Here is a 115,060-nt window from a genome sequence, read left to right as displayed (position 1 = left end):
TTCAACGCCGACGGCTCGCTCGCCTACAACGACAACGACGTCAAAGGCCTGTGGGGGGACATCATCATGGTCAACGGCGTGCCGTGGCCGACCATGAAGGTCAAGCCCCGGATCTACCGCTTCCGGGTGCTCGACGCCTCTATTTCGCGGTCCTACCGGCCCACGCTCTCCACCGGAGACCCCGTCTACGTGGTCGCAACAGACGCCGGCATGACGCCCAAAGTGGAGGCCGTGAAATCGTGGCGGCAGGGCACCGCGGAACGCTATGAGGTGCTTATCGATTTCCGGAAATACCGGACCGGCCAGTTGATCGAGCTGCGGAACCTCAGCAACAAGAACAACATCGACTTCGCGAACACCAACAAAATCATGCGCTTCCAGGTAGTGGCCGACTCCGGGTCCGGGGCCGGCTCCATTTCCAGCATCCCGGCCACCCTGGACGACGGCGGCTCCGTCAACGCCTCCAAGGGGGGCATCCCCACCATGAGCCTCACCCCGGCGATGGCGAAGGCGAAGCGCGAACTGAAATTCTTCCGGGACCATGGACAGTGGACCGTGAACGGCGTCACGTGGGCCGACGTGGAGAAGTCCGGGTTCACCAAGCTGTTCGGCAACCCCCAGCCCTTCGACGTCGAGCAATGGACCATCATCAACGCGTCCGGGGGATGGTTCCATCCGGTGCACATCCACCTCATTGACGCCAAGATCATCGCGAGAAACACCAACGGCGGCCTGCCGTTTGCCTGGGAAAAGGGCCCCAAGGATGTCTTCTACGCCGGCGAGAACGAGTCCATCACCGCCCTCATGCAGTTCGACACAGGTACCGGCGGGGGCGGGCGTTACATGATCCACTGCCACAACCTGGTCCATGAGGACCACGACATGATGGTGCAGTTCTCCGTGGGCGACCTCCGCACCAACGACCCCATCACTTCCGACCCGCCGACCCTGGACACCACTGCTCTGGACGCGTTCCCGCCGGTGTACCGGCCCGGACTGCCGGCGGGGACCTGAGATGGGCCGCGTTGGGACGCTGGGCGCGGCGGCCCTGCTTGTACTGGCGCTGAGCGCCTGCACAGGCGGACCGCCGGCCCCGGCCCAGCCCTCGCCGACGGCAGCGCCGACCGCCGGAGCCGTGCAGAGCGCCGCGCCCGTGTCCCTGGAGACGGGGACCGACGTCGGCAACGGCCGCCCGGCCGTGAGCCACGACGGGCTGATGGTTCGACGCCGCGCCGTCATTGCCATCCACCCCGCCGCGGGCGGAACGCCAGGCGCGCCGCGCGCACGGCTCGAGCAGACCGCGGCTGCCGGCGGCATCGTCCTTTCCGACATCCCCCCGGACGTGCTCGAACCAGCGATCCTGGAGCACCTCGCGCCGGAACTGATCCTGGCGCTTCCGCCCGGAAGCACCAGCGACGACGCCGAGAGACTGGCGGAGCGCGCCTTCGGCCCGGAGGGCAGCTACCCCGGAGTGGAGCATGTCCACGTCGCCTCAGTCCTGGTCCACGACCTCCAGTTCAGCGTCGCTGCCGCCGATCCGGCAGTCCTGGCCGCTTCCATCGCCAGGGAAGGCATTCTCTCGGACGCGCTCGGGAACTACGGCACGTCGGTGGATGGCGGAGCCCTGACGGTCACGTACACGGGACCACTGCTCAGCGACTCGCTGGTGGAATCCGTGCGGAACGGCATGGCCCGCGGCGCCGGGGTCCAGCCAGCGGACGTGACGCTGGCTCCCCGTTCAACCACGGGGGAGGGAGTGGACATGTCCCGCGAACCGGAACCGGCGGAGCCTGAACCGTCCGCGGGGGACAGCGGGACGCACTCGCATGAGGAAGGCGGCGATGATTCGGGCAGCGGCACAACCGCGACGACCCCGGGCCCCGACGATTCAGGACACTGAGGAGTCCGGACACTGAGCGCACCAGTGGCCGGCCGGAGGTAAGCTACCGGCCGGCCACGAGCGTGTCCCGGATCTCGCGGCGCAGGACCTTGCCGATCAGCGAACGCGGCAGCTCATCCACCACGGCAACGCGGCGCGGCACCTTGTAGGCGGCCAGGTTCTCCCGGCCAAACGCCAGCAGCGCCTCCGGGTCCAGGCCGGAGCCCGCGGAAGGGACGACGGCGGCAACCACGTCTTCGCCGCCGCCCGGGCGGGGCAGTCCCACCACGCACACGTCCCGGACACCGGGGTACCCGGAGAGGACATCTTCAACTTCCGTGGGGGAGACGTTGAAGCCCCCCGTGATGATCAGTTCCTTGATCCGGTCCCGGACGGTCACGAAATCATCCTTATCTACCGATACGATGTCACCGGTCCGGAACCAGCCGCCCTCCAGCAGCGCCTCCTCGGTCTCCTTCGGCCGGTTCCAGTAGCCGGCAAAGACCTGCGGGCCGCGGACCAGGAGCTCGCCCTCCTCTCCCGGGGCGCGGTCCAGGAGGACGTTCCGCGGGTCCACCACACGAATGTCCGTCAGGGGAAACGGGACCCCCACGGTTCCCGGTTTCCGGCTGGGACCGAAGGGGTTGCCCAAGGCGATGGGCGAGGTTTCCGTCAGCCCGTAGCCCTCGATCAGGTAGCCCCCGGTCGCCTTCTCCCACGTGTCCACCGTCGCCGTCGGCAGGTTCATCGCCCCCGAGATGGAAAAGCGGATGCTGTCCAGCGCGATACCGCGCTCGGCGGCTGCGGCGGCGATGCGGTCGTAGATCGGCGGCACCGCCGGCAGGAATGTGGCAGGCGACTTCCTGTGTGCCTTCAGCACGAGGTCGACGTCGAACTTAGGGAAGAGCACCAGCCTCGCGCCGATGCTCAGGGCAAACGTCATGCACAGCGTCAGGCCGTAGGCGTGGAACATCGGCAGCACCGCGTACACGGTTTCCCGGCCGTCCTTGAGCCCCGGCACCCAGGCGCGGCCCTGCGCGGCATTGGCCTGCAGGTTGGCATGGGTCAGCATGGCGCCTTTGGGCCGGCCCGTGGTGCCGCTCGTGTATTGGATGACAGCCAGGTCAGTGGCGGCCGGGCGCGGATGCTTTTTCTTCAGGTCGCCTGCGCCAAGGAGGTCTTTCCACGCCAGCACGGTCCGGCGCGCCGGCTGCGCCACGGTCCGGCGCGTGTGCTTGCCGGCGGTCAAGGCGGCGCGGGCGGCGCGGGCCGCCGGCACGGGGAGCCGCAGCGCGACCCGTTGCAGCAGCGGCATCGCCGGAATCAGGTCAACGGAGACGATGCTCTGCAGCCCGACGTCGGCTGGCAGTTGGCGGACCTTGTCCACGGCCTTGTCCCAGACAACGGCGACGGTGGCGCCATGGTCCTCGAACTGGTGGCGCAGCTCACGGTCCGTATATAAGGGGTTGTGTTCGACGACCACGGCGCCCAGGCGCAGTGCCGCGTGGAAAGCGATGATGTGTTGCGGGCAGTTCGGCAGGACCAGCGCCACCCGGTCACCGGCCCGGACGCCGAGCTTCCTCAGGCCCGCGGCCGCCCTGTTGATGGCGGTGCCGAGGTCCCGGTAGCTGGTACGCGCTCCGAAGAATTCCAGTGCGGTCTTCTTCCCGTAGCGCCGGACCGACGAGTCCATCAGGTCAACGAGGGACCCTTCCGGGAGCTTGAGGCTGGCGGGAACCCCGGGGCTGTAGTGGCGGGTCCAGGGGCGGTCGGGACGCCTGGGCCCTGCGGATTTGGTGCTCATGGTGTGTCCTTGCCACTGGGCTGCGCTGTGCTGGGCGGTGCCGGGCTGCCGGCCTCGGGCCCGGCCGGGCCCATCAAGAAATCCTACCGGGGGCGGCCCCGCCTGGACGCGTGCCGCGGAGGCCGCGGCGGCGGCCGGCGCCGGCCCGGAGGTGACTTTTGGCCCTTGGCACCCGGCAGGCCCGGGCGGAAGCTGGGGCGTACACCGCGAGCCGCGGGTCCGCGCACTTCTCTGGGGTCGTTCAGGACACAGGTTCGCGCTGGTCACAGGTTCGCGCAGGTCACAGGTTCGCGCGCAATTAACGCACAATTTACGCAAGAAGAAGGTCCACGGGGGCGCCATGAAGCACCAGCAGCCGAGCCTGAACTTCCTTGGTGCCACCGACACCGTGACCGGTTCACGCTACCTGATCGACGCCGGCGGCGGGCGCGTGCTGGTGGACTGCGGACTCTTCCAGGGCTATAAGCGCAGCCGCGAGCGCAACCGGGCGCCCTTTCCGGTGCCGCCGCGGTCCATCGACGCCGTGGTGCTGACCCACGCGCACCTGGACCACACCGGATATGTCCCTGCTCTGGTCAGGGGCGGGTTCGGCGGCCCCGTGTACGCCACGGCCGGCACCACAGACCTATGCAAACTCATCCTGCCGGACAGCGGCCACCTGCAGGAGGAGGAGGCCCGGTATGCCTCACAGCGGGGGTCATCCGCGCATGATCCCGCCCTGCCCCTCTACACGGCTGCGGACGCCGTCGCGTCCCTCAACAGATTCAAAATCGTCGGGTTTGATGTGCCCCTTGACCTTGGCGGTGGCATGGAGTTGACGTTCGTGCCGGCCGGGCACATCCTGGGGGCCGCCCAGGTGCACGTCCGGGTTGGCTCCCAGTCGGTGCACTTCACCGGGGACCTGGGCCGGGCCGATGACCCGTTCATGTATCCGCCCCGCCCGCTCGGCGAAACCGGCATCCTGGTGACCGAATCAACCTACGGCAACCGGAAACACTCCACTGAGGATCCGGAGAAGCTGCTGGGAGAGATCATCAACCGGGTCGCGAAACGCGGAGGGGTCATCATGTTTGCCGCGTTCGCCGTCGGCCGGGCCGAAACGCTGATGCTGTACCTGTCCCGGCTCCTGCGCAAGGGCGCGATTCCTCGCATCCCGGTCTACCTCAACAGCCCCATGGCCATCGACGCCTCCGAAATGTACCAGCGCCACCCCGAAGAACACCGGCTCAAGCGGGAGGAATACGTGGACATGTACAAACTGGCCAAACTCACCCGCACCGTGGACGAATCCAAGTTGCTGAACCTGCGCGGCGGCCCCATGATCATCATCTCGGCCAGCGGCATGCTGACGGGCGGACGGATCCTGCACCACGTCGCGGCGTACGGCCCCGACCCGAAAAACGCCATCATCCTCAGCGGCTACCAGGCCAGCGGCACGCGGGGGGCCACCCTTGCTGCCGGTGAACGCGAGTTGCGCATCTACGGGGAAGACGTCAAGGTGCGGGCCGAGGTTATCCAGATGGAAAGCCTGTCCGCGCACGCCGACGGCGACGCCATCATCGCGTGGATGAGGGCGTCAGAAGTTGCGCCCCGGATGACCTACATCACGCACGGTGACCCGGACGCGTCCGACGCCCTGCGTATCAGGATCAAACGCGAACTCGGCTGGCGGGCCAGGGTGCCCGAATACCTGGAGACGATCGACATCGAGGATCCGCGATGAACCCCGAGGCCGTCACCCGGACCACCGTGTTGAAGGAGGTCCACGATCTCGCCCGGCCGCTGAAAACCGATCGGGACCTCAACGGCCTCGTGCGGCGCGCGGCCGACTGCCGTTTTGTCGCCATCGGCGACGCCTCCCACGGCACCCACGAGTTCTACACCTGGCGCGACACCCTCAGCAGGCGGCTCATCGCGGAGGAAGGCTACAACTGGATTGGGGTGGAAGGGGACTGGCCCGACTGCCGGCGGATCAACCGATGGGTCCGCGGCCAGGAGGGGAAGGACCAGGGCGTCCACGCGCTGCTGGCCGGCTTCGAACGCTGGCCAACCTGGATGTGGGCCAACGAGGAAGTCGCGGCGTTCCTGGACTGGCTGCGCAGCTGGAACCTGGCCAGGCCGCTGGACAAACGTGTCGGCTTCTACGGGCTGGATGTCTACTCGCTCTGGGATTCGCTGCGCGAAATCATCGGCTGGCTGCAGGCGAACGTTCCCGACGCCGTCCCCGCGGCGGAGCGCGCCTGGCAGTGCTTCCTGCCCCACCACGAGGACCCGCACCAGTACGCCTGGAGCACGCGGCTGGTGCCGCAGTCCTGCGAGCCCGACGTCGTGGCCCTCCTGACCGAGGTCAGGAACCGGGCCTTCAGCCCCGGCCGGCAGGAGGAGGACGCCTTCGACGCCGTCCAGAACGCTGAAGTCGCGGCCAACGCCGAGCACTACTACCGCATCATGGTCCGCGGCGACAGGCAGTCCTGGAACGTCCGCGACCACCATATGGCCGACACCATCGACCGGGTCAGCAGGCACCTCGGGCCGGCGTCGAAGGGACTGATCTGGGAACACAACACACACATCGGCGATGCCCGGGCCACCGACATGGCGCAGGACGGCCTGGTCAACGTCGGGCAGCTGCTGCGCGAACGCCACGCGGGCGAAGGCGTGCTGCTGGTCGGCTTCGCATCCCACCGCGGCTCCGTGCTCGCCTCCGACGGGTGGGGCCGCCCCGAACGCATCCTGACGGTGCCGGAAGCGCGCCCGGGCAGCCACGAAGACTTCCTGCATCAGGCCCTGGGGGTGCCCTCAGTGCTGGTGTTCGGCGACGACAGGACCGGGCCGTGGCTTTCGACATGGCTCGGACACCGGGCGATCGGCGTCGTCTACCGCCCGGAACGGGACGCCGGAAACTACGTTCCGACCCGGATGGGGGAGCGCTACGACGCCCTCATCTGGCTGGAACACACCGCAGCGCTGCGTCCGGTGCACCATGAACGCCCGCCCCGCGAACCGGAGTTCGAGACCGAGCCCACCGGATTCTAGGCCGGTGTGCATTCCAGGAAAGCAGGAATCAGCATGAGCAAAGCAATCATCGTCGGCATCAACGGGTCCGCGGGCAGCAGCGCCGCCCTGGCCTGGGCCCTTGACCGGGCCGCCCGGGACAAGCTCCCGGTCACGGTCGTCCACGCGGTGGACGACCGCTGGATGTCACCGGATTTTCAGTACCACGAGATCATCCGGGAATCGGGGATGGACCTGCTTCGGGACGCTGAGACGGCCGCCCGTGAACAGGCCCCGGACGTCACTGTCGACATCCAGCTCCGTCATGGCAGCGGCGGCTCGGTGCTCCGGGAAGTCTCCAAGGAGGCAGCCATGATCGTGGTTGGCGGCCATGACAAACATTGGATGGGCGGCGGTCCCATGACGGACCGGGCCCTGCAGGTTGTCTCGGCCTCGGAATGCCCGGTAGCCGTCGTGCCGGCGAAACCGGCCACCGGGGCAAAGGGCGTCGTGGTCGGCGTGGACGGCTCCGAGGAGTCGCTGCAGGCCGTCGCCTTCGCGGCCGCCGAAGCTGACCGGGGTGGAGACGAGCTCACCGTGGTCCTCGCGTTCAAGAGCCCTGCCCGGTGGGTCGAGAAGCAGCTGCCGACCAGTGGTCTCGCCGAGAGCATCGTCGAAGAGGACCGGATTGTTCTCGCCGAGTCGGTCGCCGGGCTCGGCGACAAATACCCCGACCTGGTGGTCCATCAGCGCCTTGAGACGAACACCGAACCGGCGAAGGCCCTCGTGGATATCGCCGCCGACGCCAGGGAGTTGGTGATTGGAAGTCGCGGACGTGGCGGGTTCTCCCGGACCGTGCTCGGCTCCACCGCGCACGCTGTACTCCTGAACGTGCCGTGCCCCACCATCGTGACGAAGGTGCATAAGGTCAAGCACGGCGACTGACCGCCCGGCAAGCAACCCGTGCCGGCAAGGTCCCGGAACGGGCCGGAGAGCCCCCTTTTGGCGGGGGCTTTCCGGCGCCGCCAACGGATGGGAGGATGATGCCGTGGACCCCTTCTTCAATTTCATCACCCACTTTTGGTGGCTCGTCTTTCCCCTGAGCGGACTGGCCGGGGGGTGGGCGCGGTCCTGGTCCAAAGCCGCCGAACGCCGGCACCGCCGCCGCGTGGAGCTTTATACGCTCAAGAACCAGGCGGCGCAGGCAGAGCAGGCCAGCCAGGCCGACGTGCTGGCCCTCATGAAGGCGCACGACACCGTCAACCAACGCTGGCTGGATTACGAACTCGACGTGGGAAAGCTGATCGACTACCCGGTCATGACGGATGTCCGGGAGCCCCTCACCGTGGCCTTCCTCCGGGCCAAACGCGAGGCCGACGGGCTGCGCCCCGCCGCCCCGGCGGAAGTCAGGACCGCCGCGCGGCTTGCGGAGTACCGTGCGGCCGTGACCAGCTTTGAGCTCGCATTCGACGTCGCCGAACGGGAAGCCAAACGGATCAGGGACAGCAAGTTCACCGGTCCCGAACGCCAGCGGCTCGAGACAGCCCGGAAACTTCTGCGGATAGCGTCGGACGCGGCCGCAACTCCCGCCGAGCGGCAGACGGCCTACCGCCGCGCCCGCCGGGAACTCGACGGGCTCATCGTGCTGCCCGAGGCGACGCTAGCGGCACTGGAGGACAGGATCGCTTCGATGCTCGGCGCGGGCCCGGCGCCGGACGTCCGCCGGGCCGTCTGAGCTGGGCCGCAGCCGGCGGAGCCGGGCGGTGCCCGCTGTGACCGGCACCGCACCGCCACCGTGAAGGCCCGTGCCGCACAGGAGGACTGAATTTAGGGACTTCTGGCATGTTTTGCCCAGCCGTCTTTCCCACGTACCATCGATAAGGTTTCAAATCGCGTTAGCGCCACCGCGAGTTCGTTCGGATGGACCCCGAATGGACGTCGTGGCCATGCAGCAACGGGGATGTGGAACTGCCGACCGTGAACACTTCAGATTGGGCAACAGGTGGAAATCACCGTAATGGTGGCGCTAGTGATATCGCTGGCGCTGTTCTTCGACTTCACCAACGGATTTCATGACACCGCGAACGCCATGGCTACCCCCATCGCGACCGGCGCCATCAAACCGAAAACAGCAGTTGCCCTCGCGGCGGTGCTGAACCTCGTGGGAGCGTTCCTCTCCACGGAAGTCGCCAAGACCGTCTCGGGCGGCATCATCAAGGAAGGCTCGGACGGGGTCCAGATCACCCCGGACATCATCTTCGCCGGGCTGATGGGCGCCATCCTCTGGAACATGATCACCTGGCTCAAGGGCCTGCCGTCCAGTTCCTCCCACGCCCTCTTCGGCGGCCTGATCGGGGCCGCGATTGCCGGTATCGGCATCCACGCGATCAACTTCGAGTCAATTCTCCAAAAGATCATTCTTCCCGCGGTGTTCGCCCCGATCATCGCGGGCGGCGTAGCCTACTTGTGCACGCGGCTGGCGTATGGCCTGACCGCCCGCCATGACCCCGAAACCGGGGACAAGCTCACGCAGAAGCGCGGCGGATTCCGGACCGGTCAAGTCTTCACGTCCAGCCTCGTGGCGTTGGCCCACGGCACCAACGACGCCCAGAAGACGATGGGCATCATCACCCTGGTCCTGATCTCCGCCGGCCTCCAGCCTGCCGGCTCCGGTCCGGAGTGGTGGGTTATCACCGCCTGTGCCTTCGCCATCGCGATCGGCACGTATTCCGGCGGGTGGCGGATCATCCGCACCATGGGCTCGGGACTCACCGAAGTGAAGCCCGCCCAGGGCTTTGCCGCCGAGACCAGCACCGCCACAGCCATTCTGGCGTCCTCGCACCTGGGCTTCGCCCTGTCCACCACGCAGGTGGCCTCCGGCTCGGTCGTGGGCTCCGGCATGGGACGCCGCGGCACTACGGTGCGGTGGGGAACCGCCGGCCGGATTGCCATTGGCTGGCTGTTCACGCTGCCGGCCGCCGGAATCATGGGCGCGCTGACGGCTCTGCTCGTGCAGACCGGGGTCGTAGGCGTGATCATCGCGGCAACTGCCGGCACCGCCGCAGTGGCCTACATGTTTGTGCGCTCACGGAAGTCGCCTGTGGGCAGCAACAACGCCGTCGAGATCGAGGAAGTCGGCCAGGCCGTGCAGTTCCGCAAGAAAAAGTCCGCCACCAAGTCGATCAAGAACGGCGGTGCCCAGCGATGAAATGGCTGGAACTGTTCAGCGTGGCGAGTGCCACGCTTGTGTCCGCTGTAACCGTGGTAGTTCTCTACTCCCTCGGCGTCCGGCTCACGGCCATCGCGGGGGACACCCGGACCTCCCCGGCGGCCTGGACCCGACCGCTCGCTTACACGTGCTTCGCTTTGTGCGGCGCCGCCATTCTCTTCGGGCTCTACCTGATCATTCCTTACTTCCACAAATAAGACGTCCCCGCGGCCGTGCAGCCGTTGCGTTCGGGGGATGGGACACCGGCCACCGCAGTGGCTAGGCTGGGGCCATGGTGAGCTTCCAATACTTCGTGGCGTCCTCACTCGACGGGTTCATCGCCACTGCCGACGACAATCTCGCCTGGCTGCTGCAGTTCGACGGCTTTGAGGGCGGACAGGACAGCTATGACGCGTTCATGGCCGACGTCGGCTGCATCGTCATGGGCGGCGAGACGTACGCGTGGCTTCGGGAGCACGAACCGGACACCTGGCCGTATCCGGGCACACCCTCCTGGGTCTTCACCCGTCACGAGCACGCCGCCCCGAAGGGCGCGGATGTGACGTTCGTGCGCGGGGCGGTAGGCGAGTTCGTGGACGACCTCAAAGAAGCGGCCGGCGGCCGAAACGTCTGGGTTGTGGGTGGAGGCGTGCTCGCAGCGCAGTTCGCTGACGCCGGGCTGCTGGACGAACTGATTGTCTCGGTCATTCCCGTGGTCCTGGGCGGCGGCAAACAGTTGCTGCCTATGGCGGGCCCGACGCCGCCGCTCGAGTTGACATCTTCCCGCACCTTGGGCCGGGGCATCGTGGAGCTGCGCTACCGCTTCCCGGCCCGGCCCTAGCCGGATCCGGCGCCGCCGGGCCGGTCGCCCTCCGCGTTATCGCGGACCTAGCGCGCGATATCGCGGATCAGGTTCGTGATCCGGGCGGTGGAGAGCCGCCGGCCGAGCTCGTCGGTCATCACGATTTCGTGGGTGGCGAGCGTCCGGCCGAGGTGAATGGCCGTGCAGGTGCCGGTGACGGTGCCCTCGGAGATCGCCCGGTGGTGCGTCGCCCCGACCTCGATCCCGAGCGCCTGCCGGTCCGGTCCGGCATGCATGCCGGCCGCGAACGAACCCAGGGTTTCGGCCAGGACCACGTGGGCCCCGCCGTGCAGGATGCCTGCCACCTGGGTGTTCCCCGCCACCGGCATGGTGGCCACAGTGCGCTCCGGGCTCATCTCGAGGAAGCGGATCCCCATCTTCACCACAAGGGCTCCGACGCCGTACTGGCCCAGCCAATCGTGCATGTCCTCGGGTACACCGGCCGCAGCGAGCTCGGCCGCGTACGGGCCGGGCGTGAAATTGTCCATCATGGGAACTAGGCTGGCACCTGTGAGTGAAACTACCAAACCGGCCCTTGCCCTCGAGAATGCAGCCTCCCTTTCCGCGGACACTGCCGCAGACCAACTCCTGGCAGCTGAGCCGGATTCAGGGGTTGCGGCCAAGCGTGCCGGAAAATCCAGCCGGGCCGCGGCGTCGGTTTCCGCCACTGAGGCCCCCGTGATTCCCATCACGGACCAGCCGCGGCTACTCGTCCTCGATGGGCACTCCATGGCGTTCCGGGCGTTCTTCGCCCTGCCCGCGGACAAGTTCTCCACCGCCACGGGCCAGCACACGAACGCCGTCCACGGCTTCACGTCCATGCTGATCAACCTGATCAAGGAGCAAAAGCCCACCCACGTGGCGGTCGCCTTCGACGTCTCCGATGACACGACGCACCGCAAGGCCGAGTACAGCGAGTACAAGGGCGGACGCAACGAGACCCCGCGGGAAATGAGCGGCCAGATCGACCTCATCGACAAGGTCATGGGCGCCTGGGGCATCAAGACCATCAAAATGCCCGGTTGGGAAGCTGACGACATCCTGGCCACCCTCGCCGCAATGGGGGAAAAGGCCGGTTACGAAGTGCTGCTGGTCTCAGGCGACCGCGACGCCTTCCAGCTCATCACCGACAACGTTTTCGTCCTGTACCCCAAGAAGGGTGTCAGCGATATTCCCCGCATGGACGCGGACGCCATCCAGGAGAAGTACTTCGTCAGCCCGGCCCAGTACTCGGACCTCGCCGCCCTGGTGGGGGAATCCGCGGACAACCTCCCCGGTGTTCCCGGCGTCGGCCCCAAGACGGCAGCGAAATGGATCAACCTTTACGGCGGACTGGAGGGGGTCCTGGAGAACCTCGACGCGATCGGCGGGAAGGTGGGGGACTCCCTGCGCGAATACGTTGACGACGTCAAGCGCAACCGGCGCCTCAACAGGCTGCACACCGACCTGGATCTGCCAGTGACGCTGGACGAGCTCGCGGACCCGCGGCCGGACCAGGCAGCCCTCGAGGAGCTGTTCGACGCCCTGGAATTCAAGACCATCCGGACCCGGCTCTTCGCCCTCTACGGCAGTGAAGTCACCGAAGCCGAGCGGGAAAGCCTCGACATCCCGGACTTCGTGATCCCGGCGGACGCAGCCGAACTTGGCGCGTTCCTCGAGGCCGGTGCCGGCAAGCGCTCCGCTGTGGCGGTCGACGTTGTGCCCGGCCGGATCGGCGAGGACGCCGCAGCGGTGGCGATCGTCCGCGACGACGCTGCCGTCTATATCGACCTGGCCAGCCAGGACGCCGCCGCCGAAAACGTTCTGGCCGCATGGCTCCGCGACGCCCACGCACCGAAGGTCATGCACGGGTTCAAGGCTGCCCTGAAGGCCCTGACCGCGCGCGGCCTGGAACTGGAAGGCGTGGTGGATGACACCTCGATCTCCGGCTACCTCATCCAGCCGGACCGCCGCAGCTACGAGCTTGCGGAGCTGGCACAGCATCACCTCAACATCGCGGTTTCCACGGAGGCCGCCAAGGAAGGCCAGCTTGAGCTGGCGTTCGACGGCGACGACGCCGCCGCTGCGGGCGCGCTGGTCCACGTCGCCGCCGTCGTGCAGGCCCTGAGCCGCTTCTTCGAATCAGAACTGACGGAACGCAAAGCGCAGGACCTGCTCACCACGCTGGAACTGCCCGTCAGCCGCGTCCTCGCCGATATGGAACTCGCGGGAATCGCCATCGACATGCCCCGCATGGACGAGCAGCTGTCGGATCTCGCCAAGGTGATCGACAACGCCCAGGAGCTGGCGTTCGCCGCGATCGGCCACGAGGTCAACCTCGGTTCGCCGAAGCAGCTCCAGACCGTGCTGTTCGACGAACTGCAGTTGCCGAAGACCAAGAAAATCAAGTCCGGCTACACCACCGACGCCGCGTCACTCAAAAACCTGCTGGAAAAGACCGGGCACGAATTCCTGGTCCAGCTCATGGCGCACCGGGAGTCGTCGAAGCTGCGCCAGATGCTGGAGTCGCTGAAGAAGTCCGTCACGGAAGACGGCCGGATCCACACCACGTACGCGCAGAACGTCGCAGCCACGGGCCGGATCTCCTCCAACAACCCCAACCTGCAGAACATCCCCATCCGCAGCGAGGAAGGCCGGCGCGTCCGCGGCATCTTTGTGGTCAGCGAGGGCTACGAGTGCCTGCTCTCCGCGGACTACTCGCAGATCGAAATGCGCATCATGGCGCACCTCTCGGGCGACGCCGGCCTGATCCAGGCCTACAAGGACGGCGAAGACCTCCACCGGTTCGTGGGCTCTAACATTTTCCATGTGCCCACCGACCAGGTGACCAGCGCCATGCGGTCCAAGGTCAAGGCGATGTCCTATGGCCTCGCGTACGGGCTGACCTCGTTCGGTCTGTCCAAGCAGCTGGAGATCTCCGTCGACGAGGCGCGGACCCTCATGAAGGACTACTTCGACCGGTTCGGCGCCGTCCGCGACTACCTTCGCGGCGTGGTGGACCAGGCCCGGATCGACGGCTACACCGCCACCATCGAGGGGCGCCGGCGCTACCTCCCGGACCTGACCAGCACCGACCGCCAGCTGCGTGAGAATGCGGAGCGCATCGCGCTGAACTCGCCCATCCAGGGATCGGCGGCTGACATCATCAAGCGCGCCATGCTGGGTGTGCACGCGGAACTGGCGGCACGGGGCCTGAAATCGCGCATGCTCCTGCAGGTCCATGATGAACTTGTCCTCGAAGTCGCCGCGGGTGAGCGCGAGGCCGTGGAGCAGCTGGTGACCGAGCAAATGGGCTCGGCCGCGGACCTCAGCGTTCCGCTGGACGTCCAGATCGGCATCGGCTCCAGCTGGTACGAGGCGGGGCACTAGGCAGGCATCCAGGCGCGGGCCGCGGCTCCCGGTCTTCCGGGGGCCGGCCCCGCAGCCGGTCTCCGCGTTCCGGTGCGGTTAGGCTATTTCAGTTCGTTCAAAGTGGCAGGGATTCCCAGGGGGAGAAGCGCGTGGCAGAGCAGTACGAAATCAGGCGTTTCAAGCCGGCGGCCAAGGACGAGCCGGCGTACCCGGAGTCCGTCGCCTGGATGCGGGCCGTAGCGTTCGGCTTCCACGATGCCCGCCGCAGCGATGAACGCGTCGACAGGGGCCTCGAGATGCAGCGCGCCGACGGGCGCGTGATGACCGGCGCCTACCAAACCGGGCCTGTCGCCGACCACGCACTCGGCGCCGACGTGCCGGTGGCGACTTTCGGCACGATGACCAAGACGCTCAACGTCGGTTTCGGGCGGTTGGTGGACACCCGGCTCGTGACTGCCGTAACCGTGCGGACCTCGCACCGCCGCCGCGGGCTGTTGCGCCGCATGATGGCCGAGGAACTGGGGCTGGCACAGCAGGAGGGCCTGGCGATGGCCGCACTGACCGCCTCAGAAGCGTCCATTTACGGCCGTTTCGGCTTCGGTGTCGCGACGTCGGAGCAGTCGATCAAGGTCGACACCAGTGCCCGCTTCGTGGTGAACCACACCCCGGTCGGCAGTGTCGAGGTGGCCGATCCCAAGGTTCTCCTTGAGCTGGCCCCGGAGATCTTCGACCGCGTGCACCGCCAGACGCCGGGCTCCATAGGCCGGCACGAGTTCTACCGGCAGTTCGCCTCCGGTTCCATCAGCCGCGAAGACGGTGAGGACCCGAAGGTCAAGGTGGCGCTGCACTACGGACCCGACGGCGACGTGGACGGCTACGTGTCCTACAAGTTCGGCGGCTGGTCCAGCACCCCCTACACGATGGAGGTCGTCGACCTGGTGGCGGCCACCCGCGACGCCTACCTGGAACTGTGGCAATACCTCGGAGCCATCGATCTCGTCGAACGCGTGACGTGGGACGAAGCGCCGGTCGACGACCCGCTGCTATGGGCGCTCCGGGATGCACGCTGCGTGGAAGCCTCGGACGCCCGGGACATGCTCTGGCTGCGGATACTCGACGTGCAGAAGGCCCTGGGGGCCCGGCGCTTCTCCGCCGACGGGTCCCTGGTCCTCGCCGTGCGCGACAGCCTCGGCTTCGCGGCCGGCACCTTCGCCCTCACAGTCAGCGGGGGAGAGGCCACGGTGACGCCGGCCCCGGAGGCCGCGCCGGACCTGTCGCTGGATGTCGCGGACCTTGGCTCGATCTATCTGGGCGCCGTCTGCCCCGTGACCCTGAAAGCCGCCGGCCGGATCACCGAACACACGGCCGGGGCGGCGCTGACAGCGCGGCTCATGTTCGCCGTCGAACGTTCACCGCACTGTCTCACGCACTTCTAGGCGTCCGGCGGTGCGAAAGCCCCGGACGCTTTGACCGGCGTTCGCGTAAACGACTAGACTAAACAGGCGCGTACTACGTGCGCGCATCTACAATCCACAAAATCAGGATGACCCGGCGGAACGCTTGCTGTGACGCCGTGCTCTTGGCCTGCATTCCATAATGCCGGCGAAGCGGTTTGCCTGACCGACTCACTATCCACAACGGAGCCCCTACTACATGACCATCACCTCCACCGAGAAGCCCGGTACCCCCGTAGTCGCCATTAACGACATCGGTACCGCTGAGGACTTCCTCGCAGCTGTCGACGCCACCATCAAGTACTTCAACGACGGAGACCTCGTCGAAGGTACCGTCGTCAAGGTCGACCGCGACGAAGTCCTGCTCGACATCGGTTACAAGACCGAAGGTGTCATTCCCTCCCGCGAGCTTTCCATCAAGCACGACGTTGACCCCGGAGACGTCGTCTCCGTTGGCGATCAGGTCGAAGCCCTGGTGCTCACCAAGGAAGACAAAGAAGGCCGCCTGATCCTCTCCAAGAAGCGTGCTCAGTACGAGCGTGCCTGGGGCGACATCGAGAAGGTCAAGGAAGAAGACGGTGTTGTCACCGGTACCGTCATCGAGGTTGTCAAGGGTGGTCTTATCCTCGACATTGGTCTGCGCGGCTTCCTGCCCGCATCCCTCGTCGAGATGCGCCGTGTGCGCGACCTCGCTCCGTACATCGGTCAGCAGATCGAAGCCAAGATCATCGAGCTGGACAAGAACCGCAACAACGTTGTGCTGTCCCGCCGTGCATGGCTCGAGCAGACCCAGTCCGAGGTCCGCTCCACGTTCCTCAACAAGCTGGAAAAGGGCCAGGTCCGTCCCGGCGTCGTTTCCTCCATCGTCAACTTCGGTGCCTTCGTGGACCTGGGCGGCGTAGACGGCCTGGTTCACGTTTCCGAGCTGTCCTGGAAGCACATCGACCACCCGTCCGAGGTTGTCGAAGTTGGCCAGGAAGTCACCGTCGAGGTTCTCGAGGTCGACCTGGACCGCGAGCGCGTCTCCCTGTCGCTCAAGGCTACGCAGGAAGATCCGTGGCAGACCTTCGCCCGCACCCACGCCCTCGGCCAGGTTGTTCCGGGTAAGGTCACCAAGCTCGTTCCGTTCGGCGCGTTCGTTCGCGTTGAAGACGGCATCGAAGGCCTGGTCCACATCTCCGAGCTCGCCGTGCGCCACGTTGAGCTGGCCGAGCAGGTTGTCTCCGTTGGTGACGAGCTGTTCGTCAAGGTCATCGACATCGACCTCGAGCGCCGCCGCATCTCGCTCTCCCTCAAGCAGGCCAACGAGGGCGTCGACGCCGACAGCACCGAATTCGATCCGGCTCTCTACGGCATGGCCGCAGAGTACGACGAAGAGGGCAACTACAAGTACCCGGAGGGCTTCGACCCGGAGTCCAACGAGTGGCTTGAAGGCTACGAGAACCAGCGCGCAGCCTGGGAGCAGCAGTACGCTGACGCCCAGACCCGCTGGGAAGCACACAAGAAGCAGGTTGCCCAGCACGCTGCCGACGACGCTGCAGCTGCAACGTCCGGTGAGAGCGATTCCGGCACCACCAGCTACTCCTCCGAGCCGGCTGCAGCCGAGACCGGTGCAGGCACGCTTGCTTCGGACGAGGCTCTTGCCGCTCTGCGCGAGAAGCTGACCGGCAACTAATTGCCCGTGATCCTCAAGGAGTCAGCTCCCTGAGGCCAGGCAGTTTGTAGCTTGAAGGTGGCCGTCCCCTCGGGGGCGGCCACCTTTTTGTGTGCCCCGAGGGGACATGCCCATTTTTGAAGCCCTCCCTCCGGGGACATGCCCATTCTTCGAGCCGGACCGTGGGCATTTGTGGATTGTGCCCAGTCCTGGCCTTGGGCGCGGGACATGTCCAGTGCGGGGAAGTCCGCGCCATGCCCTGGCGTCGGACATGCCCTTCGGGCGCCCGGACAAACGGACATGCCCATTTTTGAAGCCCTCCCTCCGGGGACATGCCCATTCTTCGAGCCGGACCGTGGGCATTTGTGGATTGTGCCCAGTCCTGGCCCTGGGCGCGGGACATGTCCAGTGCGGGGAAGTCCGCGCCATGCCCTGGTGCCGGACATGCCCTTCGGGCGCCCGGACAAACGGACATGCCCATTTTTGAAGCCCTCCCTCCGGGGACATGCCCATTTTTCGAGCCGGCCCTTGGACATTTGTGGATTGTGCCCAGCCCTGGCCCCGGGCGCGGGACATGTCCAGTGCGGGGAGGCCGGCGCCATGCCCTGGCGCCGGACATGCGCATTCCTGGCCCTAGGCACCGGGCTGCCGTTGCACGCGTTTCCTGCTCGTCAGGACAAGCAAGGGGCCGCGCCATGGAATGTAGGCTCCTTGACGGCAGCCAGGCGCTGACGACGGGGGCATGTCCAATGACGGAAGGGAGCGCGGGCCCGGCCCAGGGTGCCATGCCTTCAGCGCAGCGGGATCTTCGCTATGACCGGCACCGTGTGCGTCTGCGAGGCGGCATCGGTCACCAGTTCGGCGCCCGCGTACTTCAGCAACGCGAGGGCTCCCACATTGCCGGCCGTCGTCTCGGCTACCAGGACGGCTGCCCCGGTCGACGCGGCGCGAGCCCTTACGAGGCGCAGCGCCTCGCGGCCCACACCCTGGCCGCGGAAGCTCCGGGCGAGCCAGATTCCGGTCTCCAGCGCCCAGCCGCCACCCCCTGCAACGGCCCCGGCAGCACCAACGGCGTAGCCGCCACCCCCCGCAACAGCCCCGGCGGCACCAACAGCCCCGGCGCCACCACCGGCCCAGCCCTCATCCGCTGCTGCCGTCTCCGTGTCCATACGCCTGAGCCGCACGGACCCTGCCATCTGCCCGTCGCAGCTGATGGCCCACGTCTTCTGCCCCGCGGGACCGTCCAGGCCGGCTGCGGCGGCGCGGTGGAATTCGCGGAACCAGCTGATCCGGTCGGTGTTCCAGCCGGCGGTCGTGCCCAGCGGCGGGGTGACCTCGTCGGCGTCGGCGTCCCGGAGCCCAAGTTCCAGGAGTTGTTCGAGAACGTCCTCGCTGACGTCAAGCAGCGCGACCGGGGGCACGGGCTCAGCTGATGGGCACATCGATCCACTCCGTTTCTCCGGGCAGCAGCGACGCGCTGCCGGCCGACATGGCGGCCACGCGGTCCGCTGCCCGGGCCAGTTCTTCCGGATCATCCGGCAGCGCCAGCCTCAGGACAGTAGTCTGCGCCTCGTAACGGGTTTCGGCCATGACATACCCCGCGGCGCGCAGATCGTTCTCGAGCCGGCCGGCGACGGCGTGCTGTACGGGTACCGAGCAAATGCGCAGCCGGCGGCGCCGCACGAGGGGAGCCAGCTCCAGCGCTCCGGACACCGATTCGGAATAGGCACGCACCAGGCCGCCGGCACCCAGGAGAATGCCGCCGAAATAGCGCACGACGACGACGGCGACGTCGCTGAGATCGGCGACGCCGGGCGCGGTCTCCCGCTTCAGCAGCGCCTCGAGCATGGGGATGCCCGCGGTGCCGGACGGCTCGCCGTCGTCGTTGGAACGCTGGATGCCCCGGTCGGGGCCGAGCACGAAGGCGAAGCAGTGATGCCGGGCGTCATGGAATTCGCGGCGCAACCCGCCCAGGACGGCCCGGGCGGCGTCCTCGTCCGCCGTGCGGGCCAGCACGGTGATGAAACGGGACCGCTTGACCTCGATTTCGTGCCGAAACCCGGGCCCCGCGGCGAGGGTGGTGTAGACGGCCGTCCTGCTCTCGGGGGATTCCGCCGCATCTGCCACCGGTTCAGTTTAGTCTGGTGAGGTGTTGAAGATCGGGTTGACCGGCGGAATCGCCTCGGGGAAGTCCATGGTTGCCGCGCGCCTGCGCGACCTTGGAGCAGTGCTTGTCGACGCCGACGCGCTGGCCCGGGAGGTCGTGGAACCTGGTACGCCCGGGCTGGCCAGTGTGGTGGAAGCCTTCGGTGCCGCCGTCCTGACCCCGGAAGGCCGGCTGGACCGGGCCCGGCTCGGTGCCCTTGTCTTCGGTGATGCGGAGCGCCTGGCCGCGCTGAACGGCATCGTCCACCCCTTGGTGCGGGAGCGCGCCGCGGCGATGGTCGCCGCCGCCCCGGCCGGCGCCGTCGTGGTCCAGGACATCCCGCTCCTGGTCGAAACCGGGCAAGGGAAGAACTTCCATCTGGTGGTCGTGGTGGATGCCCCCGACGACGTCCGGGTCCGCCGCATGGCCGAACACCGCAACATGACCGCCGACGAGGCGCGCGCCCGGATGGCAGCCCAGGCGGGCCGCGAGGACCGGCTGGCCGCCGCGGACGTCGTGCTGGATAACTCGGGCACCCCGGAGGACCTCCGGCACGCGGTCGACGCGCTGTGGGAGGAGCGGGTCAGGCCGTTCGCATTGAACCTCAAGGAGCAGAGGATCGCCCCGCGGACGGCGGGGCCGGTCCTCGCCCCGGCCGATCCGGCCTGGGCCGCGCAGGCCGCCCGGCTGATCGCCCGGCTGCGGGCAGCGGTCCCGCAGGATGTCCTGGGCGTCGACCACCTCGGGTCCACGGCCGTCCCTGGCCTCGACGCCAAAGATGTGATCGACCTCCAGCTCAGCGTCCGGGACCTCGACGCCGCGGACCGGATCGCGCCGCTGTTGGCCGACGCAGGATTCCCGCGCTGGCCCGGCATCATCGCCGACAACCCGAAGCCCTCGCACCCGGACCCTGCCGACTGGGGCAAGAGGCTGCACGGCAACGCCGACCCCGGCCGGCCGGTGAATCTCCACCTCCGCGCGGCCGGCTCGCCGGGCTGGCGGTACGCGCTGTGCTTCCGCGACTGGCTGCGCGCCGATCCCGAAGCCCGGGCGGACTATGTCGCCGAAAAGCAACGGGTCGCCGGGCTGCACGGCGTCGACAAGTCCACCGCCGGCTACGCGGCCGACAAGGAGGGCTGGTTCACCGAGTATGCCTGGCCCCGGATGGAAGCGTGGGTGCAGCGCACGGGATGGCAACCGCCGTCGTACGCGGACGACGCCGGAGCAGACGACGCCGGTGCCGGCACCGGCGGCGGCGCCACCGCAACGGCACCTGCCGCCGGCCCCGGTACTGCCCAAAGCTGAATCAGGGCATCCTGTCACAGCCCGGCGGTAGATTAGGTACATGAGTCTTGCCCAGGAAATCAACCGCGTCGTGGCGCCCTTCGAGGTCATCAGTGAGTTCCAGCCGGCGGGTGACCAGCCGGCCGCCATCGCAGAGCTGACTGAGCGCATCCAGAACGGCGAAAAAGACGTCGTGCTGCTTGGCGCCACCGGTACCGGTAAGAGCGCGACCACGGCCTGGCTGATCGAGCAGGTCCAGCGGCCCACCCTGGTGATGGTGCAGAACAAAACCCTCGCCGCGCAGCTGGCCAACGAATTCCGCGAACTGCTGCCGAACAACGCGGTGGAATACTTCGTGTCCTACTACGACTACTACCAGCCGGAGGCCTACGTCGCCCAGACGGACACCTTCATCGAGAAGGACTCCTCCGTCAACGAGGAAGTCGAACGGCTCCGCCACTCCGCGACCAACGCGCTGCTGACCCGCCGCGACGTGATCGTGGTTGCCACCGTCTCCTGCATCTACGGCCTCGGCACCCCGGAAGAATACATCGCCGGGATGGTGACCCTCCGCAAGGGGGCGGAGATGAACCGTGACGACCTGCTCCGAAAGTTCGTCTCCATGCAGTACACCCGCAACGACATGGACTTCCACCGCGGCACGTTCCGGGTCCGCGGCGACACCGTGGAAATCATCCCGATGTACGAGGAACTGGCGATCCGGATCGAGTTTTTCGGTGACGAGATCGAAAATATCCAGACCCTGCACCCGCTGACCGGCGAAGTGCTCCGGGACGAGAACGAAATGTACGTCTTCCCCGCCTCGCACTACGTCGCCGGTCCGGAACGGATGGGCCGGGCGATCAAGCGGATCGAAGATGAACTGGCCGAGCGCCTCGCCGTGCTGGAAAGCCAGAACAAGCTGGTCGAGGCCCAACGGCTCCGGATGCGCACCACCTATGACCTGGAAATGATGCAGCAGATGGGGTTCTGCAACGGCATCGAGAACTATTCCTCGCACATCGACGGCCGGGCCCGGGGGACCGCGCCGCACTGCCTGATCGACTACTTCCCGGATGACTTCCTCCTGGTGATCGATGAGTCCCACGTCACCGTGCCGCAGATCGGCGCCATGTACGAGGGCGACATGTCCCGCAAACGGAACCTCGTGGACCACGGCTTCCGGCTGCCCTCGGCGATGGACAACCGCCCGCTCAAATGGGACGAGTTTCAGGACCGCGTGGGCCAGACCGTCTACCTGTCCGCGACGCCGGGCAAGTACGAGCTCGGCAAGTCCGACGGCTTCGTCCAGCAGATCATCCGCCCCACCGGCCTGATCGACCCCGAGGTCGTCGTCAAGCCCACGAAGGGGCAGATCGATGACCTGCTGGGCGAAATCCGGACCCGGACCGCGAAGAACGAGCGGGTCCTGGTCACCACCCTGACCAAGCGGATGGCCGAGGACCTGACGGACTACCTGCTGGGCCATGGCGTGAAGGTGGAATACCTGCACTCCGACGTCGATACCCTCCGCCGCGTGGAACTCCTGCGCGAACTGCGGATGGGTGTCTTCGACGTCCTCGTCGGCATCAACCTGCTCCGTGAAGGTCTGGACCTCCCGGAGGTGTCGCTGGTCAGCATCCTGGACGCGGACAAGGAAGGCTTCCTGCGCTCCTCGACATCCCTGATCCAGACCATCGGGCGTGCCGCCCGAAACGTCTCCGGCCAGGTGCACATGTACGCGGACCGGATCACCGATTCGATGGCCCATGCCATCGACGAGACCAACCGCCGCCGCGCCATCCAGGTGGCCTACAACACGGAGAACGGGATCGATCCCCAGCCGCTTCGAAAGAAGATCGCGGACATCACCGACCAGCTGGCCAAGGAAGACGCGGACACCCGCCAGCTGCTGGCCGCGGCCGGGAAGAACCGCGGCAAGGGCAAGGGCACCTCGCTCATCCGTACGGACGGGCTCGCCGCCGCGCCGGCCGAGGACCTCGTCGGGCTGATCGAACAGCTGACCGAACAGATGCACGCCGCAGCCGGGGAGCTGCAGTTCGAACTGGCCGCCCGGCTGCGCGACGAGGTGGGGGATTTGAAGAAGGAACTGCGGCAAATGCAATCCGCGGGGCACGCCTAGGGTAAACTCGGTCAAACGTAGGGGAGTATCCCAAACGCTACGATCGTCAACACGCACGGCTACGATGCCGCGCCGGGCGTAGCGGGCAGCCAGGCAGCGTCATGCGCCGGCGGTCGGAGAGACTTACACCGCTGAGCTGTACCCTACGAAAGGTATTTCCCCCGTGCCCGAGCTTCCCCTGTGGTTCGAGATCGGCTCGTTTGTCGTCCTCGGCGTCATTCTGGCCATCGACCTGCTGATGGTCCTCAAACGCCCGCATGAGCCCTCCATGAAAGAAGCCGGACTGTGGGTCGCGTTCTACGTGGCCCTGGCCCTGGTCTTCGCCGGCGCCATGTTCGCCTTCACCGGCCCGGAATTCGGCGGCCAGTTCATCGCCGGCTGGGTGACCGAATACAGCCTGAGCATCGACAACCTGTTCGTCTTCATCATCATCATGGCGCGCTTCTCGGTACCGAGAAAGTATCAGCAGGAAGTGCTCATGGTGGGCATCATCATCGCCCTGATCCTCCGCGGCATCTTCATCATGCTCGGCGCGATCGTGATCGAGCAGTTCAGCTGGGTCTTCTACATCTTCGGCGCCTTCCTGCTCTGGACCGCCTGGAAGCAGGCCCAGGACGAGGGCGAGGACGAGGAAGACAAGGAAAACCCGCTGATCGCCCGGATCCGCCGGGTCCTGCCGATGTCCGAGAAGTTCGACGGCGGCAAGCTCCGCACCGTCGTTGACGGCAAGAAGGTGTTCACCCCGATGCTGATCGTCTTCGTGACCATCGGCATGACGGACCTGCTCTTCGCTGTCGACTCCATTCCGGCCATTTTCGGCCTCACCCAGAGCGCCTTCATCGTCTTCACCGCCAACATCTTTGCCCTCATGGGGCTGCGCCAGCTGTACTTCCTGCTCGGCGGCCTCATGAACCGGCTCATCTACCTCAAGCACGCCCTGTCCGTGATCCTGGCGTTCATCGGTGTGAAGCTGGTCCTGCACGCCATGCACGTCAACGAGCTGCCCTTTATCAACGGCGGCCAGCACATCGAATGGGCCCCCGAGATCCCCACCTACGTCTCGCTCGGTGTGATCATCGGCACCATCGTCGTCGCGGTGGTCGCCAGCCTCATGAGCTCCAAGGCGTCCAAGTCGAAGCTGGATGCCCGGCTGGAAGAGGACTCCCGCAAGAGCCTGAGCGACGTCGACTAGTACCAAACCGCCGGGGCGAGAGTGCAGGACACACCTCGCGGCACATAGCAGTACGGCGCTGGACCCTCACGGGTCCGGCGCCGTACCTGTTTAAGCAGTACCTGCTAAGCCGGGCGCCATCGGCCCGGGACCGTGCCTGGCCGCGCCCGGGTCACCGTCGGGCGGAACGTGCCATCCCCAGCAGGCGCCCGAAGATCGCCTCGCCGTCGTCCGCGATGCCGTCGTGGTGGAAGTCGCCGGTTTCCCAGACCTGCAGGCCCCGGACCGCGGCCGCCGTCTCCAGGGACAGCTCCCGGTCCACGTAGATGTCGTCGGTGTAGACGGCCGCGGCGACGGGCACGGTGTTCAGCGCCAGTCGCTCCGGGTCGTAGAGGGGTGCCCAGCCGTCCATTTCGGCCAGGAGCCGGGCCACGTCCTGCAGCGGGTGCAGGGCCGGGTCCTGCTCGAAATACCAGGGGTACACCATTTCCCCGGTCAGAAGCGGTTCGCCGGCGTCGGGGCGGAACTCGGGGAATTCCTCCAGCACGCGCCAGGCGGCCCAGTTGGTGGCACCGTCCTGGGCGTAAATGGATTCGTGCATCAACGCGTACAACGGGTTCGCGGCCCGGGACACGAGGCCCCGGACCTGCTCCAGGAAGGTGTCCGAGAGACGGTCGCCGTCCGGTGTCGCCACGAAGGCGTCCTCGAGCAGGTGGTGCAGCGCGTCCACCCGGGTGTTCCCGCCCAGGAACGAGCCCACCATCTGGAACCGTTCCACCGTGAGCCGGCCGCCGTCGGGCAGCACCTCCTCCGTTTCCCGCAGGTGCCGGGCGATCCGGGTGACGGCGGCCCGGTCCTCGGGATACCAGTCAAAGTATTCGGCGTTCCGGGCCGCGACCCGCTGGAACGTGGCCCGGTACACTCGGTCGGCGGAGCCGCCCAGCGGGGCCAGCCCGCCCGTCACGAGGACCTCGCGCAGCCCCTCGGGGGCGAAGGAAAGGTAGCTGAGCGCGCAGAATCCGCCGTAGCTCTGGCCGTAGATGGTCCACGGGGCCGAGTTCAGGGCCGCCCTGATCGCCTCGGCGTCGGCGACGATCGAGTCGGCGCGGAAGTGCGTCAGGTAGTCAGCCTGCTCCGCGTCGGTGCCGCGCAGCGGCAGCGTGTTGCGGTCGACGGGCGAGGACAGGCCGGTGCCGCGCTGGTCCAGCATGAGGATCCGGAAGTCCTTCGCGGCGGCCTTGCTCCAGCCGCCCAGCGACGGGAACCGGTTTCCACGCCCGCCGGGACCGCCCTGCAGGAAAAGCAGCCAGGGCAGCCCGGCGGCCTCGGCCTCGCTGTGTTCGGTGGACACGTACTCGCGGGCGAACACGGAGATGGTTTCGCCGCGGCGCCCCGTCTCGCTGAAGTGGTCCAGGGGGACCTGGAAGTAATGTTCCGCGGTCCGCATTCCCCGGTAGGTGTGTCGTGCCCGGACGCTGTGCGGAACTTTGCGCCCGGCGCTGGAGGCAGTCTCCAGCAGGGCGGCTCCCATGAGCCCCGTCATTGGGAGATCAGCCACGGGTGGCCGCCTCGCGGGAACCGGAGCTGGAGCCGGCAGGGGAGCCGGCGCCGGCAACTGCCGGGCGGCTGCCGAAGGCCGTCAGCGCCGCTCCGGTGAGGCGGAAGGTGGACCATTCCTCCATCGGCAGGGCGCCGAGGTTCTTGTAGAAGTTGATGGAGGGCTCGTTCCAGTCCAGGACACTCCATTCGACGCGCGCATAGCCCCGGTCGACGGCGGTCGCTGCCAGGTGCTGCAGCAGTGCCTTGCCGTGGCCCTCGCCGCGGGCCTCCGGCCGGACGTAGAGGTCCTCGAGGTAGATCCCGTGGACGCCCTCCCACGTGGAGTAGTTCAGGAACCAGAGGGCGAAGCCGCGGACCTCGCCCGCGGAGTTCTCCGCCATGGTGGCGAAGACCTTGGGATGCTCGCCGAAAAGGACCTCGGTGAGCATCCCGGGGGTGTTCCGGACGGCGTCCGGTTCCTTCTCGTAGAGGGCGAGGTCGTGGATCATCTGCAGGATGGCAGGGACGTCATGCGCTGTAGCAGGCCGGATTACACTCATTGTCCGAGTTTACCCGCGGCGCGAAGGCCCAGGCTGGTGCGACGGCGCCGGCCCGGCGCCGTCCAGGCCCTGCGGCCGCCCCCGTGCAGGCCAGCCCCCGTGCCGTCCCGCCTAGAGCCGGTTGACGTCCGTGACGCGGACGACGGCGGTCCCGGACTCGTCCGAGGCCGCCAGGTCCACGTCGGCGGAAATGCCCCAGTCGTGGTTGCCGGCGGGGTCATCGAAGATCTGCCGCACCTTCCACACCCCGGGTTCCTCGGTGATGATCAGCAGCCCGGGACCGCGGGCGTCCGGTCCGGTGCCGATGTCGTTGTGCTCATCAAAGTAGTCATCGAGGGCATCTTCCCAGCGCTCGGCGTCCCAGCCGGAGCCGGCGTCGAGCTCGCCCAGGGCGGTGGCGGCCTCATCGGCGAACAGCTCCACGCGGCGGAACATCTCGTTGCGCACCATCACCCGGAAGGCCCGGATGTTGGAGGTCAGCGACGGCGGCGGGGGCGGGGGAGCGTCATGCGGTGTGGGCGCCGCGCCGGATGTGAGCTCTTCCCATTCGTCCAGCAGGCTGGAGTCCACCTGCCGGACCAGTTCGCCCAGCCAGGCGATGAGGTCCTCGAGGTCCTCACGGAGGGCATCCTGCGGGACCGTCTGGCGGAGCGCCTTGAAACCGTCGGCGAGGTAGCGCAGCACGATTCCCTCCGAGCGGGCGAGGCCGTAGAACTGGACGAACTCGCCGAAGTTCATGGCGCGCTCGTACATGTCCCGGACCACGGACTTGGGCGCGAGCTCGAAGTCACCGACCCAGGGCGCGGCCTTGCGGTAGACGTCGAACGCCTCGCCGAGGATCTCGGCGAGCGGCTGCGGGTAGGTGACCTCCTCGAGCATCGCCATCCGCTGGTCGTACTCGATGCCGTCGGCCTTCATCGCCGCGATCGCCTCGCCGCGCGCCTTCTTCTGCTGTGCCGAGAGGATCTGCCGCGGCTTCTCCAGGGTCGCCTCGATCACCGACACCACGTCCAGGGCGTACGACGGCGACTCCGGGTCCAGCAGCTCCAGCGCCGCCAGCGCGAACGGGGACAGCGGCTGGTTGAGGGCAAAGTTTGCCTGCAGATGGACCGTGAGCCGGACCGTGCGGCCGTCAGCACCCTGCTCCCCGGCCGGGATCCGCTCCACGACGCCGGCCGCGAGCAGCTCACGGTAGATTCCCAGGGCCTTCTTCATGAGCCGCAGCTGGGCCGGACGGGTCTCGTGGTTTTCGGTGAGGAGGCGGCGGGCGGCCTGGAACGGGTCGCCGGGGCGTTCCATCAGGTTCATCAGCATCGCATGCGTCACGGTGAAACTCGACGTCAGCGGATCCGGAACGGACTCGACCAGCCGCTTGTACGTCGGTTCGCCCCAGGACACGAAGCCTTCCGGGGGCTTCTTCTTGACCACCTGTCGCAGCTTCTTCTGGTCGTCGCCGAACTTGGCCGTGGCCTTGGCCATCGCCTTCACGTTTTCCGTCACGTGCTCCGGGGCCTGGACCACCACGGTTCCTGCGGTGTCATAGCCGGCGCGGCCGGCGCGCCCGGCGATCTGGTGGAACTCACGGGAGTTCAGCAGACGGGTGCGGACGCCGTCGTATTTGCTCAGTGCCGTCAGCAGCACGGTGCGGATGGGCACGTTGATGCCCACCCCGAGCGTATCCGTGCCGCAGATGACCTTCAGCAGACCGGCCTGGGCAAGCTGTTCGACCAGCCGGCGGTACTTCGGCAGCATGCCGGCGTGGTGAACGCCGATCCCGTGCCGGACCAGGCGGTTAAGGGTCTTGCCGAAGCCTGCGGCGAAGCGGAACCCCGCAATGAGCTCGGCGATCTTGTCTTTTTCCTCGCGGGTGCAGACGTTGATGCTCATCAGGTTCTGGGCCCGGTCGATCGCCTCGACCTGGCTGAAGTGGACGACGTAGACCGGGACCTGCTTGGTGGCGAGCAGCTCCTCCAGCGTCTCGTGGACCGGAGTCTGCTCGTAGTAGTAGTGCAGCGGGATGGGGCGTTCCGCGGAACTGACGGTCGTCGTCGTGCGGCCGGTCAGGTCGCTGAGGCCGTCCTCGAACCGGCTGACATCGCCGAGCGTCGCCGACATCAGCAGGAACTGCGCCTGGGGCAGTTCAAGCAGCGGCACCTGCCACGCCCAGCCGCGCTGCGGGTCCGAGTAGAAGTGGAACTCGTCCATGATCACGGCGCCGAGCTGCGCCGCAGAACCTTCACGCAGGGCGATGTTGGCCAGGATCTCGGCCGTGCAGCAGATGATCGGGGCGTCCTGGTTCACGCCGGAGTCGCCGGTGATCATGCCGACGTTGTCGGCGCCGAAGATCTCACAGAGGGCGAAGAACTTTTCCGAGACGAGGGCCTTGATCGGGGCGGTGTAGTAGCTCCGCTGCCCGCGGGCCATGGCCTGGAAGTGCGCGGCAATGGCCACGAGGGATTTCCCGGACCCGGTCGGGGTGGCCAGGATGACGTTTGAGCCGGCGGCCAGCTCCATGATGGCCTCGTCCTGGGCGTTGTACAGGGCCAGGCCGCGGGTCTCGGTCCACTCGACAAACCGGGTGTAGAGCTCGTCCGGGTCCAGGCCCGTCCTGCCGGGGATACGGGCGGCCGGGGCGGGGAGCTGATCAACGAGTTTCATTGCTGTCCAGCTTAGTGCCCGCGTGGTAGCCGCGGCACCGCACGCAGTGCAGGCGCGCGCCGTGAGCCGCCCGCAGCGCAGGCGTGCTTCCTTGGCTGGCCCACGGGCCGGGACTAGGCTTCGGTTAGGACAACGTGCCGGGAACTGGAGGCAGCCATGAAGTGGGATCCGGAGAAATATGTGCAGTTCGGGGACTACCGGGACAGACCATTTTTTGATCTGACCGGTCGGATTCACGCCGAAGCCCCGCGGCACGTGGTGGACCTCGGCTGCGGTCCCGGCAACCTGACCGCGACGCTCGCGGACCGCTGGCCGGGCGCGCAGGTGGTGGGTCTGGATTCGTCGCCGGAAATGCTGGCCACTTCCAAGGACCACGCAGCCGCGGCGGCCAATCTTTCCTACGAGCTGGCCGACATTGAGCACTGGCTGCCGTCCGGGGACACGGACGTGGTGGTCACCAACGCGGCCCTGCAGTGGGTGCCCGGCCACCGAAAGCTCCTGCCCCTATGGCTCGATGCCCTCAAACCGGGCGCCTGGTTCGCGCTGCAAGTGCCGGGGAACTTCAATGCACCGTCGCACACCCTGATGCGGGAGCTGGCCGATTCTCCGGCCTGGGCGGGGCGGCTCGCCGGGGTGCTCCGCCACGACGACGTGGTGGGGGAGGCAGCGGAATATCTGGAGATCATGCTCGACGCCGGTTGTGCCGCCGACGCCTGGGAGACCACGTACCTTCAGCTGCTCCCGGGCGCCAACCCCGTTTTGGAGTGGGTCCGCGGAACCGGACTCAGGCCGGTCCTCGCGGCCCTCCCCGACGACGAGGCCAGGGAGTTCGAGGCCGAGTATTCGGCACGGCTGGACGACGCATATCCGGCAGGCCGGCACGGGACGGTCTTCCCGTTCCGCCGCACGTTCGCGGTGGCGCAGAAGACCGGGTAGGGGGCGTGTCAGCCGCATGACACGAAGCACTCCGGAATGGGGCTTACAATGACGTGGCGGTGTGGGGCGGCCGTTAGGCTGATCACCATTCCGGGCCCTGGGCTAGTAATGGAGGTTCAGTGCTTATAGGCCTGATGTCGCGGCTGTTGTCCGCGCATAGGGGGACCGTGCTGGCCATCGTTGTGCTGCAGCTCGTGCAAGCCACCGCCAACCTGCTCCTGCCCACCCTGAATGCCGCGATCATCGACGACGGCATCATCGGCGGGGACACCGGGGAGATCCTCCACCTCGGGGCCTGGATGGCCGGAATCGCTGCCGTCCAGGTGATCACGGCCGTCGCGGCCGGATATCTGGGCGCCGTGGTCGCCATGGAGATTGGCGGCCAGCTGCGCGGGGAGCTCTTCGCGAAGGTGCAGTCCTTCTCCTCCCAGGAGGTGGGCCTTTTCGGTGCGCCCAGCCTCGTGACCCGGGCCACCAACGACGTCGCCCAGATCCAAAACCTCGCCGTCCTGGTGTTCATCATGCTGATTGCCGCACCGGCGATCTTCATCGGCGGCATCGTGCTGGCCGTGCACCAGGACGTGGTGCTGTCCTGGATTGTGGTCGTGGTGATCCCGGTCCTGACGGTGATCATGACGGTGATCGTCCGCCGCCTGATTCCCCTGTACCGCCAGGGCCAGGGCCTCCTGGACCGGATCGGCCGGGTGCTGCGGGAGCAGATCATCGGCGCGAATGTCATCCGCGGCTTTGTCCGGCAGGACCACGAGGTCCGCCGGTTCGATGAAGCCAACAAGGACCTCACCCGGAACAATCTGCAATCCGCCCTCCTGGTGGCGGCGATGATGCCGATGATCATGTTCGTGGTCAACATCTCCTCCGTGTTCGTGGTGTGGTTCGGCGGCCATCGCATCGACGCCGGCGAAATGCGGCTGGGGGCGCTGACGGCGTTCATCGCCTACATCCTGCAGATCCTGATTGCCATCATGATGGCGATGTACGTCTTCATGACCGCCCCCCGGGCGGCGGCCTGCGCGGAACGGATCCGCGAGGTGCTGGACACGGAACCGGCCATCGCGGATCCGGCCGTTCCCGCCGGGGCCACCGCTGCCACCATTCCGGCCGGCGGGGCCAGTGCGGCGGGCACCGCCGGTGCGGCCGCCGTCGCCCCGGGCCGCTCCGGCGCTGTCGAGTTCCGGAACGTGTCCTTCGCTTACCCCGGCGCCGAAGCACCCGTGCTGGACGGCGTCTCCTTCACCGCCAGGGCCGGTACCACGACGGCGATCATCGGCGCGACCGGCAGCGGCAAGACGACACTCCTGAACCTGCTGCCCCGCTTCCTCGACGCGACGGCCGGAGAGATCAGCATCGGCGGGGAGAACGTGCGGGCGATGCCCCTGGACGACCTGCGCGGCCTGATCGCAATAGTCCCGCAGCAGTCCTACCTGTTCGCGGACACGGTCGCGGGGAACCTCCGGTTCGGGGCGCCAGCCGCGAGCGAGCCCGAAATATGGCAGGCGCTTGAAGCTGCCCAGGCCGCCGACTTTGTCCGCGCCCTGCCGCTCGGGCTCGACACGCCCGTAAGCCAGGGCGGCACCAACTTCTCCGGCGGCGAACGGCAGCGCCTGTGCATCGCGCGGGCCCTGCTCAAGCGGGCCCCCGCCTACCTCTTCGACGACAGTTTCTCGGCTCTGGACTACGGCACCGACATCAGGCTCCGGGCGGCGATCGAGCCGCTGCTGCGCTCGGCGACCGTGCTGATCGTGGCCGAGCGGGTGTCAACAATCGTGGACGCCGGGCTGATCCTCGTCCTGGAGGGCGGCCGGGTGGTCGCGCAGGGCACGCACAGCGAACTCATGGAGTCCTCGCCCAGCTACCAGGAAATTGCCGCGTCCCAGCTGGTGCTGGAGGAAGCCCCGTGAGCCGCACGCGGGCACACCGCGCCGGGACCGTTGCGGGACCCGGCGTGCCGGAGCGCATCAAATGGCACACCGCCGCCCGGCTGCTTGGCCTGCTGTTGCCGCTGAAGTGGCGGATGGCCGGCGTCATCGCCGCGACCTGCGCGTTCGTGACACTCAACGTGGCGGCGCCCAAGGTGCTGGGCGACGCCACCGACGTCGTCGTCGACGGCTTCCTGGGCGGCTCCCTCGACGAGCAACAGCTGGCCGGGCGGCTACTGGCCGTTTCGGCCATGTACGTCGGGGCGTCGCTGTTCAGCTGGATCCAGGGCAGCCTGACCGCCACCGCGGTGCAGCGCCTCAGCTACGGCCTCCGCGGCTCCGTGGAACAAAAACTCCATGTGCTGCCGTCCAGCCATTTCGAGGAGCAGCGCCGCGGCGACGTGCTCAGCCGGGCCACGAACGACGTCGACAATATCTCCCAGGCGCTCAACCAGCTCCTCAACCAGCTGATCATGGCCGTCCTGATGCTCTCGGCCGCTCTCGCCATGATGCTGTGGCTCTCGCCGCTGCTGGCGCTGATCGCGATCCTCTCGGTGCCCGTGTCCACGATGATCACCGTGCTCGTGGCCCGGCACTCCCAGGCGCACTTCAAGGAGCAGTGGAGCAGCACGGGGGCGCTGACTGCCCAACTCGAAGAGTTCTTCACCGGGCATGAAGTGGTCAAGGCCTTCGGCCGGCAGGAAGAGTCGGCGGCGAGCTTCCGGGAGCGCAACGAGAAGCTCACCCGATCGAGCACCCGCGCCCAGTATTTGTCCGGCATCGTGCAGCCGCTGCTGGTGTTTGTCGCCAACCTCAACTACATCGCAATTGCTGTTGTGGGGGCGCTGCAGGTCACCGCGGGGCTCTTGACGATCGGCGGCATCCAGGCCTTTGTCCAGTTCTCCCGTCTCTTTAGCCAGCCGGTGAGCCAGATCGGCGGCATGCTGACTCTCGTGCAGTCCTGCCTGGCCTCGGCGGAGCGGGTGTTTGAGCTGCTGGACGCCCCGGAGATCCCTGCGGACAGCGCCGTGCCGGCCGTTTCGGCGAACGGCGCCGGCAAGCTGCAAGGCTTCACGGCCGCGCGAAAGCTCCATGTCCCGCGCAAATCCTCCAACGGACGCAAAGCCCCTGCCCCGGGCACGCCCGGCGACCTGCTGGATCCCAGCGCAGTGGCGGGCCGGGTCACGTTCGAGCACGTCAGCTTCAGCTACAGCCCCGGCACCCCCGTGGTGAAGGACCTCTCCTTCACGGTGGACCCGGGACAGACCGTGGCGATCGTGGGACACACCGGTGCCGGCAAGACCACCGTGGTCAACCTCCTGATGCGCTTCTACGAACTCGACTCCGGCCGGATCCTGGTGGACTCCACGGACATCGCCACCATCCCGCGGGACGAGCTGCGGCGCGCCTTCGGAATCGTCCTGCAGGATGCCTGGCTGTTTACCGGCAGCATCCGGGAGAACATCGAATACGGCCGGCCCGGCGCCGCCGAAGCCGATATCGTTGCGGCGGCCCACGCCAGCCACGTGGATCAGTTTGTCCGGTCCCTGCCGGCCGGCTACGCCACGATGCTCGGCAACGACGGCGACTCCCTGAGCCGGGGCCAGCGCCAGCTCGTCTCGATCGCACGGGCGCAGCTCGCCGGGCGCAGCATCATGGTGCTGGATGAGGCGACGAGCTCCGTCGACAGCCGCACTGAGGTGCAGATCCGGCATGCCATGGAGCAGCTGCGGGCCGGTCACACGAGCTTCGTGATCGCGCACCGTTTGTCCACGGTCCGGGACGCTGATCTAATTCTCGTCATGGACCACGGACGAATCGTTGAACACGGCACCCACCAGCAGCTGGTGACCCGGCAGGGGCTCTACAAGGATTTGTACGAGGCCCAGTTCGCCGGCCGCGAACAGGTCCCGGCCGTCCAGGAGGCCGAACAGTGAGCCCTGCGGACGCCGTGGGGGAGCGTTTTCCCGGATCCTGGCGGACCAATCCGGCCAGCTCCGTCCCGCTCTTCGAACAGCTGCGGCTCTACGTGATCGAGCGCGCCGACAACGGCACACTCGCGCCGGGCACCAGGCTTCCGGCCGTGCGGAGCCTGGCCGGCGAACTGGGCGTGGCCCCGCACACTGTGGCGCGGGCCTACAAGGAACTCGAGGCCGCCGGCGTCGTAGTGACGAAGGGTCGCAACGGGACCGTTGTGTGTGCCCGCGATGCCGCCTGGAGTTCGCTGTCCGCCGCCGCCGCCGAGTTCGCCGCGGCCGCCAAAGCCCAGGGCGCCAGTTTCGCCGAGGCCGTGCAGCTGCTGGCCGCCGCCTACGACCGCCAATAGCACATCCGGCGCCGCCCGTGGCGCGCGGAATAGTTTTTCGAAGAAGTTTTCGATTAGCATTAGATTCGTGCCTAAAGCTGTAGCTGAAGATCCAGCCGTTGAAGTCCATTCCGCCGTCGAGCCGCTGGCAGTCCGGGATGCGGCCCCGTCCCGCCCCGTCCTGAAGCGTCCGGACATGACGCGCCTCGTCGTCAAGGGCGCCCGCGAGCACAACCTGCGCAACGTGGACCTCGACCTGCCGCGCGATGCCATGATCGTGTTCACCGGCCTGTCCGGCTCCGGAAAGTCCTCCCTCGCGTTCGACACCATCTTCGCCGAGGGCCAGCGCCGCTACGTCGAATCCCTCTCCGCCTACGCCCGGCAGTTCCTGGGCCAGGTGGACAAGCCCGACGTCGACTTCATCGAGGGCCTCTCGCCGGCGGTGTCCATCGACCAGAAGTCCACGTCCAAGAACCCTCGCTCGACCGTGGGCACCATCACCGAGATTTACGACTACATGCGCCTGCTCTGGGCCCGTGTGGGCCGGCCGCACTGCCCCGTCTGCGGGGAGCCCGTGACCAAGCAGACCCCGCAGCAGATCGTCGACCAGCTGCTCGAGCTCCCGGACGGCACCCGCTTCCAGGTGCTGGCACCCGTGGTCCGCGGCCGCAAGGGCGAATTCGTGGACCTCTTCAAGGAACTCACCGCCAAGGGCTACTCGCGGGCCCGGGTGGACGGCGAGCTCGTCCACCTGAGTGATCCGCCGAAGCTGGGCAAGCAGTTCAAGCACACCATCGAAGTGGTGGTGGACCGCCTCGTGGTCAAGGAAGGTATCAGCCAGCGCCTGACCGACTCGGTCGAAACCGCCCTCGGACTGGCGGAGGGCCGCATATTGGCCGAATTCGTCGACCTCGAAGCAGACGATCCCGAGCGGATCAGGGCGTTCTCAGAACACCTCGCCTGCCCCAACGAGCACCCCCTGGCGATCGACGAGATCGAGCCCCGCTCCTTCTCATTCAACAACCCTTTCGGCGCCTGCAGCGCGTGCAGCGGCATCGGCACCAAGCTGGAGGTCGACGAGGAACTCCTCATCCCCAACCCCGAGCTCTCGCTCTCCGAGGGGGCCATTGCGCCGTGGTCCCTGGGCACCGCCACCACGGAGTACTGGAACCGGCTGCTGGCCGGCCTCGCCGAGGAACTCGGCTTCTCCATGACGACGGCGTGGGAGAAGCTCGACACCGACGTCCGGCAGACCGTCCTGCACGGCAAGGACCACAAGGTGGTGGTGCAATACCGCAACCGCTTCGGCCGGGAACGCAAGTACAGCACCGGTTTTGAGGGCGTCGTGCAGTACGTCCACCGCAAGCATGGCGAGACCGATTCCGACTATGCGCGCGACCGCTACGAGGAATACATGCGCCAGGTCCCGTGCCCGGCCTGCAACGGTGCCCGGCTGAACCCTGCGTCGCTCTCGGTGCTGATCAACGGCAAGTCAATCGCCGAGGTCGCCGCGCTGCCCATGCGGGAATGCGCCGACTTCCTCGAAAACCTCGTCCTCACCGGCCGCGAGGCCCAGATCGCCCACCAGGTCCTCAAGGAGATCCAGGCCCGCCTGACCTTCCTCCTCGACGTCGGACTCGAGTACCTGAACCTGGAGCGGCCCTCCGGCACCCTGTCCGGCGGCGAAGCCCAGCGCATCCGTTTGGCCACCCAGATCGGCTCCGGCCTCGTGGGCGTGCTGTACGTCCTCGACGAGCCCTCGATTGGCCTGCACCAGCGGGACAACCGCCGCCTGATCGAGACACTCACCCGGCTCCGGGACCTCGGCAACACCCTGATCGTCGTGGAGCATGACGAGGACACCATCCACGAGGCCGACTGGGTGGTGGACATCGGACCGGGCGCCGGCGAGCACGGCGGCATGGTGGTCCATTCCGGGTCCTACCAAGAGCTGCTGGAAAACACGGATTCGCTCACCGGCGACTACCTCTCCGGCCGGCGGAAAATCGAGATCCCGAAGAAGCGGCGCAAATACGACAAGAAGCGCGAGCTCAAGGTGGTCGGGGCGAAGGAGAACAACCTCCTGAACATCGACGCCAGTTTCCCGCTGGGCCTCTTCACCGCCGTCACCGGCGTCAGCGGCTCGGGCAAGTCCACCCTGGTCAACGAGATCCTCTACAAGGTGCTCGCCAACAAGCTCAACGGCGCCAAGCAGGTGGCCGGCAGGCACAAGTCCGTCCAGGGCCTCGAACACCTGGACAAGGTGGTGCACGTCGACCAGAGCCCGATCGGCCGCACCCCGCGCTCGAACCCGGCCACTTACACCGGCGTGTTCGACAACATCCGCAAGCTCTTCGCCGAGACCACCGAGGCCAAGGTCCGCGGCTACCTCCCGGGCCGGTTCTCCTTCAACGTCAAGGGCGGCCGCTGCGAGGCCTGCTCCGGCGACGGCACCCTGAAGATCGAGATGAACTTCCTGCCGGACGTCTACGTCCCCTGCGAGGTCTGCCACGGCGCCCGGTACAACCGCGAAACCCTGGAGGTCCACTACAAGGGCAAGACCATCGCGGACGTGCTGAACATGCCCATCGAGGAAGGGGCCGAGTTCTTCGCGGCCTTCTCGCCGATCGCACGGCACCTCAACACGCTCGTCGACGTCGGCCTTGGCTACGTCCGGCTGGGCCAGCCCGCCACCACGCTCTCCGGCGGCGAGGCCCAGCGCGTGAAGCTCGCAGCCGAGCTTCAGAAACGCTCCAACGGCCGCAGCGTCTACGTCCTGGACGAGCCCACCACGGGCCTGCACTTCGAGGACATCCGCAAGCTCCTCATGGTGCTCCAGGGCCTCGTGGAGAAGGGCAACACGGTGATCACGATCGAACACAACCTCGACGTCATCAAGAGCGCCGACTGGATCGTGGACCTTGGCCCCGACGGCGGGTCCGGTGGCGGCCGTGTGGTCGCCTCCGGCACCCCCGAGCAGGTGGCCAAGTCGAGCGAGAGCCACACGGCCGCGTTCCTCGCCGAGCTCCTCGCCTGAACACCGGCCGCCAGGGACCGTGCGGCGGGCCAGGTAAGCCTCCGCCGCACGCGTCCCCGCCCGCAGGGACGTCTCCACCGGATGTATCCGCTGATGTATCGCGTGATGTAGTCCCTGATGTATTCCCGATGTATTCCTGAAGGAGCATGCGAATTTCTGGCAACCGCACACTCATGAGAAACTAAGCCGGTGACGCATACAACAGTGCCCGTAATCTTTGACCTTGACGGCACTCTTGTCGATCCCGCCGGGGGTATAACCGACGGTATCGCCGCGGCCCTCACCGAGCTTGGCCTGCCGGTTCCGGACAAGTCCCGGATGGACGCCATGATTGGGCCCAAGCTCAGCCATTCCCTGACGGAAATCGCCGGCGTTCCGGCCGCACAGCTGAAAGACGCCATCCGCATCTACCGCGCGCACTACGCATCCACGGGAATCGCGCAGAGCAGGCTGTACCCGGGAATCCGCGGCCTCCTCGAGGACTTCGTCGCCGCGGGCCGGCCCATCGCCGTCGCGACCCAGAAGCCGGAAGGGCTTGCCCGCACTGTCCTGGCGCACCACGGCATCGCCGGACTCTTCCACTGCATCCGGGGCTCCGCCGCCGACGAGGCCGCCAGCCCCGGAACGGGCTCCGCCCCCGACGGCTCCGTTCCCGACGGCTCCGTTCCCGAAGGTAAGGCCGGCATCGTCGCCGCCGCGCTCTCGGACCTCGCTGCCGCGGACCCTGCGGCCGCCGGCCGGGCCGTGATGGTGGGGGACCGGGCACAGGACGTCGCCGGGGCCGCTGCGAACGGACTGGACTGCATCGGCGTAGGCTGGGGGTTTGCGCCTGACGGCGAACTGCACGCGGCCGGTGCCGTCGAGATCGTGCACAACACCACGGCGCTTCACGCGACGATCAACCGGCTCTCCGAACGCCCGGGAACCACAGCCCTGAACGAGGTGCACACCGATGGCAATGTTTGACGCAATCCGCTGGACCACGCGGGGGCTTGTAACCACCACGTGCCGTCCCACGGTCATCGGCCTGGAAAACGTGCCCAAGGATGGGCCGTTCATTGTCGCCCCGAACCACCTCTCGTTCCTGGACAGCGTGATCGTCCAGGCCCTCATGCCGCGGCCCGTGGCCTTCTTCGCGAAGGCTGAATACTTCACCACCGGCGGCATCAAAGGCAAGGCCATGAAGTCCTTCTTCGAGGCCGTCGGCTCCATTCCGGTGGAACGCGGCGAGCAGGCGGCGAGCGTCCAGGCGCTGAAAACGCTGCTGGACATCCTCGACTCCGGCAAGGGCGTGGGCATCTATCCCGAAGGCACCCGCTCCCGCGACGGCATCCTGTACCGCGGCCGCACCGGCGTCGGCTGGCTGGCCCTCACCACCGGCGCGCCCGTAGTCCCGGTGGGCCTGATCGGCACCGAACACTTGCAGCCCGCGGACAGCAAGTCCGTCAAACCGCAGCACTTCACCATGAAGGTCGGCGAGCCGCTGTACTTCGAGAAAACCGGACCGGACCATTCCCTGCCGGCCCGCCGCCAGGTCACGGACCGCATCATGGACGCAATCGCAGACCTGAGCGGCCAGGAACGCTCCACCAGCTACAACCAGAGCAAGTCGGCCGAATAGCGCGCAGCTCCCGGCCCCCGCCGGGCATGCGGCGGTGCACGTGCAACGGCACCGCCGGCGGCTCAGTAGACTTGATGTGTGGCAGATCCAGCGAGTTACCGACCCCAGACGGGTGAAATTCCGACCAATCCGGGCGTGTACCGCTTCCGCGATCCGCACGGCCGGGTCATCTACGTCGGCAAGGCCAAGAACCTCCGTGCCCGGCTGAACACCTACTTCGCCAACCCCGCCGGGCTCATGCCCAAAACCTATGCCATGGTCCACACGGCCAGCAGCGTCGAATGGACCGTGGTGGGCAGCGAACTCGAGTCGCTGCAGCTGGAATACACCTGGATCAAAGAATTCACGCCCCGCTTCAACGTGATGTTCAGGGACGACAAAAGCTACCCGTACCTCGCCGTGACGATGGGGGAGAAGTACCCGCGCGTCCAGGTGCTGCGCGGCGACCGGCGCAAGGGGACCCGGTACTTCGGCCCGTACACCGCCGGCGCGATCCGGGACACCATGGACACCCTGCTGCGGGTGTTCCCGGTCCGCAGCTGCAGCGCCGGGGTGCTGAAGCGCGCCGAAGCCAGCGGCCGGCCCTGCCTGCTCGGCTACATCGACAAATGTTCCGCGCCGTGCGTCGGCCGGATCTCCGCCGCGGACCACCGCGCCCTGGCCGAGGACTTCTGCACGTTCATGGGCGGCGAAGCCAAGCCCTTCGTCAACCGGCTGGAACGGGAGATGGCCGCGGCAGTTGCTGAGCTCGACTACGAACGCGCGGCCCGGCTCCGGGACGACATCGTGGCGCTTAAGAAGGTCTTCGAACGTAACGCCGTCGTCCTGGCCGAGGGCACGGACGCCGACGTCTTCGCCCTGCACGAAGACGAGCTCGAGGCCGCCGTGCAGGTCTTCCACGTCCGGGGCGGACGGATCCGCGGCCAGCGCGGCTGGGTGGTGGAAAAGGTCGAGGACTCCACCACCCCGGAACTGGTCGAACACCTGCTCCAGCAGGTCTACGGCGAGGAAGCCGGGCTTCAGGGCAGGTTGCCCCGGGAAGTGCTGGTGCCTGCCGAACCCAGCAACGCCCCGGAGCTCGCGCAATGGCTCAGCGGCCTGCGCGGGGCCCGGGTGGACATCCGCGTTCCCCAGCGCGGAGACAAGGCCGCCCTCCTGTCCACGGTCCGTGAAAACGCGGAGCACGCCCTCAAACTTCACAAATCCCGGCGCGCCGGCGACCTCACCATGCGCTCCCAGGCCCTGCAGGAAATCCAGGAAGCGCTCGAGCTTCCCGTGGCGCTGCTGCGGATCGAGTGCTTCGACATCTCACACGTCCAGGGCACCAACGTGGTCGGCTCCATGGTGGTGGTCGAGGACGGCCTGCCGAAAAAGTCCGACTACCGGAAGTTCGCCGTGACCGGCGCCGCGGCCACTGACGACACGGCGGCCATGCATGATGTGCTGACCCGCCGGTTCCGGCACTATCTTCAAGAAAAAGACGAGCAGGCGGCGGCCGCGGCCAAACCGGCGCACCAGGCCGCCCTGGACGCGGCAACCGCCGCGGCGGTCGCGGACTCCACGACGCCAACACCGCGGAGCAAATTCGCCTACCCGCCCAACCTCGTCGTCGTCGACGGCGGCAAACCGCAGGTCAATGCCGCCGCAAGGGCGCTGGAAGAGCTCGGCATCGAGGACGTGTATGTGGTCGGCCTCGCCAAACGGCTCGAAGAGGTGTGGCTGCCGGACAGCGATTTCCCGGTGATCCTGCCGCGCGCCTCGGCCGGCCTGTATCTGCTGCAGCGGATCCGCGATGAGGCCCACCGCTTCGCCATCACCTTCCACCGGCAAAAGCGCGGCAAGGCCATGACGGCCTCCGCCCTGGACAGCGTGCCCGGTCTGGGCGAATCCAAGCGCAAGGCCCTCCTGGCGGAGTTCGGCTCCGTCAAGGGGATCAAAGCCGCGACGCAGGAGGAACTCACCGGCGCCAAGGGGATCGGCCCCTCCCTGGCCGCCGCGATCGTCCGGCACTTCGCTGGCGGCGGAGTCGAGGAAGCCGCCACGGTTCCTGCCGTCAACATGACCACCGGCGAAATTCTCGACGCTTAGCTAGTGCCGCCAAACTTAGCTAGGGTAAAGACTTGGGTACGGCACGGCAGCGGCATCACCGCGGCCCGCGCGCAAACCTGACAACAGCAAATCGCACAGGCAGAGATGGGGCTTCACTGATGGCAGAGTCGACGGCAGGATCCGAGACGGATGCGGACGGCATGACACCCGTCAAACCCGTCGAGGCTGAACTGCTCGTGGTGACCGGAATGTCGGGAGCCGGCCGCAGCACCGCCTCGGACGCCCTTGAGGACCATGGCTGGTACGTCGTGGAAAACCTGCCGCCGCAGATGCTCGGCACGCTCGCCGAACTGGTGTCCCGGACGCCGCACTCCATGTCCAAGCTCGCCGTCGTGATGGACGTCCGGAGCAAGGAACTGTTCGTCGACATGCGCGCGGCCCTCCGCGCCCTGGAAGCCACCGGCGTGAGCTTCCGCGTCCTGTTCCTCGACGCCAACGACGACGTCCTGGTGCGCCGCTTCGAGCAGGGCCGCAGGCCCCACCCGCTCCAGGGCGGCGGCCGGATCCTCGACGGCATCGCCGCCGAACGCGAGCTGGTCCGTGAATTGAAGGACACCGCCGACATCGTCCTGGACACGTCCTCCCTCAACGTCCATGGCCTCGCCACCGCCATCACCGAACTCTTCAGCGAGACCGGGCCGGTGGCGCTGCGGCTGAACGTCATGAGCTTTGGCTTCAAGTACGGGCTGCCGGTGGACGCCAACTTCGTGGCCGATGCCCGCTTCATCCCCAACCCGCACTGGGTGCCGCAGTTGCGCCCGCACACCGGACTGGACAAGGACGTCAGCGACTACGTGCTGGAGGCCCAAGGCGTCAGCGACTTCGTGGAACGCTACGTCCTGGCCCTTGAACCTGTCCTGGACGGGTACCGGCGGGAGAACAAGCACTACGCCACCATCGCCGTGGGCTGCACCGGCGGCAAGCACCGCTCCGTGGCGGTCGCCGTCGAGCTCTCACGGAGGCTGGCGCAGTATCCGCGCGTCACGGTGACCACGACGCACCGGGACCTGGGCCGCGAGTAATGGCGCTGCTTACCGGCCCGCTGCCCCTTGTCCCGCCCGCCAGCGCGGCCTTCGCCAGCCAGCAGGACAAAGGCCCCTCCGTCGTCGCGCTCGGCGGCGGCCACGGCCTCTCCGCCTCGCTGTCGGCCCTGCGCCTGCTGACCTCCGAACTCACCGCGGTCGTCACGGTCGCGGACGACGGCGGATCCTCCGGCCGGCTCCGCGAAGAGTACGGCGTCCTGCCGCCCGGTGATCTCCGGATGGCCCTGTCCGCGCTGTGCGACGACACTGACTGGGGCCGCACGTGGCGCGATGTCATGCAGCACCGCTTCGCCCCCGGCAAAGGCCACGGCGGCTCCCTCGATGAGCACGCGATGGGCAACCTCCTGATCGTCACGCTCTGGGAGCTCCTGGGCGACACCGTCGCAGGCCTGAAGTGGGCCGGCGCCCTGCTCGGCGCGCGCGGCGAAGTCCTGCCGATGTCCAGCGTCCCGCTGACCATCGAGGGCCAGGTCCGGGTCACCGCCCCGGACGGCGCGACGGCACTGCAGACCCTCACCGGCCAGGCCAAGTGCGCGGTGGCAGGGTCCCTGGAGCACGTCCGGCTCTTGCCTGAGAACGCTCCGGCCTGCACCGAAGCGCTGACGGCGATCGAGCTGGCCGACTGGGTGATCCTCGGGCCGGGCTCCTGGTACACGTCCGTGCTGCCGCACCTGTTGCTGCCCGAGATGCGCGAGGCCCTCGCCAACACCGCTGCCCGCCGGTGCCTGACCATGAACCTGGCCACAGATACCAAGGAGACGGCCGGCATGTCCGCCGCCGACCACCTCCGGGTGCTGCGCGAATACGCGCCGGAGTTCACGATCGACGTCATCCTGGCCGACCCGGCGTCGGTGCAGAACCTGCCCGACTTCGAGGCGGCGGCAGGAATGCTCGGTGCCGAGGTGGTCTTGGGTAAAGTGGGGGCGTCTGGTCGCCGTCCGGTCCACGATCCGTTGCGGCTGGCGACGGCGTATCACGATATTTTCGGGAATAGTTAGGAAAGGTGCCATGGCACTGACAGCATCAGTCAAGGAAGAACTTTCCCGTCTGGATATCAAGAAGTCCTCCGTCCGCAAGGCCGAGGTATCGGCGATGCTCCGCTTCGCCGGCGGGCTGCACATCATCTCGGGCCGGATTGTGATCGAGGCCGAAGTCGACCTCGCATCGACCGCCCGGCGGCTGCGCGCCGCCATCGCCGAGGTGTACGGCCACCAGAGCGAGATCATCGTCGTCTCCGGCGGCGGCCTGCGCCGCGGCAGCCGCTACGTGGTGCGGGTGGTGCGCGACGGTGAGGCCCTCGCCCGCCAGACCGGACTCCTGGACGCGCGGGGGCGCCCCGTGCGCGGCCTTCCGTCGGTAGTGGTGAACGGCTCCGCCGCGGACGCCGAAGCTGTCTGGCGCGGCGCGTTCCTGGTCCACGGCTCGCTCACCGAGCCCGGCCGCTCCTCGGCCATGGAAGTCACCTGCCCCGGCCCCGAATCGGCCCTGGCCCTCGTCGGCGCGGCCCGCCGCCTGGGCATCCAGGCCAAGGCCCGCGAGGTCAGGGGAGTGGACCGCGTGGTGATCCGCGACGGCGACACGATCGCCGCGCTGCTGACGCGCATGGGCGCCCACGACGCGCTGATGGTCTGGGAGGAACGCCGCATGCGCAAGGAAGTCCGCGCCACGGCCAACCGGCTCGCCAACTTCGATGACGCGAACCTGCGCCGTTCCGCGCAGGCCGCCGTGGCCGCCGGTGCCCGGGTGGACCGAGCCCTGGAAATCCTGGGCGACGACGTCCCGGACCACCTGAAGTATGCCGGTGAGCTCCGGGTCGCGCACAAACAGGCCAGCCTGGACGAGCTGGGCCGGCTCGCCGACCCCGTCATGACCAAAGACGCCATCGCCGGCCGGATCCGCCGGCTGCTGGCCATGGCGGACAAACGGGCCCAGGACCTCGGCATCCCGGGCACGGAAGCCAATGTGACGCCCGAAATGCTCGACGACTAGCCCGCCCCTAGAATCAGCAGCAGGAATATCCCGGGGAATGAAATATCCGGGAGCCGCGGCTGGTTGTCGCCGTTGGATCCCACCGCAATTTTCCGGATGCCCCGCATCCGGATGCACAATCAAAAGAGTTACCGAACCGGACAACCCGTCCACGACATTGGAGGAATTTGTGACCGAGTACGTACTGCCCGAGCTCGACTATGACTACGCAGCGCTGGAACCGCACATCTCCGCGAAGATCATGGAGCTGCACCACAGCAAGCACCACGCCGCCTACGTGGCCGGCGCCAACAATGCCCTGGCCCAGCTGGCCGAGGCGCGCGAAAAGGGCGACTTCGCCAACATCAACCGCCTCTCCAAGGACCTCGCGTTCCACACCGGCGGCCACATCAACCACTCCGTCTTCTGGAAGAACCTCTCACCGGACGGTGGCGACAAGCCCGAGGGCGAGCTTGCGGCGGCCATTGACGACGCCTTCGGCTCGTTCGACGCGTTCCGTGCGCAGTTCAGCGCCGCGGCACTGGGCCTGCAGGGCTCCGGCTGGGGCTTCCTGGCCTACGAGCCCATCGGCGGCAACCTGGTCATCGAGCAGCTCTACGATCAGCAGGGCAACGTCGCACTCGGCACCACCCCGCTGCTGATGCTGGACATGTGGGAGCACGCCTTCTACCTGGACTACGTCAACGTCAAGGCTGACTACGTCAAGGCCTTCTGGAACATCGTGAACTGGGCCGACGTCGCCAAGCGCTTCGACGCCGCCCGCAAGAACGCGACGGGTCTCATCACCCTCTAGGCAGGTCCCTTTACCCTGCACAGGGTGACGGAATCGACTTCCGTTTGTAACAAACCTCACATTACGGGCCCTTCGGCCCGAAATGTGGACGGACTGCCCCTGCACTTGCGGGGGCAGTCCCGGTTAAACGTAAGATGGATCACGGAAGGCGGTTAGCCTTCAGCAATGTGGCTGGTCGCCCTCCGATCTGGTAATTATCTCTGCCCAATGGCGTGCGGGATCTGTTAGTTGGCTTGAACGCCTTCTCAACTAGTCGTGCTCGCAAGAGCACCAAGGAGACTGAAAACGTGACGACCCGTATTGGCATCAACGGCTTTGGCCGTATCGGCCGCAACTACTTCCGCGCCGCCCTCGCACAGGGCGCAGACCTCGAGATCGTTGCGGTCAACGACCTCACCAGCCCGGAAGCCCTCGCTCACCTCTTCAAGTACGACTCGGTGGGCGGCCGCCTGGCCGAAACCATCGAGGTCAAGGACGGCAACATCGTCGTCGACGGCAACATCATCAAGGTCCTCGCCGAACGCGATCCCGCGAAGCTGCCCTGGGGCGAGCTCGGCGTCGACATCGTCATCGAGTCCACAGGCTTCTTCACGAAGGCCGCCGATGCGCAGAAGCACATCGACGCCGGCGCCAAGAAGGTCCTGATCTCCGCCCCCGCGTCGGATGAGGACATCACGATCGTGATGGGCGTCAATGACGGCCTGTACGACAACGCCACGCACCACATCATCTCCAACGCCTCCTGCACCACCAACTGCCTCGGCCCGCTGGCCAAGGTCATCAATGACGCCTTCGGCATCGAGCGTGGCCTGATGACCACCATCCACGCCTACACCGCCGACCAGAACCTGCAGGACGGCCCGCACAAGGACCTCCGCCGCGCCCGCGCCGCCGCCATCAACATGGTGCCCACCTCCACCGGTGCGGCCAAGGCAATCGGCCTGGTCCTGCCGGAGCTCAAGGGCAAGCTCGACGGCTACGCCATCCGCGTGCCCGTTCCCACCGGCTCCGCCACGGACCTGACCGTCACGGTTTCCCGCGAGACCACGGTCGCCGAAGTCAACGCCGCCCTCAAGGCAGCATCGGAGACCGAGGAGCTCAGGGGCCTGCTGACCTACACCGACGAGCCGATCGTCTCCTCCGACATTGTCGGCGACCCGGCATCGTCCATCTTCGATTCCGGCCTGACCAAGGTGATCGGCGACCAGGTCAAGGTTGTGTCCTGGTATGACAACGAGTGGGGTTACTCCAACCGCCTCGTGGACCTCACGGAGCTTGTCGCGTCCAAGCTGGGCTAGGGTAAGACTCATGACATTTCACACCCTCAACGAACTGATCGCTGATGGTGTCCGCGGGCGGTACGTTCTGGTCAGAAGTGACCTGAACGTGCCGCTCGACGGCTCTACAGTGACTGACGACGGCCGCATCAAGGCCTCCCTGCCAGTGCTGGCGAAGCTCACGGACGCCGGTGCCCGCGTGCTGGTCACAGCACACCTCGGCCGCCCCAAGGGCGCGCCGGAGGAGAAGTACTCCCTCAAGCCCGCAGCCGCACGGCTGGCCGAGCTTGCCGGGTTCAAGGTCTCCCTTGCCGCCGACACGGTTGGCGAGTCGGCCAAGGAGCTTTCCGCGGCGCTGCAGGACGGCGAAGTGCTGGTCCTGGAAAACGTGCGCTTCGACGCGCGGGAGACCTCCAAGGACGATGCCGAGCGCGGCGCCTTCGCGGACGAGCTGGTCGCCCTCACCGGTGACAACGGCGCCTTTGTCGATGATGCCTTCGGTGCGGTGCACCGCAAGCACGCCAGCGTGTACGACGTCGCCACGCGGCTGCCGTCCTACCAGGGCGACCTTGTCCGCACCGAGGTCGAGGTGCTGCGCAAGCTCACCACCGACACCCAGCGGCCCTACGTCGTTGTCCTCGGCGGCTCCAAAGTCTCCGACAAGCTCGCTGTGATCGACAACCTCCTGGGCAAGGCGGACACGATCCTGGTGGGTGGCGGCATGCTGTTCACCTTCCTCGCCGCCGCGGGTCACAAGGTCGCGGGCAGCCTGCTCGAAGAGGACCAGATCCCGGTCGTCCAGGACTACCTGAAGCGCGCCGCCGACGCCGGTACCGAGTTCGTCGTGCCCACCGATGTTGTGGTGGCGGGCAAGTTCGCCGCCGACGCCGAGCACGAGACCGTTGCCGCCGACGCCATCGAGTCGGGCAGCTTCGGAGCCCAGGGCATCGGGCTGGACATCGGGCCGGTCTCGGCAGCGGCGTTCGCGGAACGGATCAAGGACGCCCGGACGGTGTTCTGGAACGGGCCCATGGGCGTGTTCGAATTCGCGGCCTTCGCCGGCGGTACCCGGGCCATCGCCCAGGCCCTGACCGAGACGGAGGCATTCACCGTGGTTGGCGGCGGCGACTCGGCGGCAGCGGTCCGGACACTCGGCTTCGCCGATGAGGCGTTCGGCCACATTTCCACCGGCGGCGGCGCAAGCCTGGAGTACCTTGAAGGCAAGGAACTCCCCGGCCTGAGCGTCCTCGACCGTTAGAAGCACTGACCGCTAAAAGCACCGGCATTTGAGCCGGCAGGGTGCCCTCCGCAGGGAACCGGGCGCCCTGCCGGCTGCTCCCACACACCAAGAACTCCTGGAGATCACGTGACCACGTCAACCAACGGTAAATTCGACCGCAAGCCCTTCATCGCCGGCAACTGGAAGATGAACATGGACCACGTCCAGGGCATCACCCTCCTGCAGAAGCTCGCGTGGACCCTGTCCGACGCCAAGCACGACTACAGCCGGGTGGAGGTCGCCGTCTTCCCGCCGTTCACGGATCTCCGCGGCGTCCAGACCCTGGTTCAGGGCGACGAGCTCGCCGTCGTCTATGGCGGCCAGGACCTTTCCCAGTTCGACTCCGGCGCCTACACGGGCGACATTTCCGGCCAGTTCCTCGCCAAGCTTGCCTGCAGCTACGTCCTGGTCGGCCACAGCGAACGCCGCACCATCCACAACGAGTCCGACGCCGTGCTCAACGCCAAGACCAAAGCCGCCTTCCGGCATGGCATTACTCCGGTCCTCTGCGTCGGTGAAGGCCTGGAGATCCGGCAGGCCGGCACCCACGTGGACCACACCCTCGCCCAGCTGCGCGCCGGCGTCGAGGGCCTCACCCCGGAGCAGGCCGCCGAGCTTGTAGTCGCCTACGAGCCCGTGTGGGCCATCGGCACCGGCGAGGTCGCAGGCCCGGAGGACGCGCAGGAAATGTGCGCCGCCATCCGTGCCGAACTGTCCACCCTCTTCGGAGCAGACGTCGCCGCCAAGACCCGCCTGCTGTACGGCGGCTCCGTCAAGGCCAACAACGCGGCCTCGATCCTGAAGGAGCGCGACGTCGACGGCTTGCTGGTCGGCGGTGCCAGCCTGGACGCTGCCGAGTTTGCTAATATTGTCAGGTTCGAGAGTCACCTGTTGACGGATTAGTCCGGACACAGCCTGACCCCCGCAATCCAATCCTTCTGAAAGGCCGTCGTGGACGTTCTTCATGTCATTCTGCAGGTCCTCCTGGGCATCACCAGCCTCCTGCTGACGTTGCTCATCCTGCTCCATAAAGGACGCGGAGGCGGCCTGTCCGACATGTTCGGCGGCGGCATGAGCTCGGGCCTGAGCTCCTCCGGCGTCGCGGAACGGAACCTCAACCGGTTCACGGTCATCCTGGGAATCACCTGGGGCGTGGTGATCATCGCCCTCGGCCTGCTCATGCGGTTCAGCACAGGCGCCGATTCCTAGGACGCCCGTCCGACAACTTCATATGGGGTCCTTATGGCCCTCCCGGCATCGGGAACTCACGAACTACACTGTGGCTGTCGTCTTGCACTTCCACCAGCCAAGTAGCCAGGAGTTCCCGATGCTGCATTCTGCTTCCGGATTCAAAGGAATCCGTGTGGGCGCCACCGAGGGGGCAACTCCCCGCCACGAACCACTGAACGGGGCCGGCGTACGCCAGCCCCGTATTCGTGTATCGTTCCGGTGCGCCAAGGGCCATGAAACCTCGCTCGTGTTCGCACAGCTTCCGGAGGAACAGATCCCCGGAGTTTGGGACTGCCGGCGCTGCGGCGGCACCGCAACCCGCGACGAATCAAAGTTTGCCCTGGAGGAAACGCCAACAGAAGGCTTCAAGACGCATCTGGAATACGTTAAAGAGCGGCGCTCCAGCCAGGACGCCGAAGACGTGCTGGCTGGAGCGCTGGAACGTCTACGCTCCGGACGGACCCTTCCGGACGAGCTGCTCCGGGACCCGTGAGGCCGCGTCCTCGTCAATCAGCCACAGCGTTTCCCGGCGGCCGCGCGGCCCCGCGGCGGGCACCTGCACGGGATTGGCGCCGGCCAGGGCCAGCCCTACGGCGCCGGCCTTGTCATCACCGGCCACCACCATCCACACCTCGGATGCCGTGTTGATCGCCGGCAACGTCAGCGACACCCGCGCCGGCGGCGGCTTGGGGGAGTTGTGGACGCCCACGACAGTCAGTTCCTTCTCCCGGATGCCGGCCTGCTCCGGGAAGAGCGAGGCGACGTGCGCGTCCGGCCCCACGCCGAGGAGGACAATGTCCAGGCGGGGAAGCCGCGCCGGCTGTTCCGGCCTGTCGTCGGACATGTCCGCGGCGTGCTCACCGGCCGCCGCCTCGGCGAGCCGGCGGGCATAGTCGGCCGCGGCGTCGTCCGGGCTGTCGAAGTCATCGGTGGAACCGGGCACATGGACGCGCGCCGGATCAACATTGATGTGGGACAGGAGGGCGTCCTGGGCCAGGCGGGCGTTGCGCTCGGCGTCGCCGGCCGCCACGAAGCGCTCGTCACCCCACCAGAAGTTCACCTTGGACCAGTCGACGGCCCGCGCCGCGGGCGATTCGGCCACGGCCCTGAGCGAGCCGATGCCCATCGTTCCCCCGGTAAGCACCACCGTGGCCTCGCCGTGCCGGTCCTGGATATCCACCAGCTTGGTAATCAGGCGGGCTGCGATCGCCGCCATCAGAACGGTCGAGTCAGGATGGATGCTTACTCTCGGGTCAGCGCTCACTGGGACGGACACTCCTTAGATTGGTACGCGGCAGTCCCATAGTAATCACTTCACCGAAGACTTCGTCCGGATCCAGGCGGCGGAGTTCTTCGGCCAAGCAGTCCTTGAGGCTGCGGCGGGGCAGCGAGATCCGCTGGGCGGGCTGGCCGGGCTGGGTCAGTTCGGCGATGGTGAGCCCGGGCCGGAAGAGCTGGATGTCGCCGCCGGGCCGGGTCAGCCGGACGCGCCGGATGCCGGTTCCGGCCGGATCCGCCACGATCGTCACGGGAACGTCCAGGGCCAGGGTGAGCCAGGCTGCGAGAAGCACGGTGCTGGGTGAGTCCGAGGCGCCCTCGACGGCCACGGCCGTCACCGGCGAGTCGTCCACCTGGTCCAGGACCGCGGCCAGCTGGATGCGCCAGTTGGTCAGCCGGGTCCAGGCCAAGTCCGTGTCGCCGGCCTTGTACGTGCGGCGGATGTTCTCCAGCGCCGCGACCGGGTCCGCTTCATTGGCCGAGTCGGTGATCCGGCGGTGCGCGATGCCCCCGACCGAGGTCTGGCACGCGTTCCTGGGCGCGCCGTGCGGCCACCAGGCCACGATCGGGGCGTCCGGGAGCAGCAGGGCCGCGACGAGGGATTCGCTTTCCTCGGCGAGTTCGCCGTAGCCGCGCAACAGGATCACCTCGGAGGCGCCGGCGTCGCCGCCGACGCGGATCTGGGCGTCCAGCCGGGTCGGGGCCGAGGCCCCGGCGTCGGCGAGGACGATGATCCGGCACGGGTGTTCGCGGCTGGCCTCGTTGGCGGCCTCGATGGCCTCCTCTTCCAGCCCGGAGCGGGTGACGACCACGAGGGTCAGGACCCGGCCCAGGGCGATCACGCCGCCCTGCTCGCGCAGGGCCATGATCTTCTTGGAAATTTTGGAGGTGGTGGTATCGGGAAGATCTACGATCATGGCCTTCTCCAGGTTCGTCCGTCGCGGGCTAGGAGCTCATCGGCCGAGGCGGGGCCCCAACTGCCGGGAGCGTAGGGCTGGGGCTGTTCGTCCAGGCCGGCCCAGTATTCCTCGAAGGGATCCAGGATCTTCCAGGACAGCTCAACTTCCTGGTGCCGGGGGAACAGCGGCGGCTCGCCGAGGAGCACGTCCAGGATGAGGCGTTCGTAGGCTTCGGGACTGGACTCGGTGAAGGAGTGGCCGTAGCCGAAGTCCATGGTGACGTCGCGGACCTCCATCTGGGTGCCCGGAACCTTGGAACCGAACCGGATCGTGGCGCCCTCGTCAGGCTGGACCCGGATCACCACGGCGTTCTGGCCGAAGTCGTCCTCGCCGTGGTCCGTGAAGAGCAGGTTTGGTGCGCGCTTGAACACGACGGCGATCTCCGTCACCCGGCGCCCCAGCCGCTTGCCGGCGCGCAGGTAGAACGGCGCGCCGGACCAGCGGCGGGTGTTGATGTCCACCCGGATCGCGGCGAACGTCTCGGTCTTGGAATCGGCCGGGATGCCCTCCTCCTCCAGGTACCCGAGGACTTCCTCGCCGCCCTGCCAGCCGCCGGTGAATTGCCCGCGGGCAGAGTGGGAGGAGAGGTCCTCGGGGAGCCGGACGGCGGCGAGGACCTTTTCCTTCTCGGCACGCAGGTCGTCCGCGTTGAAGGAAATCGGTTCTTCCATCGCCGTCAGGGCCAGCAGCTGCAGCAGGTGGTTCTGGATGACGTCGCGGGCCGCGCCCACGCCGTCGTAGTAGCCTGCCCGGCCGCCGGTCCCGATGTCCTCGGCCATGGTGATCTGGACGTGGTCCACATAGTTGGCGTTCCAGAGCGGCTCGAAGAGCTGGTTGGCGAAGCGCAGTGCCAGGATGTTCTGCACCGTCTCCTTGCCCAGGTAGTGGTCGATCCGGAACACCGCGTCCGGCGGGAATACCGACTCGACGATGTCGTTGAGCTGCCGGGCCGACTCGAGGTCGTGTCCGAACGGCTTTTCGATCACCACGCGGCGCCAGTTGTCGCCCGCGGCCTGGGCCAAGCCGTGCTTGGAGAGCTGACGGCAGACCTGTTCGAAGGCCTTCGGCGGGATCGAGAGGTAGAACGCGTGGTTTCCCCGCGTCCCGCGCTGTTCGTCGAGCTCATCGATCGTGTCGGAGAGCCGCTTGAACGCCTCGTCGTCGTCGAACTCGCCCTGCACGAAGCGGATGCCCTCGGAGAGCTGCTTCCAGACCGTTTCATCGAACGGGGTGCGGGCGTACGCCTTGACGGACTCCTTGACCTCCGCGGCGAAGTCCTCGTTCTCCCACTCGCGGCGGGCAAAGCCCACCAGCGCGAAGCTCGGCGGCAGCAGCCCGCGGTTGGCGAGGTCATACACGGCGGGCATGAGCTTCTTGCGGGCGAGGTCCCCGGTCACCCCGAACAGGACCAGCGACGCCGGTCCGGCAATACGGTTCAGACGGCGGTCACGGGGGTCCCGGAGCGGATTGCGCCCCCGGCCGGCCGTGTTCCTGCCGCCGTTGTAGGTTTCTGGCATGGTTGCGTGGGTGCCTTAGCTTTCAGTGGAGGATGCTGCCTGGCCGGCAAGGGAGGTGACGAGCTCCTGGAGCTGCTTCACACCCGCGGCGCGGTCGGTCAGGTGCAGCCGGAGGACCGGACGGCCATGCTCGGACAGGACCTGGGCGTCGCCCGCGGCCTGCGCCGAGATCAGCTCGCCGAACGTGAACGGCCGGTCCGGGATGGCCAGGTCAGCCGCGGATGCGGCCGTGACCTGCAGGAAGACGCCGATCGCGGGTCCGCCCTTGTGGAACTGGCCGGTGGAGTGCAGGAACCGCGGGCCCCAGCCAAAGGTGACCGGGCGTCCGCTGGCCGCGGCCAGTTCATCCCGGACGCCTTCGAGGCTGGCATAGGCCAGCCGGTCGAAATAGGCCTGGACGCTGAGGTAGTTGTCCGGGCCGAGTTCGCCCAGCAGGGCGCTGACGGCCTCGGCCGCGGTGCCGGCGTTGCCGAGCCATTCCCCGCCGCGGACCTCGATCGCGCCGTCGGTGAAATTCGCCGGCGTCGGAGCGGGCTGTGCGTCCAGCAGGCCGCGGGCGGCGATCTTCGCTGCCTCGACGTCCGGCTGGTCGAACGGGTTGATGCCGAGCAGGCGGCCGGCCACGGCGGTGGCGAATTCCCACACCATCATCTGCGTGGCCAGGCCGCCGGCGATGGCGACCTCGTTCTCGCCGAGCTGCACGTCGGCATCCGCCGCGACGAGCCGGATGACCAGGACATCGGGGGCGCCCAGGGTGGCTTCCGGGGAGGCAGGACCGGCTACGACCGGCAGCACGCCGGTGCCGAGCTTGCCCGTGGATTCGGCGATGAGCTGCTCGGCCCAGTCGGCGAAGCCCACGATCCCGGATCCGTCCTCCGCGATGACGATCTTGTTGCGCAGCGGGGTGGTGCCGCCCAGGGCGGTGCCGAGGGCGAGGCCGATGTTGTCCTCCGAGTCCTCATTGAGGATCTCGGCGGCTTCTTCGGCCTCATCCAGGAAAGCCTGGATATCGACGCCGGCCAGCCCACACGGGACCAGCCCGAAGGCGGTCAGGGCCGAGAAACGGCCGCCGACGTTCGGATCTGCATTGAAGACGGCGCGGTAGCCGGCCTCCCGCGAGGCCTTGTCCAGCGGCGACCCCGGGTCGGTGACGATGATAATGCGGCTCTTCGCATCGATCCCGGCATGGGTGAACGCCTGCTCGAAGATCCGGCGCTGGGAATCGGTTTCCACAGTGGAGCCGGACTTCGACGAAACCACGATCGCGGTTTCGTCCAGCCGGTCCGCCACCGCGGCACTGACCTGTTCGGGGTCGGTGCTGTCCAGAACAGTCAGCTCGACGCCAGCGGTGCCCGCGATGACTTCAGGCGCCAGCGAAGAACCGCCCATGCCGCAGAGCACGATCCGCGTCACGCCCTCGGCCTTCAGCGCGTCGCGGAGTTCGAGAATGTCGCCGACCAGCGGCTGGGAGACGGAAGCCGCCTCGACCCAGCCCAGCCGGACAGCGGATTCCTGCTCTGCGTCCGGACCCCACAGGGTGTGGTCCTTCGCGAAGATCCGGGTGGCGATGCGGTCTTCCAGCAGTGCCGGGAGGTGCTGCTCATGTGCCTGGCGGGCTGCGCCGGTGGCGTCGTAGCTGAGTGTGCTCATGGTGGGTTAGGAAGCCTTCCGTGCAGAGGCCAGGGCGCCTTCGACGTCACCCAGCAGTTCCTTCCAGCTGGCCACGAACTTGTCCAGGCCTTCGGATTCGAGCAGGGCGACGACGTCGTTGTAGGAAATCCCCAGCGCGTCGAGGGAGTTCAGCGTGGCGTTGGCGTCGTCGTAGCCGCGGGAGACGGTGTCGCCCGTCACGGTGCCGTGGTCGAACGTCGCGTCGAGTGTCTTCTCCGGCATCGTGTTGACGACGCCGGGGGCGACGAGTTCGGTGACGTAGAGGGTGTCCGGGTAGGCCGGGTCCTTCACGCCGGTGGAGGCCCACAGCGGGCGCTGCGGCAGGGCGCCGGCCTCGGCCAGCAGGGCCCAGCGTTCGGTGGAGAAGAGCTCCTCGTAGACCTGGTAGGCCAGGCGCGCGTTGGCCAGGCCGGCCTTGCCCTTGAGTGCCTTGGCTTCCTCGGTGCCGATGGCGTTGAGGCGCTTGTCGATTTCGGCATCGACGCGGGAGACGAAGAAGGACGCGACCGAGTGGATCTTGGACAGGTCGTGGCCGTTGTCCTTGGCCTGCTCGAGCCCGGACTGGAAGGCGTTGATCACGGCGCGGTAGCGTTCCAGCGAGAAGATCAGGGTCACGTTGACGCTGATGCCCTCGGCCAGGGTGGCGGTGATGGCCTCGAGGCCTTCGAGAGTGGCCGGGATCTTGATCAGGACGTTGTCCTTGTTGACCTTCTTGTACAGGTGCTTCGCTTCGGCGATGGTGCCTGCGGTGTCCCAGGCCAGGCGGGGGTCGACCTCGATGGAGACACGGCCGTCGACGCCCTTGGTGGCCGCTGCGACGGGGGCGAACAGGTCGCAGGCGTCGGCGACGTCGGTGGTGGTGATTTCGAAGACGGTCTCTTCGACGGTGGCGCCGGCGGCGGCCTGGGCGGCGATCACGGCGTCGTAGTCGTGGCCGGCGGTGATGGCGGCGTGGAAGATCGACGGGTTGGTGGTGACGCCAACGACGTTCTTCTCTTCGATCAGCTTGCGCAGGGTGCCGGTCTGGAGGCGGCCGCGGGAGAGATCGTCGAGCCAGATCGAGACGCCGGCGTCGGAGAGCTGCTGGGTGGGGGTAGTCATTTCATAACTCCTGGAAATCATGGGTTCCGGGGGCACAGCGTCCCCCGGAACCGTGGTGGTGGATCAGTTGGTGAGGCCGGCGAGGGATTCCTTCGCGGCGGCGGCGACTGCTTCTGCCGTGATGCCGAATTCCTGGAAGAGGCGCTTGTAGTCCGCGGACGCTCCGAAGTGCTCCAGGGAGATGGAACGGCCGGCATCGCCGACGAATTCCTTCCAGCCCAGGGCCAGTCCGGCTTCGACCGAGACGCGTGCCTTCACGGCCGGGGGCAGCACGGCGTCGCGGTAGGCGGCGTCCTGCTTGTTGAACCATTCCACGCAGGGCATGGACACCACACGGGTGGGGATGCCCTCGGCCTGCAGCGCTTCGCGGGCGTTGACGGCGAGCTGGACCTCGGAGCCGGTGCCAATCAGGATGACCTGGGCTTCGACGGTGGAGCCGTCCTTCGACGCCTCGGCAAGGACGTAGCCGCCCCTCTCGACGCCGGCGGTGGAGCCGAAGGTGTCGCCGTCGGCCACGCCGGTGCCGCGGGCGTAGGTGGGGATGTTCTGCCGGGTCAGGACGATGCCGGCGGGGTTTTCGTGGTTTTCCAGCATGGCCTTCCAGGCCGCGGCCACCTCGTTCGCATCTCCCGGGCGGACGACGTCCAGGCCCGGGATGGCGCGGAGGGAGGCGAGCTGCTCAACGGGCTGGTGCGTGGGGCCGTCCTCGCCCAGGCCGATCGAGTCGTGCGTCCAGACATACAGCGACGGGACGCCCATGAGGGCGCCGAGCCGGATCGCGGGGCGCTGGTAGTCGGAGAAGATCAGGAACGTTCCGGAGAAAGCCCGGGTGCGCCCGTGCAGGGAGATGCCGTTCACGATCGACGCCGCGGCGTGCTCGCGGATGCCGAAGTGCAGGACCCGGCCGTAGGGGTTGCCCTTCCACGCCGCGGTGGACCGGGACGTGGGGATGAATGAGGGCGAGCCCTCGATCGTGGTGTTGTTCGACTCCGCGAGGTCGGCGGAGCCGCCCCAGAGTTCGGGCATGACCGGGCCGATCGCGTTCAGGACCTTCCCGGAGGCGGCCCGGGTGGAGACGTCCTTGCCGGCTTCGAAGACCGGCAGGGCGGCTTCGAAGTCGCCCGGGAGCTTCTTCGCCTCGACGCGTTCCAGCAGTGCAGCGGACTCGGGGTTGCCGGCCTGCCACGCCTCGAACGAGGCTTGCCAGTCGGCGCGGGCGGCCGCGCCGCGGTCCTGGACGGCACGGGCGTGGGCCAGGACGTCCTCGTCGACCTGGAAGGCACGTTCCGGGTCAAAGCCCAGGACCTTCTTCAGGGCTGCGACTTCCTCAGCGCCGAGGGCGGAGCCGTGGATCTTGCCGGTGTTCTGCTTCTTCGGCGCCGGGTACCCGATGATGGTCCGCAGGGAGATGATGGAGGGTTTGCCGGTTTCGGCCTTCGCGGAGAGCAGTGCGGCGTGCAGTTCCTGGACGTCTTCGACGTATTCGCCGGTCCGGGTCCAGTCGACCCGCTGGGTGTGCCATCCGTAGGCCTCGTAGCGGGCCAGGACGTCCTCGGTGAACGCCACATCGGTGTCGTCCTCGATCGAGATGTGGTTCTCGTCGTAGATCACCACGAGGTTGCCCAGTTCCTGGTGACCGGCGAGTGAGGACGCCTCGGAGGTGACACCTTCCTGCAGGTCGCCGTCGGAGGCGATCACCCAGACGGTGTGGTCGAACGGGCTCGTGCCGGCGGGAGCGTCGGCGTCGAACAGGCCGCGCATCCGGCGCTGGGAATAGGCGAAGCCGACCGCGGAAGCCAGGCCCTGGCCCAGCGGGCCGGTGGTGATCTCCACACCCTTGGTGTGCTTGTACTCCGGGTGGCCCGGGGTCAGCGAGCCCCAGGTCCGCAGCGCCTCCAGGTCCTTCAGTTCCAGGCCGTAGCCGGAGAGGAACAGCTGGATGTACAGGGTCAGGGACGTGTGACCGGGGGACAGGACGAACCGGTCGCGGCCCAGCCAGTCCGGATTCGCCGGGTCGTGGCGCATCAGCTTCTGGAACAACAAATACGCGGCCGGAGCCAGGCTCATCGCCGTCCCCGGGTGGCCGTTTCCGACCTTCTCCACCGCATCAGCGGCCAGCACCCGGACGGTGTCCACTGCGCGCTGGTCCAAGTCAGTCCATGACAGTTCTTGCTCTTCCAAATGTGGCACGAAAACCGGGCCCCTCTCTGTGCTGACGGCCGGCGGTACGCTCTTTTCCCGCCCGGGCACAGTTCGGTGCCCGCTGCGGTTCGTACCAGCCGTTCACCATCGAAACGTTGATCTATCATTCAGACGCAGATGCAGAGCCGCGTGTTCCGGCAAATGCCTAAATGCGTGCCCGTGTGCGCTGATCTAATGACAGCCTAGTCCCATTCCACTTTGTGGTCAGCGTATATCTCACCAATTGGACCTGATTTCGCTTATATGAATCACCGTCCGCCGCGGGGCCGGTGAGCCGGCGTTAACGCGCCGGAATCATGGCGCGGCATTCGGCGGCCCTCCGGCCCGGAGCTCCACGGTATGATGGGTGGTGGCCTTCGACTGGGGCAAGGACACGGGTGTGCGCCGAGCGCGGAGCCCGGTCTGCAGCACAGTGCGTTGCGAAATCCACCCGGGGCTGCCCAGCCAGACAGAACTGCACAGCCAGACAGAACAGAGTGACTGCCACCGTGAGCACAACTAATACGCCGCTGAACGCCTCCCCGGCCTCGGGAAGAATGGGCTTCGGCCGCAAAGCCAAGGCCTACCTGGCGCTCACGAAACCCCGCGTGATCGAGCTTCTGCTCGTCAGCACGCTCCCCACCATGATCTATGCCGAACGCGGCTTCCCGTCGATCGGCCTGATCCTGGCGACGCTGGTGGGCGGCGCGTTCGCGGCAGGTTCCGCAGGCGCTTTCAACTGTTACATCGACCGCGACATCGACAAGCTCATGCACCGCACAGAGAACCGGCCCCTGGTCACCGGTGAGGTCACACCCCGCGAAGCCCTCATCTTCTCCTGGCTGCTGGGCGCGGCGGCGATCGCCATCCTCTGGTTCGGGGCGAACCCGCTCGCCGCGTGGCTCGGACTCGGCGCCATCGTCTTCTACGTGGTCATCTACACCATGATCCTGAAGCGGCGCACGGCCCAGAACATTGTCTGGGGCGGCGCCGCCGGGTGCTTCCCGGTCCTGATCGCCTGGGCCGCCGTCACCAACACTGTCGAGTGGCCCGCCGTCGTGCTGTTCATGGTGATTTTCCTCTGGACCCCGCCGCACTACTGGCCGCTGTCGATGCGCTACGGCGAGGACTACCGTAACGCCAACGTGCCGATGCTGGGCGCCATCGCCGGGGCGAAGGTGGTTTCGGTGCAGGTGGTCCTCTACGCCTGGGCCATGGTGGCGTGCTCGCTGCTGATGATCCCGGCCGGTGGTGCCGGCTGGGTCTACACGGTGACCGCCGTCGGCGCCGGTGCCTGGTTCCTGTACGAGTCGCACGCCCTGTACAACCGCGCCCAGGCCGGCGACGTATCCAACAAGGGGGCCATGAAGGTCTTCCACGGCTCCATCAGCTACCTGACCCTGCTTTTCATTGCCCTGGCCGTCGATCCGTTCGTCGGCTCGGCCATCATGGGCGGCTGATCCCCCCGTTCATCTGCCTGACGCTCCCTCGCCAGTGGTGGGGGAGCGTCTGCTGTATCAGGGGGACGGTCCTTTTCGGTCCCGGGGTATCCTTACGAACCGGCCAGGCGACACAACCCCAGGGGGAGCCCGTGATCAACCGCAGCGATGTACTTCAGGCACAGAACCGCATCAGTGGCCACGTGCGGCGCACACCGTTGCTCCGTGGTGGTACCGCTGCCGCCCCGCTCTGGTTCAAATGTGAGTTCCTGCAGCACACGGGCGTCTTCAAGGCACGCGGCGCCTTCAACCGCCAGCTCGCCGCCCGGGAGCGCGGGGAGCTTGACCCGGCAGTCGGTGTAGTGGCGGCGTCGGGCGGCAACGCGGGTTTGGCGAACGCGTACGCCGCCGCGGTCCTCGGTGTGCCGGCGACGGTGTTCGTCCCGGAGAACGCCCCGCGGGTAAAGGTCGAGCGTCTCCTCGCGTACAACGCCACGGTCCGGCAGGTCGGCGCCGAGTACGCGGAGGCTTTCGCGGCCGCAATGCACTACGTGGAAGATACCGGCGCCCTGTTCTGCCATGCGTACGACCAGCTGGAAATTGCGGCAGGCGCAGGCACCCTGGCCGAGGAAATCCTCGAGGACGAGCCCGGCATCGACACGATCGTCGTCGCCGTCGGCGGCGGCGGACTCTATGCGGGCGTGGCGGCAGCTGCCGAGGGCCGGGCCCGCGTCGTCGCGGTCGAGCCCTACACCATCCCCACGCTGCACGCGGCCCTCGACGCCGGCCGCCCGGTCGATGTGGCCGTTTCGGGCGTCGCCGCGGACTCCCTCGGGGCCAGGCGCGTGGGTGGGATCGCCTTCAGCATCGCCTCACGCGTCCCGCCGACCTCTGTGCTGGTGGACGACGCCGCCATCGTCGCCGCCCGGTCACAGTTGTGGGGCGATTACCGGATCCCCGCCGAATACGGGGCTGCGGCTGCGTTCGCGGCGCTCACGTCAGGGGCGTACACACCCGCCGAAGGGGAACGCGTCGCGGTGATCGTCTGCGGGGCGAACACCGATGCCTGCACGCTGGAGGACGACCCTGGTAGCGACTGAACAGCGCCGACTGAGGGGTGCCGCCTGAACCGTGCCGCCTAACCGTGCCGCCTAACCGTGCCGGGAAGCGGCGCTGCCGGCCTGCTGCCGGTCCGGATGGTAGCGGGCCGAATAGTGCTGGTCGAAGCGGGCCCGCGCGATCCGCCCGAGCCGTTCGACAGTGTGCCAGCTGATGACCGCAATGAGCAGGGTCACCACAATGGCGGACACCGCGATGAGCGGCGGCAGATCGGCCGTGGAGCCGCCGTTGAGCCAAAGAATGACGGCGTAGTTCCAGAGGTACGCGGCGTAGGAGACAGTGCCCAGCAGCTGCACCGGGCGCGTCCACTTCGGCATCACTGCGGTTCGGGAGGCGGCCAGTGCGACCAGGACGGCCGCGGCGGCCATGGCCAGCGGGCCGCCAATGAACATGAAGGCCGGCGTTTCGTTGGCCTTCGGGAAGTAGATCAGCGCGGCCAGGACGGCGACGGAACCGAGCAGGGCCGCGCGCCTGAGCCAACGGCCGGTGAACCAGTTGAACACATGGACCCTGTACAACCGCAAGGCCGAACCGATGATCAGGCCCAGGCCCCACGTGGTCGGCAGCGCGTAGACCAAGGAGTGAAGTTGCGGGGCCAGGGTCACCATTGTCAGCACACTGGCCGACATGAGGAACAGCGCGACGGCGGCGGACCAGCCAATCAGCTTTCCCTGGCGGTTGCGCCGCAGGGCGAGCACCAGCAGCGCGGGCCAGATCAGGTAGAACTGTTCTTCCACCGCCAGCGTCCAGAGCGGTCCGATCGCCATGCTGACGTCGAACGGCAGGGGGAGGTCTTTGAGGTAGCCAAGACCGGCGAGGACGGTGTAGCCCACGATTCCCTTGGACCGGTCACCGAGGACGTCGGTGGCCAATTCGACGATCGCGTAGACGCCCAGGAGAGAAACCAGTGCCGGCACCAGCCGGAAGGCCCTGTGCGCATAGAAGCGCCCGTAACGAATCTTACGGTGCCGTTCGATATCGCCGACCAGCACGTTGGTGATCAGGTAACCGCTCAACACGAAGAAGGCAATGACACCCACGATGCCGGCGCCCTGGAATATGCCGGGCCAGGAATGACCGAGCAGGACGGCGCCCACGGCGGCACCGCGAAGAACGTCCAGGCCGTCCAGCCGCGGGCGCTTTGCAGTATGTTGGACCGTCTGTGCGGGCCTTTCGCCGACTAGTAACGCCACATAACCTCCGGTGCCTCTGTCTGGCCGGTTCCGATTCCAGCTGCATCAAGGCAAAACCGCGCCGTCCGTCTATCCATGGATGCGATTGCGGCGCCAGTCCTGCGCCCTATCCAAGTATTCCCGCCTTGGCTGGACGAAACCTGACGCCGGTTCTGCGGCTGCCCGGTTCTGCGGCTGCCCGGCTCTGCGGTTGGTTGTAGGGCCGGCCCGAAAAGGGGCCACACCTTCCAGTATTCCGAAATCTTTCCCGTTTGGACAAGTGACCGGCCGGTAACCGGGCGTCGAGGGGGACGCCTTTAGGCCTCTTTAGAGATTGTGGGCCACCAGCTCCAGCCCGATTACCAGCAGGCTCAACACGACTTCGGCGAACATGATGGCGGCCTTGTGACGCAGCGGAATCTCGAGGCGGCGGATCGCGAGGAACCCGACGATGCCGAGCGAAACAACCAGAACAGCGACTGCCCACCCGAGGGCAACGGCCGTCGACCACAGACCGAGGCCGGCTGCCGTGAGGAGGAGCAGCGGGGTGACCAGGACGCCGAGGCCGCCCGCGCTGACCGCGATCATGTGGTGCAGCTCTTCACCGGTGGGAAGCTTCGAATGAACAGTCAGGTGGCTCAGGAGGTCGGCGACGAAAATCCCCAGCAGGGAGCCGATCACCACGATGCTGAGCGTCGCCGCCGCTGCCAGCGGCGTGGTCTCGTCCGCGTGACTCCGAAGCGCCAACACCACGGCCAGGCTCGTGAAGATGATGTAGACGCGTTCTTTGAGGCTCGCCGCGCGTTGGCGGGCTGAGGGTGAAGGAGGCACGGTCGGTTCTGTCGCTTGCATCAGAGAAGGCCTTCCGGTCAGCGTCACGGGAACGAACGAGGAAAGCCCACGGCCGCGACGATCCATATCCATGCCATCCCATAGTCCACCCGGAAATCCCGTCAAGGCCAGCCCCCGGGAGGTGAATGCGCTACTGGTCATTGTTGCCGCAGCGCCCGTACGAGGGCTCAGACAGCAACAGACAGCAAACGCGGGGCCACTTACGGCCCGTCCGGACGTGCCGGAAGGGCGGTAAGTGACCCCGCGATGCTTTGTTCAGGGGTGCTGCGGCTGATTAGTCCACCGGTTAGTCCACCGGGCTGTAGCGGGCGAGGTCCGCGGCGTTGGTCGCCGCGCTCATCAGCAGTGCCGCCGCCAGCATGTGAGCGCCGACGAGCAGCGCCGGGATGCCGTTGTAGTACTGCGTGAAGCCGATTGCGGCCTGCAGCACCGTGACGCCCAGGAGCATGAACACCGCGGAGCGGAACGGCCCCTGAATCCGCCCGCGGACCACAAGGACCAGCGCGAACAGCGCGCCGGCGGTCACCAGGTAGGCGGGCACGGCGTGGATGTGCGCGAACAGGTCCCAGTCGAGGTCGTTGCGCGGGGCGTTCGCGTCCCCGGCATGCGGACCGGCGCCGGTCACCACCACACCGAGGCAGACCGCGACGGCGGAGAGGACCGCGACGGCGGTCATCACCGGGCGGGCAACGCCCGGCAGGGCGGGAAGCTGCACGGTCCGGGCCTTGCCCGTGCGGCCGTACGCCCGGTTCACCAGAAGGGTCGCCAGGACCACGAGGGCCATGGACACGAGGAAGTGCAGGCCTACGACCCACGGGTTCAGCTGGGTCAGCACCGTGATGCCGCCGATGACGGCCTGGGCCGGGATGCTGGCGAGCAGGCCGAGGGCCAGCAGGAAGAGGTCGCGGCGCTCCTTGCGGAGGTTCCACAGATAGACCAGCATCATCACGGCGACAGCCGCCAGCGCAAACGTCAGGAGCCGGTTGCCGAATTCGATGATTCCGTGGATCCCCATTTCCGGGGTGGTCGCCAGGGACCCCTCCGTGCAGCGCGGCCACGTGGGGCAGCCAAGGCCCGAGGCCGTCAGGCGGACGGCACCGCCGGTCACCACCAGGACGATCTGGCCAATGAGGGACAGCACGGCCAGCCGCCTGATCGTCTTATCGACGCGGACTGGCAGCCGGGACGTGATTCCGGAGACAATCCGGGGAGTTCGTGACGCCGTGCTCACAGTTTTCTCAATTCCACTTAAACCAACGGGTTGCTGCGCCGCCGGCGATCGCCGTCCAGAGCAGCAGGACAAGAACGGCGGCACCATTGACGCTGCCGTACAGGAAAGCATCCCTCAGCGCCTGGCCCAGCGCGCCGGAGGGGAGGAAATGCACCACAGCCTGGGCCAGCGCCGGGAGCCGTTCGGCCGGAATCACGATTCCGCCCAGCGCGCCGAGCAGGATCCAGAGCAGGTTGGTGATGGCCAGGGTCGCCTCCGGCCGGACCGTCCCGGCGACCAGCAGCCCGAGTGCCGTGAAGGCGGCGGCGCCGAGGATCAGGATGGCCAGCCCGGGCAGCCAGCCCGCGGGATTGGGCTGCCAGCCCAGCAGCACGGCCACCGCGGTCACGATGAGCACCTGCAGGAACAGCACCGCCAGGACGGCCAGGACCTTCCCCGCAATCAGGCCGGTGCGGCCCAGGGGTGTCGTGGAAAGAAAGCGCAGGACGCCGTAGCGGCGGTCGAAGCCGGTGGAGATGCCCTGCCCGGTGAAGGCCGTGGACATGGCGCACAGGGCCAGGATGCCGGGGACGGCGACATTGATGCGGCTCGAACCGAGCCCGTCCAGCAGCGGCGTCACGGTCAGCCCGACCATGGCCAGCAGCGGCAGCACGATCGCGAGGATCAGCTGCTCGCCGTTCCTGAGCATGGTGACTGTTTCGTACTGCCCCTGCAGCAGGATGCGGCGCAGCAGGGAAGCGGGCGCGCTGCCATGCGCGGCGGGGGGCGCGCCGGCACGGCGTGCGCTCTCCAGCGGGGCACCACCTGTTACGCGGTTCATCGGATCTCCCTTCCGGAGATGTCCAGGAAGACGTCCTCGAGGCTGCGCGCTTCAAGGCTCAGGGAGCTGGGCATGATTCCGCGCTGGGCCCACCACGCGGTGATCGCGGCGAGGTCGGCGGGGGTCAGGGCTCCGGTCACGGCGTAACTGCCGGCCCGCGCCTCGGTGACGTCGACGCCGTCGGGCAGCACGCCGGCGAAGTCCAGGCCTGGTTCGGTTTCGAACAACAAGGTGCGTATGTGCTGCGACGCGTCGCCCACCGGGAGCTGGTGGCGCAGGAGCTGGGCGACGGTGCCCTCGGCGACGTTGCGGCCGGCGTCGATGATGTAGACGTAGTCCGCCAGCCGCTGGGCGTCGTCCATCAGGTGCGTCGTCAGGATGATGCCCATGCCGCTGTTCCGCAGTTCGGAGATGAGATCGAAGACCATTTGGCGGGACTGCGGGTCGAGGCCCGCGCTGGGCTCGTCGAGGAACAGGACCTCCGGATTGCCGACCAGCGCCGCGGCCAGGGCGAGGCGCTGTTTCTGCCCGCCGGACAGGCGCCGCACGTTGGTGCGGCTGAAGGAGTCGATGCCCAGGCGGCCGATGAGTTCATCCACCGGCCACGGGTCCTGGTACATGCCGGCGATGTGCCGCAGCAGGGGGATGGGCCGGGCCGACGGCGGCAGGCCGCCGTCCTGCAGCATCACGCCCACCCGGGCGCGGAGGCCCGCGCCGGCCGAATCCGGATCGTGGCCGAGTAGGCTGATGGCGCCGGCGGTGCGCTTTTGCAGCCCCTGGGCGCATTCGATGGTGGTGGTCTTGCCCGCGCCATTGGCGCCGAGCAGGGCCGTGACTTGGCCGCGTTCGGCGATGAGGGAAAGGCCGCTGACCACGCGCAGCATCTTGCCGTCGAGGGTGGGCAGTGGACCAACATCCTTGACAAGCCCGCTGATGGTCAGAACGGGGGATTCGGGAGATCGCACCACAGCATTCTACGCGATGTAGTACGTCGGCTCCCCGGAGGGGGCGTCCCGCAGGCAAGCCATGCCTTACTGGAATGCCGGACTAAATTACGACATGATTGTGTTGTGTATTCCATGAGCCCCCTTGTGTCCGGAGCCGCTGTGTCTGGAGCAGCTGTGTCCGGAGGCCCTGTGTCCGGAGCCGCTGCGTCCGCAGTCCCGTCCGGGCGCGGCGCCGCGCGCGTCCGGCCTGCCCGGGTACACGTGGCGGCCGTTCCGGACGCCGTTCCCGCGGCTGCCGGCACCCACACGCACGACGCCGAAGAGCGCACGCGTGACCGCGTCCTGAACGCGGTGCTGGAGCACGGACCCATCAGCGCGGCCGAACTCGGCGACCTCCTGGGCTTCACTCCGGCCGCCGTGCGCCGCCACCTGGACCACCTCGCGCGCACCGGAGTGATTGAGGTCAAGCGGGTTGCCCGCGCCGGTGCCGGCGCCGGACGGCCCGCCCGCCGCTACGTCCTGAGCTCCCAGGGCCAGTCGAACCTGGGCAACGACTACCTCGACATCGCCTCCGTGGCGCTGCGCCGGCTCGGCGAGGCGGCCGGCCCCGAGGCCGTGCGGCAGTTCGCCGTCGAGCGGTTCGCCGACATGGAGCGCCGCTACGCACCGGAGATCGAGCAGGCCGGACCGGACATCACGGCCCGCGCCCAGGCTCTCTCCGCGGCGCTGAGCCGCGACGGGTTCGTCGCCTCGGCGCAGTCGATCGAAGCCAAGGCCCCGCTCCCGGCGGCGCTCTCCAGCGTCCAGCTCTGCCAGGGGCACTGCCCCATCCAGCACCTGGCTGCCCAGTTCCCCGTGTTCTGCGACGTGGAGACCGAAGTGTTCTCCCGGCTGGTCGGCGTCGATGTGCGCCGGCTGTCCACCCTGGCGCGCGGCGGGCACGTCTGCACCACCCACATACCTACGGGCCGTCCGGCCGCCGTCGGGACTCCCAGTCCCGCTGCACCGGTCAACCCGGACGAAGTATCCAACCATCTCCAAGAAAGGCCGTGATGACGGACCAACTATCAGAGAAGAAGGTTGCTGACTCTACTGTGATTTCGGAGATTCTGGAAAAGAATCCCGAGCTCCACGGAATTGGCACCTATGAGTACGGCTGGGCCGACAAGAACGACGTCGGGGCCAACGCCCGCCGCGGCATCAATGAGGACGTTGTTCGCGATATTTCGGCCAAGAAGAACGAGCCGGAATGGATGCTCGACCTCCGGCTCAAGGGCCTGAAGTACTTCGACCGCAAGCCCATGCCCACCTGGGGCGCGGACCTGTCCGGCATCGACTTCGACAACATCAAGTACTTCGTGCGCTCCACCGAGAAGCAGGCCGCCACCTGGGAGGACCTGCCCGAGGACATCCGGAACACCTACGAGAAGCTGGGCATCCCGGAAGCCGAGCGCAGCCGCCTCGTCTCCGGCGTCGCCGCCCAGTACGAGTCTGAAGTGGTCTACCACCAGATCCGCGAGGACCTGGAAGCCCAGGGCGTCATCTTCCTGGACACCGACACCGCGCTGCGCGAACACCCGGAGATCTTCCAGGAGTACTTCGGCACCATCATCCCGGTGGGCGATAACAAGTTCGCGTCGCTGAACACGGCCGTCTGGTCCGGCGGTTCCTTCGTGTACGTGCCCAAGGGCGTCCACGTGGACATCCCGCTGCAGGCCTACTTCCGCATCAACACGGAAAACATGGGCCAGTTCGAGCGCACGCTGATCATTGCCGACGAGGACTCCTACGTCCACTACATCGAAGGCTGCACCGCGCCGATCTACACCTCGGACTCGCTGCACTCCGCCGTCGTGGAAATCATCGTGAAGAAGGGCGCCCGCGTCCGCTACACGACCATCCAGAACTGGTCCACCAACGTGTACAACCTGGTGACCAAGCGCGCCATCTGCGAAGAGGGCGCCACCATGGAGTGGATCGATGGCAACATCGGCTCCAAGGTCACCATGAAGTACCCGGCCGTCTACCTCGTGGGCGAAGGCGCCAAGGGCGAGACCCTGTCCATCGCGTTCGCCGGCGAAGGCCAGCACCAGGACACCGGCTCCAAGATGGTCCACATCGCGCCCAACACCAAGAGCTCGATCATCTCCAAGTCCGTGGCCCGCGGCGGCGGCCGTGCTGCCTACCGCGGCCTGGTCCAGGTCCGCGAAGGCGCCAAGCACTCGGCCAACACGGTCCGCTGCGACGCCCTCCTGGTGGACACCATCAGCCGGTCGGATACCTACCCGTACATCGACATCCGCGAGGACGACGTCACGATGGGCCACGAGGCCACGGTCTCGCGGGTCAGCGAGGAGCAGCTGTTCTACCTGATGTCCCGCGGCATGCGCGAAGACGAGGCCATGGCGATGATCGTCCGCGGCTTCATCGAGCCGATTGCCCGCGAACTGCCGATGGAATACGCCCTCGAGCTGAACCGACTGATTGAACTGCAGATGGAAGGATCGGTCGGTTAATGACTGACATCACTACTGAAAAGGCCCGCATCGGCGCGCCCTCAGCCCAGCCGTTCATCAACGGCTTCACCGAGGAAGGCGAAAGCCTCTCACCGCTGAACGCCGCGGAGTCCAAGGCGCCGCTGGCCGGCGAGGCCGTCAAGCGCCACTCGCACGGCGGCGGCGTCGGCGTACCGGACAGCTCACGCGCCGGCCGCCTGACCTCCTACAAGCTGGCGGACTTCAAACCGCTGACCGGCATGGAGGAGGACTGGCGCTTCACCCCGCTCAAGCGCCTCCGCGGCCTGCACACCGAGGTCCTCACCGGTGCGGCGCCGGCCGTGAGCGTCACCGCTCCGGACAGCGTCAGGGTCGAGACCGTCGGCCGTGACGACCGCCGGATCGGCTCCGCCGCCATCCCCGAGGACCGCGTCTCCGCGAACGCCTGGGAGAACTTCGCCGAGGCCACTGTCATCACGGTCCCGTCCGAGGTCGAGGTGGAGGGCGAGGTCAGCGTGCTGCTGACCGGCCAGGGCACCGAAGCTTCCGCGCAGCACGTCGTGATCGTCGCGGAAAAGTTCTCCAAGTCGGTCGTCGTCCTGGACCACCAGGGCACCGCCGTCGTCTCGGAAAACATCGAAATCCTCGTTGAGGAGGGCGCGCAGCTGACCGTCATCTCGCTCCAGGAATGGAACGACGACGCCGTCCACGCCTCCTCCCAGCAGGCGAAGCTCGGCCGCGACGCGAAGTTCAAGCACATCGTCGTCAGCCTCGGCGGCGACCTCGTGCGGGTCACGCCTTCGGCACGCTTCACCGCCCCGGGCGCCGAAGTGGAACTGTTCGGCCTGTACTTCGCCGACGCCGGCCAGCACCTCGAGCAGCGCCTGTTCGTTGACCACGCCGTGGCCAACTGCAAGTCCAACGTCCTGTACAAGGGCGCCCTGCAGGGCCGCAACGCGCACACCGTGTGGGTCGGTGACGTTCTGATCCGCAAGGAAGCAGAAGGCACCGACACCTACGAGGCCAACCGCAACCTGGTCCTGACCGACGGTGCCCGCGCCGATTCCGTGCCGAACCTTGAGATTGAGACCGGCCTGATCGCCGGCGCCGGCCACGCCAGCGCCACCGGACGATTCGATGATCAGCACCTGTTCTACCTAATGGCCCGTGGCATCCCGGAAGAGGTGGCCCGCCGCCTGGTGGTCCGCGGGTTCCTGAACGAGATCATCCAGAAGATCAACGTTCCGGCCATCGAAGAGCGCCTCACGGAAGCCGTCGAGCGCGAACTCGCGGCGACCAACCACTAGTGCGCAGCACCAGAGAACACGGACGACATCAATGACTGAACAGCCAAAGGGCGAGCTAGTCTGCAACGCCAGCGAGATCCAACTCAAGCAGGCGCTGCGGATCCTGATCGACGACTACCCGGTAGCGATCGTGAAGGACTCGATGGGGGAGATCCACGCCATCGGCGACACCTGCTCGCACGCGGACATTTCGCTCTCCGAAGGAGAAGTCGAAGGCTGCAAGATCGAGTGCTGGGGCCACGGCTCCCAGTTCGACCTGCGCAGCGGCGAGCCGCTCCAGCTGCCGGCCTATGATCCCGTTCCCGTGTTTGCCGTGACCGTCCTGGATGACGAGGTCTACGTGGACTTCACCAACGTCCTGAACGGCGCCGAGGCTCCCAACTTCAGCTAGCTGCCTGCAGCCGGCAACCCGCACAAGAAAACTTATCGCCAAGAAAACGCACAGTGCCGAGGGCACGGTGCAGAGGAGAACAAGACACATGTCGACTCTTGAGATCAAGGACCTGCACGTCAGCATTGACACCGAGCAGGGCACCAAGGAAATCCTGAAGGGCGTCAGCCTGACCATCAGGACCGGCGAGACGCACGCCATCATGGGCCCCAACGGCTCCGGCAAGTCCACGCTGGCGTCCACCATCGCCGGGCACCCGCGCTACAACGTCACCTCCGGCACGATCACCCTCGACGGTGAAGACGTCCTCGCCATGAGCGTCGACGAGCGCGCCCGCGCCGGCCTGTTCCTCGCCATGCAGTACCCCGTCGAGGTCCCGGGCGTGAGCATGACCAACTTCCTGCGCACCGCCAAGACCGCGATCGACGGCGAAGCCCCCAAGCTGCGCACGTGGACCAAGGACGTCAAGGCCGCCATGGCGCAGCTGCGCATCGACGCCGACTTCACCCAGCGCAACGTCAACGAAGGCTTCTCCGGCGGCGAGAAGAAGCGCGTCGAGATCCTCCAGCTCGAGCTCTTCAAGCCGAAGTTCGCCATCCTCGACGAGACCGACTCCGGCCTGGACGTCGACGCGCTCAAGGTTGTCTCCGAGGGCGTCAACCGCGCCCACGGCGAAGGCAACATGGGCACCCTGCTCATCACGCACTACACCCGGATCCTGCGCTACATCAAGCCGGACTTCGTGCACGTGTTCGTCGATGGCCAGGTTGTGGAAGAGGGCGGCCCGGAGCTCGCCGACCGCCTCGAAGACGAAGGCTACGACCGCTACGCCACCGGCGCAGGGGCGGCCACCATCGCTGCCGCCTCGGCTGCAGCCCAGGCGTAGTTAGGACTCCGCAATGACCGAACTCAATGTGGCCCGCACGGGCCTCGAGGATGTCGAAGAGGCGCTCAAGGATGTGATCGACCCGGAACTCGGGGTGAACATCGTTGATCTGGGCCTGCTGTACGGTCTGAAGTACTCGGACGACGACGGCGCCCTGCTGATCGACATGACCCTCACCACCGCCGCCTGCCCGCTCACCGACGTGATCGAGGAGCAGGTCGGCAAGGCCCTGGACGGGATCGTCGACGACTGGCGGCTCAACTGGGTGTGGATGCCGCCATGGGGTCCGGAACGGATCACCGAGGACGGCCGCGACCAGATGCGAGCCCTGGGCTTCAACATCTAGGTCCCCACCGCCTCCCTAATTACGCCGACGGCGGCCCCACCTCATTGAGGCGGGGCCGCCGTCGTCTTTTCGTTCCGGCGTTCCCGCCGCCGTTCCCATATCGTCCCGGCGGTGGTCTGATAAAGACAACGGGTCCACACGCTTCGGGCCGGGCACGCCGTCGAACAGGAGGCACACGGGAATGGATGCCACGCCACCGCCGCGGCCCTCCGATGCGGGCAAGGACTTCGTGGTTGTCGAGGACAGCGGCGAGTTCTCCTACTACCGGTCCCGGGAAGCCCTGCTGGCCGACTTCGAATATGTCGGCGAAGCTCCGTGCATCATGGACCGCAGCGCCACTACCTACCGGCTGGAGCTGGACGAGAACCGCCACCTGCGCATGGGACCGCCCCTGGGATCGGTGGAGTTCCACTGGCTGCGCCAGGCCCTCGCCGAGGCGCGTGACGTGCATCCCGAGTCCCTTCGGCTGCAACGGGTTGACCCCGTCGGGCTCGCCGGGCTCGTGGCCGGACTGTTCGAGACGCTGCAGCTGGAACGCGGAACCGATGCTGAGCTGGGGCTTTGGAGCCTGGACATCGACGGTCTGGCGACGCGGCGCAATGCGCTGGCCGACGTCGACCGCCTCCTGGCCGGAAACGACCGGCTGGAATCGGTACTGGTGACCGACCCCTTCGGGCACCAATACCGGCCCGTGTGGCACGCAAAGCACCGGCACCTGGGCCACGCCGGATTCCTCAGCTACGTCGAGGTCCCGGTCCGGCGCCGGCAGCGCGGGTGAGGCCTCGGGTTTAGGCCCGAGAGTTGGGCCGAAGGGTTGGGGCCAGGGGGCTGGGGCCAGGGGGTGGGGCTAAGGCGTTGCCACCGCGAACGTGTCGCACTTGTTGATGTCCCCGGTGGTGTACCCCTGGTAGAACCACTTCTGCCGCTGGGCACTTGAGCCATGGGTCCATGCCTCCGGTGAGACGCGGCCCGTGGCGGCCTTCTGGATGCGGTCATCACCGACGGCCGAGGCCGCCGACAGGGCGTCCTTCACGTCCTGGTCAGTGAAGGGGTCGAGATAGGGCTGGCCGGTCTTGGGATCCGCCTGCGTTGTTGCATAGTGGGCCCACAGCCCTGCGTAGCAGTCTGCCTGGAGTTCAACCCGGACACCCCCGGAGCCGGGGCCCTGCGGATCCTGTTGCGCCCGGTCGAGGTCGCCAAGCAGGTTCTGGACGTGGTGGCCGAATTCGTGGGCCACCACATATTCCTGCGCCAGGGGACCGCCTGAGGAGCCAAACCGGTCCACAAGCTCCTGGAAGAAGCCGGGATCGAAGTACGCCGTGGTGTCAACGGGGCAGTAGAACGGCCCCACGTCCGAGGTGGCGGCGCCGCAGCCGGTGTTGGTTCCGCCGGTGAAGATCACGGCCTTCGGCCGCGGGTACTTGGTGTTGTACTGCGACAAATAGGCCGGCCAGAAGGCGTTCAGGCTGTTCACCGTGCCGGTGATCCTGCAGTCGAGGCGGGCGTCGGCGTCGGCGCCGGTCTGGCAGGCGGGGGCAGAGCCCTGGCTCTGCGACTGGGGCTCCTGGACGGTGCCGGCCAGACCCTCGAGAAGCTGGGGATTGATGCCAAAGAGGGCTGCCAGCAGCAGGATGATGCCGCCGCCGATCCCGCCGCCGATCATCGGACCGCGGCCCATCCCGCGACGGTCCTGGACTTGTGACGGGTCCAGCGGGGCGTTGTCGTTAAAGCTCATGGAGTCACAATATCCCGCACACGCAGCCGCGGCGCCCGGCAACGCTAAAGTTGGTTCGATGCCTTTTCTCGACAGACTCCAGCGCTGGGCCGATGACCGTCCCGACGAGACAGCCGTCGTCGTGTCCGGAGAGCACCTCAGCTGGTCTGCCCTGCGGGACAACGCGGCGGCCCTGGTGCCCTCGGCGCCGGCCATCACTGTGCTGTCCGAACAAAATTCAACTCACTTCGCCATAGCGTTCGCCGCGGCCGTGGCTGGTGAGCGGCAGTGCGCCGTGTTGGACCCGGCCTGGCCCCAGCAACTCCAGGACGGCATCACCGCCCGCATCGCCGGGTCGGAAACGGGTCCGGCGCGTGCAGCTCCCGGGCCGGACCCGTTCCTGGTCGACGGGCCGCCGGAGACCTCGTTCCTGGTCGGCCTGACGTCCGGCACGACCTCGGTGCCCAAGGCGTTCACCCGCTCGCGGCGGTCCTGGCAGGAATCCTTCGAGGCCTCCATCGAATTCTTCGCACTGACGCAGGACGACAAGTCCCTGGCTCCCGGGCCGCTCGCGGCAAGCCTGAACCTCTACGCCCTCGCCGAATGCCTGTATGCCGGCGCCGAGTTCCACAGCCTGGACCACTTCGACGTCGGCGCCGCCCACGCGGCCGTCAGCCACGACGGCATTACCCGCCTGGTCCTGGTGCCCACCATGCTCCGGCTGCTCAGCGAGCGGGGCCTTACCGGCGGTGTCGATGCCTCCGGCATCCGCAGCATCATCTGCGCCGGTTCCAAGCTGGACGCCCGGACGCTGGAGGCGGCCCGGCGCTGGGCCCCCAACGCGACCATTTTCGAGTACTACGGCGCCTCCGAGCTCAGCTTCGTCTCGGGTGCAGGGTTGCGTCCGGGCGAGCCAGTCGAGCCGGGCGGGACCGGCATCGGGAAGCCCTTTCCCGGCGTCGAAATCCGCATCCTCGGCGACGACGGCGCCGAACTCCCGGACGGCAGCGACGGCAACATCTGCGTCCGCAGCGGCATGGTCAGCAACGGCTACCTGTGGGGTGACGACGGCCAGGCGCTACGCTGTTTCGACGGCTGGTACACCGTGGGGGACCAGGGCTACCTCTCCGACGGGACCCTGCACATGCTGGGCCGCCGCTCCGACATGATCATCACCGCCGGCACCAACGTCTACCCGCATGAGGTCGAGATGGCGCTGGCCTCCGTCCCGGGCGTCGCGGCGGCCGTGGCGGCCGGCATGCTTGACGATCTTCGCGGCCAGCGCGTCGTGGCCGGCGTCGTGCCCTCGCACGGGGCGGTCACCGCCACCCAGCTGCGGTCCGGGATCGACGATGTGCTGGCCCGGAACAAGCGCCCCCTGGAGTACTTCGTGCTGACGGAGCTGCCCCTGACGGACCGCGGCAAAATCAGCCGGCAGCTGCTGCTGGACTGGGTGGCCCGGAACGATCCCAGGATCCGGCGTCTTGGCTGAGCCGCGCGCGGGCAGCGGGCCGGCAGCACCCGGGCAGCCGACCCGCGGACCGTCTTTCCGCGGGCGGTCTGTTCCCGGGCTGTCGTTCCCCGGGCTACTGCCCGAGGACAGGCAGCCGGTGATCATCGCCGCGCGCCGGACGCCGCTGTGCCGGGCCAACGGGGCCCTGAAGAAGCTCCGCGCCCACGAACTCCTGGCTCCGGTGCTCCGCGGCCTGCTCGCCGATGCCGGCGCCGGCGCAACCGCAGAGGCCGTGACCGACGTCGTGATCGGCAACGCCGTGGGCGGCGGCGGGAACGTGGCCCGGCTCGCCGCGCTGGAGGCGGGCCTGCCGGTCACCGTCCCCGGCGTTACCGTGGACCGGCAATGCGGCTCGGGTCTGGACGCGATCGTCCTGGCCTCCCGGCTGGTCGCGGCGGGCGGCGGCGGCCTGTACCTCGCGGGCGGCGTCGAGAGCATCAGCACGGCTCCGCTCCGCGCCCACCGCAACGACGACGGCAGCCCGGACTTCTACAGCCGGGCCCAGTTCGCGCCGCTGAGCTTCGGCGACCCCGACATGGGGGTGGCGGCCGAAAACGTCGCCGCCCGCTTCGGCATCAGCCGGGAACGCCAGGACGCCTTCGCGCTCCGCAGCCACCAACGCGCCCTGGCCGCCGCGGCCGCCGGGACGTTCGCCGCCGAAATCGTGCCCCTCGCCGCCGGCTCCGGGGGGTCCGCGGCAGCCGACGACGGACCGCGGCCGAGTCTTGGCCCGGCCCTGATGGCCCGTTTCCCGCCTGTATTTGCCAGCGGCGGCACGGTCACGGCCGGTAACTCCTGTTTCGACGCCGACGGTGCCGCCGCCGTCCTCGTCACGTCCATGGAGCGGGCCCGGCAGCTGGGCGCCGCCGACGGGCTGCTGGTCCTGGGAACCGACACCGCCGGGGTGGCGCCGCAGATCCTCGGCATCGGCGCGGCCGCGGCGGCCGAACGGCTCCTCGCGGCACACGGACTGACGGCCGCGGACGTGGGCCTGGTGGAATTCAACGAGGCCTTCGCGGCCCAGACGCTCGCGTGCTTTGACCAGCTGGGAATCGACCCGGACCAGGCCAACCTCGACGGCGGCGCCCTGGCCCTCGGTCACGCCTATGGAGCCTCGGGCGCGGTACTGGTCACCCGGCTGCTGGCACAGGCCCGCAGGTCCCCGGCGCCGGGGCAGCTTTCCCTGGCGATGATCAGCATCGCAGGCGGCATGGGCACGGCCGCGCTGCTGGGGTACGCGCGCCTGACCTGACCCCGGGAGGGGGGACATGTGCGTGGCAGGTGCCGGCGGGGGACATGCCCAGTCCTGGGCACGAGGAGTGGACATATGGGCCACATGTTCACTGGCTGCGAGCAGGGGAGGGCATGCCCATTCTTCGCCTGGGCACCGGGGGGGACATGCCCATTCTTCGCGGCCAGGGGAGGGCATGTCCACCAACCACCTGCACAGCGGAACCGCGGCCCGGCCATCCGGGCCTAGTCTTCCGGGTCCTCCGGCTCACCCAGCCCACGGGCGGCGAGGGCCTCGCCGGTCTGCCGGGCGAAGGCCACCGTGCTGATGAAGACGGGCAACACAAGGGCCCGCGGGTTGCGTTCGAGTCCGCGCGCCCGGGCCGAGTCGCGCACGTCCGTGTAGGCCCCGGCAACGAACGGGATGCTGCGGAGCATGATGGCGATGGTCAGGGCGAAGCGTTCCGGGTCCGCACCGAAGCGCCGGAACGGCCGGGCAAGCGACGCCACGCCGTCGAGGAGTGCCTGCACAGGAGTGGTGGCGGTCAGGATAGACGCCGCGACGACGCAGACCAGGACGTTCAGGACGATCCGGGCGGCGGTCGGTGCGCCCAGCTGCCACCATTGAAAAAGCCCGATCGCCACGAGTACCGGAAGAACCGGACGCACCGCGCGGAACAGCCGGGCCGGGCCGGCCCCGCTGAGCAGGAACAGTCCGCAGAGCAGCACCAGCATGACGGCCGACACGGCCCAGTCCGCGATCAGGAACGACGTCATTCCGCACCCAACGACCAGCAGGAACTTCAGCCACAGCGGCGCACGGTGGACCAGGGACGAGCCCGGCACATACGCCGCCAGCAGGAAGCCGTGACCGCTCACGCCTGCTCCCGCCGGGCCTGGTCGGGCACGGCCCGCTCCAGCCGGCCGCCGGCTACGCCGCCGAGCCCACCGCCTGCTGGGACGCCGTCAGCCGCTGGCAGGCCCGCCGCGCACAGGGCGCGGTAACGGGCGACGGCGGTTGCCGGTTCGCCGTCGAACACCACCTTCCCGGCGTCCACCACCAGGACGCGGTCCATGTCCAGGGCCAGCTCAAGGTCGTGGGTGGACAGAATCACCTGCTGGCGGAGCCCGGCGAGGGTGCGCCGCAGGAGTTCGCGGTTCCGCAGATCCAGCAGTGTGGACGGCTCGTCCAGAACCAGCACCTCCGGATCAACGGCCAGGACCGCGGCCAGCGCCAGGAGCTGGCGTTCGCCGCCGGAGAGCTCATAGATGCTTTGGTCCGCCAGCGGCAGGAGGCCGAAGCGTTCCAGGACCGACTCCGCGTGGGCCCTGCGCTCGGTGGCGTTGCGGATGGAGCGGCGCAGGGACAGTTCCACATCCTCGCGTCCGGTGGGCATGACGAGCTGGGAGAGCGGATCGGTGAAGACAAAGCCCACGCGGCGGCGGACCTCCCGGACGGCCCGGACCGTATCGGCGCCGTCGACCCTCACGGTGCCGTCGCTCGGTGCCACGAGCCCGTTCAGGAGCCGCAGGAGAGTGGACTTGCCCGAGCCGTTGGCCCCGATAACCCCGATCCGCCGTTCCGTCAGGTCGAGCGAAAACTCCTGGAGCAGCGTCTTGGGTGCGGGGCGGCCGTCAACCGGCACCCGCACCGAAACCCGGTCCAGGACGATGATGCTCACGGGCGGGTGTCAACCGTCCGGACACGGCGCAGCAGCAGGTCCGGGAAGGCCTTGTGCAGGGCCAAGGCGATGCTGACGGCCAGGACGTTCTTGATGATGTCGCCGGGGTAGAACACGAGATCGGCCAGGAAGGCTTTGGAGAAGTCCAGCTTGGCGTTGACCATCATGCCCAGGATGCCCAGGCCGTGGATGAAGACGATGCTGCTCACCATGGCGGCGGCGAACAAGAGGATGGCACGCAGTCTGCCTTTGCGGTTGGCGGTGCGCTTGAGCACGACGACGGTCAGCCAGCCGACGGCCGTGGCGGCCAGCAGGAACCCGATGATGTAGCCGGCGGAGGGTCCGGCGAGGACGCCCAGCCCGCTGCGGCCGCCACTGAAGATCGGCAAGCCGGCGAAGCCCAGGAGCAGGTACAGGCCGACGGCGGCGAAGGCCCGGCCAGGGCCCAGGGCCAGGCCCGTGAGCATGACGGCTAGGGTCTGCAGCGTGATGGGCACGCCGAGGCCGCCTACGGGAATGGCGGCGATCAGTGCCGAAGCGGCCACCAGGGCGGCGAAGACGGCGATGAGGCCAAGGTCGGTGGCATTCCAGCGGACCCGGCGGCGCGGGGTCCTGGCTGCGGCGGGACGGTCGGTTTGCGTCATGATGTTCCTGTCGGGGTGCTGCTCAGGGAGCTGCTGCGGAAATATGGATTGTGATATCGACTGTACGGTCGCGGCGCGGACGGTTTTTTGTAGGCGCCCCACTAACGCGCGGCCCGGTTGCTGGAGGGCACCGCCAATGAACACGGCCAGCCGGCCAGGCCAGCATCGCGACGGCGGCTGCCTAGTGCCATACGTTCCAATGTCATGGAGCCGGGGTGGTGCCGGTAGACTTGCAGAGGCTGTGCTCTCGCATCGCCCTGCCCCGGCCCCGCCCAGACTCCACCCGTCGTGCCGCGGCATTCCCTGTTGTGAAAGGCCTTAGCTGCATTGATTACCGTCCAGGATCTCGAACTGCGCGCCGGCGCCCGCCTCCTCATGGACCAGGTGAGCTTCCGGATCGACAAGGGAGACAAGATCGGTCTGGTCGGCCGTAACGGTGCAGGCAAGACAACGCTGACCCGGGTGCTCGCGGGCGAGGGCCTGCCCGCCGCCGGTAAGGTAACCCGCACCGGCGAAATCGGCTACCTGCCGCAGGATCCGCGCACCCCGGACATGGAGCAGCTCGCGCGGGACCGGATCCTGTCCGTCCGCGGCCTGGACATTGCCGTGGGCAAGCTCCGCCTGGCGCACGAAGAGATGGCCAGCGAGGACGCTACGGTCCAGCGCAAGGCGATGAACCGCTATGACCGGCTTGAATCCGAATTCCTGGCCGCCGGCGGCTATGCCGCCGAAGCCGAGGCGGCAGCGATCTGTTCGAACCTCGCCCTGCCGGACCGGCTGCTGAACCAGCCGCTCAAGACCCTGTCCGGTGGACAACGGCGCCGCGTCGAGCTTGCGCGCATCCTGTACTCGGACGCCGAAACCATGCTCCTCGATGAGCCCACCAACCACCTCGACGCCGATTCCATCTCCTGGCTCCGTGAGTTCCTCAAGAACCACCAGGGCGGGCTGATTGTCATCAGCCACGACACCGAACTGCTTGAAGCGACCGTCAACAAGGTCTTCCTCCTCGACCCCAACCGCGCGCAGATCGACTTCTACAACATGGACTGGAAGCGCTACCTCAACCAGCGCGAAACGGACGAGCGCGCCCGCAAGCGTGAGCGGGCCAATGCGGAAAAGAAGGCCCAGGTCCTCATCGACCAGGCCAACAAAATGCGCGCCAAGGCCACCAAGGCCGTCGCCGCCCAGAACATGGCCAAGCGTGCCGAGCGCCTGCTCGGCGGCCTCGAAGCCGTCCGCGCGACCGACCGCGTGGCAGCACTGCGCTTCCCGGACCCGTCACCCTGCGGCAAGACCCCGCTCACCGCGGACGGCCTCAGCAAGTCCTACGGCTCGCTGGAGATCTTCACCGACGTCGACCTTGCCATTGACCGCGGGTCCAAGGTGGTCATCCTGGGCCTCAACGGCGCCGGCAAGACCACGCTGCTGCGGATGCTGGCCGGCGTCGACAAGCCGGACACCGGCGAAGTCGTTGCGGGCCACGGCCTGAAGGTGGGCTACTACGCGCAGGAGCACGAGACGCTCGACGTGGACCGCACTGTCCTGCAGAACATGCGCTCCTCCGCCCCGGACATGAACGACGCGGAAGTCCGCAACATCCTGGGCTCATTCCTGTTCTCCGGCGACGACGTCGACAAGCCCGCCGGTGTGCTCTCCGGCGGCGAGAAGACCCGGCTGGCGCTGGCCACCATCGTGGCCTCGAGCGCGAACGTGCTGCTCCTCGACGAACCCACCAACAACCTGGACCCCGCCAGCCGCGCCGAAATCCTCGGGGCCCTGAGCAACTACACCGGCGCCGTCGTCCTCGTGAGCCACGATGAGGGCGCCGTCGAGGCGCTCAACCCGGAGCGTGTCGTCCTGCTTCCCGACGGCATCGAGGACCACTGGAACGAAGACTACCTGGACCTCATCACGCTGGCGTAAGTCACCCAACCGACCCGAAGCGGGGGCCGTTCCCGGCACGGAAAACGGCCCCAGCAGCGAGGCAGCAGGGTCAGCGGACCGGCATCTCTTCCGCGGCCGTGATCCGGTGCAGGTCCGCGTAGCTGATCGAGAACATCGAGTTGTGATCCCCTGCGCCCGCCCAGAGCACACGGTGGGCCGACAACGACTCATCCAGCAGAGTCCGGATCTTCTCCGGGTGGCCTACCGGGGCGACGCCGCCGACCTCCTGGCCGGTGTGGGCCAGGACGAACTCGGGGGAGGCACGACGGATCTTGCCCGTGCCCAGCCGGTCCGCGACCTTGCGGACGTCCACCTTGGCCGCGCCGCTGGCCAGGATGAGCAGCGGGGTGCCCTCGAGCTCAAACACCAGGCTGTTGGTGATCGCCGCGACATCGCAGCCCAGCGCCGCGGCGGCCGCTGCCGCCGTCGGCACCTTCGCGTCGAACACCGTCACGGTGTCCTGGGCGCCCAGGGCGGTGAGGGCCCGCTTGACGTTGGCCACCGGGCCGGGAAAGGCGTCAGGGCTCATCGCTCAGAACCCCTGGGCGTCGAGGATGGCGTCTTCCTCTTCTTCCGCCGTCGCGTTCTTGCGCTTCCGCGGAGCAGGACGACGGCGGGCCACCGGGCCGCTGGAGTGCAGGAACACGCCCTCGGCGGCCTCGGCTTCGGCGTCCTCCGCGTCGATCGCGGCGTTGCGGGCCTGCTGCCTGGCCGCGTAGCCGAACCCGACGAACATCAGCACGCCGAACGCGAACCACTGCAGGGAGTAGGACAGGTGGGTGCCCTCATCAGTGGTCGGTTTAGGGAACGGGAACGGCATGTCCTGCACCGACGGCGACTCGGAGGCCAGCTGTCCGTAGGCGCCCGTCAGCAGCGGATAGCCCAGCTGCCCGGAATAGGCGGAAAGGTCGATCGAGGCCAGCTGTCCGTCAGGGGCGCCGCGCTGCAGCTCGGGCTCGGCCGGCTTGAGGCGGGCAACCACCGTCACCGGCCCCTGCGGCGGGGCAGGCACTGAGTCGGGCCGTCCCGGGGTGTTGTTGCCGATGGGCAGCCAGCCACGGTCGATCACCACGGTTTCGCCGGACTGGAGCTTGAAGGGGACCACCACCTCGTAGCCGGGCTGGCCGTTGAGCGGGCGGTTGCGGACAATGCGCTGGCCGGCGGCGTCGTAGCTGCCCTTCAGTTCCACCTGGGTCCACTCCCGCTCCGGATTCAGCCGGCTGAACTGGTCGCGGACATCGGCGAACGGCACGGGGGTGGCCGAGTAGTTGGAGACAACCCGGTTGATTTCGGCCAGGGTCTCGGCGCGGCGGTCCATCTGCCACCGGCCCAGCCCAACGCAGCCGGCAGCGAAAATCGCGGCCAGCAACAAGTACCCCAGCCATTTACTGGAGAAGAGAAAGCGGTACATTCAGCCGATCCTGCCTGACGGGTCGAGAGGGGCGGTCACTGGCGGGAGGGGGACGTTCTCTGCGCCGAGGACCACAGTCTCTTTCCACAGTCCGCGCGTCTGGAGGTAGTCCTCAAGCCACGCGCGGTGCTCCCCGCACGCCAGCCAGATCTTGCGCCGCTCCGGGGTGTGGATCTTGGGATTGTTCCACAGCAGCTGCCATTCCGCCGCCGCGCGGCAGGCTTTCCGCGAGCAGACGGTGCCCGGGGCCGCGGCCTTGTCACCACCGGTCCCGGCCAGGTCAAAGAGATTCATGAAGCTGCCCGTCCGTGGTCGTCGTCGTTCTCATCTTCGATCAGCTCACCCTGCAGCAGCGTCCCTGAACCATCTGCGCCGTCGCTCAGATCCTGCCCGTTTGGATCCTGCCCGGCGGGGCCCGCGGTGTCCGGTGCGTCCAGCTCTGCGAGCGGAGCATAGTCCAGGAGCGAGTCACTGTGGATTTCCGCCTTGTCGCTGCCGTTGGCGATCACCACCGCCACCCAGGGCAGGAAGACAGCGCCGGCAATCGGCAGGAGCTTGAACCAGCCATCCACGACAAAAATCAGGATCAGGCAGACCATGCGGATGCCCATGGCGATGGCATACTTCACCATCCGCTGGTGCATCTCGTCCGAGTGCGCAGCAGCGGCGTCGGTGATGCTGTGCACCTCGGTACCGCCGGACTCGGAGTCCGGCCTCCCGGGCACATGAGCACCGGGTCGGTTTTTGAGTGTCACGGCTGTCAGATCACGCTCCCAAGGCTTACTTCGATTCTCTCACCATCGGCGGAGCCGCCCAAACGGAAGCGCACCGGGCGCTAAGATCGGAGGCAGGAAAATTCCAGCCCCCAGCGCGGCCCTCCCTGCCGCAGAATCCCGGAGCCCCATATGACTGACACATCCACCACTGGCCGCAGCGTTCTGATCACCGGCGGAAACCGCGGGATCGGCCTGGCCATCGCCGAGTCCTTCCTGGCCAACGGCGACAAGGTGGCCGTGACCTTCCGCAGCGAATCGTCGCTGCCCGAGGGCATCCTCGGCGTCAAAGCGGACGTCACGGACGAAGCGTCGGTGGACGCCGCGTTCGCGGAAGTCGAAGCCGCCCACGGCCCGGTGGAAGTCCTTGTGGCCAATGCCGGCATCACCAAGGACACGCTCCTGATGCGGATGAGCGAAGACGACTTCACCTCGGTGATCGACACGAACCTCACGGGCGCCTTCCGGGTGATCAAGCGCGCATCCAAGGGCATGATCCGGGCGCGCAAGGGCCGCGTGGTGCTGATTTCCTCCGTCTCCGGCCTCTACGGCGCGCCGGGCCAGATCAACTACTCCGCCTCCAAGGCAGGCCTGGTGGGCATCGCCCGGTCGCTCACCCGCGAGCTCGGCGCACGCGGGATCACCGCGAATGTCGTCGCGCCCGGCTTCATCAACACCGACATGACGGCCGAGCTGCCCGAGGCCACGCAGAAGGACTACCTGACCAAGGTTCCCGCCGGCCGCTTCGCCGAGGCCTCCGAGGTCGCCAACGTCGTGCGCTGGATCGCCAGCGACGAGGCGTCCTACATTTCCGGTGCGGTCATTCCGGTCGACGGCGGCCTCGGAATGGGCCACTAGCCCCTGACACAGCAGGACGACGCAGGACTCCTGCTGAGCACAGCGGACGACGGCGGATTCCGCCGTCGTCCGCTGTGCTGTGTCCGCTTGTTCTGTGTCCGCTTGTTCTGAGTCCGCTGTCTATTGCAACCCGGACCGGGCCACTGGAGACGCACAGTTTTCCGGGCCGGGTTCCGGGCCGGGTTCCGCGCCGGGCCTTTTTGCCCTTGGCTCCGGGGCTCCTGGAGCGTGTAATGGGCTCACAGCCCCTGACCATGCCGCGGCAGGGGCGTGGACGCAGGAGGAAATCATGAGTGATCTCAGCAAATGGACGCCCTCGGACATGCTGGAACCGGTCCGCCGCTTCCTTGACGGTGATCTGTCCATAGCGCCAGGGATCAAGATCGAACAGTTCCAGGAGGGCACCACCCTGGTGGTGCGGGCGGAAGCGCCGGGGATCGACCCGGACCGGGACGTCGACGTCTCGGTCGGCGAGGGCGTGCTAAATATTGCGGTGGAGCGGCGGGAGTCGTCCGAGCACAAGAGCAAGGACGGTTACCGCTCGGAGTTCCGCTACGGCCGGGCCGCCCGGAGCATCGCGCTGCCCGCAGGGGTGAGGGAAGAAGACATCACCGCCACGTACAAGGACGGCGTCCTGGAAGTCCGCGCACCGGCGCCCAAGGTTGTGACCGGTGAAGCGACGACGAAGATCCGGATCGACCGCGGCTGACCCACCCCCGGCATGTTCAAGCCACGTGACGACGGAACTACGCCGCCGGGGCTTCTTTGTGGATGCTGAACAACTGTAATGGCGCGGTCCGCTGGCATGATGGATTGCAGACCCACAGTATTTGGACGTTTGGAACAAAGGAGCTCGTATGGGACTGCTGGAGAACAAGACTGCGCTCGTGACCGGTTCGTCGCGCGGAATCGGCGCCGAAGTGGCCAAAATCCTCGCCGCCGAGGGTGCGGCCGTCGTCGTCAACTACCGCCAGAAGGCGCCGCGCGCCAACAAGGTCGTCGCCGAGATCGAAGCCGACGGCGGCCGTGCCGCGGCCGTCGGGGCGGACCTCACCACCCAGGAAGGCGTCCAGGCCCTCGCCAGCGCCGCGATGGAGAACTTCGGCTCGCTCGACCTCCTGGTCCTCAACGCCTCCGGCGGCATGGAGACCGGCATGGAAGAGGGCTACGCGCTGAAGCTGAACCGCGACGCCCAGGTGAACATGCTCAACGCCGCCGTCGCGCTCATGCCCCACGGCTCGCGCGTGGTCTTCGTGACCAGCCACCAGGCCCACTTCATCGACACGGTGCCCACCATGCCCGAGTACGAGCCCGTGGCCCGCAGCAAGCGCGCCGGCGAGGATGCACTCCGGGCACTGGTCCCGAACCTGGCCGAGAAGGGGATCACGCTCGTGGTCGTCTCCGGCGACATGATCGAGGGCACCGTCACGGCCACCCTGCTTGACCGGTCCAACCCCGGCGCCATCGAGGCCCGCCGCGCAGAAGCCGGCAAGCTGTACTCGGTCAAGGAGTTTGCAGCGGAGGTCGCCAAGATGGCCTCGGCCGACGTCGAAACCGGCCACACGGAATACGTTGGCGGTGCGGATTATTTCGGTAAGACCGCGGACCAGGCAGCGGATAAGAGCTCCAGCTAGGCGCAGGCCGCCACGCGCGCTGGAATGGCGCGTAGGGAAGGCACGTCCCGGCAATGTTTGACTAAACATTGCCGGGACGTGCCTTCCCGGTTAATGCATCAGACTCCGGCGATATACCGGACGGCGTCAAGATAGGGAAGGTTGACGGCGGCGTCCGCGGCAGCGCGGACGGCCGGCTTCGCGTTGAAGGCGATGCCGATCCCGGCGGCGCCCAGCATGTCGAGGTCGTTCGCGCCGTCGCCCACGGCGATCGTGTGTTCCATCGGGATGCCCTCGGCCGCAGCCCATTCGCGCAGGTACTTCTCCTTGGCCGCCCGGTCGATCACGTCGCCGAGCACCTTGCCGGTCAAGGCGCCGTCGACGATTTCGAGTTCGTTCGCGATCCAGTAGTGCAGCCCCAGGTCTTCGGCGATCGGCCGGAGGATCTGGTTGAAGCCGCCGGACACGACGGCCACGGCATGGCCGGCAGCCTGGAACGCCGCCACCAGCTCGGCGGCGCCCTCGGTCAGCCTGACCTCGGCGCGGACCGACTCGACGACGTCCGCGGGCAGCCCCGCGAGGACCGCCACCCGGGCGTGCAGGCTCTGGGCGAAGTCCAGCTCGCCGCGCATGGCCGCCTCGGTCACCGCCGTCACTTCCTCGCGCTTGCCGGCGTAGGCGGCCAGCAGCTCGATCACTTCCTGCTGGATGAGCGTGGAGTCCACGTCCATGATGAGGAACTTCCGGGGTGCGCTGCGCAGTGCTGCCGGAACCAGCGCCGTGTCGACGCCCTCGATGCCGGCGGCCGCCAGCGCACGCCGCGCACCGTCCAGGCGGGCTTCCGCAACCGCGGCGGCTGTGGCGGCGTCGGGCGAGCCTGCCCCCGAGGCGTCCAGTGCGCAGTCGACGGCGTATACCTCGAAGCGGGCGTCGCCGGTCCGGGTTTCCGCCCCGACGCCCAGCCCGGCGGCCGTCAGGAGCGAACGCAGCCGCTGGATGTCGGGAAGGGACAGTTTCAGGCCGTAGCTCACTGCGGTCACGTTCGAACTCATGGCCTCAATCCTAGCGAGCGGGCGGCGGGCGGCCCGAATTCGTTGCGCCCGGGCAGGCGCCGCGTGACGCTCCACGGCAGGGCGCGGCGCCGGTTATCAGTCACCCGCTTTTTTGTCCTAGTGTCTACTCCTATGAGTGATGTTCTTGAAATGGCCGGGGTCAGTGTTGTACGTGGGGCGAAGACGCTCCTGGACAAGGTCGACTGGCAGGTCAAAGAGGGCGAACGCTGGGTGATCCTGGGCCCCAACGGCGCCGGCAAGACCACGCTCCTCCAGCTGGCCGCGGCCCGCATCCACCCGACCTCCGGAATGGCGGGCATCCTCGAGGAAGTCCTCGGCGCCGTCGACGTCTTCGAGCTCCGCCCCCGGATCGGGCTGTCCTCCGCTGCGCTGGCCAGCCAGATCCCCGAGCACGAGAAGGTCCTCAACGTGGTGGTCACCGCCGCGTACGGCGTGACCGGCCGCTGGCGCGAGGGCTACGAGAAGGACGACGAGCGGCGCGCCTTCGGGCTGCTGAACGAGTGGGGGATGGGCCCGCTGCTCAACCGCCCCTTCGCCTCGCTTTCCGAGGGGGAGCGCAAGCGCGTCCAGATTGCCCGCGCCCTCATGACCGATCCCGAGCTCCTGCTCCTGGACGAGCCGGCCGCGGGGCTCGACCTCGGCGGCCGCGAGGACCTGGTCCAGCGCCTGAGCGAACTCGCCCGCGACGACGCCGCCCCGGCGATCGTCCTGGTCACCCACCACCTCGAAGAAGTGCCGCCGGGCTTCACGCACGCGATGCTCATGCGCGACGGCGGCGTCGTGGCTTCCGGCCCGCTGCAGGAGGTCCTCACGGCGGAAAACCTGAGCGAAACGTTCGGCCTGCCGCTGGACGTCAGCGTCAACGCGGGCCGGTACACCGCGACCGCCAGCCGCTGACGGGGCCGCTGACCGCGCGTGGAGCTCCTCAATAGCGCCCTCATATTCTTCGCCGGGCTGTGGGCGGGCACCATCAACAGCGTCGTCGGATCCGGCACCCTGGTCACGTTCCCGGTGCTGATCGCCCTGGGCTACGCCCCCGTCACGGCCTCCATCAGCAACGCCATGGGGCTCGTGGCCGGCAACGCCACCGGCGCCTGGGGCTACCGGAAAGAACTCGAGGGCCGCGGCAAGCAGCTGCTCCGGCTCCTGCCGGCCTCCCTGCTGGGTGCCGTCACCGGCGCTTATCTGCTGTTGCACCTGCCCGAGAAAGTCTTCTACTACGCCGCCCCCGTCCTGATCGTGCTGGCGCTGCTGATGGTGGTCTTCCAGCCGCGGCTGCAGCGGTGGGTGAGGAACCGCGAGGAGAACCCCGAGCACGCGATCCGGGACCGCCGCCACGGTGTCCTGCTCGTGGTGCTGGTGTACCTCGCCGGCGTCTACGGCGGCTACTTCGTCGCGGCCCAGGGCATTCTGCTGGTCGGCATCCTGGGCGTGTTCATGACCGGGACCATCCAGAACGCCAACGCGATGAAGAACTTCCTGGTCCTGGGCGTGAACGTGGTGGCCGCAGCCTCCTACCTCCTGTTCGCCTTCGACCGGATCGACTGGGGTGTGGTCGGGCTGATCGCCGTGAGCTCCCTGATCGGCGGCGTGATTGGCTCCAGGGTGGGGCGCCGGCTCTCCCCGGCGGTCCTGCGCGGGGTCATCTTCACCCTGGGCCTGGTGGCGCTGGGGTTCATGACCGCCAACCTGTTCAAATAGCCCTTCCAACAGCCTCCCAGGAATGACCTGCCCGTGACCTTTCACTTTCTTGAATCCGCCGACGACCCGCGGGTTGCGGACTACACGCAGCTCACGGACGTGCACCTGCGCAAAATCCGGGAACCCGCCGAGGGCCTGTACATCGCCGAGTCCTCCCGCGTCCTGCGCCGGGCCCTGGCCGCAGGGCACCGGCCGCGGTCCTTTTTCCTGGCCGAGAAGTGGGCCGGGGACCTCGCCGACGTCTTTGAGCAGTACCCGGACGTCCCGGCCTACATCGGCCCCGCGGCTCTGCTGGAGCAAATCACCGGTTTCCATCTGCACCGCGGCGCCATGGCCGCCATGCACCGGCCCGCCCCGGTGCCGCTGGCGGACCTGCTCGCCGGGGCCCGCCGGGTTGCGGTGCTGGAGGACATCGTGGACCACACGAACGTCGGGGCCATTTTCCGCTCGGCCGCGGCCTTGGGCGTGGATGCCGTCCTGGTCTCGCCGCGCTGCGGGGATCCGCTCTACCGCCGCAGCGTGCGGGTCAGCATGGGCACCGTGTTCCAGGTTCCGTGGGCCCGGCTGGAGGACTGGGCGGAAGGCCTGGCCGCGCTGCAGGAGCAAGGCTTCACCGTGGCGGCCATGGAACTCACGGATGACGCGGTGGACCTCGACGTGCTCGCGGCGCGCCGCCCGGAGCGGCTGGCCCTGGTGCTGGGCACGGAAGGAGCGGGCATGAGCGAAGGAACCCTGGCCGCCGTCGACCTCGCAGTGAAAATCCCGATGCGCCCGGGCGTCGATTCGCTCAACGTCGCCGCGGCGTCGGCGGTGGCGTTCTGGGAGCTCCGCCCGAAGGACTGAGGCCCCTGCATCGTGCGGCGGCCGCGCCGCGCTGACGTGCGCCAATGGTGTTCGTCAGCGGTCCGGGGATCGGCTATCATAGATAGCTGGCCGTCCGGTGCTTTCCGCCGGCCATCCCATTCATACCTGGCAACTGGCAAAATCCAGTTGTGCGAACAAAGGTCCAATTATGAAGTCTAATACTCACCCGAAGTACGAAGCTGTTGTTTTCAACGACCTGGCTTCCGGCGTCAAGTTCCTGACCAAGTCCACCGTGTCTTCTTCGAAGACCATCGAGTGGGAAGACGGCAACACCTACCCGGTCATCGACGTCGAAATCTCCTCCGAGTCCCACCCGTTCTACACGGGCAAGCAGCGCATCATGGACTCCGCAGGCCGCGTCGAGCGCTTCAACGCTCGCTTCAAGGGCTTCGGCGGCAAGAAGTAACTTTCTTCCCCAAGGTCTTATGGAAAGCCCGCACCGGCAACGGTGCGGGCTTTCTGCGTCTCTGCTGCCGTTCCGGCTAAACGGGTGACCCGGGTTCCCGGGTTCCCTGACGCATGCGGCAGGATGGAGGTCATGACATCCCATCCCGCGGCCACCGCCCCCCGCCCCGACGACGACGGCGGCGGCCGTCACCACGGCGAGTACAAGGTCCCGGGCGGCAAGCTCGTGGTCGCCGACTTCGACGTCGTCGACGGCGTCCTGGCCCACGTCTCGCTGAGCGGGGACTTCTTCCTCGAACCAGACGAGGCGCTGCCGGAGATCAACCGGGCGCTCACCGGGCTGCCCGTCGACACCAGTGCCGCGGACATCGCGGACGCCGTGACGGCGGCGCTGCCCGAAGGCACCGTGCTGTTCGGTTTTTCCGCCGACGCCGTCGCCGTCACCGTCCGCCGCGCCCTGGCGAAGGCCACCGGCTGGTCGGACCACCACTGGAACATCATCGCCCCGTCCGTCCTCCCCACCCACGTCAACGTCGCCCTGGATGAGGTCCTCACCGAGGAAGTCGGCGCCGGGCGGCGCAATCCCACCCTGCGGTTCTGGGACTGGGAGGAGCCCTCCGTGGTGATCGGCAGCTTCCAGTCCGTCCGCAACGAACTCCATCCCGAGGGCGTGGCCCGGCACGGCATCAGCGTGGTCCGGCGGATCAGCGGCGGGGGAGCGATGTTCATGGAGGCCGGGAACTGCATCACCTACTCGCTGTACCTGCCGCAGACCCTCGTGGACGGCATCAGCTTCGCGGACTCGTACCGTTTCCTCGACGCTTGGGTGATGGCGGCCCTGGAAAAGGTCGGCATCAGCGCCTTCTACGTGCCGCTCAACGACATCGCCACGGAGCACGGCAAGATCGGCGGGGCGGCGCAGAAGCGGCTCGCCAACGGAGGGATGCTCCACCACGTCACCATGAGCTACGACATCGACGCCGGGAAGATGGTGGAGGTCCTGCGGATCGGCAAGGAGAAACTGTCCGACAAGGGCACCAGGAGCGCCAAGAAGCGCGTGGATCCGCTCCGCCGCCAGACCGGCCTGGCCCGCGCCGAAATCGTTGCAGCGATGATGGACGTCTTCGCCGAACGCTACGGCGCGACACTGTCCGTCCTCACCGACGCCGAGCTGGAGGCCGCCCGCCGCCGCGTGGAGACCAAGTTCGGCACCACGGAGTGGCTGCACCGGGTCCCGTAGAAGCCTGTTCTTTAAGAAGCCCGCTCCCTAACAGCCTTCATCCCCATCGGCTGCTCCCCACCGGCACCCTCGCCTCGCAAGCTCGGCCAGGGATCCCTGCCGGCGTGGGCCCAGCTGCCGTTTTCAGCCGTCAAAAGGGCCGTTACGGAGCAGTCGATGGTGCCTGGGCCGGTGCCGTCAGTTCCTGCGCCCTGAGGGAACGGTGCAGCTGGCTGCGCTGTTCGATGATGATCCGGCGCAGGGCACGCGGCGCATCAGGGTGGGCGGCCAGCCACTGGTCGGTGCGGACAATCACGGCGTGGGTTTCGGGCGTTCCGCCGTCCAGGTCCTGTGCCGCGGGGTAGAAGCCGCGGATAATCCGGCTGGCGATCTCGATGCTCCGGTCCGCCCAGACGTCCTCGAGGGATTCGAAGTACGGGTCGATGAACCCGGCCAGCAGGGAGGCCGCGCCGGTGTTGAACCCGGCAATCGTGGCGCCGAGGAGCTGGTTGGACAGGCCGGTGCCGTGGACGGCGGCCTCCCAGGCGGCCGCCTTGACGGATGCCTCGGGGCGCGCGGCGAGGGCCGTGGCGTGCCCGGACTTGCCTGCCGCCGTGTTGTCCCGGGCGAGCTCCTGGTCGAGCTGCTCCTGCGGGGCCTGGCCGTTGGCTGCCAGCGCATGCCAGAGGTTCCAGCGCAGTTCGGCGTCCACGGCGAGGCCTTCGATCACCGTGCTGCCGTCCAGGATGCCCCTGAGCAGATCCAGCCGGCCGGCGTCGTAGCGGCTGGTTGCGGCAAGGGTCCGGGCCCAGGCCAATTGCTGGTCGGAACCCGGCGCTGCCGCGTGCAGCTGTTCGGCGGCCGTGGTGAGGAAGCCGTGGCGCACGGCATCGCGCTGGCCCCGGGGCACGTAGCGTTCCACTGCCGTCGAGGCATTGCCCAGGACATTGAGGAGGACGCCGATGCCCGGCTCGGCGGGCCCGAAGCGCTCGACGGCGTCGACGTAGAGTGCGGCCGGTGTGACGGCATCCCGGGCCGAGTCCCACAGCGCCGTCCAGCACAGCGCCCGCGCCATGGGGTCGTCCAGCTTGTCCAGGGAGCCGCGGACAGTCGCCTCGGAATGCGGGTCCAGCCGGACCTTGGCGTAGCTGAGGTCCTCGTCATTGACCAGCAGCAGCGCAGGGCGCGGTTTGCCGGCCAGCGCGGTCACATCGGTCCGGGCGCCGCGGACATCGGTCTCGACGCTGTCAGTGCGGACCAAGGCGCCGGCGTCGTCGAAATCGTAGAGGCCGATCCGCAGCCGGTGCGGGCGGGGCTCCTGCCGGCCGGTGGTGGGATCCACGGCGTCCTGCAGGACGGCGACGGAGCTGAGCGCGCTGCTGTCTTCGGTGGATTCGGTGGATTCGGTGATCTCGCTGGACAGGGTGGAGATGCCGGAGGTCTGGAGCCATTGGCGGGCCCATTCGCTGAGGTCGCGGCCGGACGCGGCGCTGAGGGCGGCCAACAGTTCGGCGAGGGTGGTGTTGCCGTAGGCGTGGTCCCGGAAGTACTGGCGGGACCCGGCGATGAAGGCCTCGAACCCGACGTAGGCCACCAGCTGCTTGAGCACCGATGCGCCCTTGGCGTAGGTGATGCCGTCGAAGTTCTGCTTCGCGGCTTCCAGGTCCGGGATGTCGGCGACGATCGGGTGGGTGGTGGGCAGCTGGTCCTGGACGTAGGCCCACGCCTTGCGGTTGTTGGCGAAGTTCACCCAGGCCGTGTCCCAGTCCGTGGTCCGGTCCACACCGAGGGTGCCCATGTAATCAGCGAAGGATTCCTTGAGCCACAAATCATCCCACCACTTCATGGTGACGATGTCCCCGAACCACATGTGCGCCATCTCGTGGAGGAGCGTGTTGGCGCGGGCCTGGTACTGCGAATCGGCGGCCCGGGAGGTGAAGACGTAGCTTTCGGTGAAGGTCACCAGGCCCGGGTTTTCCATGGCGCCGAGGTTGTACTCGGGGACGAACGCCTGCTCGTATTTGCCCCACGGGTAAGGGAAATCAAAGAGTTCGTTGAAGAAGGACAGCCCGTTCCTGGTGAGGCGGAACAGGGCGTCGGTGTCGAAGGACGCGGCCATGGAGGCTCGGCAGTAGAGCGCCAGCGGTACGTCCAGAACGGTGCCGTCGGCGAGCGTGCCGCGCCAGGCGTCCTCGGCCTTGAAGTACGGTCCGGCGAGGACGGTGGTGATGTAGGTGGACATCGCCTTGGTGGGCGCGAAGTCCCAGCGGCTCGTGGCGGGATCACTCGTCAGTTGGGTGCGCAGCACCTCGGCGCCGTTGGAGGACACCTGCCAGTCGGAGGGGGCCATGACGTGGAAGGTGAACTCGGCCTTCAGGTCGGGCTGTTCGAAGTTCGCGAACACCCGGCGGGCGTCGGCGGGTTCATACTGCGTGTAGAGGTAGCACTGGCCGTCGGCGGGATCGACGAAGCGGTGCATGCCTTCACCGGAGGTGCTGTACAGGGCGGTTCCCGTGATGGTGACCTGGTTCTCCGGCTGCAGGTTTTCGAGCCGGATCCGGGAACCGTCCACGACGTCGGCGACGGCGAGTCCCTTGCCGTTGAGGAAGACGCTGTGCACGCTGCCGGCGATGAAATCCACGAAGGTCGTCGCGCCGGGTTCGCTGGCCGAGAAGGAGATGATGCTGCGGCTCGTGTAGCCGGCGACGTTCGGGTCGGCCGCCTGCCGGACGTCGAGGGAGACATCGTAGCTGTGAGTGGTGATGAGGGCGGCGCGGTCCGCGGCCTCGTCGCGGCTCAGATTCTGGTTTGACACCCCGCTATCTAATCACGGGAGCGTGTGTGCCCGGTCACGCCGGCGGGAACATCAGGAAGGCGGCCGCCAGGCCCAGCAGGGCGATCAGCAGCCAGGACGCCAGCGCGGCCAGCAGCGCGCGTGCGCCGGTGTGCAGCAGCTGGCCCACCCGGACGGCGGAGCCCAGCCCGAACAGCGCCATGCCGAGCAGCACGTCCTGGACGGCGGCGGCCGCGTCCAGGGCCGCGGGGGAGAGCCATCCGGTGGTGCGCAGGCCCGCCAGGGCCACGAATCCGATGACGAACAGCGGGACCACCGGGGGGCGCTTGGCGCCGTCGGCTGCGGTGCCCAGCCGGTGATGGAAGCCCGCGGCGGCGACCATCGGTGCCAGCAGGATCACCCGGGTGAGTTTAACGACGACGGCGACGGCCAGCGCCGCGGTGCCGGCGGTCTGGGCGGTGGCGACCACCTGCCCGACGTCGTGGACGGAGGCGCCGGTCCACGCCCCGAAGATCTCCGGACCCAGGCCCAGCAGCCGCGCGAGCAGCGGCAGCACACCGATCGCCAGCGTGCCGCACAGGGTCACGAGCGCCACCGGCAGCACGGTTTCCTCCTGCCGGATTCGGCGCACGGCGGCCATCGCCCCGATCGCGGACGCCCCGCAGATGGCGAATCCCGTGGCCACCAGCAGCGCCACGCGGGGCGGCAGCCGGAAGAGTCTGCTGATGCCGTACGTCCCGGCGAAAGCGGCCAGCACGACGGCGGTCACAAGCAGGAGCGCAGCCCAGCCCAGGCCCAGCACGTCGCCGAGGCTGACTTTCAGGCCCAGCAGCACGATCCCGGCCCGCATGAGGTGCTTGCTGGCGAAGTCCAGCCCGGGCCGCGCCGGCCCGGCGGTCCAGCCAGACACGCCCGGCAGGTTGGCCGCCAGCAGCCCGAGGAGCACGGCCATTGTCATCGCCGGCAGCGCGGGAAGGAGCAGGTGGGCGGCGACGGCGACGGCGACGGCCGCCGCGGCGCCGGCCAGGCCTGGCGCGGCGTCTCTCAGGGCTGAGGCGGTGGCGGATCTCTTGGGGGGCACGCCCCTACATTGCCGTACCCGGCCCTAAAAGCCGTAACCGCGGCCGTCCCGGCAGGCGGCCCGGACTGCGCGGCCAGCACTGAGCGCCGCGCCGCGGGCCGCCGAAATGATTTCGCAACAAAAAAGTGGTTGGCTAGTGACCATGTCTGACCTATTCCAGGAATACTCCGAGGCCGCCGGCCGCACCGGCGCCTACGACGAGATGTTTGCCCCCGGCCAGCAGGCCCGGAGATCTTACGGGCAGGTGGCCCTGGCCCTGCGCGAACTCTCGTTGGCTGACGTCAGCGCCCGCGCCGATTCCATGGCCCGGACCTTCCTGGACCGCGGCGTGACCTTCGACTTCGCGGGTGAGGAACGGCCCTTCCCCCTGGACATCGTCCCCCGCGTGATCCCCGCCGATGAGTGGAGCGTCCTGGAACGCGGTGTGGCCCAGCGCGTCCGCGCCCTTGAAGCCTTCCTCAATGACGTCTACGACAAGATGACCGTGGTGTCCGACGGCGTCATCCCGCGCCAGCTCGTCACGACGAGCGCGCACTTCCACCGCCAGGTGCACGGCTTTGAGCCGGCCGGCGGCGTCCGGGTCCACATTTCCGGAATCGACGTCGTCCGCGACGCCGAGGGCACGTTCCGGGTCCTGGAGGACAATGTGCGCGTACCCTCGGGCGTCAGCTACGTCCTCGAGAACCGCCGGGCCATGGCCAAGGGCCTGCCCGAGGCTTTCGGCCAGCAGCTCATCCGCCCGGTCGAGGAGTACCCCCGCCGGCTCCTGTCCGCCCTGCGGAAGACGGCGCCCTCCGGCGTCGACGATCCCACCGTGGTGGTCCTGACCCCCGGCGTGTTCAACAGCGCCTACTTCGAGCACACCCTGCTCGCCGGACTCATGGGTGTCGAACTCGTCGAGGGCCGCGACCTCATCTGCCGCGGCAACCGGGTCTACATGCGCACCACCGCGGGCGAGCAGCGCGTAGACGTCATCTACAAACGCATCGACGACGAATTCCTGGACCCGCTGCAGTTCCGTGCCGACTCCATGCTCGGCTGCCCCGGCCTGGTCAACGCCGCCCGCGCCGGCGGCGTCACGATCGCCAACGCCGTGGGCAACGGCGTCGCCGATGACAAGCTGGTCTACAGCTACGTGCCCGACCTCATCCGGTACTACCTCAACGAGGAGCCCGTGATCGCCAACGTGGACACGTTCCGGCTCGAAGAGAAGGAGGCCCGGGAACACGTCCTGGACCGCCTGGACGAGCTCGTGGTCAAACCGGTGGACGGCTCGGGCGGCAAGGGCCTCGTGATCGGCCCGGACGCGTCCAGGGACGAACTCGACGCCCTGCGCAAGCGGATCATCGCCGACCCCCGCGGATGGATCGCCCAGCCGGTCCTGCAGCTGTCCACGGTGCCGACGCTCAGCGGCGACAAGTTCGGCCCCCGGCACGTGGACCTGCGCCCCTTCGCCGTCAACGACGGCGAGGACGTCTGGGTTCTCCCCGGCGGACTGACCCGCGTGGCGCTCAAGGAGGGATCGCTGATCGTCAATTCCAGCCAGGGCGGCGGTTCCAAGGACACGTGGGTCCTGGCCGATTCCCCGCAGGTCCCCGTCGAAGTGATCCCACGGCCCACCATCGCAGTCCGCGAGCGGGTTTCGGTCTGGCCGGTGGAGAGCAACTGGCGCGACAGCCAGAAAGAGCAGCAACAGCAGCAGCAGCAGATTTCTGACGCGCAGGAGGTAACCGCGAATGCTTAGCCGTATTGCCGAGTCACTGTTTTGGATCGGCCGCTACGTGGAACGGGCCGACGGCACCGCCCGGATCCTCGACGTCCACCTCGAACGGCTCAACCATCTTCCCATGGAGGAACAGCGCAGCGTGGCGCAGGAACTCCTCGCCGTCATGGGTGCCCGCGCACAAAGCGACGATTTCGGCCTGCCCGAACTGCTCAACGCCCTCGCCTACGACAAGCAGAGTGCCACCTCCATTGCCGGTTCCCTCGGTGCTGCACGGGAAAACGCCCGCCGAGCCCGCGAGACCGTCTCCTCCGGGCTCTGGGAAAGCCTCAACACGACCTACTACGGGCTCAACCAGCACCGCAAGGACGTGGTGGGCACCTACCGGTTCTGCAACTGGGTCCTGGAGCGCACCGCCATGGTCAGCGGCCTCGCCGACACCACCGTCAGCCACGACGAGAGCTGGCAGTTCCTGGTCCTGGGCCGGTCGCTGGAGCGTGCGGACATGACCGCGCGCATGCTCTCCACCCGAGATGTCCTCTCGGCCGGCATGTCCTGGGTGAACATGCTCCGCTGCGCCGGGGCCTACGAATCCTTCCTGCGGACCCGCCGGGCTGCGTTCGGGGACCAGCACGCGGCCGAATTCCTGCTGCTGGACCGGCTGTTCCCGCGGTCCATCGTCTACGCGCTGCGCGACGCCGACGAGTGCCTGGCGAAGCTCGACCCCTCGGCCCAGCGCGTCGGCTTCATCAACGACGCCCGCCGGATCGTCGGGCAGGCCCGCACCTTCCTGGAGTTCCACCGCACCGATGACCTCATGTCGGAGCTGCCGGAGCACATGGAGCGTGTGCAAAAGGCCGTGTCGCAGGCCTCGGACGCCATTTCCCGTAAGTACTTCAATCAGGCAGACGAACTGGCCTGGGTGGGAGAAGTTTCATGACCCGGCTGAACATCGTTCACAAGACGGCCTACAAGTACAACAAACGCGTGACCCTGTCCTACAACGAGGCCCGGATGACCCCGCTGACGGACCCGCAGCAGGTGGTACTTGAGTCCTCCATGAAGGTTTCGCCCTCACAGGCGGCCCTGAGCAGCTACCGCGACTACTGGGGCACCCGGGTGACCGCCTTCGACATGCAGATGCCGCACGAGCACCTCGAGGTGCTGTCCACCACCACCGTCGAGGTGCACCGGGTCGAGAAGATCGCAACCGAGGCCGACATCGTCGGCTGGGACGTCCTGGCCGCACCGGAAACCCTGAACCAGTTCAGCGACTGGATTCCCCAGTCCCAGCTGACAGGTCCCGGCTCCGAGGTGCTCGCCATCATTCCCGGCGTCGTCGACGGGAAATCACCGCACGAGGCCGCCATGGCGGTCTTTGCCTGGATGCGCGGTGAAATGACCTACATGAAGGGCTCCACCGGCGTCACCACCAACGCCGAACAGGCGTGGAACCAGCGGCAGGGCGTCTGCCAGGACCTGGCGCACCTCGCCATCGGGTCACTGCGCAGCTGCGGTATCCCGGCCCGCTACGTGTCCGGTTACCTTCACCCGCGTTCGACGGCGGAGCTCGGCGAGACAGTCGCCGGCCAGTCGCATGCGTGGCTCGAGTGGTGGGACGGCGAATGGCGCAGCTGGGACCCGACCAACCACAAACCCGCGGGGGACTTCCACGTCACCGTGGCCCGGGGCCGCGACTACCGCGACGTGCCGCCGCTCAAGGGCATCCTGTCCGGCGGCGGGGGATCGGCCCTCAGCGTCAGCGTGGAGATCACCCGCGTCGCCTGACCGCACGCCGCGCCCCACGTTGCGCTATCAGATCGGGCTGCCCTGAGGCCCTCAGGGCAGCCCGATCTGATGGCGCAAGATGTGTTTTTTTTGGGGGGGGTGGGGGGTTATTCGAGGCCGGAGCGCGTGGCGTCGTCCAACGGCGTCCACCACGTCTGGGGCGGCACCACCTTGAACCGCCGGCCCGTGACGGTGTCCGGCGCAATCCGGACGAAATGTTCCTTCTTTCCGGCCTGCCACGGGAACAGCAACAGGCCCACCGTGTCCATGACTTCCTGGGGGTTCTGCACCGGCGCGGCCTGGCCCTTGATGACGACGCTCCAGGCGACTCCGGTGTCAGCATTGATGCCGTCGGCCTCCAGCGCCACCGGCGTGCCGCCTGTGGCCGCCTGCAGCTTGGTGCCCTCCGCGGTGCGGAACACCAGCGTGCCGTGGTCCACTTTGTAGTTAATGGGGAAAATGTCGGGATGGTCGTCCACCCAGACCGCCAGCCTGCCGACGGAGACGCTGCGCAACAGCCGCCAGCATTCGTGGTGGTCGAGGTCTTCGACGGCGTGGGTCTGGTCCTTTGGCTCGTGACGGCCCGGGCTCGATTCAGTGCTCATGCCGGCGAGCGTACGCGGCCGGGCTGACGGCGGCTAGGGCAAATGGACCCAGCCGCCGGGTTAATCTGCGAATTCTGAGGCTTTCCTGAGTGGTTCGCGGTATTCTGGCAAAAGGCCGTCAGCGTCTACATTGGCCGGAGCGAATGGGGGCAATGACATGCATTCAGCGGGTGAGGGCTCAGGCCATACCGTGTCCGAACCAAATCCCGTCGTTGAGGAACTGCTGATGGGGTTCGGCGCCCGGACGGAAGAGCTGCTCCAATCCAAGGAACGCATCACCGGCCTGCTGGAAGCCGTCGTCGCCCTGGCCGAGGACCTGAGCCTGGATGCCGTCCTGGAACGCGTCGTCGAATCGGCCTGCCGGTTGTTGCACGCCAGGTTCGGCGCCCTTGGCGTCATCGGTGATGACCACGCGCTCAGCCACTTCATCACTGTCGGCATCGATGGCCAACTGGCGCGTCAGATCGGTCCGCTGCCGACCGGCCACGGCGTCCTCGGCCTCCTGATCACAGACCCGCGGCCGCTCCGGCTGCATGAATTGAATAAGCACCCCGAGGCCTACGGGTTCCCCGCGCACCACCCTCCCATGCAGTCCTTCCTGGGGGTACCGGTCCGCGTCCGGGACGTGGTGTTCGGCAACCTCTACCTCACGGAAAAAGAAGGCGGAGACGACTTTTCCGCCGAAGACGAGGCCCTGGCCGTCGCCTTGGCCGCAGCGGCCGGCGTCGCCATCGAAAATGCCCGGCTCTACGACGACGCCCGCCGCCGGGCACGCTGGCTGGAGGCCTGCATGGACGTCTCCGGGCTGATGCTGAGCACGGACCGCGACTACACCTCGGGCGGCCTGGACCCGATAGCCGGCCGCGCGCTCCAGGAGTCCACGTCCTCACTCGCCCTCCTGGTGGCCCCCGCCGCCAACGCCATGGCCCACGTGGTGATCGGCGTTGCGGGTGAGCGCGGCACGGCGTTTTCGGGACGGTCACTGCATTTGGAGTCAAAGCTCCTGGAAGGTGTCCTCGAAGGCGGCGAGCCAGTGCTGTTCGACGACGCATCCGAAGTGTTGGGGGAGGTCGACGGTGCAGTCACCGGCCCGCTGCTGGCAGTGGCCCTGAGTACCCAGGGCGCCCACCATGGCCTCCTGCTGCTGGCACGGGACAAGGAGTCGGTGCGCTACGCCCGGACCGACATCGAAATGGGGGCCGTCTTCGGCTCCCACGTGGCCCTCGCCTTGGAACTTGCCCGGGTGCACCGGCTGCGCGAGGAGCTTCTGGTCTTCACCGACCGCGACAGGATCGCCCGGGACCTGCATGACCTCGTCATCCAGCGGCTGTTCGCCGCCGGGCTGAGCGTACAGAGCCTGACCCGTTTCACCAAGGAGGATCTGGCGCTGGAGCGCATCCGCAACATCACCGGCGAACTCGACGAGGCGATCCGCAGCCTGCGCGACACCATTTACTCGCTCAAGAGCAACACAGGCGAGATCGAACTGCTGAGCGGCCGGATCCGTCGGGTCACTCGCAGTTCGTCCAAGTCCATGCCGTTCCCGCCGCGCCTGACCATCACGGGACCCGTGGATGCCGTGACACCGGACAAGGCCGACAACGTCGTGGCCGTGGTTTCCGAGGGGCTCAGCAACGCCATCCGGCACTCCGGGGCGGATACAATCTCGGTCTCGGTTGCGGTCGTTAAGGGCAGGGTGACGGTGGTGATCAGCGACAACGGCGCCGGATTCACTCAACCCGAAAAACGCAACGGGCTAAGCAACCTCGAGGACCGGGCGCGCATGCTCGACGGCGAATGCACCATCACGAGCGTGCCCGACTCCGGTACCAGCCTGGAATGGTCGGTGCCCCTGTAACCGGCACGCCCGAAGGTCCGGTTTCCGCGGAGCCTATCCGACGCTGCGGGGCCGGATTACTTCGCCGGTCCTCCCGCCGGCGGCCGCCGGAAATGCCGGGCTGGCGATGAAGACGGCTGCCTGCGTGCGGCGTTCGAATCCGAGCTTGGCCAGCAGGGACGACACATAGTTCTTGACGGTCTTTTCCGCCAGGAACATTTCGGCGGCAATCTGCCGGTTGGTCAGTCCGCCGCCCACCAGCTCCAGGACCTTGCGTTCCTGGGGCGTGAGGGAGGAGGTGCGCGGGTCGACCTCTTCGGCCTCCACCAGGCTGTCCACGACGCCGGCGGCCACGCCTTCCTCGAAGAGGGACTCGCCCGCTGCTGCCCGCCGCAGGGCGCCGATCAGGTCCGTGCCGCCGATCTCCTTCAGCACGTATCCGCGTGCCCCGGCCAGGACGGCGCCGCGCAGGGCCTGTTCGTCGTCGAAGCTCGTCAGGATGATGCAGTTCAGGGACGGGTCCACCGACCTCACGTCCCGGCAGACCTCGATGCCGGTCCCGTCCGGCAGGCGGGCGTCCAGCACACAGACATCAGGATGCAGCGCGGGAATCCGCCGTGTCGCCTCCACCGCGGATCCGGAACTGCCGACGACGGCAAACCCCTCGCCTTCGAGAAGTTCCTGCAGCCCGCGCCTGACAAGTTCGTGATCATCAAGGATAAAGACGCGGATCACCGCCTGCCCGCCATCAGGTGCAGTGAGACCTGCGTCTGCCCAGGCAATCATGATTCTCCCGTCCGGCCGTTCGCGCGACCGCTCGATACTGTTAATGACACCATGCTCTTTGTGACGAGATGCTGTCCTTCGTCTGCTGACCCCAGCCTCTGCCATTCTTGTGCACCGGGGCGGCGCGGACAAGGGTCATAGTGCCCAACAGGCCGCCTCCGGCCAGTCGCCCCGAGCGTTTTCGGCTGGCCCGCCGGCCGGGCTGCGTGCATGCCCTTTGGCCCTAGGCGTCATGCCGGCCGAAGGAAATCATGGGAGCGTCGCCATCTGGCGCGGGAAGCTCGGCCGGTACGAGGGCAAAGGATTGCGATGAACGAAGTCAGGGACGTCCGGAAGATCGTGGTAGGCGTTGACGGCTCGGACGCTTCGGTGTCCGCGTTGCGGCATGCGCAGGCCCTCGCGGTGCCCCTGGCCGCCAAGGTCGTCGCAGTGGCATGCTGGGACTACCCGCCGGTGTACGACGGCTATGTCGCCGTCGGCATCGAGGACTTCGACGTCCGGGCCGGGGAAATCCTGGCCGATGCGGTGGCGAAGGCCTTCGGCCCGGACACCCCGGACAACGTCGAGGCCCGCCTCATCCAGGGGCACCCCCGCCGCATGCTGATCGAGGAGAGCAAAGACGCGGACATGCTCGTGCTGGGCCGCCGCGGCCACGGCGGATTCGGTGGACTGTTACTGGGATCTGTGAGTTCCGCCTGTGTGGCACATGCGCATTGCCCGGTGCTGGTGGTCCACTCGCCAGAACACGGCTGACGCCGCAATCCTGCCGGGAGGGTGCCCGGGGGTTCTATTCGAAGGTGGCCCGGCGCGGATCCGCGAGCCGGGTGGTCCACACGTCGGGCCGGTTGACCTTGAAGCGTCGTCCGGTCAGGGCTTTGGGAGCCACCCGCACGTAGTAGGCCTTCTCGCCGGGCTGCCAGGGCTCCAGGAGCAGGGAGTCAATTTCGTCCTTCTCCTCCTGGCTCTCGATGACCTCGGCTTCCCCGCGCGCCATTACGCTCCAGGCCGTCTCGTCGCGGGCGTCGTAGCCGTCGATCTCGAATGCAACCGGCTTGCCTGTGATCGCGCCCCACAGCTTCGTGCCGCCGGCGGTGCGGAAGGCAATCGCCCGCCGTTCGAGGACGAAATTCACCGGGAAGATCTCCGGATGGTTGTCTACGATCAGCGCTACGCGCCCCACAACTTCGGTGTCGAGCAGCGCCCAGCACTGGTCCATGGTCAGCGAGTATTCCGGCGAGGGCGTGGTTGAGTCCATGTCGAGCCACACTACGGGCCGGCCCGGACCCCGATTAGGGCCATAGGTCCCGCAGCGGACACGTAAGTGACGGATGCCGCGGCCCGCCGGCGCCGGTCACCAGGGACTGGGCTTGTAGTCCTTGAGGAACACGCCGTACTGGTCCTCGCCGGATTCGCCCATCACGATGGGGTCGTACACGCGGGCGGCGCCGTCAACGAGGTCCAGGGGTGCGTGGAAGCCCTCTTCCATGAGGCGGACTTTGGTGTAGTGCGGCCGTTCGTCCGTGATCCAGCCGGTGTCCACGGCCGTCATGAGGATGCCGTCGGCGTCGAGCATTTCCTGGGCGCTGGTTCGCGTCATCATGTTCAGCGCCGCCTTGGCCATGTTCGTGTGCGGGTGCCCGGGGCCCTTGTAGGCGCGGGAGAACTGGCCTTCCATGGCGCTGACATTGACGATGTATTTCCGCCGCGCGGTGGAGCGCTTCATGGCCCCCCGCAGCCGGCTGACCAGAAGGAACGGAGCCGTCACGTTGCACAACTGCACTTCGAGCATCTCCAGCGGGTCCACTTCGTCCAGCACCTGGGTCCAGCTGTTGATGGTGGCGAGGTCCGGGACCAGTCCGCCCGCGTCGATCGCGGTGCCGGAGGCAATCCGCTCCAGCGACGCCGACCCGGTGGACAGGGCCAGGGACGTGATCGCGTCCCCGGCCAGCACGGGATGGTCGAGCACGCTGCTGGCGAGGGCAAGCGGGTGCTTGTCGTGGGCATGGCCGAACGTGACAAGCTCCGGACCCCCGTTGGCAGCCTGGAGGGCGGCGGGCAGCGGCTCGTCCTCGGCGTCGACGAGCGGCTTGTAGGCGTTGCCAGAGCGCCGCACCGTCTGGGCCGCGTTGTTGATGATGATGTCCAGCGGTCCTGCGGCATCCAGGGAATCCGTCAGGGCCATCACCTGGGACGGGTCGCGGAGGTCGATGCCCACGATCCGGAGCCGGTGCAGCCAGTCGGCGCTGTCCTCCATCGCAGCGAAGCGGCGGGCGGCGTCCTTCGGGAACCGGGTGGTGATGGTGGTGTGCGCACCGTCCCGGAGGAGCCGGAGCGCGATGTACATGCCGATCTTCGCCCGGCCGCCGGTCAGGAGGGCCCTGCGGCCGGTGAGATCGGTGCGGGCGTCGCGCTTGCTGTGGCTGAACAGGGCGCACTCGGGGCACAGCTGGTGGTAGAAGGCATCCACCTGGGTGTAGTGCTGCTTGCAGATGTAGCAGGGCCGGGACCTGATCAGGTGGCCGGCGATTTCCCCGGTGGCGGACGTGGCGAGCTTGTTGCCGCGCGTCTCGTCGTCGATCCTGTCGGGGGCGGCCGTCGCCGTCTGAGCGATCACGGCGCGGTCCGCCTCGGCGATCTCATCGCGCTTGCTGACCCGCCGGTGGCGCTTGACGGCCTTGAACATCTTCCCGGTGGCGCGGCGCACTGAGACGTAGTCCGGGTGCTCCTCGTCATAGGCGTGGATCGTGTTCAGGACTTTCAGGCAGGCCTGGATTTCCTCCGGGGTCAGTCCGGCGAGATCAGACCCGGCAAGACCAGATTCGGCAGAGGGAAAGTCGGAGGACAGATCGGGGGAGCTCATTGCCCTAATTTTACAGGGTGCGGGGAGCCCGGCCGGACGTGCCTGCCGGGCCCCCGCCTGCCTATGCCGTGGGTGAGTGCTTGACCGGTGCGTCTGTGCCCACAGCTGCGGCCTGCACGTCGGCAACCTTGTCCACGGACTCCCGCAGCTCGGGCCAGTTCTCGGTGGCGGTGCGGACGGCGTCGGGCACCAGGCGCAGGTTGGCCGCGGAGAGCGCCCTTTCCGCGTCGCTGGGGTCCGGGACGTGCTGGCCCTTGGACAGGACCGTGATTCCGGAGTCGGTGACCTTGAACCCGCGGGCTCGGTCCAGTTCGGGGTCGAGCCCGATCGTGGCCCCGGCCGGAATCTTGACGTTCTTGTCGATGATGGCGCGTTTGATCACGGCGCCTTCGCCGACATTGACCTTGTCCATCAAGACCGAGTCCAGGACCCGGCTCGAGGTGCCCACGTAGACGTCGTTGGAGAGCACGGAGCCCTCCACGATGCCGCCGGAGACGACGACGCCGCTGGCCACGATGGAATCCAGTGCCGTGCCCACGGTGTTGGACTTGCCGCGGACAAACTTGGCCGGCGGGGAGATGGTCTGGCGGGTGTAGATCGGCCACTCGGAGTTGTAGAGGTTGAACACCGGGACGGGGGAGATCAGGTCCATGTGGGCGTCGTAGAACGAATCGATGGTGCCGACGTCGCGCCAGTAGGTGCGGTCGCGTTCGGTGGACCCGGGAATGTCGTTGAGGGTGAAGTCGTAGACACCGGCCTCGCCCTGGTTCACGAAGTAGGGAATGATGTCCCCGCCCATGTCGTGCTTGGTATCGAGGCGCTCGGCGTCCACGTGGAGGGCTTCGATCAGGGCATCGGCGTCGAACACGTAGTTGCCCATGGAGGCCAGGAACTGGCTGGGGTCGGCCGCGAGGCCGGGAGTCGACGACGGCTTCTCCACGAACGCGGCAATTTTGTCCGGGTTGTCCGCATCGGTTTCGATCACGCCGAACTGGTCCGCCATGTGCAGCGGCTGGCGGACCGCGGCGACCGTGGCCTTGGCACCGCTCGCGACGTGCTGCGCCACCATCTGGGAGAAGTCCATCCGGTAGACGTGGTCTGCGCCGACCACGACCACGATGTCGGGGTTGGCGTCGTGAATGAGGTTCAGCGACTGATAAATGGCGTTGGCGCTGCCGAGGAACCAGCTCTTGCCGACGCGCTGCTGGGCCGGAACCGAGGCCACATAGTTGCCGAGTTGGGTGGACATCCGCCACGTTTCGGAAATGTGCCGGTCAAGGCTGTGGGACTTGTATTGCGTCAACACCACAATTTGCAGATAGCGGGAATTCACAAGATTTGAAAGGGCAAAGTCAATGAGCCGGTAGCTTCCGGCAAACGGGACACCAGGCTTGGCCCGGTCCGCCGTCAACGGCATGAGCCGGTTTCCCTCGCCACCTGCGAGGACAATTGCCAAAACTCTCTTTTGATGCGGCATGGTGATAGCTCCTGAACGCCTTCGTTACTCCCCAATACAGTCCGGCATGCCCGAACGTCTTCACACTAGATCAGTTCCACCGTAACGACTACCTTGGTGCATGTGCGAATAGATATTGTGACCAAAGAATTCCCGCCGGAAATTTACGGCGGCGCCGGGGTCCACGTGGCCGAGCTCAGCCGAGTGCTGGCCCAACGCGTGGACCTTCAGGTGCGTGCCTTCGGCGCGCCCCGCGAGCCCGGGTATCACGGAGCGACCGTCACGTCGTATCCCGTGCCCGAAGACCTGGGCTCTGCAAACGCCGCCATCCAGACCCTCGGGGTGGACCTGAGGATCGTTCCGGACATCGCCGGCGCGGACCTGGTCCACTCCCACACCTGGTATGCCAACATGGCCGGACACATCGCGTCGCTGCTCCACGGCATCCCGCATGTCCTCAGCGCGCACAGCCTGGAGCCGCTGCGCCCGTGGAAAGCCGAGCAGCTCGGTGGCGGCTACGCGGTGTCCTCCTGGGTGGAAAAGACCGCCTACGAGGCCGCGGCCGCCATCATCGCCGTCTCGGAAGGCATGCGCCAGGACATCCTGCGCAGCTATCCGGATGTTGACCCGGCCAAGGTCAAGGTGGTCCACAACGGCATCGATGTCAGCCAGTGGAACCGGGACGAGGCTGATGACATCATCCGTCCGCTCGGAATCGATCCGGAGCGCCCCAGCGTTGTTTTTGTGGGCCGGAACACCCGGCAGAAGGGCGTGCCGTACCTGTTGCGGGCCGCCGCCAAGCTCCCGGCCGACGTCCAGCTGGTGTTGTGCCTCGGTGCCGCGGACACGCCGGAACTGGCGGCCGAGACGGCACGCCTGATCGAGGAGCTGCAGAGCCAGCGCAGCGGCGTGATCCTGATCGAGCGGATGCTGCCCCGCAACGAGGTCATCCAGGTGCTCAGCCACGCGACCGCGTTCGCGTGCCCGTCCATCTACGAACCGCTGGGCATCGTCAACCTTGAGGCGATGGCGTGCGGTGCCGCCGTGGTGGCCAGCGCCACCGGCGGTATCCCGGAGGTCGTCGAGCACGGCAAGACCGGACTGCTTGTTCCGATCGAGCAGGTCACGGACGGCACCGGAATCCCTCTGGACCCGGAGAAGTTCGTCACCGACTTTGCCGAGGCCCTCATCGAAGTGGTGTCCGATCCTGCCCGGGCCCGCGCCATGGGCGAAGCCGGCCGGCGCCGGGCCGAGGAGCACTTCTCCTGGGAATCCATCACGGAGACCACGCTCGAGGTCTACCGCTCGGTGCTCCAGCAGGGCTCCTGACCCCGCGACGGAACAGCACCACAGCGTCACTGCAGCACGGAGTCACTGCACTTCAGAGTCACAGCACTGCGACGACGGCGCCGCCCCGGCTGAGGGGGCGGCGCCGCCGTCGCATTTCGACTGGGTCAGCCGCGGGTCTTGGTGCCCTGGGCCTTGGTGCCGTGAGCTTTTGTGCTGTGAACGGCGCGGGCAAGCAGGATCTTTTCGTCCAGTGGCGCCTGGCCGCTGGCCCGCTGCTTGCGGAAGTAGTCCCGGGCCTCGTCCTGGCGGACCTTCTCCGCGCCGGTGGAGATCTCAGCGCGGAGGTGCTCCGGGCCGTACCCGAACGCGTCCACCAGGTCCAAGGCGTGCGGACGGATCTTCACGAGCAGGCGGTTGATGTATTCGCCCACAGTGCGTCCGCGCTGCATCGACAGCCTGCCGTTCATGAGGTACCAGGACAGGTTCTTCTCGATCAGGGACAGGCCGAAGAGATCGCGCAGCCACGTCAGGACTTTGTGCGTGCCCGGGTCTGTCACCTTGCCGAGGGCTTCCGTAAAGGCCTCCCACTGCAGCAGCTCCGCATGGGCCTGGGCGGCTTCGATGAGTTCGTGCTGGTGGGCGTTGAACAAGGCGGCGCCCTGCTGCTGCGGGAGCTTGTTCGCGCCCTTGAGGGCCGTGGCCACCTCCGCGACCATGGTCTGGACGCGGTCCGTGAGCAGGGTCCGCTGGCTTGCTTCGTCCTTGATCGCCAGCGCCGCTTTCTGCACTGATCCGGTGTCGGCCACGAACTGGGCGACGCCGCGCAGTCCGGTGCGGTGGATTGCCGCACCGGTGGCCTGGCCCACGACATAGCGGGCCAGCACGCCGACGTTGACGGTGCGGAATTCCTTGGCGTAGTCCGCCAGCAGGCGCTTGGCGACCAGCTGCAGCAGGACGGTGTTGTCGCCTTCGAACGTGGCGTAGACGTCGAGGTCGGCGCGGAGCGAGGCGAACCGGTTCTCGATCAGGAATCCGGCACCACCGCAGGCCTCGCGGCATTCCTGCAGCGTATCCAGGGCGTGCCAGGTGCTCAGCGGCTTCAGGGCCGCGGCCAGGGTTTCGAGGTCCTGGCGGTCCTGGTCAGTGTCGTGGCGGCCGGAGAAGACATCGTCGAATTTCTGCAGCAGTTGCTCGCTGGCGAAGCTGGCGGCGTACGTGGTGGCCAGCCGGGTGAAGAGCCGGCGCTGGTGCCGCTGGTAGTCCAGCAGCACTTCCTCGTCGGTCTGGGAGGAGGCATTGAACTGCCGGCGTTCGGTGGCGTACTGGATGGCGGTCTTCAGGGCCAGCTTCGACGCCGTCACGGCGGCTCCGTCGAGGGAGACCCGGCCCTGGACCAGCGTGCCTAGCATGGTGAAGAAGCGGCGGCCCGGGCTGGCGATGGGGGACGTGTAGTTGCCCTCGGGGTCGACGTCGCCGTAGCGGTTCAGGAGGTTGGTGCGGGGAATCCGGACGTTCGTGAAGTGAATCCGGCCGTTGTCGATGCCGTTCAGGCCGCCCTTGACCCCATCGTCCTCGCCCCCGATGCCCGGCAGGAAGTCCTTGGTCCCGGGGTCCCGGAGGTCCATGTAGAACGCGTGCACGCCGTGGTTGACGCCCTTTGTCACCAGTTGGGCGAACACGACGGCGGCCAGGCCATCGGTGGCGGCGTTGCCGATGTAGTCCTTCCACGCTGCCCGGAACGGTGTGTGGACCACGAACTCCCCGGCGGCGGGGTCATAGGTGGCGGTGGTGGCAATGCTGGCCACGTCGGAGCCGTGCCCGGTCTCGGTCATGGCGAAGCAACCCGGGATCTCCAGGCTCATGATGCCGGGCAGCCATTTCTCGTGGTGTTCCGCGGTGCCGAGGTGGTTCACTGCGGAGCCGAACAGGCCCCACTGCACGCCGGCCTTGATCTGCAGCGACGGGTCGGCGATGACCAGTTCCTGGAAGCCGGCCACGTTGCCGCCGTGGTCATCGGAGCCGCCCACGGACTCCGGGAAGGCGCGGTGGACGGCCCCGTTATCCACCAGGATCCTGAGCTGCCCGAAGACGCGCCGGCGGTGTTCTGTGTGGGTCTGGCCCTCGATCTTGTGCAGTTCCGGGCGGCCGGCGAGGCCCCTGGACTTCAGCCGGATGTCGGCCCACTTGCCGAGCAGCTGTTCGCCAAGGGCCGCGACGTCGACGGCGGGCGCCTCAGGGGTACCGGGCTGGCCGGAACGGCCGGTTGCCGTGGTTGCCGCCGGCTGTTGTGGTTGCGGCCGGCGCCGGGGTGCGTTGCCGGTGGTGCGGTCGGCTAGTTCAGTCATGTCGTTTCCTTCTGTGGTTCTGACAATCTTTAGTGCTGACAGTTCAGGTCGCGGGCGGGGGCCGGTGTGCCGCTGCTACGGCGCGCCCTGGCCTGCCGGGTCTGTTCGTTCCGTTTGTGCTGCTTCTGCGGGAGGAGGTGCCTGCAGCTCGGGGGCGATGCCGAAGCAGAGCCAATCCGTGATCTGCCGCGCCATGGCCTCCTGGCCGGGCTTGGCCGGCCCGGGCGGGCTGGCGAGCCACTGTTCGCCGGCATTCCGGACCAGGCCGATCGCGGCGTTGGGCCAGTAGCCGATCACGGCTTCCTTGTCCTGGCCGCCGCCCAGATGGCTGCGCATCGGCCGGGCAATCATGTCGCTGATGGCGGCGAAGAAGTGGCTCAAGGCTCCCGCCGTGGACATGGACGGGCCGGCCGTTTCGGCCTCGCCGGAAGCATGTCGCGTCACGAACGTGTAGACATTCGGGCTGGTCTCGGCCATTTGCAGGTACGCGGACACCATGGCGAACAGGCCTTCGCGGGGCGTCTGGGCGCTCTGGGCCGCCTCCTGGATGCGCCGCTGCATCTGGCTCAGGACCACCTCGCCCACGGCCTGCTGGAGTCCGGCTTTGTCGCCGAAATAGCGGTAGAACACGGACTTCGACGTTCCCGCGGCTGCGGCAATGTCCTCCATGGATGCGTCGCTGCCGAGGGCATGCACCGCTTTCCGGGCGGACTTGATCAGCTCCCGCCGCCGTTCCTCGCGGTGGGACTGCCAGCGGGAAGCGCGGCCGTCGACGGCGGCCTGCCCGGCGGGCACGGCGGCTTTGGGGATGTTCACGATACCCAGCGTATCAGGTACGCTGGGTATCGGTAATCGCTTTGATCGAAGGAGACAGCCCATGTCCGTCAACGGACAGTCAGTGCCCCGCCCCCAGCCAGCCGCCGCACCCGCCGCCGGGAAGACACAGCACGCCGGCGCGGGCCCGGCGCAACTCCGCAAGGCCGTGGTCGTGGGTGGCAACCGCATCCCGTTCGCCCGGACCGGAGGCGCGTACACGAAGTCCTCCAACCAGGACATGCTCACGGCCGCCCTGGATGGCCTGATCGCCCGCTTCGGCCTGCAGGACGAGCGGATCGGGGAAGTCGCGGCGGGGGCGGTCCTCAAGCACTCCCGGGATTTCAACCTCACCCGGGAAGCGGTGCTCGGCTCGGCCCTCTCCGCCGAGACCCCGGCGTATGACCTCCAGCAGGCCTGCGCCACCGGCCTGGAAACGGTGCTTGGCCTGGCGAACAAGATCAAGCTGGGCCAGATCGATTCCGCGATCGCCGGCGGCGTCGACTCTGCCTCTGACGCCCCCATCGCCGTCAGCGAGGGACTCCGCGAGGTGCTCCTTGACCTCAACCGCGCCAGGACGATGTCCCGGAAACTGCAGGTCCTCAGCCGGCTCCGTCCCAAGGATCTGGCTCCCGATGCACCGAACACGGGGGAGCCGCGCACCGGCCTGTCGATGGGCGAGCACCAGGCGCTGACCACGGCGCAGTGGAAGATCACCCGCGAGGCCCAGGACGAGCTGGCCTTCAACAGCCACCGGAACCTGGCCGCGGCCTACGACGCCGGCTTCTTCGATGACCTCCTGACCCCCTACCGGGGACTGAGCCGCGACTCCAACCTGCGCGCCGACACGAGCCCGGAGAAACTGGCCACCCTCAAGCCCGTTTTCGGCAAGAACCTGGGCGCCGAGGCGACCATGACGGCCGGCAATTCCACCCCGCTGACAGATGGCGCCTCCACCGTTCTGCTGGCGTCCGAGGAATGGGCCGACGCCCACGACCTCCCCAAGCTCGCCGCGGTGATCGACGGCGAGGCTGCCGCCGTCGACTTTGTCCACGGCAAAGACGGGCTGCTCATGGCCCCGGCCTTCGCGGTGCCCCGGCTCCTCGCACGCCACAATCTCAGCCTCGCGGACATCGATTTCTTTGAGATCCACGAGGCTTTCGCCGGCACGGTGCTGAGCACCCTCGCTGCGTGGGAGGACGACGAATTCGGCCGCACCCGCCTGGGCCTGGACGGCGCCTTCGGCAGCATCGACCGGGCCAAGTTGAACGTCAATGGCTCCTCGCTGGCCGCCGGACACCCGTTTGCGGCCACGGGTGGCAGGATCGTGGCCTCGCTGGCGAAAATGCTGCACGAAAAGGGCGACGTCAACGGGCGTCCGGCCCGCGGCCTCGTGTCCATTTGCGCCGCCGGCGGCCAGGGCGTCGTCGCAATCCTCGAAGCACTCTAGGGAGAACCGGATGAGCGACAAGTACACCCGGCTGGTCAGCCACGGACTCGGCAAAGACCTCGCCAAGCGTCTCGGCCTCCCGCAGCCAGTGGTCCTCCGGCGGCACGAGCCCGGCCGCCGCCTCATCGACGGACCGGTCCTGGTCCAGGGATCAACCGGCGGCGCCGACGAGCTCGCCGCCACCCTGCTGGACTGGAACCTCGATGTCCGTCGCCACGCGATACCCAAGGAGAAGCTCGGCGCCATCATCCTGGTGCTGGACGAGCTGGCCCACCCGGGCGATCTTGAGAAACCGGTCCTCACCGCCGCCGCGTCGCTGCGTGACCTCGCCCCGAACGCCCGAGTCATCACCGTGTCCCGCACGGCGGGCTCGGCCACGGAACCGGCAACGGCGGCTGCCAGGCAGGGCGTGGACGGTCTGCTGCGGTCTTTGGCGAAGGAACTCCGTGCCGGCGCCACCGGCAACGGCATCCTGCTCGCCGACGGCGCCCGGACCACGAGCCCGGCAACACTGGGGGCGGTGAGGTTCTTCCTCTCGGGCCGCTCGGCGTTCGTGGACGGGCAGTTCCTGACCGTCAGCTCCGGCGCCGGCCAGCTGCCCGACGACGTCGAGAAGCCGCTGGCCGGCAAGGTGGCCGTGGTGACCGGCGCCGCGCGCGGCATCGGGGCCGCGATTGCCCGCACCCTGTACCGCGACGGCGCCACGCTCATCCTCGTCGACATTCCGGCTGCGGGAGAGCATCTGGCGGCAGTGGCCAACGAGGTCCATGGGACGGCCCTGCAGCTGGACATCAGCCGCGACGACGCCGGCCAGCGGATCATCGGCCACGCCGCGGCACGGCACGGCCGGCTGGACATCATGATCCACAACGCAGGGATCACCCGGGACAAGCTCCTGGCCAACATGGACGCTGGCCGCTGGAACTCCGTGCTCGCCGTCAACATCGCCGCGCAGCTGCGGATCAATGAGGCCCTCCTGGCCTCGGAGCACTTCCAGGACTCGCCCCGGATCGTGTCCGTGGCCTCCACCAGCGGGATCGCCGGAAACCGCGGCCAGACCAACTATGCCGCGTCCAAGGCCGGCGTGATCGGCATGGTCCGCGCCACGGCGTCTCTCATCGGCGAGCGCGGCGGCTCCATCAACGCCGTGGCTCCGGGGTTCATTGAAACCGAGATGACTGCCAAGATCCCGTTCGCCACTCGCGAAGTGGCGCGCCGGCTCAACTCCCTGCAGCAGGGCGGCCGGCCGGGCGACGTCGCCGAGGCCATCGCGTTCCTGGCCAGCGACGCCGCGGGCGGGATTTCCGGGGAGGTGCTGCGCGTCTGCGGGCAGAACCTGGTCGGCGCATGAACGGTTTCCAGACCGTCATCCTGGGCGAGATGCCCGCCCTGTCCAAGCTCTACGTGAACGCGGCCGCCGCCGCGGCACGACGCCGGGTCCTGGGCACCCACGGCGGCACCGAACTGCCCGCCTACATCCACGAGGTCCGTGGCATGCGGGCCGACGTCGCCAATCTGACGGCGTATCAGCACCTGATCGGCGAGACCGCGAGCGATATCCTGCCTGCGGGCTTCATTCATGCCCTGGCCTTTCCGCTGGCCATGAGCGTGATGAACCGGGACGATTTCCCGCTGCCCCTGCTGGGCATGATCCACCTGACGAACAGGGTGGTGCAGTCCGGGCCGGTCCTGTTCACGGAGGCCCTGGACATCCGGACCCGCGTGGAGAACCTGCGGGGGCACCGCGCCGGTACGCAGCTCGATGTCGTCGCGGAGGTGCGCGCCGCCGGGCAGGAAGAGGTCCTCTGGCGCGGGGTTTCGACCTACCTGGCCAAGGGGGTGTTCCTCCCGGGGATCGACAAGGCCTCGGTGGCCGTGCCGCCGTCGCCGTTCTCCGTGCCGGATCCCACGGCCCTGTGGCAGCTGGGCGTCGATACCGGGCGTGCCTACGCGGCTGTCTCCGGAGACTTCAACCCCATCCACCTGAGCGTCCTGACCGCCAAGGCCCTCGGGCAGCGGCGGTCCCTTGCCCACGGCATGTACCTCGCGTCGCGGGCACTGGCCGACGTCGGTGCCGTCAAAGGCGACGCGTTCAGCTGGGAGGTGGCCTTCGAGGCGCCCGTGTTCCTGCCCGCCCGGGTGGCGCTGGACATCAGCACCGTCCAGACCGAGGGCGGCGGCTGGCGGCGTTCGGACTACGTGGCGTGGAACCCGCTGTCCGGTCGCCGGCACTTCAGCGGATCGGTCGCCGCGCTGGACTAACCGGTACTGCCATAGCCGGGCAGGACAGACAGTCCGACGGCGGCATCCGCTGTGGGGTTACCCCGGCGGGAGCCGCCGTCGTTGTGCCTGCCGGTTGCCTAGGTTGCGGACGGGGTTTCGGACGGGTCCGCCGGTTGCTCTTCCGGCCGGCCGGGCTTCGCCACCCGCAGCATGCGGTGCATGCTCAAGAGAATGGATTCCACCGCGCTGGGGGCGTCGTGGGTGTGCGGCACCGAGCCAAGCCTGGCGGTGAGCTCGTTGATCGCCGCGTCGGCGGTGCGGGCCAGCTCGGCCTGGCGATCCGGGTTGTCCTCCTCCGTGGCTCGCAGCACGTCGCCGACGGCGGACATGGCGTCACCGAGGGGTGCCGCGTATTCGTCCGGAATCACGAACGGGGTGTCCTCGGCCCAGATGACGTCGGAGAGCACCTGGGTGACGTCCTGGACGTGGAATGTGAGCCGCTCCAGGTCCCGCAGGTTGCGGTAGTCGAGGGTGATGTCGCGCGGATGCAGCCGGCGGCGGGGATTGGCCCGGCGGCTGGCGTCAGCTTTCTCGACGGCGAGCCGCACTGAGCGGGCGTGCGCCGCGAGCGCTTCCGAGCGCCGGGACCAGTCAACATGCTCCGGCGGCCAGCTCTCCTTGAGCGCCTTGCCCATGTCCCAGAGCTGCTGGGCGAGCGCCTGGCGCAATTCCACGATGCTCAGGGCCGCGGCCCGGAAATGCAGCGGCGGGAAGACCAACAGATTCACGACGATGCCCACCGTGACGCCGACCGCCATCTGGAAAAGGTACCCGAACGAGAACGAGTCCGGGTTGTGGCCGCCCACCAGCAGTACCAGCAGGGCCGCCGTCGGGATCCAGTCCCGGCCCGAACCGATCTTGGGCAGGCCGGCGAGGATAACGCCCAGTCCCATGACCACCGCGACCGTCCACGGCGACGGCGAGCCGAGGCTGAAAAGCATGAACGCCAGTCCCACCCCGATCGCCAGACCGACCAGCGCCTGCAGGCCCTGGCGCATGGAACCGGCAACGTTCTCGTACATGGCCACCAGGGCGCCGAGCGGGGCGTAGTAGGGGTAGTCAGCGGCGGAGCCCGGCATGAAGGGCGCGATCGCGAAAGCAATGCCCGCTGCCAGCGCCGCCTTCAGAGCCAGCTGGAGCCGCGGCCACACGAGCGCCGCCGCGACGCCGCTGGCCGCGCCATGGGCCCGTATGCGCAGCCAGGAGGGCGGCTTGTCTGTTGTCTTTTCTGGAGTGACCATCCCGGCTCACCCTAGGGCCGCGTGGTTGCTGCTACAAATGGACGAACCTGCTGCGGCGCCGCAGGAGCCTGCAGGGGGCCGGTCAGGACGCGGCGCGGGCGGCCCGCCGCACTGCCGCGGACAACCGCTGGGCCCGGCCGCTGGTCCGGCCTTCTTCGCTGCGGCGCGGCACGTACCCGAATCCGAGCCCGTAACCGGGATCCGCGAAGCCGAGGGCCGCGTTGGCGCCCTCGTGTCCGAAGGCCAGGTGGCTGCCGAAGTTCCGCCCCGGCTGGGGTTTCATGAACACGACGGCAAAGGCGTTGTCCTGCCCGGAGCACCGGTCCAGTCCCCACACCTGCTCAGCGGCCATGAGTTCGATGGTGGCCGGGCTCAGGAACGCGGGACCGCCGTCCACCCCGGTCGTGGCGGCGGCGTAGAGTCTGGCCAGTCCGTCGGCCGAGCCCACGCCGCCGGCGCTGCTCATTCCCGCGGCACGGACGACGCGGTGGTTGGGCAGTTCCATGATGGTGCTGACCGGCGCGTTGCTGTTCAGGCCGTCGAGGCTGAGCGGGTCCAGCCACGGCTGGGCCGGGTCAGGGTCGTAGAGCACCTCGCGGTACCGCGGTTCCTGGTCCTCGGGCAGGCCCAGGAAGAAGTCGATGCCCCGCGGGCGGCGGATACGCTCGTCGTAGAGCCGCTGGAGCGGCACTCCGGCGGTGCGGCGGCAGAGTTCCTCCATGAGGATCCCGATGGTCAGGGCGTGATAGCCGAAAGCCGTGCCCGGCCGCCACAGCGGCGCTGAGGCCGCGAGACAGCGGGCCGCCTCGGGTTTGGTGAAGTCGGCCAGGGCGAACCCGCCGGCGACGCCGGGCAGCCCGGCCTGGTGGGACAGCGCCTGCCGGACGGTGAGCAGGCCCTTGCCGTGGACGCCGAACTCCGGCCAATAGGACGCGACGGTCCGGTCCAGATCGAGAAGGTTGTCCTGGACGAGCACGGCGATGACCATGGCGGCGGCGCCCTTGGAACACGAGTACGTGCCCGTGATGTCGCCGGCAGCGAACCCCGGGCCGCCGCGGAGGTCCACCACCTTCGTTCCCAAACGGTAGACGGCCAATTGCGCGCTGTAGTCCTGGTCCTCGGAAAGGAAGGAGTCGAAGAGCTCACGCACCTCGGCGAATTCCCGGGTGGCAAAGCCGGCCGAGAGGGACTGCGCTGCGTGTTCCATGGACCCCATATTCATGACCAACACCCTAACGGCCGTCCCGGGCGCCGGCGGCTTCAGGCTGCGCCGTGTCCCGGGGCAACCTCTTCGCCGGCCCGGACCGGTCCCGGGGGTGTGCCGTCGCCGAACGGCCGGCCGCCGAGTTCTTCGCGGCCGTGCCCGGTGAGCCAGCTGCCCAGTTCCGGCCCGCGCGGGACGATTCCGGTGGGGTTGATGTCCTCATGCACGATGTAGTAGTGCTGCTTGATCTGCACAAAGTCGGTGGTGTCGCCGAAGCCGGGGGTCTGGAAGAGGTCCCGTGCATAGGCCCACAGCACCGGCATTTCGCTGAGCTTTTGCCGGTTGCACTTGAAGTGCCCGTGGTAGACGGCGTCGAAGCGGGCCAGTGTGGTGAAGAGCCGGACGTCGGCCTCCGTGATCGTGTCGCCGACCAGGTACCGCTGGCCCGCCAGGCGTTCCTCGAGCCAGTCCAGGGCCGTCCAGAGCCGATCGTAGGCGGCGTTGTAGGCCTCCTGGGAACCGGCAAAGCCGCAGCGGTAGACGCCGTTGTTCACCTCGGTGAAGACACGCTTGTTGACGGCGTCTATTTCTTCCCTCAGGTGCTCCGGGTACAGCTCCGGCGCGCCGGCGCGGTGGTACTGGGTCCACTCCGTGGAAAAGTCGAGCGTGATCTGGGGGAAATTGTTGGTGACTACCTGCCCGCTGGGGACGTCCACGATCGCCGGGACGGTGATCCCGCGGGGGTAGTCGGGGAAGCGGCGGAAGTAGGCGTCCTGGATGCGTTCGACGCCGAGGACCGGATCCAAGCCGTCCGGATCGAGGTCGAACGTCCAGGACCGGGCGTCGTGGGTGGGGCCGGGCTGGCCGAGCGAGATGACCGCC

At 67.7% G+C, this 115,060-nt stretch carries 100 protein-coding genes (2 of these 100 only partly in view); 61 read left to right on the top strand and 39 right to left on the bottom strand.

The features are described 5' to 3' along the window. Both AC1DNG_RS03240 and AC1DNG_RS03235 read left to right on the top strand, forming a co-directional pair. A protein-coding gene (locus AC1DNG_RS03240) for a multicopper oxidase family protein (protein WP_476886593.1) crosses the window boundary here: on the top strand, positions 1-1,014 show its 3' portion. The gene continues 696 nt to the left of window position 1, outside the view; 1,014 of the gene's 1,710 nt are visible here — the last part of the coding sequence; its start codon lies beyond the left edge, outside the window; it ends in the stop codon at positions 1,012-1,014. 1 nt (position 1,015) lies between these two features. Continuing rightward, positions 1,016-1,900, top strand: a complete 885-nt coding sequence (locus AC1DNG_RS03235; RefSeq protein ID WP_476886592.1) for a hypothetical protein — start codon at positions 1,016-1,018, stop codon at positions 1,898-1,900. Positions 1,901-1,943: 43 nt separating this feature from the next. On the opposite strand, the gene AC1DNG_RS03230 is transcribed toward AC1DNG_RS03235, so the two are convergent. Next, positions 1,944-3,683 (bottom strand): long-chain-fatty-acid--CoA ligase, encoded by a 1,740-nt coding sequence (locus AC1DNG_RS03230; RefSeq protein ID WP_476886591.1) that lies wholly within the window; start codon positions 3,681-3,683, stop codon positions 1,944-1,946. A 340-nt stretch (positions 3,684-4,023) separates the two neighbouring features. Between AC1DNG_RS03230 and AC1DNG_RS03225 the strand changes: the two genes are divergently transcribed. From AC1DNG_RS03225 to AC1DNG_RS03195, 7 genes are all read left to right on the top strand, one after another. Further along, positions 4,024-5,406, top strand: a complete 1,383-nt coding sequence (locus tag AC1DNG_RS03225) for an MBL fold metallo-hydrolase (protein ID WP_476886590.1) — start codon at positions 4,024-4,026, stop codon at positions 5,404-5,406. After that, positions 5,403-6,719 (top strand): erythromycin esterase family protein, encoded by a 1,317-nt coding sequence (locus AC1DNG_RS03220; protein WP_476886589.1) that lies wholly within the window; start codon positions 5,403-5,405, stop codon positions 6,717-6,719. The genes AC1DNG_RS03225 and AC1DNG_RS03220 overlap by 4 nt, the downstream gene beginning before the upstream one ends. A gap of 33 nt (positions 6,720-6,752) precedes the next feature. Further along, positions 6,753-7,622 carry a universal stress protein gene (locus AC1DNG_RS03215; protein WP_223917390.1) on the top strand — a complete coding sequence of 290 codons (870 nt, stop codon included), beginning with the start codon at positions 6,753-6,755 and terminating at the stop codon, positions 7,620-7,622. Positions 7,623-7,725: 103 nt separating this feature from the next. After that, positions 7,726-8,412 (top strand): hypothetical protein, encoded by a 687-nt coding sequence (locus AC1DNG_RS03210; protein WP_223917392.1) that lies wholly within the window; start codon positions 7,726-7,728, stop codon positions 8,410-8,412. Positions 8,413-8,679: 267 nt separating this feature from the next. Then, positions 8,680-9,885 (top strand): inorganic phosphate transporter, encoded by a 1,206-nt coding sequence (locus tag AC1DNG_RS03205; RefSeq protein WP_230010221.1) that lies wholly within the window; start codon positions 8,680-8,682, stop codon positions 9,883-9,885. After that, entirely contained in the window at positions 9,882-10,103 is a 222-nt protein-coding gene (locus AC1DNG_RS03200) for a hypothetical protein (RefSeq protein WP_028276822.1), read from the top strand. The genes AC1DNG_RS03205 and AC1DNG_RS03200 overlap by 4 nt, the downstream gene beginning before the upstream one ends. A gap of 74 nt (positions 10,104-10,177) precedes the next feature. Further along, the gene (locus AC1DNG_RS03195; RefSeq protein ID WP_476886588.1) at positions 10,178-10,726 is read left to right on the top strand and encodes a dihydrofolate reductase family protein; all 549 of its coding nucleotides are present in this window, start codon (positions 10,178-10,180) and stop codon (positions 10,724-10,726) included. A 47-nt stretch (positions 10,727-10,773) separates the two neighbouring features. On the opposite strand, the gene AC1DNG_RS03190 is transcribed toward AC1DNG_RS03195, so the two are convergent. Next, on the bottom strand, positions 10,774-11,238 hold the full coding sequence (locus AC1DNG_RS03190) for a hotdog fold thioesterase (protein ID WP_476849603.1): 465 nt from the start codon (positions 11,236-11,238) through the stop codon (positions 10,774-10,776). Here AC1DNG_RS03190 and polA point away from each other — a divergent pair. The 3 genes from polA (at position 11,237) to rpsA (ending at position 17,227) form a co-directional block, all read left to right on the top strand. After that, positions 11,237-14,116, top strand: coding sequence for a DNA polymerase I (gene polA / locus AC1DNG_RS03185; RefSeq protein WP_476886587.1), 2,880 nt, complete (start codon positions 11,237-11,239; stop codon positions 14,114-14,116). The two genes, AC1DNG_RS03190 and polA, sit on opposite strands and share 2 nt — an antisense overlap. Before the next feature lie 131 nt (positions 14,117-14,247). Next, positions 14,248-15,534, top strand: a complete 1,287-nt coding sequence (locus tag AC1DNG_RS03180) for a GNAT family N-acetyltransferase (RefSeq protein WP_476886586.1) — start codon at positions 14,248-14,250, stop codon at positions 15,532-15,534. Between the two features lie 217 nt (positions 15,535-15,751). Next, the gene (gene rpsA / locus AC1DNG_RS03175) at positions 15,752-17,227 is read left to right on the top strand and encodes a 30S ribosomal protein S1 (protein ID WP_018773018.1); all 1,476 of its coding nucleotides are present in this window, start codon (positions 15,752-15,754) and stop codon (positions 17,225-17,227) included. Between the two features lie 770 nt (positions 17,228-17,997). Here rpsA and AC1DNG_RS03170 read toward each other — a convergent pair. Next, entirely contained in the window at positions 17,998-18,627 is a 630-nt protein-coding gene (locus tag AC1DNG_RS03170; protein WP_476886585.1) for a GNAT family N-acetyltransferase, read from the bottom strand. A gap of 4 nt (positions 18,628-18,631) precedes the next feature. Further along, entirely contained in the window at positions 18,632-19,333 is a 702-nt protein-coding gene (locus AC1DNG_RS03165; RefSeq protein WP_476886584.1) for an IMPACT family protein, read from the bottom strand. Positions 19,334-19,355: 22 nt separating this feature from the next. Between AC1DNG_RS03165 and coaE the strand changes: the two genes are divergently transcribed. The 3 genes from coaE to AC1DNG_RS03150 all read left to right on the top strand — a co-directional run bounded on the left by coaE (position 19,356) and on the right by AC1DNG_RS03150 (position 23,971). Next, positions 19,356-20,657, top strand: coding sequence for a dephospho-CoA kinase (gene coaE, locus AC1DNG_RS03160; RefSeq protein ID WP_476886583.1), 1,302 nt, complete (start codon positions 19,356-19,358; stop codon positions 20,655-20,657). Positions 20,658-20,697: 40 nt separating this feature from the next. After that, positions 20,698-22,779, top strand: a complete 2,082-nt coding sequence (gene uvrB / locus AC1DNG_RS03155; RefSeq protein ID WP_476886582.1) for an excinuclease ABC subunit UvrB — start codon at positions 20,698-20,700, stop codon at positions 22,777-22,779. A gap of 163 nt (positions 22,780-22,942) precedes the next feature. Next, positions 22,943-23,971, top strand: coding sequence for a TerC family protein (locus AC1DNG_RS03150; protein WP_028276830.1), 1,029 nt, complete (start codon positions 22,943-22,945; stop codon positions 23,969-23,971). Positions 23,972-24,122: 151 nt separating this feature from the next. Here AC1DNG_RS03150 and AC1DNG_RS03145 read toward each other — a convergent pair whose 3' ends face one another. From AC1DNG_RS03145 to AC1DNG_RS03135, 3 genes are all read right to left on the bottom strand, one after another. Next, positions 24,123-25,481: an alpha/beta fold hydrolase gene (locus tag AC1DNG_RS03145; RefSeq protein ID WP_476886672.1), complete on the bottom strand. Its 1,359-nt coding sequence runs from the start codon at positions 25,479-25,481 to the stop codon at positions 24,123-24,125. Positions 25,482-25,500: 19 nt separating this feature from the next. Beyond that, complete coding sequence (locus AC1DNG_RS03140; protein WP_476886581.1) at positions 25,501-26,049, bottom strand: N-acetyltransferase family protein; 549 nt, start codon at positions 26,047-26,049, stop codon at positions 25,501-25,503. 111 nt (positions 26,050-26,160) lie between these two features. Next, complete coding sequence (locus tag AC1DNG_RS03135) at positions 26,161-28,707, bottom strand: DEAD/DEAH box helicase (RefSeq protein ID WP_476886580.1); 2,547 nt, start codon at positions 28,705-28,707, stop codon at positions 26,161-26,163. A gap of 156 nt (positions 28,708-28,863) precedes the next feature. On the opposite strand from AC1DNG_RS03135, the gene AC1DNG_RS03130 reads away from it, so the two are divergent. From AC1DNG_RS03130 to AC1DNG_RS03050, 17 genes are all read left to right on the top strand, one after another. Continuing rightward, positions 28,864-29,643 carry a trans-aconitate 2-methyltransferase gene (locus tag AC1DNG_RS03130; protein WP_079549556.1) on the top strand — a complete coding sequence of 260 codons (780 nt, stop codon included), beginning with the start codon at positions 28,864-28,866 and terminating at the stop codon, positions 29,641-29,643. A 134-nt stretch (positions 29,644-29,777) separates the two neighbouring features. Then, positions 29,778-31,562 (top strand): ABC transporter ATP-binding protein, encoded by a 1,785-nt coding sequence (locus AC1DNG_RS03125; protein ID WP_476886671.1) that lies wholly within the window; start codon positions 29,778-29,780, stop codon positions 31,560-31,562. A gap of 113 nt (positions 31,563-31,675) precedes the next feature. Next, positions 31,676-33,517 (top strand): ABC transporter ATP-binding protein, encoded by a 1,842-nt coding sequence (locus AC1DNG_RS03120; protein ID WP_476886670.1) that lies wholly within the window; start codon positions 31,676-31,678, stop codon positions 33,515-33,517. Next, entirely contained in the window at positions 33,514-33,906 is a 393-nt protein-coding gene (locus AC1DNG_RS03115; protein ID WP_476849612.1) for a GntR family transcriptional regulator, read from the top strand. The genes AC1DNG_RS03120 and AC1DNG_RS03115 overlap by 4 nt, the downstream gene beginning before the upstream one ends. A 67-nt stretch (positions 33,907-33,973) precedes the next feature. Further along, complete coding sequence (gene uvrA / locus AC1DNG_RS03110) at positions 33,974-36,922, top strand: excinuclease ABC subunit UvrA (protein WP_476855939.1); 2,949 nt, start codon at positions 33,974-33,976, stop codon at positions 36,920-36,922. A gap of 189 nt (positions 36,923-37,111) precedes the next feature. Beyond that, positions 37,112-37,888: an HAD hydrolase-like protein gene (locus AC1DNG_RS03105; RefSeq protein WP_476886579.1), complete on the top strand. Its 777-nt coding sequence runs from the start codon at positions 37,112-37,114 to the stop codon at positions 37,886-37,888. Next, complete coding sequence (locus AC1DNG_RS03100; protein WP_476886578.1) at positions 37,875-38,543, top strand: lysophospholipid acyltransferase family protein; 669 nt, start codon at positions 37,875-37,877, stop codon at positions 38,541-38,543. Before AC1DNG_RS03105 ends, AC1DNG_RS03100 begins: the two co-directional genes overlap by 14 nt. Positions 38,544-38,621: 78 nt before the next feature. Next, positions 38,622-40,631: an excinuclease ABC subunit UvrC gene (gene uvrC, locus AC1DNG_RS03095; RefSeq protein WP_476849615.1), complete on the top strand. Its 2,010-nt coding sequence runs from the start codon at positions 38,622-38,624 to the stop codon at positions 40,629-40,631. A 119-nt stretch (positions 40,632-40,750) separates the two neighbouring features. Next, on the top strand, positions 40,751-41,674 hold the full coding sequence (gene rapZ / locus AC1DNG_RS03090; RefSeq protein ID WP_018773001.1) for an RNase adapter RapZ: 924 nt from the start codon (positions 40,751-40,753) through the stop codon (positions 41,672-41,674). Further along, the gene (locus tag AC1DNG_RS03085; RefSeq protein ID WP_476886577.1) at positions 41,674-42,693 is read left to right on the top strand and encodes a gluconeogenesis factor YvcK family protein; all 1,020 of its coding nucleotides are present in this window, start codon (positions 41,674-41,676) and stop codon (positions 42,691-42,693) included. The genes rapZ and AC1DNG_RS03085 overlap by 1 nt, the downstream gene beginning before the upstream one ends. A gap of 10 nt (positions 42,694-42,703) precedes the next feature. After that, positions 42,704-43,684: a DNA-binding protein WhiA gene (whiA, locus tag AC1DNG_RS03080; RefSeq protein WP_018772999.1), complete on the top strand. Its 981-nt coding sequence runs from the start codon at positions 42,704-42,706 to the stop codon at positions 43,682-43,684. Between the two features lie 169 nt (positions 43,685-43,853). After that, complete coding sequence (locus AC1DNG_RS03075) at positions 43,854-44,477, top strand: superoxide dismutase (protein ID WP_028276840.1); 624 nt, start codon at positions 43,854-43,856, stop codon at positions 44,475-44,477. A 287-nt stretch (positions 44,478-44,764) separates the two neighbouring features. Then, the gene (gene gap / locus AC1DNG_RS03070; RefSeq protein ID WP_028276841.1) at positions 44,765-45,775 is read left to right on the top strand and encodes a type I glyceraldehyde-3-phosphate dehydrogenase; all 1,011 of its coding nucleotides are present in this window, start codon (positions 44,765-44,767) and stop codon (positions 45,773-45,775) included. Between the two features lie 10 nt (positions 45,776-45,785). Next, entirely contained in the window at positions 45,786-47,012 is a 1,227-nt protein-coding gene (locus AC1DNG_RS03065) for a phosphoglycerate kinase (protein WP_476858607.1), read from the top strand. Positions 47,013-47,120: 108 nt separating this feature from the next. Further along, on the top strand, positions 47,121-47,936 hold the full coding sequence (gene tpiA / locus AC1DNG_RS03060; protein ID WP_018772995.1) for a triose-phosphate isomerase: 816 nt from the start codon (positions 47,121-47,123) through the stop codon (positions 47,934-47,936). A 48-nt stretch (positions 47,937-47,984) separates the two neighbouring features. Continuing rightward, positions 47,985-48,242, top strand: a complete 258-nt coding sequence (gene secG, locus AC1DNG_RS03055; RefSeq protein WP_018772994.1) for a preprotein translocase subunit SecG — start codon at positions 47,985-47,987, stop codon at positions 48,240-48,242. A 118-nt stretch (positions 48,243-48,360) separates the two neighbouring features. Continuing rightward, on the top strand, positions 48,361-48,756 hold the full coding sequence (locus AC1DNG_RS03050; RefSeq protein ID WP_079549567.1) for an RNA polymerase-binding protein RbpA: 396 nt from the start codon (positions 48,361-48,363) through the stop codon (positions 48,754-48,756). Here AC1DNG_RS03050 and pgl read toward each other — a convergent pair. From pgl to tkt, 6 genes are all read right to left on the bottom strand, one after another. Continuing rightward, positions 48,709-49,527: a 6-phosphogluconolactonase gene (gene pgl, locus AC1DNG_RS03045; RefSeq protein WP_476886576.1), complete on the bottom strand. Its 819-nt coding sequence runs from the start codon at positions 49,525-49,527 to the stop codon at positions 48,709-48,711. The genes AC1DNG_RS03050 and pgl overlap by 48 nt on opposite strands. Further along, positions 49,517-50,458 (bottom strand): glucose-6-phosphate dehydrogenase assembly protein OpcA, encoded by a 942-nt coding sequence (locus AC1DNG_RS03040; protein WP_028275501.1) that lies wholly within the window; start codon positions 50,456-50,458, stop codon positions 49,517-49,519. Before AC1DNG_RS03040 ends, pgl begins: the two co-directional genes overlap by 11 nt. Further along, on the bottom strand, positions 50,455-52,017 hold the full coding sequence (gene zwf, locus AC1DNG_RS03035; RefSeq protein ID WP_476849618.1) for a glucose-6-phosphate dehydrogenase: 1,563 nt from the start codon (positions 52,015-52,017) through the stop codon (positions 50,455-50,457). Before zwf ends, AC1DNG_RS03040 begins: the two co-directional genes overlap by 4 nt. A 15-nt stretch (positions 52,018-52,032) precedes the next feature. Continuing rightward, complete coding sequence (locus tag AC1DNG_RS03030) at positions 52,033-53,667, bottom strand: glucose-6-phosphate isomerase (protein WP_476886575.1); 1,635 nt, start codon at positions 53,665-53,667, stop codon at positions 52,033-52,035. Positions 53,668-53,673: 6 nt separating this feature from the next. Continuing rightward, the gene (gene tal, locus AC1DNG_RS03025; protein WP_476886574.1) at positions 53,674-54,789 is read right to left on the bottom strand and encodes a transaldolase; all 1,116 of its coding nucleotides are present in this window, start codon (positions 54,787-54,789) and stop codon (positions 53,674-53,676) included. A 63-nt stretch (positions 54,790-54,852) separates the two neighbouring features. After that, the gene (gene tkt, locus AC1DNG_RS03020) at positions 54,853-56,970 is read right to left on the bottom strand and encodes a transketolase (protein ID WP_476886573.1); all 2,118 of its coding nucleotides are present in this window, start codon (positions 56,968-56,970) and stop codon (positions 54,853-54,855) included. A 497-nt stretch (positions 56,971-57,467) separates the two neighbouring features. Between tkt and AC1DNG_RS03015 the strand changes: the two genes are divergently transcribed. Beyond that, positions 57,468-58,430, top strand: a complete 963-nt coding sequence (locus AC1DNG_RS03015) for a heme o synthase (RefSeq protein ID WP_026266346.1) — start codon at positions 57,468-57,470, stop codon at positions 58,428-58,430. Positions 58,431-58,561: 131 nt separating this feature from the next. Further along, positions 58,562-59,509 (top strand): threonine/serine dehydratase, encoded by a 948-nt coding sequence (locus tag AC1DNG_RS03010; protein WP_476886572.1) that lies wholly within the window; start codon positions 58,562-58,564, stop codon positions 59,507-59,509. 51 nt (positions 59,510-59,560) lie between these two features. Here the strand turns inward: AC1DNG_RS03010 and AC1DNG_RS03005 are convergent, their stop codons facing one another. The 5 genes from AC1DNG_RS03005 to AC1DNG_RS02985 all read right to left on the bottom strand — a co-directional run bounded on the left by AC1DNG_RS03005 (position 59,561) and on the right by AC1DNG_RS02985 (position 64,568). Then, a complete protein-coding gene (locus AC1DNG_RS03005) occupies positions 59,561-60,721 on the bottom strand; it encodes an acyltransferase family protein (RefSeq protein WP_476886571.1) in 1,161 nt (386 codons plus the stop codon). Positions 60,722-61,027: 306 nt separating this feature from the next. Continuing rightward, complete coding sequence (locus tag AC1DNG_RS03000) at positions 61,028-61,552, bottom strand: hypothetical protein (protein ID WP_476849623.1); 525 nt, start codon at positions 61,550-61,552, stop codon at positions 61,028-61,030. 286 nt (positions 61,553-61,838) lie between these two features. Continuing rightward, complete coding sequence (locus AC1DNG_RS02995; RefSeq protein WP_476886570.1) at positions 61,839-62,783, bottom strand: COX15/CtaA family protein; 945 nt, start codon at positions 62,781-62,783, stop codon at positions 61,839-61,841. Positions 62,784-62,790: 7 nt separating this feature from the next. Beyond that, positions 62,791-63,603 (bottom strand): ABC transporter permease, encoded by an 813-nt coding sequence (locus tag AC1DNG_RS02990; RefSeq protein ID WP_230008147.1) that lies wholly within the window; start codon positions 63,601-63,603, stop codon positions 62,791-62,793. Beyond that, positions 63,600-64,568, bottom strand: coding sequence for an ABC transporter ATP-binding protein (locus AC1DNG_RS02985; RefSeq protein WP_230008146.1), 969 nt, complete (start codon positions 64,566-64,568; stop codon positions 63,600-63,602). Before AC1DNG_RS02985 ends, AC1DNG_RS02990 begins: the two co-directional genes overlap by 4 nt. A 171-nt stretch (positions 64,569-64,739) precedes the next feature. Here AC1DNG_RS02985 and AC1DNG_RS02980 point away from each other — a divergent pair, with 171 nt between their 5' ends. The 7 genes from AC1DNG_RS02980 (at position 64,740) to AC1DNG_RS02950 (ending at position 70,753) form a co-directional block, all read left to right on the top strand. Next, entirely contained in the window at positions 64,740-65,603 is an 864-nt protein-coding gene (locus AC1DNG_RS02980) for a helix-turn-helix transcriptional regulator (protein WP_476858598.1), read from the top strand. Further along, positions 65,603-67,066 carry a Fe-S cluster assembly protein SufB gene (gene sufB / locus AC1DNG_RS02975; protein WP_223917411.1) on the top strand — a complete coding sequence of 488 codons (1,464 nt, stop codon included), beginning with the start codon at positions 65,603-65,605 and terminating at the stop codon, positions 67,064-67,066. Before AC1DNG_RS02980 ends, sufB begins: the two co-directional genes overlap by 1 nt. Beyond that, positions 67,066-68,352 (top strand): Fe-S cluster assembly protein SufD, encoded by a 1,287-nt coding sequence (sufD, locus tag AC1DNG_RS02970; RefSeq protein ID WP_028275513.1) that lies wholly within the window; start codon positions 67,066-67,068, stop codon positions 68,350-68,352. Before sufB ends, sufD begins: the two co-directional genes overlap by 1 nt. A 31-nt stretch (positions 68,353-68,383) precedes the next feature. Beyond that, entirely contained in the window at positions 68,384-68,743 is a 360-nt protein-coding gene (locus tag AC1DNG_RS02965; RefSeq protein WP_223917407.1) for a non-heme iron oxygenase ferredoxin subunit, read from the top strand. Between the two features lie 88 nt (positions 68,744-68,831). After that, positions 68,832-69,629, top strand: a complete 798-nt coding sequence (gene sufC, locus AC1DNG_RS02960) for a Fe-S cluster assembly ATPase SufC (protein ID WP_026537381.1) — start codon at positions 68,832-68,834, stop codon at positions 69,627-69,629. A gap of 13 nt (positions 69,630-69,642) precedes the next feature. Beyond that, positions 69,643-69,975, top strand: a complete 333-nt coding sequence (locus AC1DNG_RS02955) for a metal-sulfur cluster assembly factor (protein WP_018772973.1) — start codon at positions 69,643-69,645, stop codon at positions 69,973-69,975. Positions 69,976-70,156: 181 nt separating this feature from the next. Beyond that, complete coding sequence (locus AC1DNG_RS02950) at positions 70,157-70,753, top strand: hypothetical protein (RefSeq protein WP_476886569.1); 597 nt, start codon at positions 70,157-70,159, stop codon at positions 70,751-70,753. Positions 70,754-70,822: 69 nt separating this feature from the next. Here AC1DNG_RS02950 and ypfJ read toward each other — a convergent pair whose 3' ends face one another. Beyond that, the gene (gene ypfJ, locus AC1DNG_RS02945; RefSeq protein ID WP_476849629.1) at positions 70,823-71,710 is read right to left on the bottom strand and encodes a KPN_02809 family neutral zinc metallopeptidase; all 888 of its coding nucleotides are present in this window, start codon (positions 71,708-71,710) and stop codon (positions 70,823-70,825) included. Positions 71,711-71,768: 58 nt separating this feature from the next. On the opposite strand from ypfJ, the gene AC1DNG_RS02940 reads away from it, so the two are divergent. Then, positions 71,769-73,181, top strand: coding sequence for a class I adenylate-forming enzyme family protein (locus tag AC1DNG_RS02940; RefSeq protein WP_476886568.1), 1,413 nt, complete (start codon positions 71,769-71,771; stop codon positions 73,179-73,181). Positions 73,182-73,299: 118 nt separating this feature from the next. Continuing rightward, positions 73,300-74,454: a thiolase family protein gene (locus tag AC1DNG_RS02935; RefSeq protein ID WP_476886567.1), complete on the top strand. Its 1,155-nt coding sequence runs from the start codon at positions 73,300-73,302 to the stop codon at positions 74,452-74,454. 224 nt (positions 74,455-74,678) lie between these two features. Here the strand turns inward: AC1DNG_RS02935 and AC1DNG_RS02930 are convergent, their stop codons facing one another. From AC1DNG_RS02930 to AC1DNG_RS02920, 3 genes are read right to left on the bottom strand one after another with little or no spacing between them, the layout of a single operon-like run. Continuing rightward, positions 74,679-75,311, bottom strand: a complete 633-nt coding sequence (locus AC1DNG_RS02930; protein WP_476849632.1) for an energy-coupling factor transporter transmembrane component T family protein — start codon at positions 75,309-75,311, stop codon at positions 74,679-74,681. Next, on the bottom strand, positions 75,308-76,114 hold the full coding sequence (locus AC1DNG_RS02925) for an energy-coupling factor ABC transporter ATP-binding protein (protein ID WP_476858593.1): 807 nt from the start codon (positions 76,112-76,114) through the stop codon (positions 75,308-75,310). Before AC1DNG_RS02925 ends, AC1DNG_RS02930 begins: the two co-directional genes overlap by 4 nt. After that, positions 76,111-76,758, bottom strand: a complete 648-nt coding sequence (locus AC1DNG_RS02920) for a biotin transporter BioY (RefSeq protein WP_476849634.1) — start codon at positions 76,756-76,758, stop codon at positions 76,111-76,113. Before AC1DNG_RS02920 ends, AC1DNG_RS02925 begins: the two co-directional genes overlap by 4 nt. Before the next feature lie 327 nt (positions 76,759-77,085). On the opposite strand from AC1DNG_RS02920, the gene AC1DNG_RS02915 reads away from it, so the two are divergent. Next, positions 77,086-78,684: an ABC-F family ATP-binding cassette domain-containing protein gene (locus AC1DNG_RS02915; protein ID WP_476855914.1), complete on the top strand. Its 1,599-nt coding sequence runs from the start codon at positions 77,086-77,088 to the stop codon at positions 78,682-78,684. Positions 78,685-78,754: 70 nt separating this feature from the next. Here AC1DNG_RS02915 and AC1DNG_RS02910 read toward each other — a convergent pair whose 3' ends face one another. From AC1DNG_RS02910 to AC1DNG_RS02895, 4 genes are read right to left on the bottom strand one after another with little or no spacing between them, the layout of a single operon-like run. Next, on the bottom strand, positions 78,755-79,234 hold the full coding sequence (locus AC1DNG_RS02910) for a YbaK/EbsC family protein (protein ID WP_476855913.1): 480 nt from the start codon (positions 79,232-79,234) through the stop codon (positions 78,755-78,757). A 3-nt stretch (positions 79,235-79,237) separates the two neighbouring features. Further along, positions 79,238-80,116, bottom strand: a complete 879-nt coding sequence (locus tag AC1DNG_RS02905) for an SURF1 family cytochrome oxidase biogenesis protein (RefSeq protein WP_476849637.1) — start codon at positions 80,114-80,116, stop codon at positions 79,238-79,240. Continuing rightward, on the bottom strand, positions 80,117-80,410 hold the full coding sequence (locus AC1DNG_RS02900) for a hypothetical protein (RefSeq protein WP_476849638.1): 294 nt from the start codon (positions 80,408-80,410) through the stop codon (positions 80,117-80,119). Further along, on the bottom strand, positions 80,407-80,871 hold the full coding sequence (locus AC1DNG_RS02895) for a DUF3099 domain-containing protein (RefSeq protein ID WP_028275536.1): 465 nt from the start codon (positions 80,869-80,871) through the stop codon (positions 80,407-80,409). Before AC1DNG_RS02895 ends, AC1DNG_RS02900 begins: the two co-directional genes overlap by 4 nt. 150 nt (positions 80,872-81,021) lie before the next feature. On the opposite strand from AC1DNG_RS02895, the gene AC1DNG_RS02890 reads away from it, so the two are divergent. The 3 genes from AC1DNG_RS02890 to AC1DNG_RS02880 all read left to right on the top strand — a co-directional run bounded on the left by AC1DNG_RS02890 (position 81,022) and on the right by AC1DNG_RS02880 (position 83,381). Further along, complete coding sequence (locus tag AC1DNG_RS02890; protein WP_230008961.1) at positions 81,022-81,747, top strand: beta-ketoacyl-ACP reductase; 726 nt, start codon at positions 81,022-81,024, stop codon at positions 81,745-81,747. Positions 81,748-82,036: 289 nt separating this feature from the next. Further along, positions 82,037-82,456: an Hsp20/alpha crystallin family protein gene (locus AC1DNG_RS02885; RefSeq protein ID WP_028275538.1), complete on the top strand. Its 420-nt coding sequence runs from the start codon at positions 82,037-82,039 to the stop codon at positions 82,454-82,456. A gap of 148 nt (positions 82,457-82,604) precedes the next feature. Next, positions 82,605-83,381, top strand: a complete 777-nt coding sequence (locus AC1DNG_RS02880) for an SDR family oxidoreductase (RefSeq protein WP_476886566.1) — start codon at positions 82,605-82,607, stop codon at positions 83,379-83,381. Between the two features lie 98 nt (positions 83,382-83,479). Here the strand turns inward: AC1DNG_RS02880 and serB are convergent, their stop codons facing one another. Further along, on the bottom strand, positions 83,480-84,412 hold the full coding sequence (gene serB, locus AC1DNG_RS02875) for a phosphoserine phosphatase SerB (protein ID WP_476855908.1): 933 nt from the start codon (positions 84,410-84,412) through the stop codon (positions 83,480-83,482). Between the two features lie 132 nt (positions 84,413-84,544). On the opposite strand from serB, the gene AC1DNG_RS02870 reads away from it, so the two are divergent. From AC1DNG_RS02870 to AC1DNG_RS02850, 5 genes are all read left to right on the top strand, one after another. After that, positions 84,545-85,330, top strand: coding sequence for an ABC transporter ATP-binding protein (locus tag AC1DNG_RS02870; protein WP_476849641.1), 786 nt, complete (start codon positions 84,545-84,547; stop codon positions 85,328-85,330). An 18-nt stretch (positions 85,331-85,348) separates the two neighbouring features. Continuing rightward, positions 85,349-86,134 (top strand): sulfite exporter TauE/SafE family protein, encoded by a 786-nt coding sequence (locus AC1DNG_RS02865; protein WP_476849642.1) that lies wholly within the window; start codon positions 85,349-85,351, stop codon positions 86,132-86,134. 33 nt (positions 86,135-86,167) lie between these two features. Continuing rightward, positions 86,168-86,977 (top strand): TrmH family RNA methyltransferase, encoded by an 810-nt coding sequence (locus tag AC1DNG_RS02860; RefSeq protein ID WP_476886565.1) that lies wholly within the window; start codon positions 86,168-86,170, stop codon positions 86,975-86,977. A gap of 169 nt (positions 86,978-87,146) precedes the next feature. Then, entirely contained in the window at positions 87,147-87,404 is a 258-nt protein-coding gene (locus AC1DNG_RS02855) for a type B 50S ribosomal protein L31 (protein ID WP_018772953.1), read from the top strand. A gap of 132 nt (positions 87,405-87,536) precedes the next feature. Then, on the top strand, positions 87,537-88,643 hold the full coding sequence (locus AC1DNG_RS02850) for a lipoate--protein ligase family protein (RefSeq protein ID WP_476886564.1): 1,107 nt from the start codon (positions 87,537-87,539) through the stop codon (positions 88,641-88,643). Between the two features lie 142 nt (positions 88,644-88,785). Here the strand turns inward: AC1DNG_RS02850 and pepN are convergent, their stop codons facing one another. Both pepN and AC1DNG_RS02840 read right to left on the bottom strand, forming a co-directional pair. Beyond that, on the bottom strand, positions 88,786-91,437 hold the full coding sequence (pepN, locus tag AC1DNG_RS02845; protein ID WP_476886563.1) for an aminopeptidase N: 2,652 nt from the start codon (positions 91,435-91,437) through the stop codon (positions 88,786-88,788). 34 nt (positions 91,438-91,471) lie between these two features. Continuing rightward, positions 91,472-92,497, bottom strand: coding sequence for a YeiH family protein (locus AC1DNG_RS02840; RefSeq protein ID WP_476886562.1), 1,026 nt, complete (start codon positions 92,495-92,497; stop codon positions 91,472-91,474). Positions 92,498-92,639: 142 nt separating this feature from the next. Between AC1DNG_RS02840 and AC1DNG_RS02835 the strand changes: the two genes are divergently transcribed. From AC1DNG_RS02835 to AC1DNG_RS02825, 3 genes are read left to right on the top strand one after another with little or no spacing between them, the layout of a single operon-like run. After that, positions 92,640-94,241, top strand: coding sequence for a circularly permuted type 2 ATP-grasp protein (locus tag AC1DNG_RS02835; RefSeq protein ID WP_476849648.1), 1,602 nt, complete (start codon positions 92,640-92,642; stop codon positions 94,239-94,241). Continuing rightward, a complete protein-coding gene (locus AC1DNG_RS02830) occupies positions 94,234-95,160 on the top strand; it encodes an alpha-E domain-containing protein (protein WP_026266338.1) in 927 nt (308 codons plus the stop codon). The genes AC1DNG_RS02835 and AC1DNG_RS02830 overlap by 8 nt, the downstream gene beginning before the upstream one ends. Beyond that, positions 95,157-96,008: a transglutaminase family protein gene (locus AC1DNG_RS02825; RefSeq protein WP_476849649.1), complete on the top strand. Its 852-nt coding sequence runs from the start codon at positions 95,157-95,159 to the stop codon at positions 96,006-96,008. Before AC1DNG_RS02830 ends, AC1DNG_RS02825 begins: the two co-directional genes overlap by 4 nt. Positions 96,009-96,115: 107 nt before the next feature. Here the strand turns inward: AC1DNG_RS02825 and AC1DNG_RS02820 are convergent, their stop codons facing one another. Then, positions 96,116-96,613, bottom strand: coding sequence for a pyridoxamine 5'-phosphate oxidase family protein (locus AC1DNG_RS02820; RefSeq protein ID WP_476850950.1), 498 nt, complete (start codon positions 96,611-96,613; stop codon positions 96,116-96,118). Between the two features lie 157 nt (positions 96,614-96,770). On the opposite strand from AC1DNG_RS02820, the gene AC1DNG_RS02815 reads away from it, so the two are divergent. Continuing rightward, positions 96,771-98,471: a GAF domain-containing sensor histidine kinase gene (locus AC1DNG_RS02815; RefSeq protein WP_476886561.1), complete on the top strand. Its 1,701-nt coding sequence runs from the start codon at positions 96,771-96,773 to the stop codon at positions 98,469-98,471. 33 nt (positions 98,472-98,504) lie between these two features. Here the strand turns inward: AC1DNG_RS02815 and AC1DNG_RS02810 are convergent, their stop codons facing one another. Next, complete coding sequence (locus AC1DNG_RS02810) at positions 98,505-99,236, bottom strand: response regulator (protein ID WP_026538734.1); 732 nt, start codon at positions 99,234-99,236, stop codon at positions 98,505-98,507. A 309-nt stretch (positions 99,237-99,545) separates the two neighbouring features. On the opposite strand from AC1DNG_RS02810, the gene AC1DNG_RS02805 reads away from it, so the two are divergent. Further along, a complete protein-coding gene (locus AC1DNG_RS02805; protein ID WP_476886560.1) occupies positions 99,546-99,989 on the top strand; it encodes a universal stress protein in 444 nt (147 codons plus the stop codon). 34 nt (positions 99,990-100,023) lie between these two features. Here AC1DNG_RS02805 and AC1DNG_RS02800 read toward each other — a convergent pair whose 3' ends face one another. The 3 genes from AC1DNG_RS02800 to glgC all read right to left on the bottom strand — a co-directional run bounded on the left by AC1DNG_RS02800 (position 100,024) and on the right by glgC (position 103,573). After that, entirely contained in the window at positions 100,024-100,491 is a 468-nt protein-coding gene (locus tag AC1DNG_RS02800; protein ID WP_079549614.1) for a pyridoxamine 5'-phosphate oxidase family protein, read from the bottom strand. A 96-nt stretch (positions 100,492-100,587) separates the two neighbouring features. Next, the gene (locus AC1DNG_RS02795; protein ID WP_476886559.1) at positions 100,588-102,096 is read right to left on the bottom strand and encodes an SDR family NAD(P)-dependent oxidoreductase; all 1,509 of its coding nucleotides are present in this window, start codon (positions 102,094-102,096) and stop codon (positions 100,588-100,590) included. A 61-nt stretch (positions 102,097-102,157) separates the two neighbouring features. Beyond that, on the bottom strand, positions 102,158-103,573 hold the full coding sequence (glgC, locus tag AC1DNG_RS02790; protein ID WP_476850945.1) for a glucose-1-phosphate adenylyltransferase: 1,416 nt from the start codon (positions 103,571-103,573) through the stop codon (positions 102,158-102,160). 102 nt (positions 103,574-103,675) lie between these two features. On the opposite strand from glgC, the gene glgA reads away from it, so the two are divergent. Next, complete coding sequence (glgA, locus tag AC1DNG_RS02785; protein WP_476850944.1) at positions 103,676-104,881, top strand: glycogen synthase; 1,206 nt, start codon at positions 103,676-103,678, stop codon at positions 104,879-104,881. A gap of 125 nt (positions 104,882-105,006) precedes the next feature. Here glgA and AC1DNG_RS02780 read toward each other — a convergent pair whose 3' ends face one another. Together AC1DNG_RS02780 and AC1DNG_RS02775 are read right to left on the bottom strand one after the other, a co-directional pair. Further along, positions 105,007-107,187: an acyl-CoA dehydrogenase family protein gene (locus AC1DNG_RS02780; RefSeq protein ID WP_476886558.1), complete on the bottom strand. Its 2,181-nt coding sequence runs from the start codon at positions 107,185-107,187 to the stop codon at positions 105,007-105,009. Between the two features lie 75 nt (positions 107,188-107,262). Beyond that, positions 107,263-108,003 carry a TetR family transcriptional regulator gene (locus AC1DNG_RS02775; RefSeq protein ID WP_476855897.1) on the bottom strand — a complete coding sequence of 247 codons (741 nt, stop codon included), beginning with the start codon at positions 108,001-108,003 and terminating at the stop codon, positions 107,263-107,265. 61 nt (positions 108,004-108,064) lie between these two features. Here AC1DNG_RS02775 and AC1DNG_RS02770 point away from each other — a divergent pair, with 61 nt between their 5' ends. From AC1DNG_RS02770 to AC1DNG_RS02760, 3 genes are read left to right on the top strand one after another with little or no spacing between them, the layout of a single operon-like run. After that, complete coding sequence (locus tag AC1DNG_RS02770; protein WP_476858579.1) at positions 108,065-109,450, top strand: acetyl-CoA C-acetyltransferase; 1,386 nt, start codon at positions 108,065-108,067, stop codon at positions 109,448-109,450. Between the two features lie 10 nt (positions 109,451-109,460). Then, the gene (locus tag AC1DNG_RS02765; RefSeq protein ID WP_476872543.1) at positions 109,461-110,801 is read left to right on the top strand and encodes a 3-oxoacyl-ACP reductase; all 1,341 of its coding nucleotides are present in this window, start codon (positions 109,461-109,463) and stop codon (positions 110,799-110,801) included. After that, positions 110,798-111,712: a MaoC family dehydratase gene (locus AC1DNG_RS02760; RefSeq protein WP_230009567.1), complete on the top strand. Its 915-nt coding sequence runs from the start codon at positions 110,798-110,800 to the stop codon at positions 111,710-111,712. Before AC1DNG_RS02765 ends, AC1DNG_RS02760 begins: the two co-directional genes overlap by 4 nt. Positions 111,713-111,810: 98 nt before the next feature. Here the strand turns inward: AC1DNG_RS02760 and AC1DNG_RS02755 are convergent, their stop codons facing one another. From AC1DNG_RS02755 to AC1DNG_RS02745, 3 genes are all read right to left on the bottom strand, one after another. Then, positions 111,811-112,974, bottom strand: a complete 1,164-nt coding sequence (locus tag AC1DNG_RS02755; protein ID WP_476850938.1) for an FUSC family protein — start codon at positions 112,972-112,974, stop codon at positions 111,811-111,813. An 82-nt stretch (positions 112,975-113,056) separates the two neighbouring features. Next, positions 113,057-114,181, bottom strand: coding sequence for a serine hydrolase domain-containing protein (locus tag AC1DNG_RS02750; protein WP_476872541.1), 1,125 nt, complete (start codon positions 114,179-114,181; stop codon positions 113,057-113,059). Positions 114,182-114,234: 53 nt separating this feature from the next. After that, a protein-coding gene (locus AC1DNG_RS02745; protein WP_476872540.1) for a glutathione S-transferase family protein crosses the window boundary here: on the bottom strand, positions 114,235-115,060 show its 3' portion. The gene runs 242 nt beyond the window's last position; the window shows 826 of its 1,068 coding nt (coding positions 243-1,068); the start codon falls outside the window, past its right edge; it ends in the stop codon at positions 114,235-114,237.

It is taken from the genome of Arthrobacter sp. 01T425, assembly GCF_056398725.1.
Note: the sequence above shows the minus strand (reverse complement) of the source record. Positions and strands in the feature narration are given on the sequence as shown.

What these genes read in the sequence shown, in the direction of transcription:
- AC1DNG_RS03030 (WP_476886575.1), bottom strand. Translation starts at nt 53,667, where the DNA reads ATGAGCACACTCAGCTACGACGCCACCGGCGCAGCCCGCCAGGCACAT.
- AC1DNG_RS02850 (WP_476886564.1), top strand. Translation starts at nt 87,537, where the DNA reads ATGACATCCCATCCCGCGGCCACCGCCCCCCGCCCCGACGACGACGGC.
- AC1DNG_RS03040 (WP_028275501.1), bottom strand. Translation starts at nt 50,458, where the DNA reads ATGATCGTAGATCTTCCCGATACCACCACCTCCAAAATTTCCAAGAAG.
- AC1DNG_RS02760 (WP_230009567.1), top strand. Translation starts at nt 110,798, where the DNA reads ATGAACGGTTTCCAGACCGTCATCCTGGGCGAGATGCCCGCCCTGTCC.
- AC1DNG_RS02795 (WP_476886559.1), bottom strand. Translation starts at nt 102,096, where the DNA reads ATGAGCTCCCCCGATCTGTCCTCCGACTTTCCCTCTGCCGAATCTGGT.
- AC1DNG_RS02765 (WP_476872543.1), top strand. Translation starts at nt 109,461, where the DNA reads ATGAGCGACAAGTACACCCGGCTGGTCAGCCACGGACTCGGCAAAGAC.
- AC1DNG_RS03195 (WP_476886588.1), top strand. Translation starts at nt 10,178, where the DNA reads ATGGTGAGCTTCCAATACTTCGTGGCGTCCTCACTCGACGGGTTCATC.
- AC1DNG_RS03085 (WP_476886577.1), top strand. Translation starts at nt 41,674, where the DNA reads ATGGCGCTGCTTACCGGCCCGCTGCCCCTTGTCCCGCCCGCCAGCGCG.
- AC1DNG_RS02885 (WP_028275538.1), top strand. Translation starts at nt 82,037, where the DNA reads ATGAGTGATCTCAGCAAATGGACGCCCTCGGACATGCTGGAACCGGTC.
- AC1DNG_RS02880 (WP_476886566.1), top strand. Translation starts at nt 82,605, where the DNA reads ATGGGACTGCTGGAGAACAAGACTGCGCTCGTGACCGGTTCGTCGCGC.
- AC1DNG_RS02905 (WP_476849637.1), bottom strand. Translation starts at nt 80,116, where the DNA reads ATGTACCGCTTTCTCTTCTCCAGTAAATGGCTGGGGTACTTGTTGCTG.
- AC1DNG_RS03000 (WP_476849623.1), bottom strand. Translation starts at nt 61,552, where the DNA reads ATGCAAGCGACAGAACCGACCGTGCCTCCTTCACCCTCAGCCCGCCAA.
- AC1DNG_RS02990 (WP_230008147.1), bottom strand. Translation starts at nt 63,603, where the DNA reads ATGAACCGCGTAACAGGTGGTGCCCCGCTGGAGAGCGCACGCCGTGCC.
- tal (WP_476886574.1), bottom strand. Translation starts at nt 54,789, where the DNA reads ATGACTACCCCCACCCAGCAGCTCTCCGACGCCGGCGTCTCGATCTGG.
- AC1DNG_RS02950 (WP_476886569.1), top strand. Translation starts at nt 70,157, where the DNA reads ATGGATGCCACGCCACCGCCGCGGCCCTCCGATGCGGGCAAGGACTTC.
- AC1DNG_RS02750 (WP_476872541.1), bottom strand. Translation starts at nt 114,181, where the DNA reads ATGGAACACGCAGCGCAGTCCCTCTCGGCCGGCTTTGCCACCCGGGAA.
- AC1DNG_RS02920 (WP_476849634.1), bottom strand. Translation starts at nt 76,758, where the DNA reads ATGACGCAAACCGACCGTCCCGCCGCAGCCAGGACCCCGCGCCGCCGG.
- AC1DNG_RS03190 (WP_476849603.1), bottom strand. Translation starts at nt 11,238, where the DNA reads ATGATGGACAATTTCACGCCCGGCCCGTACGCGGCCGAGCTCGCTGCG.
- whiA (WP_018772999.1), top strand. Translation starts at nt 42,704, where the DNA reads ATGGCACTGACAGCATCAGTCAAGGAAGAACTTTCCCGTCTGGATATC.
- AC1DNG_RS02890 (WP_230008961.1), top strand. Translation starts at nt 81,022, where the DNA reads ATGACTGACACATCCACCACTGGCCGCAGCGTTCTGATCACCGGCGGA.
- sufC (WP_026537381.1), top strand. Translation starts at nt 68,832, where the DNA reads ATGTCGACTCTTGAGATCAAGGACCTGCACGTCAGCATTGACACCGAG.
- AC1DNG_RS02780 (WP_476886558.1), bottom strand. Translation starts at nt 107,187, where the DNA reads ATGACTGAACTAGCCGACCGCACCACCGGCAACGCACCCCGGCGCCGG.
- uvrB (WP_476886582.1), top strand. Translation starts at nt 20,698, where the DNA reads ATGAGTCTTGCCCAGGAAATCAACCGCGTCGTGGCGCCCTTCGAGGTC.
- ypfJ (WP_476849629.1), bottom strand. Translation starts at nt 71,710, where the DNA reads ATGAGCTTTAACGACAACGCCCCGCTGGACCCGTCACAAGTCCAGGAC.
- AC1DNG_RS02855 (WP_018772953.1), top strand. Translation starts at nt 87,147, where the DNA reads ATGAAGTCTAATACTCACCCGAAGTACGAAGCTGTTGTTTTCAACGAC.
- AC1DNG_RS02900 (WP_476849638.1), bottom strand. Translation starts at nt 80,410, where the DNA reads ATGAATCTCTTTGACCTGGCCGGGACCGGTGGTGACAAGGCCGCGGCC.
- AC1DNG_RS03135 (WP_476886580.1), bottom strand. Translation starts at nt 28,707, where the DNA reads ATGAAACTCGTTGATCAGCTCCCCGCCCCGGCCGCCCGTATCCCCGGC.
- sufB (WP_223917411.1), top strand. Translation starts at nt 65,603, where the DNA reads ATGACGGACCAACTATCAGAGAAGAAGGTTGCTGACTCTACTGTGATT.
- sufD (WP_028275513.1), top strand. Translation starts at nt 67,066, where the DNA reads ATGACTGACATCACTACTGAAAAGGCCCGCATCGGCGCGCCCTCAGCC.
- rpsA (WP_018773018.1), top strand. Translation starts at nt 15,752, where the DNA reads ATGACCATCACCTCCACCGAGAAGCCCGGTACCCCCGTAGTCGCCATT.
- AC1DNG_RS02955 (WP_018772973.1), top strand. Translation starts at nt 69,643, where the DNA reads ATGACCGAACTCAATGTGGCCCGCACGGGCCTCGAGGATGTCGAAGAG.
- rapZ (WP_018773001.1), top strand. Translation starts at nt 40,751, where the DNA reads ATGGCAGAGTCGACGGCAGGATCCGAGACGGATGCGGACGGCATGACA.
- AC1DNG_RS02755 (WP_476850938.1), bottom strand. Translation starts at nt 112,974, where the DNA reads ATGGTCACTCCAGAAAAGACAACAGACAAGCCGCCCTCCTGGCTGCGC.
- serB (WP_476855908.1), bottom strand. Translation starts at nt 84,412, where the DNA reads ATGAGTTCGAACGTGACCGCAGTGAGCTACGGCCTGAAACTGTCCCTT.
- AC1DNG_RS02910 (WP_476855913.1), bottom strand. Translation starts at nt 79,234, where the DNA reads ATGAGCCCTGACGCCTTTCCCGGCCCGGTGGCCAACGTCAAGCGGGCC.
- AC1DNG_RS03120 (WP_476886670.1), top strand. Translation starts at nt 31,676, where the DNA reads ATGGCCGGCGTCATCGCCGCGACCTGCGCGTTCGTGACACTCAACGTG.
- AC1DNG_RS03225 (WP_476886590.1), top strand. Translation starts at nt 4,024, where the DNA reads ATGAAGCACCAGCAGCCGAGCCTGAACTTCCTTGGTGCCACCGACACC.
- AC1DNG_RS03100 (WP_476886578.1), top strand. Translation starts at nt 37,875, where the DNA reads ATGGCAATGTTTGACGCAATCCGCTGGACCACGCGGGGGCTTGTAACC.
- AC1DNG_RS03215 (WP_223917390.1), top strand. Translation starts at nt 6,753, where the DNA reads ATGAGCAAAGCAATCATCGTCGGCATCAACGGGTCCGCGGGCAGCAGC.
- AC1DNG_RS02835 (WP_476849648.1), top strand. Translation starts at nt 92,640, where the DNA reads ATGTCTGACCTATTCCAGGAATACTCCGAGGCCGCCGGCCGCACCGGC.
- AC1DNG_RS03125 (WP_476886671.1), top strand. Translation starts at nt 29,778, where the DNA reads ATGTCGCGGCTGTTGTCCGCGCATAGGGGGACCGTGCTGGCCATCGTT.
- AC1DNG_RS02800 (WP_079549614.1), bottom strand. Translation starts at nt 100,491, where the DNA reads ATGGACTCAACCACGCCCTCGCCGGAATACTCGCTGACCATGGACCAG.
- AC1DNG_RS02770 (WP_476858579.1), top strand. Translation starts at nt 108,065, where the DNA reads ATGTCCGTCAACGGACAGTCAGTGCCCCGCCCCCAGCCAGCCGCCGCA.
- AC1DNG_RS02805 (WP_476886560.1), top strand. Translation starts at nt 99,546, where the DNA reads ATGAACGAAGTCAGGGACGTCCGGAAGATCGTGGTAGGCGTTGACGGC.
- AC1DNG_RS03235 (WP_476886592.1), top strand. Translation starts at nt 1,016, where the DNA reads ATGGGCCGCGTTGGGACGCTGGGCGCGGCGGCCCTGCTTGTACTGGCG.
- AC1DNG_RS03050 (WP_079549567.1), top strand. Translation starts at nt 48,361, where the DNA reads ATGCTGCATTCTGCTTCCGGATTCAAAGGAATCCGTGTGGGCGCCACC.
- AC1DNG_RS02940 (WP_476886568.1), top strand. Translation starts at nt 71,769, where the DNA reads ATGCCTTTTCTCGACAGACTCCAGCGCTGGGCCGATGACCGTCCCGAC.
- AC1DNG_RS02825 (WP_476849649.1), top strand. Translation starts at nt 95,157, where the DNA reads ATGACCCGGCTGAACATCGTTCACAAGACGGCCTACAAGTACAACAAA.
- glgC (WP_476850945.1), bottom strand. Translation starts at nt 103,573, where the DNA reads ATGCCGCATCAAAAGAGAGTTTTGGCAATTGTCCTCGCAGGTGGCGAG.
- polA (WP_476886587.1), top strand. Translation starts at nt 11,237, where the DNA reads ATGGGAACTAGGCTGGCACCTGTGAGTGAAACTACCAAACCGGCCCTT.
- AC1DNG_RS03230 (WP_476886591.1), bottom strand. Translation starts at nt 3,683, where the DNA reads ATGAGCACCAAATCCGCAGGGCCCAGGCGTCCCGACCGCCCCTGGACC.
- AC1DNG_RS03065 (WP_476858607.1), top strand. Translation starts at nt 45,786, where the DNA reads ATGACATTTCACACCCTCAACGAACTGATCGCTGATGGTGTCCGCGGG.
- AC1DNG_RS02815 (WP_476886561.1), top strand. Translation starts at nt 96,771, where the DNA reads ATGCATTCAGCGGGTGAGGGCTCAGGCCATACCGTGTCCGAACCAAAT.
- AC1DNG_RS02830 (WP_026266338.1), top strand. Translation starts at nt 94,234, where the DNA reads ATGCTTAGCCGTATTGCCGAGTCACTGTTTTGGATCGGCCGCTACGTG.
- AC1DNG_RS03130 (WP_079549556.1), top strand. Translation starts at nt 28,864, where the DNA reads ATGAAGTGGGATCCGGAGAAATATGTGCAGTTCGGGGACTACCGGGAC.
- AC1DNG_RS02810 (WP_026538734.1), bottom strand. Translation starts at nt 99,236, where the DNA reads ATGATTGCCTGGGCAGACGCAGGTCTCACTGCACCTGATGGCGGGCAG.
- AC1DNG_RS03145 (WP_476886672.1), bottom strand. Translation starts at nt 25,481, where the DNA reads ATGGGAGCCGCCCTGCTGGAGACTGCCTCCAGCGCCGGGCGCAAAGTT.
- zwf (WP_476849618.1), bottom strand. Translation starts at nt 52,017, where the DNA reads ATGCCAGAAACCTACAACGGCGGCAGGAACACGGCCGGCCGGGGGCGC.
- AC1DNG_RS02820 (WP_476850950.1), bottom strand. Translation starts at nt 96,613, where the DNA reads ATGAGCACTGAATCGAGCCCGGGCCGTCACGAGCCAAAGGACCAGACC.
- AC1DNG_RS03200 (WP_028276822.1), top strand. Translation starts at nt 9,882, where the DNA reads ATGAAATGGCTGGAACTGTTCAGCGTGGCGAGTGCCACGCTTGTGTCC.
- AC1DNG_RS02965 (WP_223917407.1), top strand. Translation starts at nt 68,384, where the DNA reads ATGACTGAACAGCCAAAGGGCGAGCTAGTCTGCAACGCCAGCGAGATC.
- AC1DNG_RS03220 (WP_476886589.1), top strand. Translation starts at nt 5,403, where the DNA reads ATGAACCCCGAGGCCGTCACCCGGACCACCGTGTTGAAGGAGGTCCAC.
- AC1DNG_RS02870 (WP_476849641.1), top strand. Translation starts at nt 84,545, where the DNA reads ATGAGTGATGTTCTTGAAATGGCCGGGGTCAGTGTTGTACGTGGGGCG.
- AC1DNG_RS03140 (WP_476886581.1), bottom strand. Translation starts at nt 26,049, where the DNA reads ATGAGTGTAATCCGGCCTGCTACAGCGCATGACGTCCCTGCCATCCTG.